Source organism: Enterococcus sp. DIV1315a (assembly GCF_051712325.1).
GTDB classification, from domain to species: domain Bacteria; phylum Bacillota; class Bacilli; order Lactobacillales; family Enterococcaceae; genus Enterococcus; species Enterococcus faecalis.
Map to the genome: position 1 here is coordinate 1,336,543 of NZ_JBIOOS010000001.1, position 115,343 is coordinate 1,451,885.

General features: G+C 38.1%; 119 protein-coding genes, 3 pseudogenes and 2 riboswitches (2 of these 124 only partly in view). Of the genes and pseudogenes, 18 read left to right on the forward strand and 104 right to left on the reverse strand.

The genetic code is table 11. The features are described from left to right. The 23 genes from IGJ03_RS06410 to IGJ03_RS06520 form a co-directional block, all read right to left on the reverse strand. Positions 1–422: the 5' portion of a CoA-binding protein gene (locus tag IGJ03_RS06410; protein WP_438711099.1), read on the reverse strand. The gene continues 7 nt to the left of window position 1, outside the view; only the first 422 of its 429 coding nucleotides appear in the window; the start codon lies at positions 420–422; the stop codon falls past the left edge of the window. Positions 423–509: 87 nt separating this feature from the next. After that, positions 510–953, reverse strand: a complete 444-nt coding sequence (locus tag IGJ03_RS06415) for an ethanolamine utilization protein EutQ (RefSeq protein WP_002357522.1) — start codon at positions 951–953, stop codon at positions 510–512. 12 nt (positions 954–965) lie between these two features. Next, a complete protein-coding gene (eutH, locus tag IGJ03_RS06420; RefSeq protein WP_085444254.1) occupies positions 966–2,066 on the reverse strand; it encodes an ethanolamine utilization protein EutH in 1,101 nt (366 codons plus the stop codon). A gap of 12 nt (positions 2,067–2,078) precedes the next feature. Next, the gene (locus IGJ03_RS06425; RefSeq protein WP_002357519.1) at positions 2,079–2,342 is read right to left on the reverse strand and encodes a EutN/CcmL family microcompartment protein; all 264 of its coding nucleotides are present in this window, start codon (positions 2,340–2,342) and stop codon (positions 2,079–2,081) included. 12 nt (positions 2,343–2,354) lie between these two features. Next, a complete protein-coding gene (locus tag IGJ03_RS06430; protein ID WP_085444253.1) occupies positions 2,355–2,954 on the reverse strand; it encodes a TIGR02536 family ethanolamine utilization protein in 600 nt (199 codons plus the stop codon). A gap of 14 nt (positions 2,955–2,968) precedes the next feature. Beyond that, positions 2,969–3,604: an ethanolamine utilization phosphate acetyltransferase EutD gene (eutD, locus tag IGJ03_RS06435; RefSeq protein ID WP_002357516.1), complete on the reverse strand. Its 636-nt coding sequence runs from the start codon at positions 3,602–3,604 to the stop codon at positions 2,969–2,971. A 3-nt stretch (positions 3,605–3,607) separates the two neighbouring features. Then, positions 3,608–4,177: a hypothetical protein gene (locus IGJ03_RS06440; RefSeq protein ID WP_002374804.1), complete on the reverse strand. Its 570-nt coding sequence runs from the start codon at positions 4,175–4,177 to the stop codon at positions 3,608–3,610. A gap of 67 nt (positions 4,178–4,244) precedes the next feature. Beyond that, positions 4,245–4,535 (reverse strand): BMC domain-containing protein, encoded by a 291-nt coding sequence (locus tag IGJ03_RS06445; RefSeq protein WP_002357513.1) that lies wholly within the window; start codon positions 4,533–4,535, stop codon positions 4,245–4,247. A 123-nt stretch (positions 4,536–4,658) separates the two neighbouring features. After that, positions 4,659–6,137 carry an acetaldehyde dehydrogenase (acetylating) gene (locus tag IGJ03_RS06450; RefSeq protein WP_085444251.1) on the reverse strand — a complete coding sequence of 493 codons (1,479 nt, stop codon included), beginning with the start codon at positions 6,135–6,137 and terminating at the stop codon, positions 4,659–4,661. Next, complete coding sequence (locus IGJ03_RS06455) at positions 6,128–6,646, reverse strand: BMC domain-containing protein (protein ID WP_002357510.1); 519 nt, start codon at positions 6,644–6,646, stop codon at positions 6,128–6,130. Before IGJ03_RS06455 ends, IGJ03_RS06450 begins: the two co-directional genes overlap by 10 nt. Positions 6,647–6,659: 13 nt before the next feature. Further along, entirely contained in the window at positions 6,660–7,313 is a 654-nt protein-coding gene (gene eutL, locus IGJ03_RS06460; protein WP_002357509.1) for an ethanolamine utilization microcompartment protein EutL, read from the reverse strand. A 13-nt stretch (positions 7,314–7,326) separates the two neighbouring features. Then, on the reverse strand, positions 7,327–8,238 hold the full coding sequence (gene eutC / locus IGJ03_RS06465; RefSeq protein ID WP_002363986.1) for an ethanolamine ammonia-lyase subunit EutC: 912 nt from the start codon (positions 8,236–8,238) through the stop codon (positions 7,327–7,329). A 17-nt stretch (positions 8,239–8,255) separates the two neighbouring features. Beyond that, the gene (locus IGJ03_RS06470) at positions 8,256–9,620 is read right to left on the reverse strand and encodes an ethanolamine ammonia-lyase subunit EutB (RefSeq protein ID WP_002357506.1); all 1,365 of its coding nucleotides are present in this window, start codon (positions 9,618–9,620) and stop codon (positions 8,256–8,258) included. A 17-nt stretch (positions 9,621–9,637) separates the two neighbouring features. Beyond that, complete coding sequence (eutA, locus tag IGJ03_RS06475; RefSeq protein ID WP_085444250.1) at positions 9,638–11,086, reverse strand: ethanolamine ammonia-lyase reactivating factor EutA; 1,449 nt, start codon at positions 11,084–11,086, stop codon at positions 9,638–9,640. A gap of 66 nt (positions 11,087–11,152) precedes the next feature. Further along, entirely contained in the window at positions 11,153–12,586 is a 1,434-nt protein-coding gene (locus tag IGJ03_RS06480; RefSeq protein ID WP_002357504.1) for a sensor histidine kinase, read from the reverse strand. Further along, positions 12,587–13,159: an ANTAR domain-containing response regulator gene (locus tag IGJ03_RS06485; RefSeq protein ID WP_002357503.1), complete on the reverse strand. Its 573-nt coding sequence runs from the start codon at positions 13,157–13,159 to the stop codon at positions 12,587–12,589. A gap of 27 nt (positions 13,160–13,186) precedes the next feature. After that, positions 13,187–13,534 carry an ethanolamine utilization microcompartment protein EutS gene (eutS, locus tag IGJ03_RS06490; protein WP_002345864.1) on the reverse strand — a complete coding sequence of 116 codons (348 nt, stop codon included), beginning with the start codon at positions 13,532–13,534 and terminating at the stop codon, positions 13,187–13,189. A 159-nt stretch (positions 13,535–13,693) separates the two neighbouring features. Then, positions 13,694–14,824, reverse strand: coding sequence for a 1-propanol dehydrogenase PduQ (locus tag IGJ03_RS06495; protein WP_002369360.1), 1,131 nt, complete (start codon positions 14,822–14,824; stop codon positions 13,694–13,696). Between the two features lie 292 nt (positions 14,825–15,116). After that, a riboswitch (adenosylcobalamin (AdoCbl) riboswitch) is annotated at positions 15,117–15,266 on the reverse strand. Between the two features lie 44 nt (positions 15,267–15,310). Next, a complete protein-coding gene (locus tag IGJ03_RS06500) occupies positions 15,311–15,892 on the reverse strand; it encodes a cob(I)yrinic acid a,c-diamide adenosyltransferase (protein WP_002408470.1) in 582 nt (193 codons plus the stop codon). Next, positions 15,889–16,332 (reverse strand): EutP/PduV family microcompartment system protein, encoded by a 444-nt coding sequence (locus IGJ03_RS06505; RefSeq protein ID WP_002363995.1) that lies wholly within the window; start codon positions 16,330–16,332, stop codon positions 15,889–15,891. Before IGJ03_RS06505 ends, IGJ03_RS06500 begins: the two co-directional genes overlap by 4 nt. Before the next feature lie 140 nt (positions 16,333–16,472). Then, complete coding sequence (locus tag IGJ03_RS06510; RefSeq protein WP_002357498.1) at positions 16,473–17,240, reverse strand: ABC transporter ATP-binding protein; 768 nt, start codon at positions 17,238–17,240, stop codon at positions 16,473–16,475. Beyond that, complete coding sequence (locus IGJ03_RS06515) at positions 17,237–18,244, reverse strand: FecCD family ABC transporter permease (protein WP_002361862.1); 1,008 nt, start codon at positions 18,242–18,244, stop codon at positions 17,237–17,239. The genes IGJ03_RS06510 and IGJ03_RS06515 overlap by 4 nt, the downstream gene beginning before the upstream one ends. Further along, complete coding sequence (locus IGJ03_RS06520) at positions 18,237–19,265, reverse strand: ABC transporter substrate-binding protein (RefSeq protein WP_002384486.1); 1,029 nt, start codon at positions 19,263–19,265, stop codon at positions 18,237–18,239. The genes IGJ03_RS06515 and IGJ03_RS06520 overlap by 8 nt, the downstream gene beginning before the upstream one ends. A gap of 118 nt (positions 19,266–19,383) precedes the next feature. Beyond that, a riboswitch (cobalamin riboswitch) is annotated at positions 19,384–19,543 on the reverse strand. Positions 19,544–19,748: 205 nt separating this feature from the next. On the opposite strand from IGJ03_RS06520, the gene plsY reads away from it, so the two are divergent. After that, positions 19,749–20,378 (forward strand): glycerol-3-phosphate 1-O-acyltransferase PlsY, encoded by a 630-nt coding sequence (plsY, locus tag IGJ03_RS06525; protein ID WP_002360243.1) that lies wholly within the window; start codon positions 19,749–19,751, stop codon positions 20,376–20,378. Between the two features lie 41 nt (positions 20,379–20,419). Here the strand turns inward: plsY and IGJ03_RS06530 are convergent, their stop codons facing one another. The 12 genes from IGJ03_RS06530 to IGJ03_RS06585 form a co-directional block, all read right to left on the reverse strand. Further along, positions 20,420–21,295, reverse strand: coding sequence for an aldose 1-epimerase family protein (locus IGJ03_RS06530; RefSeq protein WP_002363997.1), 876 nt, complete (start codon positions 21,293–21,295; stop codon positions 20,420–20,422). A gap of 33 nt (positions 21,296–21,328) precedes the next feature. Next, complete coding sequence (gene codY / locus IGJ03_RS06535; RefSeq protein WP_002357492.1) at positions 21,329–22,111, reverse strand: GTP-sensing pleiotropic transcriptional regulator CodY; 783 nt, start codon at positions 22,109–22,111, stop codon at positions 21,329–21,331. A gap of 20 nt (positions 22,112–22,131) precedes the next feature. Next, complete coding sequence (hslU, locus tag IGJ03_RS06540) at positions 22,132–23,535, reverse strand: ATP-dependent protease ATPase subunit HslU (protein ID WP_002360239.1); 1,404 nt, start codon at positions 23,533–23,535, stop codon at positions 22,132–22,134. A gap of 14 nt (positions 23,536–23,549) precedes the next feature. After that, entirely contained in the window at positions 23,550–24,098 is a 549-nt protein-coding gene (hslV, locus tag IGJ03_RS06545; RefSeq protein WP_002357489.1) for an HslVU peptidase proteolytic subunit, read from the reverse strand. A 28-nt stretch (positions 24,099–24,126) separates the two neighbouring features. Continuing rightward, positions 24,127–25,026: a tyrosine recombinase XerC gene (gene xerC, locus IGJ03_RS06550; RefSeq protein ID WP_085444248.1), complete on the reverse strand. Its 900-nt coding sequence runs from the start codon at positions 25,024–25,026 to the stop codon at positions 24,127–24,129. Positions 25,027–25,237: 211 nt separating this feature from the next. Continuing rightward, complete coding sequence (trmFO, locus tag IGJ03_RS06555) at positions 25,238–26,545, reverse strand: FADH(2)-oxidizing methylenetetrahydrofolate--tRNA-(uracil(54)-C(5))-methyltransferase TrmFO (protein WP_002357486.1); 1,308 nt, start codon at positions 26,543–26,545, stop codon at positions 25,238–25,240. A 107-nt stretch (positions 26,546–26,652) separates the two neighbouring features. Further along, positions 26,653–28,731, reverse strand: a complete 2,079-nt coding sequence (gene topA / locus IGJ03_RS06560) for a type I DNA topoisomerase (RefSeq protein WP_002357484.1) — start codon at positions 28,729–28,731, stop codon at positions 26,653–26,655. A 184-nt stretch (positions 28,732–28,915) separates the two neighbouring features. Then, positions 28,916–29,569: a CPBP family intramembrane glutamic endopeptidase gene (locus tag IGJ03_RS06565; RefSeq protein ID WP_375804649.1), complete on the reverse strand. Its 654-nt coding sequence runs from the start codon at positions 29,567–29,569 to the stop codon at positions 28,916–28,918. A 90-nt stretch (positions 29,570–29,659) separates the two neighbouring features. Beyond that, complete coding sequence (dprA, locus tag IGJ03_RS06570) at positions 29,660–30,523, reverse strand: DNA-processing protein DprA (protein ID WP_002382350.1); 864 nt, start codon at positions 30,521–30,523, stop codon at positions 29,660–29,662. A gap of 60 nt (positions 30,524–30,583) precedes the next feature. Continuing rightward, entirely contained in the window at positions 30,584–31,351 is a 768-nt protein-coding gene (locus IGJ03_RS06575; RefSeq protein WP_375804648.1) for a ribonuclease HII, read from the reverse strand. A 1-nt stretch (position 31,352) separates the two neighbouring features. Next, a complete protein-coding gene (ylqF, locus tag IGJ03_RS06580) occupies positions 31,353–32,204 on the reverse strand; it encodes a ribosome biogenesis GTPase YlqF (RefSeq protein WP_002357480.1) in 852 nt (283 codons plus the stop codon). A 275-nt stretch (positions 32,205–32,479) separates the two neighbouring features. Beyond that, entirely contained in the window at positions 32,480–33,421 is a 942-nt protein-coding gene (locus IGJ03_RS06585; RefSeq protein ID WP_002361867.1) for a 2-dehydropantoate 2-reductase, read from the reverse strand. A 177-nt stretch (positions 33,422–33,598) separates the two neighbouring features. Here IGJ03_RS06585 and IGJ03_RS06590 point away from each other — a divergent pair, with 177 nt between their 5' ends. Continuing rightward, on the forward strand, positions 33,599–34,489 hold the full coding sequence (locus IGJ03_RS06590) for a LysR family transcriptional regulator (RefSeq protein WP_438711101.1): 891 nt from the start codon (positions 33,599–33,601) through the stop codon (positions 34,487–34,489). An 8-nt stretch (positions 34,490–34,497) separates the two neighbouring features. Here IGJ03_RS06590 and IGJ03_RS06595 read toward each other — a convergent pair whose 3' ends face one another. The 8 genes and pseudogenes from IGJ03_RS06595 to ptb form a co-directional block, all read right to left on the reverse strand. Further along, on the reverse strand, positions 34,498–35,550 hold the full coding sequence (locus IGJ03_RS06595) for a PTS sugar transporter subunit IIC (RefSeq protein ID WP_375804647.1): 1,053 nt from the start codon (positions 35,548–35,550) through the stop codon (positions 34,498–34,500). Between the two features lie 143 nt (positions 35,551–35,693). Next, a pseudogene (locus tag IGJ03_RS06600) lies at positions 35,694–36,626 on the reverse strand (dihydrolipoamide acetyltransferase family protein); the annotation flags it as partial. 195 nt (positions 36,627–36,821) lie between these two features. After that, a pseudogene (locus IGJ03_RS06605) lies at positions 36,822–36,992 on the reverse strand (biotin/lipoyl-containing protein); the annotation flags it as partial. 22 nt (positions 36,993–37,014) lie between these two features. Beyond that, positions 37,015–38,001, reverse strand: a complete 987-nt coding sequence (locus tag IGJ03_RS06610) for an alpha-ketoacid dehydrogenase subunit beta (RefSeq protein WP_375804645.1) — start codon at positions 37,999–38,001, stop codon at positions 37,015–37,017. A 21-nt stretch (positions 38,002–38,022) separates the two neighbouring features. Next, a complete protein-coding gene (locus IGJ03_RS06615) occupies positions 38,023–39,015 on the reverse strand; it encodes a thiamine pyrophosphate-dependent dehydrogenase E1 component subunit alpha (protein WP_101008442.1) in 993 nt (330 codons plus the stop codon). Between the two features lie 10 nt (positions 39,016–39,025). After that, complete coding sequence (gene lpdA, locus IGJ03_RS06620; protein ID WP_375804644.1) at positions 39,026–40,435, reverse strand: dihydrolipoyl dehydrogenase; 1,410 nt, start codon at positions 40,433–40,435, stop codon at positions 39,026–39,028. 5 nt (positions 40,436–40,440) lie between these two features. Continuing rightward, positions 40,441–41,523, reverse strand: a complete 1,083-nt coding sequence (buk, locus tag IGJ03_RS06625; RefSeq protein WP_289865536.1) for a butyrate kinase — start codon at positions 41,521–41,523, stop codon at positions 40,441–40,443. Positions 41,524–41,541: 18 nt separating this feature from the next. Further along, entirely contained in the window at positions 41,542–42,363 is an 822-nt protein-coding gene (gene ptb, locus IGJ03_RS06630) for a branched-chain phosphotransacylase (RefSeq protein WP_002405354.1), read from the reverse strand. Positions 42,364–42,645: 282 nt separating this feature from the next. Between ptb and IGJ03_RS06635 the strand changes: the two genes are divergently transcribed. Further along, positions 42,646–43,680 carry a YdcF family protein gene (locus tag IGJ03_RS06635; RefSeq protein WP_375804643.1) on the forward strand — a complete coding sequence of 345 codons (1,035 nt, stop codon included), beginning with the start codon at positions 42,646–42,648 and terminating at the stop codon, positions 43,678–43,680. A 59-nt stretch (positions 43,681–43,739) separates the two neighbouring features. Here the strand turns inward: IGJ03_RS06635 and IGJ03_RS06640 are convergent, their stop codons facing one another. Together IGJ03_RS06640 and IGJ03_RS06645 are read right to left on the reverse strand one after the other, a co-directional pair. Further along, positions 43,740–44,462, reverse strand: coding sequence for a TraX family protein (locus tag IGJ03_RS06640; protein WP_429861444.1), 723 nt, complete (start codon positions 44,460–44,462; stop codon positions 43,740–43,742). A 104-nt stretch (positions 44,463–44,566) separates the two neighbouring features. Then, positions 44,567–45,319 (reverse strand): DUF7006 family protein, encoded by a 753-nt coding sequence (locus IGJ03_RS06645; protein ID WP_002382359.1) that lies wholly within the window; start codon positions 45,317–45,319, stop codon positions 44,567–44,569. 196 nt (positions 45,320–45,515) lie between these two features. Here IGJ03_RS06645 and IGJ03_RS06650 point away from each other — a divergent pair, with 196 nt between their 5' ends. The 4 genes from IGJ03_RS06650 to IGJ03_RS06665 all read left to right on the forward strand — a co-directional run bounded on the left by IGJ03_RS06650 (position 45,516) and on the right by IGJ03_RS06665 (position 48,455). Then, positions 45,516–46,310, forward strand: a complete 795-nt coding sequence (locus tag IGJ03_RS06650) for an SDR family NAD(P)-dependent oxidoreductase (RefSeq protein ID WP_010824677.1) — start codon at positions 45,516–45,518, stop codon at positions 46,308–46,310. Between the two features lie 128 nt (positions 46,311–46,438). Then, complete coding sequence (locus IGJ03_RS06655) at positions 46,439–46,867, forward strand: MarR family winged helix-turn-helix transcriptional regulator (protein WP_010824678.1); 429 nt, start codon at positions 46,439–46,441, stop codon at positions 46,865–46,867. 10 nt (positions 46,868–46,877) lie between these two features. Continuing rightward, positions 46,878–47,840: a ring-cleaving dioxygenase gene (locus IGJ03_RS06660; RefSeq protein ID WP_438711164.1), complete on the forward strand. Its 963-nt coding sequence runs from the start codon at positions 46,878–46,880 to the stop codon at positions 47,838–47,840. 12 nt (positions 47,841–47,852) lie between these two features. Next, entirely contained in the window at positions 47,853–48,455 is a 603-nt protein-coding gene (locus IGJ03_RS06665) for an alpha/beta hydrolase (RefSeq protein WP_002361880.1), read from the forward strand. Positions 48,456–48,534: 79 nt separating this feature from the next. Here IGJ03_RS06665 and IGJ03_RS06670 read toward each other — a convergent pair whose 3' ends face one another. From IGJ03_RS06670 to IGJ03_RS06725, 12 genes are all read right to left on the reverse strand, one after another. After that, positions 48,535–49,503, reverse strand: a complete 969-nt coding sequence (locus tag IGJ03_RS06670) for an NADP-dependent oxidoreductase (protein WP_002398751.1) — start codon at positions 49,501–49,503, stop codon at positions 48,535–48,537. A 118-nt stretch (positions 49,504–49,621) separates the two neighbouring features. Continuing rightward, positions 49,622–50,353 (reverse strand): hypothetical protein, encoded by a 732-nt coding sequence (locus IGJ03_RS06675; protein ID WP_174090776.1) that lies wholly within the window; start codon positions 50,351–50,353, stop codon positions 49,622–49,624. A gap of 1 nt (position 50,354) precedes the next feature. Continuing rightward, positions 50,355–51,209, reverse strand: a complete 855-nt coding sequence (locus IGJ03_RS06680) for an ATP-binding cassette domain-containing protein (RefSeq protein WP_002409464.1) — start codon at positions 51,207–51,209, stop codon at positions 50,355–50,357. Continuing rightward, a complete protein-coding gene (locus IGJ03_RS06685; RefSeq protein ID WP_002357453.1) occupies positions 51,206–51,574 on the reverse strand; it encodes a GntR family transcriptional regulator in 369 nt (122 codons plus the stop codon). Before IGJ03_RS06685 ends, IGJ03_RS06680 begins: the two co-directional genes overlap by 4 nt. Positions 51,575–51,722: 148 nt before the next feature. Beyond that, positions 51,723–52,172 carry a hypothetical protein gene (locus IGJ03_RS06690; protein ID WP_002357452.1) on the reverse strand — a complete coding sequence of 150 codons (450 nt, stop codon included), beginning with the start codon at positions 52,170–52,172 and terminating at the stop codon, positions 51,723–51,725. Positions 52,173–52,286: 114 nt separating this feature from the next. Next, positions 52,287–52,841: a signal peptidase I gene (lepB, locus tag IGJ03_RS06695; RefSeq protein ID WP_002382369.1), complete on the reverse strand. Its 555-nt coding sequence runs from the start codon at positions 52,839–52,841 to the stop codon at positions 52,287–52,289. A gap of 18 nt (positions 52,842–52,859) precedes the next feature. After that, positions 52,860–54,302, reverse strand: a complete 1,443-nt coding sequence (locus tag IGJ03_RS06700) for a S41 family peptidase (RefSeq protein WP_375804641.1) — start codon at positions 54,300–54,302, stop codon at positions 52,860–52,862. Between the two features lie 87 nt (positions 54,303–54,389). Beyond that, positions 54,390–54,608, reverse strand: coding sequence for a YozE family protein (locus tag IGJ03_RS06705; RefSeq protein WP_002357449.1), 219 nt, complete (start codon positions 54,606–54,608; stop codon positions 54,390–54,392). 5 nt (positions 54,609–54,613) lie between these two features. Continuing rightward, the gene (msrA, locus tag IGJ03_RS06710) at positions 54,614–55,129 is read right to left on the reverse strand and encodes a peptide-methionine (S)-S-oxide reductase MsrA (RefSeq protein WP_002377304.1); all 516 of its coding nucleotides are present in this window, start codon (positions 55,127–55,129) and stop codon (positions 54,614–54,616) included. Positions 55,130–55,145: 16 nt separating this feature from the next. Then, on the reverse strand, positions 55,146–55,799 hold the full coding sequence (locus IGJ03_RS06715) for a YpmS family protein (protein WP_002357446.1): 654 nt from the start codon (positions 55,797–55,799) through the stop codon (positions 55,146–55,148). After that, positions 55,792–56,691, reverse strand: coding sequence for an SGNH/GDSL hydrolase family protein (locus IGJ03_RS06720; RefSeq protein WP_002365717.1), 900 nt, complete (start codon positions 56,689–56,691; stop codon positions 55,792–55,794). Before IGJ03_RS06720 ends, IGJ03_RS06715 begins: the two co-directional genes overlap by 8 nt. 103 nt (positions 56,692–56,794) lie before the next feature. Further along, positions 56,795–57,637, reverse strand: coding sequence for a DegV family protein (locus IGJ03_RS06725; protein WP_002357444.1), 843 nt, complete (start codon positions 57,635–57,637; stop codon positions 56,795–56,797). A 131-nt stretch (positions 57,638–57,768) separates the two neighbouring features. Here IGJ03_RS06725 and trhA point away from each other — a divergent pair, with 131 nt between their 5' ends. Together trhA and IGJ03_RS06735 are read left to right on the forward strand one after the other, a co-directional pair. Then, positions 57,769–58,422, forward strand: a complete 654-nt coding sequence (gene trhA, locus IGJ03_RS06730) for a PAQR family membrane homeostasis protein TrhA (RefSeq protein WP_002357443.1) — start codon at positions 57,769–57,771, stop codon at positions 58,420–58,422. A gap of 193 nt (positions 58,423–58,615) precedes the next feature. After that, a complete protein-coding gene (locus IGJ03_RS06735) occupies positions 58,616–58,813 on the forward strand; it encodes a hypothetical protein (protein ID WP_002360203.1) in 198 nt (65 codons plus the stop codon). A gap of 106 nt (positions 58,814–58,919) precedes the next feature. On the opposite strand, the gene IGJ03_RS06740 is transcribed toward IGJ03_RS06735, so the two are convergent. The 9 genes from IGJ03_RS06740 to IGJ03_RS06780 form a co-directional block, all read right to left on the reverse strand. Continuing rightward, on the reverse strand, positions 58,920–59,432 hold the full coding sequence (locus IGJ03_RS06740) for an adenine phosphoribosyltransferase (protein WP_002357441.1): 513 nt from the start codon (positions 59,430–59,432) through the stop codon (positions 58,920–58,922). Positions 59,433–59,434: 2 nt separating this feature from the next. Beyond that, positions 59,435–61,747, reverse strand: a complete 2,313-nt coding sequence (gene recJ, locus IGJ03_RS06745; protein WP_016633914.1) for a single-stranded-DNA-specific exonuclease RecJ — start codon at positions 61,745–61,747, stop codon at positions 59,435–59,437. Between the two features lie 154 nt (positions 61,748–61,901). Next, entirely contained in the window at positions 61,902–62,369 is a 468-nt protein-coding gene (locus tag IGJ03_RS06750; RefSeq protein ID WP_002369327.1) for a LapA family protein, read from the reverse strand. A gap of 16 nt (positions 62,370–62,385) precedes the next feature. Then, entirely contained in the window at positions 62,386–63,174 is a 789-nt protein-coding gene (locus IGJ03_RS06755; protein WP_002357438.1) for an SDR family NAD(P)-dependent oxidoreductase, read from the reverse strand. Continuing rightward, complete coding sequence (gene rnz, locus IGJ03_RS06760; protein ID WP_002360200.1) at positions 63,175–64,116, reverse strand: ribonuclease Z; 942 nt, start codon at positions 64,114–64,116, stop codon at positions 63,175–63,177. It abuts the gene before it with no gap. Between the two features lie 214 nt (positions 64,117–64,330). Then, positions 64,331–64,897 (reverse strand): hypothetical protein, encoded by a 567-nt coding sequence (locus tag IGJ03_RS06765; protein WP_002357436.1) that lies wholly within the window; start codon positions 64,895–64,897, stop codon positions 64,331–64,333. Between the two features lie 120 nt (positions 64,898–65,017). Further along, a complete protein-coding gene (locus IGJ03_RS06770) occupies positions 65,018–65,263 on the reverse strand; it encodes a KH domain-containing protein (RefSeq protein WP_002357435.1) in 246 nt (81 codons plus the stop codon). Between the two features lie 11 nt (positions 65,264–65,274). Continuing rightward, positions 65,275–65,550, reverse strand: a complete 276-nt coding sequence (gene rpsP / locus IGJ03_RS06775) for a 30S ribosomal protein S16 (protein ID WP_002357434.1) — start codon at positions 65,548–65,550, stop codon at positions 65,275–65,277. 146 nt (positions 65,551–65,696) lie between these two features. After that, positions 65,697–66,500, reverse strand: coding sequence for a GNAT family N-acetyltransferase (locus tag IGJ03_RS06780; protein ID WP_002369325.1), 804 nt, complete (start codon positions 66,498–66,500; stop codon positions 65,697–65,699). Between the two features lie 141 nt (positions 66,501–66,641). Here IGJ03_RS06780 and IGJ03_RS06785 point away from each other — a divergent pair, with 141 nt between their 5' ends. Further along, on the forward strand, positions 66,642–67,196 hold the full coding sequence (locus IGJ03_RS06785; RefSeq protein WP_002357432.1) for an NADPH-dependent FMN reductase: 555 nt from the start codon (positions 66,642–66,644) through the stop codon (positions 67,194–67,196). Positions 67,197–67,313: 117 nt separating this feature from the next. Further along, complete coding sequence (locus tag IGJ03_RS06790; protein ID WP_002357431.1) at positions 67,314–68,069, forward strand: MerR family transcriptional regulator; 756 nt, start codon at positions 67,314–67,316, stop codon at positions 68,067–68,069. A gap of 74 nt (positions 68,070–68,143) precedes the next feature. Here IGJ03_RS06790 and ffh read toward each other — a convergent pair whose 3' ends face one another. The 3 genes from ffh to IGJ03_RS06805 all read right to left on the reverse strand — a co-directional run bounded on the left by ffh (position 68,144) and on the right by IGJ03_RS06805 (position 70,453). After that, positions 68,144–69,562, reverse strand: coding sequence for a signal recognition particle protein (ffh, locus tag IGJ03_RS06795; RefSeq protein ID WP_002361897.1), 1,419 nt, complete (start codon positions 69,560–69,562; stop codon positions 68,144–68,146). 4 nt (positions 69,563–69,566) lie between these two features. Further along, complete coding sequence (locus IGJ03_RS06800) at positions 69,567–69,905, reverse strand: putative DNA-binding protein (RefSeq protein ID WP_002357429.1); 339 nt, start codon at positions 69,903–69,905, stop codon at positions 69,567–69,569. An 83-nt stretch (positions 69,906–69,988) separates the two neighbouring features. After that, entirely contained in the window at positions 69,989–70,453 is a 465-nt protein-coding gene (locus tag IGJ03_RS06805; protein WP_002374733.1) for a DUF523 domain-containing protein, read from the reverse strand. A gap of 162 nt (positions 70,454–70,615) precedes the next feature. Between IGJ03_RS06805 and IGJ03_RS06810 the strand changes: the two genes are divergently transcribed. After that, positions 70,616–71,326, forward strand: a complete 711-nt coding sequence (locus IGJ03_RS06810) for a response regulator transcription factor (protein ID WP_002357427.1) — start codon at positions 70,616–70,618, stop codon at positions 71,324–71,326. Beyond that, positions 71,323–73,098, forward strand: a complete 1,776-nt coding sequence (pnpS, locus tag IGJ03_RS06815) for a two-component system histidine kinase PnpS (RefSeq protein WP_010818400.1) — start codon at positions 71,323–71,325, stop codon at positions 73,096–73,098. The genes IGJ03_RS06810 and pnpS overlap by 4 nt, the downstream gene beginning before the upstream one ends. Before the next feature lie 40 nt (positions 73,099–73,138). Here the strand turns inward: pnpS and IGJ03_RS06820 are convergent, their stop codons facing one another. The 4 genes from IGJ03_RS06820 to IGJ03_RS06835 form a co-directional block, all read right to left on the reverse strand. After that, positions 73,139–74,029 (reverse strand): phosphate ABC transporter substrate-binding protein PstS family protein, encoded by an 891-nt coding sequence (locus tag IGJ03_RS06820; protein ID WP_002374731.1) that lies wholly within the window; start codon positions 74,027–74,029, stop codon positions 73,139–73,141. Positions 74,030–74,139: 110 nt separating this feature from the next. Then, the gene (locus IGJ03_RS06825) at positions 74,140–75,318 is read right to left on the reverse strand and encodes a pyridoxal phosphate-dependent aminotransferase (protein ID WP_375804640.1); all 1,179 of its coding nucleotides are present in this window, start codon (positions 75,316–75,318) and stop codon (positions 74,140–74,142) included. A gap of 161 nt (positions 75,319–75,479) precedes the next feature. Continuing rightward, positions 75,480–78,170 carry an alpha-mannosidase gene (locus IGJ03_RS06830; RefSeq protein WP_086317913.1) on the reverse strand — a complete coding sequence of 897 codons (2,691 nt, stop codon included), beginning with the start codon at positions 78,168–78,170 and terminating at the stop codon, positions 75,480–75,482. Between the two features lie 11 nt (positions 78,171–78,181). Further along, positions 78,182–79,471, reverse strand: coding sequence for a glycoside hydrolase family 125 protein (locus IGJ03_RS06835; protein ID WP_002357422.1), 1,290 nt, complete (start codon positions 79,469–79,471; stop codon positions 78,182–78,184). A 156-nt stretch (positions 79,472–79,627) separates the two neighbouring features. Here IGJ03_RS06835 and IGJ03_RS06840 point away from each other — a divergent pair, with 156 nt between their 5' ends. Continuing rightward, entirely contained in the window at positions 79,628–80,674 is a 1,047-nt protein-coding gene (locus tag IGJ03_RS06840) for a GntR family transcriptional regulator (protein ID WP_002381851.1), read from the forward strand. A gap of 48 nt (positions 80,675–80,722) precedes the next feature. On the opposite strand, the gene IGJ03_RS06845 is transcribed toward IGJ03_RS06840, so the two are convergent. From IGJ03_RS06845 to IGJ03_RS06920, 16 genes are all read right to left on the reverse strand, one after another. Beyond that, on the reverse strand, positions 80,723–81,652 hold the full coding sequence (locus tag IGJ03_RS06845) for a LysR family transcriptional regulator (protein WP_002361904.1): 930 nt from the start codon (positions 81,650–81,652) through the stop codon (positions 80,723–80,725). An 18-nt stretch (positions 81,653–81,670) separates the two neighbouring features. Next, positions 81,671–82,384 carry a carbonic anhydrase gene (locus tag IGJ03_RS06850; protein ID WP_002382382.1) on the reverse strand — a complete coding sequence of 238 codons (714 nt, stop codon included), beginning with the start codon at positions 82,382–82,384 and terminating at the stop codon, positions 81,671–81,673. 181 nt (positions 82,385–82,565) lie between these two features. Further along, the gene (pyrE, locus tag IGJ03_RS06855) at positions 82,566–83,198 is read right to left on the reverse strand and encodes an orotate phosphoribosyltransferase (RefSeq protein ID WP_033594785.1); all 633 of its coding nucleotides are present in this window, start codon (positions 83,196–83,198) and stop codon (positions 82,566–82,568) included. Between the two features lies 1 nt (position 83,199). Continuing rightward, positions 83,200–83,913, reverse strand: a complete 714-nt coding sequence (pyrF, locus tag IGJ03_RS06860; protein ID WP_002365730.1) for an orotidine-5'-phosphate decarboxylase — start codon at positions 83,911–83,913, stop codon at positions 83,200–83,202. Then, entirely contained in the window at positions 83,903–84,841 is a 939-nt protein-coding gene (locus IGJ03_RS06865; protein WP_002379493.1) for a dihydroorotate dehydrogenase, read from the reverse strand. Before IGJ03_RS06865 ends, pyrF begins: the two co-directional genes overlap by 11 nt. Further along, positions 84,838–85,629 (reverse strand): dihydroorotate dehydrogenase electron transfer subunit, encoded by a 792-nt coding sequence (locus IGJ03_RS06870; RefSeq protein ID WP_010777669.1) that lies wholly within the window; start codon positions 85,627–85,629, stop codon positions 84,838–84,840. Before IGJ03_RS06870 ends, IGJ03_RS06865 begins: the two co-directional genes overlap by 4 nt. Before the next feature lie 107 nt (positions 85,630–85,736). Further along, a complete protein-coding gene (gene carB, locus IGJ03_RS06875; protein ID WP_002374720.1) occupies positions 85,737–88,919 on the reverse strand; it encodes a carbamoyl-phosphate synthase large subunit in 3,183 nt (1,060 codons plus the stop codon). After that, on the reverse strand, positions 88,919–89,998 hold the full coding sequence (locus tag IGJ03_RS06880) for a carbamoyl phosphate synthase small subunit (RefSeq protein WP_002364043.1): 1,080 nt from the start codon (positions 89,996–89,998) through the stop codon (positions 88,919–88,921). Before IGJ03_RS06880 ends, carB begins: the two co-directional genes overlap by 1 nt. 2 nt (positions 89,999–90,000) lie before the next feature. Continuing rightward, positions 90,001–91,284, reverse strand: a complete 1,284-nt coding sequence (locus IGJ03_RS06885; RefSeq protein WP_002366770.1) for a dihydroorotase — start codon at positions 91,282–91,284, stop codon at positions 90,001–90,003. Between the two features lie 8 nt (positions 91,285–91,292). Continuing rightward, positions 91,293–92,219 (reverse strand): aspartate carbamoyltransferase catalytic subunit, encoded by a 927-nt coding sequence (locus IGJ03_RS06890; protein WP_002357411.1) that lies wholly within the window; start codon positions 92,217–92,219, stop codon positions 91,293–91,295. 13 nt (positions 92,220–92,232) lie between these two features. Then, a complete protein-coding gene (locus IGJ03_RS06895; protein WP_010777670.1) occupies positions 92,233–93,513 on the reverse strand; it encodes a solute carrier family 23 protein in 1,281 nt (426 codons plus the stop codon). 16 nt (positions 93,514–93,529) lie between these two features. Continuing rightward, positions 93,530–94,069: a bifunctional pyr operon transcriptional regulator/uracil phosphoribosyltransferase PyrR gene (pyrR, locus tag IGJ03_RS06900; RefSeq protein ID WP_301280621.1), complete on the reverse strand. Its 540-nt coding sequence runs from the start codon at positions 94,067–94,069 to the stop codon at positions 93,530–93,532. Between the two features lie 338 nt (positions 94,070–94,407). Continuing rightward, positions 94,408–95,313, reverse strand: a complete 906-nt coding sequence (locus IGJ03_RS06905) for an RluA family pseudouridine synthase (RefSeq protein WP_002371061.1) — start codon at positions 95,311–95,313, stop codon at positions 94,408–94,410. Then, positions 95,300–95,776 carry a signal peptidase II gene (gene lspA / locus IGJ03_RS06910; RefSeq protein ID WP_033607058.1) on the reverse strand — a complete coding sequence of 159 codons (477 nt, stop codon included), beginning with the start codon at positions 95,774–95,776 and terminating at the stop codon, positions 95,300–95,302. The genes IGJ03_RS06905 and lspA overlap by 14 nt, the downstream gene beginning before the upstream one ends. 5 nt (positions 95,777–95,781) lie before the next feature. Beyond that, positions 95,782–96,486 (reverse strand): CBS domain-containing protein, encoded by a 705-nt coding sequence (locus IGJ03_RS06915; protein ID WP_002360173.1) that lies wholly within the window; start codon positions 96,484–96,486, stop codon positions 95,782–95,784. Positions 96,487–96,590: 104 nt separating this feature from the next. Then, positions 96,591–98,261, reverse strand: a complete 1,671-nt coding sequence (locus tag IGJ03_RS06920) for a formate--tetrahydrofolate ligase (RefSeq protein WP_002371060.1) — start codon at positions 98,259–98,261, stop codon at positions 96,591–96,593. Between the two features lie 178 nt (positions 98,262–98,439). Between IGJ03_RS06920 and IGJ03_RS06925 the strand changes: the two genes are divergently transcribed. Further along, positions 98,440–98,646: a cold-shock protein gene (locus IGJ03_RS06925; RefSeq protein ID WP_002357404.1), complete on the forward strand. Its 207-nt coding sequence runs from the start codon at positions 98,440–98,442 to the stop codon at positions 98,644–98,646. Positions 98,647–98,750: 104 nt separating this feature from the next. Here IGJ03_RS06925 and IGJ03_RS06930 read toward each other — a convergent pair whose 3' ends face one another. Beyond that, positions 98,751–99,212 carry an EbsA family protein gene (locus tag IGJ03_RS06930; protein WP_010777672.1) on the reverse strand — a complete coding sequence of 154 codons (462 nt, stop codon included), beginning with the start codon at positions 99,210–99,212 and terminating at the stop codon, positions 98,751–98,753. Between the two features lie 100 nt (positions 99,213–99,312). Between IGJ03_RS06930 and IGJ03_RS06935 the strand changes: the two genes are divergently transcribed. Continuing rightward, a complete protein-coding gene (locus IGJ03_RS06935; protein WP_375804639.1) occupies positions 99,313–99,720 on the forward strand; it encodes a ribonuclease HI family protein in 408 nt (135 codons plus the stop codon). Between the two features lie 128 nt (positions 99,721–99,848). Here the strand turns inward: IGJ03_RS06935 and ybaK are convergent, their stop codons facing one another. The 10 genes and pseudogenes from ybaK to tyrS all read right to left on the reverse strand — a co-directional run bounded on the left by ybaK (position 99,849) and on the right by tyrS (position 108,900). After that, positions 99,849–100,364 (reverse strand): Cys-tRNA(Pro) deacylase, encoded by a 516-nt coding sequence (gene ybaK / locus IGJ03_RS06940; RefSeq protein WP_161970563.1) that lies wholly within the window; start codon positions 100,362–100,364, stop codon positions 99,849–99,851. Continuing rightward, on the reverse strand, positions 100,361–101,122 hold the full coding sequence (aroD, locus tag IGJ03_RS06945; RefSeq protein ID WP_002357400.1) for a type I 3-dehydroquinate dehydratase: 762 nt from the start codon (positions 101,120–101,122) through the stop codon (positions 100,361–100,363). The genes ybaK and aroD overlap by 4 nt, the downstream gene beginning before the upstream one ends. A gap of 155 nt (positions 101,123–101,277) precedes the next feature. Further along, a complete protein-coding gene (locus IGJ03_RS06950) occupies positions 101,278–103,062 on the reverse strand; it encodes an ABC transporter ATP-binding protein (protein WP_010816558.1) in 1,785 nt (594 codons plus the stop codon). Further along, a complete protein-coding gene (locus tag IGJ03_RS06955; protein WP_375804638.1) occupies positions 103,062–104,813 on the reverse strand; it encodes an ABC transporter ATP-binding protein in 1,752 nt (583 codons plus the stop codon). The genes IGJ03_RS06950 and IGJ03_RS06955 overlap by 1 nt, the downstream gene beginning before the upstream one ends. A gap of 197 nt (positions 104,814–105,010) precedes the next feature. Further along, on the reverse strand, positions 105,011–105,229 hold the full coding sequence (locus IGJ03_RS06960; RefSeq protein ID WP_002357397.1) for a YneF family protein: 219 nt from the start codon (positions 105,227–105,229) through the stop codon (positions 105,011–105,013). Between the two features lie 193 nt (positions 105,230–105,422). Next, positions 105,423–106,316, reverse strand: coding sequence for a deoxyribonuclease IV (locus IGJ03_RS06965; protein WP_104866541.1), 894 nt, complete (start codon positions 106,314–106,316; stop codon positions 105,423–105,425). Between the two features lie 10 nt (positions 106,317–106,326). Further along, positions 106,327–106,794 (reverse strand): DUF1801 domain-containing protein, encoded by a 468-nt coding sequence (locus IGJ03_RS06970; RefSeq protein WP_104866540.1) that lies wholly within the window; start codon positions 106,792–106,794, stop codon positions 106,327–106,329. After that, on the reverse strand, positions 106,794–107,456 hold the full coding sequence (locus tag IGJ03_RS06975; protein WP_375804637.1) for a YdeI/OmpD-associated family protein: 663 nt from the start codon (positions 107,454–107,456) through the stop codon (positions 106,794–106,796). Before IGJ03_RS06975 ends, IGJ03_RS06970 begins: the two co-directional genes overlap by 1 nt. Continuing rightward, positions 107,453–107,633: pseudogene (locus IGJ03_RS06980) on the reverse strand (hypothetical protein). Before IGJ03_RS06980 ends, IGJ03_RS06975 begins: the two are co-directional and overlap by 4 nt. A gap of 4 nt (positions 107,634–107,637) precedes the next feature. Continuing rightward, positions 107,638–108,900 carry a tyrosine--tRNA ligase gene (gene tyrS, locus IGJ03_RS06985; RefSeq protein WP_002357324.1) on the reverse strand — a complete coding sequence of 421 codons (1,263 nt, stop codon included), beginning with the start codon at positions 108,898–108,900 and terminating at the stop codon, positions 107,638–107,640. Between the two features lie 184 nt (positions 108,901–109,084). Between tyrS and IGJ03_RS06990 the strand changes: the two genes are divergently transcribed. After that, complete coding sequence (locus tag IGJ03_RS06990) at positions 109,085–111,490, forward strand: transglycosylase domain-containing protein (RefSeq protein ID WP_375804636.1); 2,406 nt, start codon at positions 109,085–109,087, stop codon at positions 111,488–111,490. A gap of 104 nt (positions 111,491–111,594) precedes the next feature. On the opposite strand, the gene ccpA is transcribed toward IGJ03_RS06990, so the two are convergent. Next, positions 111,595–112,596 (reverse strand): catabolite control protein A, encoded by a 1,002-nt coding sequence (gene ccpA, locus IGJ03_RS06995; protein WP_002357319.1) that lies wholly within the window; start codon positions 112,594–112,596, stop codon positions 111,595–111,597. A gap of 214 nt (positions 112,597–112,810) precedes the next feature. Here ccpA and IGJ03_RS07000 point away from each other — a divergent pair, with 214 nt between their 5' ends. Beyond that, a complete protein-coding gene (locus IGJ03_RS07000) occupies positions 112,811–113,914 on the forward strand; it encodes an aminopeptidase P family protein (protein ID WP_002379504.1) in 1,104 nt (367 codons plus the stop codon). A gap of 120 nt (positions 113,915–114,034) precedes the next feature. Here IGJ03_RS07000 and IGJ03_RS07005 read toward each other — a convergent pair whose 3' ends face one another. The 3 genes from IGJ03_RS07005 to galU form a co-directional block, all read right to left on the reverse strand. After that, positions 114,035–114,622: a YtxH domain-containing protein gene (locus IGJ03_RS07005; protein WP_002381831.1), complete on the reverse strand. Its 588-nt coding sequence runs from the start codon at positions 114,620–114,622 to the stop codon at positions 114,035–114,037. Between the two features lie 15 nt (positions 114,623–114,637). Further along, a complete protein-coding gene (locus tag IGJ03_RS07010) occupies positions 114,638–115,069 on the reverse strand; it encodes a DUF948 domain-containing protein (protein ID WP_002357316.1) in 432 nt (143 codons plus the stop codon). A 177-nt stretch (positions 115,070–115,246) separates the two neighbouring features. Then, positions 115,247–115,343: the end of a UTP--glucose-1-phosphate uridylyltransferase GalU gene (galU, locus tag IGJ03_RS07015; RefSeq protein ID WP_002357314.1), read on the reverse strand. It continues 800 nt past the right edge of the window; only the last 97 of its 897 coding nucleotides appear in the window; its start codon lies beyond the right edge, outside the window — the gene reads right to left on this strand; it ends in the stop codon at positions 115,247–115,249.

A 115,343-nucleotide genomic window follows, 5' to 3' on the forward strand; every position in this document is an offset into this window, starting at 1 on the left:
GCATCTGCCATTTTTGCCAATTCAATTTTAATACAACGGTTCATAATAACTTGACGACCTTCATTTAATAACAAGTTCGCTGCCTCTTCATTTTCCAAACCTAGTTGGGCCCAAAAGACAGGCGCTTCTGTTTTCAATGTTTCTGCGGCCACTTCTGGCAAAAATTCACTCCGCCGAAAGACGTCAACAATATCAATCTTTTCAGGAATCTCTGTTAATGTCCCATAAACCGTTTCGCCAAGCACCGTTTCACCTTTTAAAACTGGATTGACAGGCAATACACGATAGCCATGTTGCTGTAAAATTTCCGCAATTTTGTAACTTGTGCGGTCGGGCTTGTTACTAAAACCAACCACCGCAATATTTTTTGCTTGTTTTAAAATATCAAAAATTTGATTTTGACTTGGATTCTCAAATGTCATTCACTCAACCCCTTTTTTCGTTCTTATTTATTATAACGCTGAGTAAAGGGTTTTGGCAAAATTATTCTCTGAATACCGACAAAATAATTATTGGCTTTGCCAATCTGCTGGATAAGTCACGTAGACAAAGCGGGCATCACCCGTCACTGAAAATTGAATTTTGCTACTTTTCGGGATTAAAATAATTTCGCCGGCTGTTGCAGAAATTTTACGTCCGTCAATCAGTATATCTAATTGTCCTGAAATAATATAATCAATTTCATCGTATTCTAGTGTCCAGTCGAAGGTGGTATCTTTCATCACCATTAAACCGCAACCAAGGCGCGGGCTTTCTTCTAAAGAAAACAGATCTTTTGTGTAAACAATGTCCGCTGGGTTGCCTGTATCTAAGCGGTCGTCTTCTGTTACGTCGATTTCGGGTAATTTGATGGACATAATCCCACTTGGATCCACTTGTTTAGTCGGCATTAATTTTTCTGTGACAATTTGTCGAACAAGCGTTTCAATCATTTCACGATTTAATTCTGTCATATTTACACCTCATTATTTCACTTCTGTTTCGGGTTTCCCTAGCATTCGATTTGCCATAAAGATAGCCACAAAAATGGCGGTAATCCCTCCAACTAATTTGCCAACAATCATTGGAAAAATCATTTCTTTTGCTACGCCTGCAGTAAAACCAAGATGGTCACCTAAAACGAAAGAAGCCGAAACAGCAAAAGCGATATTAATAATTTTTCCTCGATTATCCATGTCTTTTAACATTTGGAACATGGGAATATTGTTAGCTAATGTAGCAACCATTCCTGCAGCCGCTACTTCATTCATTCCTAAAACTTTTCCTAGTTTCATCAATGGTTTATTAAAGACTTTCGTAATCACAGCGACTAAACAGAAAGCGCCAGCTAAAGTTAAAGCAATCCCGCCAACGACTTCAATTCCTTCAGTAACTGGTGCAATACCAGGAATCACTGTAATTCCTAATAATAGTTGAATCGACCCCACAACTAAACCAAAGATAGCGACAATCACTACGCCTTGACCAAAAATTTGGAAGCCTTTAATCATGCCATTTGGCGCTAACCATAAACCTAAAATAATTAAAGCAGCAACAATAATAATTGGAATTAAGTTAGGAATAATCAATGACAATGGCATGCCAGCTGTTAAACCACCTGCTAATAAACCAAAAGGAATTGTAATAATCCCGCTCAAAACACCCGTTGCTAAGAATTGCTGGTCGTCTTTTTGGATAATGCCAAGCGCTACTGGAATTGTAAAGACTAACGTTGGTCCCATCATTGCACCTAAGATTGCCCCCGCAAATAAACCAGCTTGTGGATCATTGGCTAATTGTTGTGCTAACGCAAAGCCGCCCATATCATTAGCCAATAAGGTTGTGGCAAACATTGCTGGATCAGCCCCTAGTAATTCATAGACAGGAACGACAATCGGACTTAAAAGATTGGCTAAGACAGGCGCTAAAGTGATAATCCCTACCATAGAAAGCGCTAGAGAACCCATAGCCATAATCCCTTCCTCAAATTGCTCCCCTAAACCTAGTTTGTTGCCAATACATTTATCGATTCCTCCAATAATCATGAAAAGAACCATAATATACATAATAATTTCATTAATGCTCATGTCTCGTCCTCCCTATTCTTCCTCTGTAGAATCAATGACACCAACAATCATTGCATCAATTGGGACATTCGGATCTTCTGCCGAAATACGGGCAGCATTGCCTTGACTAATTAACACTTTGTCCCCGACACCAGCTCCAGCGTTGTCAGCAGCAATTAGAAATCCTTGCTTTTCGTCCTCTTGATTCAAAATATCAACCATCATAAATTTCCAGCCATTTAATTTTTCATCTTTTCTTGTTGACCAAAGGCTACCAGTCACTTTTCCTAAAAGCATCGTTTTTCCTCCTTACGTCAGCAATTGATGTTTCCTAGCATAATCTTTCGCTAACGGGGTTAAATAGGCGTTTTTACTTAAAGAAACACCTGATTCTGTCATTCTTATCAATTGTTTTTCAGTAATGTAGGTTCGTTTGGTCTCAGCTAAAGAACGAAGTTGTTTTTGACAGGCCGCCTGAAACACAGCGTAATTTTCTGAATCATGATAAAAAATCATCCCAAACTGTTGGCACATGTCCACGTTTTCCTGAATCGTTTGTTTCAAACGATACTTCAATCGTGAATTTTTAGTCACTGAAGGTATTGGGGTTAAAACCAATACCGGCTTACCTTCAAATAAGAATGCTAAGATGTTTTTGACTAATTCATCCGTTTCCTGTAAATGCGCAATCGCATTTACTTGGGAAATCGTTAGCCTCTTTACAACCAAGCCTCGTGCTAGCTTCTGCTCCTTGGTTACCCAATTTACATCAGGAAAACGAATAAACATTTCTTCAGGAAATGCTTCTTTTGCTTCTGCTAAAGCCACTGAATAAGACGACGACAGCAATTGTTGGCAAATTCGATCAGTAATCTGTTGAATCAAATTTTCCATTTCAGAAACGTTCATTGTCCTGCCTCCTTTTACTTAAGAATATAGCCACGAGCTCCTTTGGTTAAGCCGCAAGCGTTGGCTTCATCATAGTCAATGTGCATGTACGTTGCAAATCGCGGACTGATTCGCACAACTACATCATCAAAGATTAACGGACGTGTGCCTTCCACTTTGACTTGCACAATTTGGCTATTGCTTACTTTATTTTTCAAGGCGTCTTCGGGTGTCATGTGAATATGACGTTTGGCAACAATTAAGCCGTGACTTAATGTCACAACTGCTGATCCGTTCATCAGCGTGACACCTGGTGTCCCTTCTGTCTTGCCACTCTCTCTAACTGGGGCGTTAATTCCTAAAATACGTGTATCCGTCATAGAGACTTCAACTTGTGATTCGCTACGTTCAGGGCCTAAAATAACCACATTTTGAAAAAGTCCTTTAGGTCCAGCAACCGTAATTCGTTCTTTACAAACGAACTGTCCGGGTTGTGATAAATCTTTCACTTTTGTTAGTTGATATCCTGGTCCAAATAATGCATCAATCTCTTGACGAGACAAATGAACATGTCGGCCAGAAGCTTCAACTTCAAAAGTATTTTGTTGTTGTTGCTGAATTCGTTTAACAACTTCTTCAACAATTTCATTCATTGAATCCAATTTGTTCATCTCCTAGTTTCGTGATATTTCAGCCATGGTGCTAATTAATTCTGTAGCCCAAGATTGAAAAAGGCCGAACAGTTGTGATTCTCCTTTTAACTGGAGAATAATTTTATCTAGTTGTAATTGAATTTCTTTTGAGGAATAGCGCCATTGTCTCTGTTGGTTAGTTAGAATAGTTACCTTTGATTCCAAAATGACTGGTTCCATTACAAGCGACTGTTCTAAAATAAATTTCTCTAACCACAGTTGTTGTTGTTCGAAATATAACCAACCTTCTGTTGATAACGCTTCATTCGTTAAGAAAGGCAAATACAATAGATGGCTTAAGTGCCGAATCTCATAAATTGTTTCTTTCGATAAATGTTCTTGTTTTTGTTTTTGTGAGGAGGCCTTCACTGAATGAACCTCAGAAAGCAATGGGTTTGTTGAAGAGAAGCTGCTATTAATCCGATGCTCGCGTAGATAGCTTTTGGCGGCTGGCGTCAGAAAACTGCCTACAGGAAACACAAAATCCGTGCCATCTTCTAGTTCTTTTTTAAGCCTTTTGATGCGAAGCATATCTTCTGTAATAACTGTCATAACACCCCTCCTCAATGAAAGTTTAGGACAGAAGTAATGAACCTACCTCTGCCCCAAAAAATCAAAATTATAATTCAGTTGTTGCGTGTGGTAAAATAGCGTCTACTTCTGTATGTGGACGTGGAATTACATGGACAGATAATAATTCGCCAACACGCTCTGCTGCAGCAGCACCAGCATCTGTTGCTGCTTTTACAGCACCAACGTCACCGCGAACCATTACTGTAACTAAACCGCCACCGACTTGTTCTTTTCCAATTAAAGTAACGTTTGCCGCTTTCACCATTGCATCGGCTGCTTCAACAGCACCTACTAAACCACGAGTTTCGATCATTCCTAAAGCATTTGTACTTGACATTATAATTTCCTCCTAAGATGTATGTTTTATTTTTAAAAATTTGGGACAATTATCAATTTGACTTAGGTCCCAAACCCTAAATCCAATAATTCATTTGTTTTACTCTTACTCGCTCGTTTCTTGTTAGTTTAAGCGAGCTAAAACTTGGGCTACCACGGCATTTACTAGTTCTTCTTGATTGGTTGTTTCGCAAGAAGTAGCCACAGATGTGGTTGATGTTTGACCAAATTCTTGACGAATCTCTTCTAAATCACGCACGCCATAAGCAACACGACGTAAATTGAACAGATTTTCAACCCCAATATTATCAGAAGTTGAGCTGCCACCAACTGCGCCACAACCAAGTGTTAATGCTGGCACTAAGTTAGTTGAAGCACCAATTCCGCCAAGTGTACCAGAGGTGTTAACAAGCAAACGAGAGACGGGTTTTCTTAAGCCAAATTCACGAATGACTTCTTTGTTTTCTGTGTGAATGCCCATTGTATGACCCGCACCTTCACCTTTCAAAATTTCAATTGATAACGCGCAAGCTGCTTCCCAGTTTTCAACTGTATAGAAAGCAATAATCGGTGCCAATTTTTCTCTTGAAAATGGATATTTCAAGCCTACATGTGTTTCCTCGGCAACAATTAAGCGGCGATCTTTTGGAATAGATAAACCAACTAATGAAGCAATATGTTGAACGGAACGACCCACGATTTGCGGGTTCATTGTACCGTTTGGTCGTAAAATAAATTTAGCTAATTTGTCGGCTTCGGCTGGACTTAAGAAATACGCTCCCTGCTTAATTAACTCTTCTTTGACCGCTTCACGGTTGACAGTTTCAACAATAATTGATTGTTCCGATGCACAAATTGTACCGTTATCGAAAGTTTTTGAATCCATTATTTGTTTCACTGCATGAGGAACATTTGCGCTTCGTTCGATGTAGGCTGGTCCATTACCAGGCCCAACACCGATTGCTGGTGTTCCAGAAGAGTACGCTGCTTTAACCATTGCGTTTCCACCAGTAGCTAAAATTAAATTTGTTTCTTTATTTTTCATTAATTCGCTGGTCGCTTGCATAGTTGGCGTTTTGATGACCGAGACACAACCTTCTGGTGCCCCTGCAGCAATAGCCGCTTTTTGGATAATTTCCACTGTTTCAATAATCGATTTCAACGCATTGGGATGTGGTGAAAAAACAATGCTGTTGGCCGCTTTTAATGAAATTAATGCTTTGTAAATGACTGTTGATGTCGGGTTGGTAGAAGGAATTAATCCTGCAATTACACCAACTGGGACAGCAATTTCAGTGACTTTTTGGGCAGCGTCATCATGGATCACACCAACTGTAGCTTTGTCCTTCATTTCGTCATATACTACTTTTGAAGCGAAAGCATTTTTGATGATTTTATCTTCATAAATACCAAATCCTGTTTCTTCATTGGCCATTTTCGCTAACTTTTCTCGTTGGTTAAACGTAGCCTCTGAAACTGCTTGGACAATCGCATCGATTTGTTTTTGCGAAAATGTTGCTAATACTTGCTGTGCCTCTTTGGCTTTTCTGATTAAATTTCTTGTTTCTTGGATGGAACGTAAGTCTTTATCTACTAATTCCACTCGTCTTCACTTCTTTCTATTTCAGCCATGATTGCTTGAATTAAAGCTTCTTTATTGGCAAATTTAATCTCACTTTTCTTTAAACTACTTAGGTTCATTTTGTAGGCTTGTTTGCGTAAATCAACCACGCGTTGTGTTTCTAATTTTTGGCGTGTGCCAGTGTGTTCTTCCAAATCTGGTGTTTCAATCTCTTCTTCAATTACTTCTACTTGTTCCATCGGTTCAGGTGCTGACTTGGGTTCTGGATCTGATAAAATTACTTCCGTTTGAGCATCAACCCGTGAGATCACATGATGAGCAATTAAACAATTTAATTCTTTAGCTACTTCCGTGCCTACTTCAACGGCAGCTTGAACCGCGGCAACGTCACCAATCAGTTCCACAGTTGTTAAACCGCCATTAATAATTTCAGCTTTTAACAAAGTAACGTCGGCGGCTTTCAATGCCGCATCGGCCACACTAATGGCACCTAAAAATCCTTTGACTTCGACCATTCCTAATGCTTTCATTCAGGTCACATCCTTAATAACTCAACGGATTGTCAGCGATATTTTGAATGACTTGTTCAAACGCACTGCAAGCAGCTTTACATGCAGATTGACTACCTGTCAATAAGGCGCCGCCAAAGTTCGTTTCAGAAGGTGGGCCATAAAAGACACCCATTTGAACATCGGCAGCTTTCATTGCTGCATCTAAGCCAACCATTGCTTCTAGCGGTGGTGCAATCAGATAAGCAATCGCTTCACCTTCAGGAATATTCGCTTGTTCAGATAAAAAGCTACCCGTTCTTGATACTACATGTGCAAAATAAACAATACTGTCATCTTCGTTAGCACTATAGAAGCTGGCTTCTTCTTCAATGACTTGCGTAATGACACTCAAGCCACTATTGACTTCGGCAGGACTCGGACCAGCAATAATGCCAATCACTTCACCGGCTAATTTGGTTGAAGCATTTGCTGCGCCAGCATACATACTTTTACCGTAAACTACAGTAACATCGGCGGCTTTGGTTGCTTCATCTAATGCAACATAAGTGACATCATCACAATCGGAAGTAACAATTCCTAATGAGCGATGTTCTGGTTTCAATGATAATTCTTTTGCTAATGCCGGATCGACATTGGGAATGACTTTCATACTTAGGACATTTGCGCCTAGACGATCATTTTTCATGAGAAATCCTCCTTTATTCAGCTTCTTTTAAATCAATACCAGATTTTTTCTTGTCTAACATTTTTTTGATAATTTCGGCAATGTAGGCCCCTGCTTCAACAGCCGGTGTCCCACCTTTGTGAATATTTGAAATAACTGTCCGCCGTGCTTCTGGCATACCGACAGTTGGTTTGTAAGCAATGTAGGCACTCATAGATTCAGCTGTTACTAAACCAGGACGTTCGCCAACTAGCAAGCAAACAACATCAGCGTCAGTGATTTCACCAATTTTATCCATTGCTGGCACACGACAATATTTAACAAAAACTACATTGTCGAAATCTAAGTTGTACATGTTTAATCCTTGTTTAATTGCTGGTAGGACTTCTTTAATATTCGCTTCGATAGCAGCTGAACTAAGGCCATCCCCTACGACCATTTGGATTTTAGCTTTTGGTGTCGTATTTTTCCGAATGATTTCACTATTTTCTTCATCAAATTGACGACCATAATCTGGACGTGTTAAATATTCATCTTTACTGTTACAGATTGTTTTTGTAGAAATAAAATTCATTTCTTTTACCAAGTCTTCGCTTACGTCTGAAAAGACCGCATCTTGTGCTGCCGCATGGTCCGCTCGGAAACGTAATGTTGAACTAGTCATATAACGCGTCCCTGCACGACCAACGCCTAAACGAGCTGGCGAGAAAGCTTTCATTTTTAATAGTGCTTCAGGATCTACGGCATTTTTCAATAGTAATTGTTTACGTAAATCTACTTCAGTAATGTCAGGAATTAGGCCTTCTTCAATTTCTGTCGTTTCAGTGACGTGTGTTGTGACTGGTTTTTCTTCAGCAGTCACAGTGGCAGTCGAAACCGCTTGATTGTCAGCGACCATTTCTGTTAAAATTCCGGCAATCATTTCTTTTAATTCTTTTTCGTTCATTTGTATTCTCACCTCGTTTATTTAATAAATACAGATGCATCGCCAGCGCGACTTGTTAATTTTCCGTTTTCCATTAAGCCCATTTTTTCCATCCATTCTTCAAATTCTTTAATTGGACGTAAGCCTAATGTTTCACGAATCGTCGCAGTTTCATGGAACCCAGTTGTTTGATAATTTAACATGACATCATCGCCATGAGGAATCCCCATGATATACGTACAACCAGCTGTTGCTAATAACATTGCTAAGTTTTCCATATCATTTTGATCAGCTTTCATATGGTTGGTGTAGCAGACATCACAGCCCATTGAAATTCCAGTTAATTTGCCCATGAAATGATCTTCTAAACCAGCGCGGATGACTTGTTTTGAATCGTAAAGATATTCTGGTCCAATAAAGCCGACAACGGTATTTACAATATACGGATCAAATTTTTTGGCTAAGCCATAACAACGCGCTTCCATTGTCACTTGGTCTGCGCCAAAGTTTGCTTCAGAAGAAAGTTCTGAGCCTTGACCTGTTTCAAAATACATCACATTAGGACCAGCTGCTTGACCACTGTGAAGCGCTAAATCTTGTGCTTCAGCTAAAATTTCTGCATTTAAACCAAATGCTGTGTTCCCTTTTTCTGAACCAGCGATGGATTGAAAGACTAAGCCAGTTGGCGCGCCTTGACGCATGGCTTCCATTTGTGTCGTTACGTGAGCAAGCACGCAAGTTTGTGTTGGAATTTCCCATTCACTGCGGAACTCTTCAAATTTGTTTAAGATCCGTTTAACACTTTCTGTAGAATCATCAACAGGATTCAAACCAATTAACGCATCACCGGCGCCATAAGAAAGACCTTCCATAACTGAAGCCATAATGCCATCGACATTATCGGTTGGATGGTTCGGCTGTAAACGATTTGAAAAAGTTCCGGGACGACCAATTGTTGTGTTGGCGGTTTTTTCAATATTGATTTTTTTTGCGCCAACAATTAGATCCATGTTGGACATTAATTTACAGACAGCAGCAATCATTTCTGAAGTGAGTCCACGGGAAATTCGTTTGATATCAAAATCGGTTGTTTCCGAAGATAAGATAAATTCGCGTAATTCTGCGACTGTCCAATGTTTAATACTTTCAAAAATTCGCATATTGACTTGGTCAATAATAATGCGTGTCACTTCGTCTTCGTCATAATCAACGACGGGATTGTTAAACAAGTCATTTAAGGACAATTCTGATAAAACGACTTTCGCCGCCACGCGTTCTTCGGCTGAATTAGCAGCTACGCCAGCTAACTTGTCGCCAGACTTTTCTTCATTGGCTTTGGCTAAGACTTCTTTAACGGATGTAAATTGATAGACTTTGCCAAATAGTTTGGTTTTTAAAATCATCTTTGTGTCGCTCCTTTTTAATTAAATACTAAGGTCTTAACAATGACTGGAAGGACGGCTCCTTCTGCCACTGGTAAACCGATATCTACATAATCACCGTTTTCTACTTTGACCGAATCAAGACAGATAAACGGATAGTCTTTTGGCAGATGGGCACTTAAGGCATGCCCTAAAGCTTTCGCCATGTCTTCATCCACCATAACAATAATGGGAATTTGTTCAGCAACTAAACTAGCTAATCCTTCCACAATCCCTTGACCATAGCGTTGAATATCAGCAAATGTTGGATTGCTCATGCCTCTAATTGCTAGGGCAATCTGGGGTGTTTCTTCAATACGATGCCAATTGAGTTTTTCTTGGATTCGCTGGCCTAATTCTGTCACAGTAAGGGTTTCATCCTCTTGCGCTAATTTTAGAATTGGGATATTTTTTACCGGCAAAATTTGCTCACGGTAAGCAATCGTGCTTCCGCTAATTTCAGCAGTATGTGAACCTGCTCCGACGACCGTCGCTCGGATTGTTTCTGCGCTTTCTAAGACTTCTTTTTCCGAAAAAATCAGTGACTTTCTCAGATATTTTCCTAAAAGTAAGCCGATGTCCCCATATTTAAAGAGATTCGTACTTGTCGTATTTAAGCAATCAGCCACACCACCAGAAAATGTTACAATTGGTAATTCCTCACCTTTTCGTAGTGGATGGTTAGTTACTAATAACTGGTAGAACGGACTTTGTGTCCCCAAGCCAATGCTATTTTCTAACACGGCAACTAATTCCGAAATAATTGGCAGTAAGTTTTGTTCGGTGGCTTGGTCACCAAGGTGCAAGGTTAGCTCTTTTTTATTTATAATTTCTTGAATCTTCGGAGCTATATAGGTGATTTTTTGTTGTTGATCTAATTTAATTAAGCGTCCGCCAATGTCAAAACAAGCCGTATCAATCACTTCACCATCTTTAAAGACAGCTAAATTTGTCGTTCCCCCACCAATGTCTAAATTAACCACTGGTTTGCGTTTCGTTTCAGAATAAGTTTGAGCACCAGCGCCTTTCCCAGCAATGATACTTTCTAAATCAGGACCAGCCGTAGCAACGACAAAATCACCTGCATAGCCACTAAGTGCTCGTAGCACATTGTTGGCATTGCTTTTTCGAGCAGTTTCACCTGTGATAATTACCGCACCCATTTGAATATCTTGTTTATGAATGCCTGCTTGGCGATATTGCTCCGCTACAAACGCTTTGATAGGTTCTGCATCAATTTCTGATTGGTTAAGTAAGGGTGTAAAGATAATGTCACTTCGGTAAATGACTTTTTTATCAGAAATGCTGATACGTGGTACTGTAAACGCAGAGGCAAAATTTTCAACAGTTAATTCTGACAAGACTAATTGGGTTGTAGACGTCCCTAAATCAATCCCTACGGTTAAAAGTGTTTCCTTCGACATCGCCTGACTCGCCTCCTTTTGCATACAAAAAGGCACTTAAAGAATCGTTAGAAAATTTCTTTCTACTTTTCTTTAAGCGCCTTTGCTTAATCAATGAACAACATCACTGGTGTTCTGTTCGAAATAGAAACAGGTTTTAGTTCCCTGTTTATTGGATTCAATTGTAATTTTTCCTTTTAATTTATCTTTTACGTAGCTTTTGACAATCATCAAACCTAAACTGGTCTCGTTACTTTGATGAACGTCATAGCCTTTACCATTATCTGTAACAGTAATGGTAATCATCTTATTATCTAATGTTCCACTAAGTTTAACAACGCCACTTGTTTGTGGCTCAAATGCATGATCAAAAATGTTTTGTAATAGTTCGTTGACAACAAGGGAAATGGTAACCATTTGTTCGCTAGAAACCATAATGGCTGGATCAACATCCATCATCATCTCAATGGGTTGTGCGCCTTGAAAAAGATGTCTAAAATTATACATCACTGCTTCCAATGTTTGCCGTAAAGCAACGTCATCTTTGACTTGTTTTGACAGCAATTCATGGGTGGCTGCAATCGCCATAATTCGATTGACACTTTCATGAAGGACTTTCTTTGCTTCGGGGCTTTGCGTTCGCCGTTCTTGAATACGCAATAAGGAAACCACCGATTGCAAGTTATTTTTAACACGATGATGAATTTCACGAATCGCAACAGATTTGGAAATAATTTCCGCTTCTTTTTCTTTAAATTCTGTATTGTCTTGAATAATCATAATCAGTTGTTCCTCTGATGCCAACCACACTTTCCGAACCTTAAAATAATAATTAAGGTAGGTCGTTTTGCTTTCAATTGGTTGATTACTCATTTTATATTTCATTTGATACAACACATATTCAAAAGTTGTATAATCGATGGACAAATTGTCATAACTCATTCCAATGATATTATCCCGATAACCAAGTTTGCGATAAAGCTCTTGTGCATTGTGATTGGTAATTAATAAGTGACCCGCCGCATCAAAAATCAAAACGGCTTCTGCCAATTGATCAATAAATAATGCGTCGACTTGACTAGTTGATTTCGCTACTTTTGCTAACTGGCAGTTATTTAGCTCCTCTTTTTGTAAGTCCGCTTGAATCTCTTCATCTGCCGCAATCTCGACAATAATGACACCAATCGTTCGATGTTCATTGCGAATGGGATAGATATTTTGCTTAATCAAACGATTTTCCTGAGTCACTGCTAACAAACCAATGCTATTTAAGCTAGTTTGCATGGTACGCAGAACACCAGGTTCATTTTTTAATAAAGCTTCCATCCCGACGACATCTCCGCTATATAAAGAAGTTGTCTTCGCAGGCGGCTTATGATAAACGACTAGTGCTTGCTGTGACATTTCCTTATACACATCAATAAAAACATCTGCACTTTGATAGAGTGTCGTCGAAGAAAGATAACGTGCTGTACGTTGTAATTCTTTAATGTCTGATTCTGAAAGATTGGTATATTGGTGACATAATTGCTCTAATCGTTTCATTTATTCATCATCCATTACAATCAATTCTGCAATTTCACTCATACGTGCGCGTTTGTTCATACTTAACGTACGCAACATTTGGTAGGCTTCTTCTTCCGATATATGATTTTCTTTTACAAGAATACCTTTGGCTTTTTCGATAATTTTACGTTCTTCTAATTTTAAACTTAATTTATCGATTTGATTTAGTAACAGCTGCGTTTGTTTGCCTCGTTCAATGCTCATTTCAATTGTAGGTATTAATGATTTTTCATCTAGAGGTTTAACTAAATAACCCAGTGCGCCTAATTTTTTAGCCTTGTCCGTATTTTGTACGTCACTGTATGCAGATAAAAAGACAATACTACTGGCTAGTTGGTCTTGAACAATTTTTTTACCTGCTTTTAGACCATCTAAAATTGGCATTTGAATGTCCATTAATACTAGGTCAGGTTGTGTTTTTTTACATACTTCAATTGCTTCAAAACCATCAGCTGCTTCACCGACTACTTCGTACCCTGCTTCTATCACAATATCACGAATATCGAGTCTCGTAATAGGTTCATCATCGACTATTACAATTCGTCCATCCATTTTCTTCACGCCCTTGTCCTTTCAACGCTATGTTCTGGTAATTTTACAAGTTACAGAAAAGTTTAAAATCTGTTGTAAACCTTCAATCACCGCTTGTAAGGCTGCTTCCACTGAGCTTACGTCACCAGAAATGACTACCGATCCAGAAAAACGATCAATAAAACCGATTTGGATATCTCCGCTTTTAGTCGCAATATCAACAGCGATAATTGCCGCTTCGCTCGGAGTGATTGTCAAAATACCTAGTGCATTGCTGGTGCCTTCTGGCAACCCTAATTTTGTATAAATTTCTTTATTAGGACTAGCAATGATGTGCGCTAACGTTACTTGTTTCCCAGGAACATATTCTTGAATCATTCGTTGTTTTTCTTCCAACCAGACTCGCTCCTTTAATTTAGCAAATAAAAAATCCTCAATAAAAAACGTAAAGGTTCCACTTTCGCTTTCTACTAAGGAGCTTCTTTGCTCTTAAATTTTGAAGCACGCCGTTGTGCTACCCACATTATATGTTATCGATTTCATCCTGTCAATCGCTTATAAGATAGAATTTAAAATTTTTGTCACTTCTGCTGCTGTTGGTTGGACAGGATTTGTTTTGGTGCAACCATCCATCAATGCGCCTTCAGCTATTTTTGGGATCGCAGCTTGGACTTCTTCTTTTGGTAAACCATAGTCACTAAAAGTGGCAGGCATGTTTAATTTTTGACGGAGTTGCTTGATTTGTCGAATAAATTGTTGAACACCAATCCGTGCATTGGTTGTCTGTGTATCATTTAGACAATTTGCTAACTGCGCATAACGTTTAGCTGTTGGTTCGTTGGTGACTTTGCCATTCGCTAAGCCACTGTTATATGCAATGACTTCAGGTAAGAGCATTGCATTCATTCGTCCATGTGGCACATGTAAACGCGCACCGGCCGCATGAGCAATACCGTGATTCAAGCCTAACGAAGTAACATTAAACGCCATCCCTGCCATACATGAAGCTAAATGCATATTTTCACGGGCTTGTTGGTTGCTACCCTCATTAAAGGCTATTTCTAAATTGTCGAATACTAAGCGAACGACTTTTTCGCACAACGCATCTGAAATCGGATTTGCTTCTGTTGAAACATACGCTTCAATAACATGCGTTAAGACGTCCATTCCTGTATCCGCTGTGATTTTTGGTGGCACACTCATCACTAAATTTGTATCTAAAATCGCAATTTCTGGTTGAATTTCATCCGTTACAAGCGGGATTTTGGTGCCAGTTTCTGCAACCGTAATCACTGAAAAATTCGTAACTTCTGAACCAGTCCCACTAGTTGTAGGAACCGCAATAAACTCAGCAATCTGAGTTTGCAAAGTACGTTTGCCAAAAAATTTCATTGCTTTGGCCGCATCAATAGCGGATCCCCCACCTAAAGCTAATATCGTATCTCCTTGAAATGCCGCTAACTGCTTAATTCCCGCAGCAATCTTATCAATTGGTGGATCGGGGATGATGTCACTAAAAATTTGCCATTCACTTTTTGTTAAATGCTTTGTCACTTCATTCACAAATCCAGAATCAACCATGAATGGATCTGTGACAATGAAAACACGTCTATCATGAAGTGTTTCCAAATTGGCTAATGCGCCTTCTCCTACCCATAGTTCGGTAGGGAAATGAATTGTTCTCATCTCAATTCCTCCTTAATAAAATACAAAAAGACACTTCAAACAAACGAAAAATCATCTGTCTGAAGCGTCTTTGCTTCCTTATGTATACGCCATTGTACACGAAACCTTATCCATAGAGTACAACGCCTTTAATTAATTGTCAATAAAAAAAGGGAATATAGCAGTACGTCATTGTACCTGAAATCTCCTTCAACATTGAAAGACCAGCCCAAAATTCCCAAAAGCACTTCCTCGTGCCATTAATTGGATTAATACAAATATCTTGGGCTGGATTTTCAACACAAGCGTTGTTAAGAAACATCCTGTTTTGCCTCGAAACAGCATGCCCAATAATGAAAAAATGAAAAGACCTGACTTAAAAGCAACCTTGCTTCTTCACAGTGGCGGGACCGTGCCAGATTCTCACTGGCTTCCATTCATATTTTTCATAAAATATTCGTTTAATCTATCTGAAATTTACCATAAGTTTTTTAGAAAAGCAACTGTTTACAATCCATCTTCTTTAATTTTATGGAAAACCTTTTCGCTTCGTTCATAAAAAACATCAGGTCGTTGTGCTTGAACATTTAAATAGCGAGCCAACGCATAAAAATAATCTGATAAACGATTGGTAAAAATTAATACCTCTTCGTTAATTTTGGCTGTCCAATTTAAACGCACAATGATGCGTTCTGCGCGCCGTGCAATCGTCCGAGCAACATGAACCATACTGGCTGCTGAGGTTCCGCCAGGTAAAATAAAACGATCAATATCTGGTGATTGTGCAGTGTAGAAATCAATCCGCTGTTCTAGCCAATGCACACTTTCCTTTTGTAATTTAAATGGTCGTTGTGCTTCAATCGGTGTTGACAAATCTGTTCCCGCATCAAAAAGTAAATGTTGTAAAGCTTCTAGTTCTTCTTTAATTTCTTGATTTTCTTGGGGAAGTTGGCTGATAATATAGCCGACCCAAGAATTCAATTCATCAATTGTTCCATAACTTTCAACTCGATCAGAATCCTTAGCGACGGTTGAGCTGCCGACTAATTTCGTCATTCCCTTATCGCCAGTTTTTGTATAAATTTTCATTCTGCTTCATCCTCCTCTAAATAATCTACTAATTCTTGCAAGCCAATTTTTTCAACAGAAGAAATTTCAAAAATTCTTGTTGCACCCGCACTTTTTAATTGTTGCCGAACAATCTCTAACTGCTGAGAATCTTGTGCTAAATCAATCTTGGTTAAAATACCAATGATTTCTTTCGGGAAAATACTACCAAATCCTGGTGAAAAAACTTGTTGTGTTTCTACAGCACTTTGGACCAAACCGATCACATCTGCTTCTGCCGCTGTGACGTTTAATGCATTATAATATTGCCGATGCAAAATAAACTCGCCTGGTGTATCAATCATTTCTGTATGAAATTCCACCGCCTGTGTTTTATCATAAATTAATTCTTTGCCTTGCAGAGCTTGACATAACGTGGTTTTGCCACAACCGATAGCTCCCATTAAAATGATTCGTTTCATCGCTACCTCCATAAAAAAGGAGCCCAAAGCAAGTACCATACGTACTTAGTCTTGGGCTCCTTTGCCGATTTGTTAAAACACGCCATTGTGTTTCTGATTCTTTGCCTTTATCTTACCTGTTTCCAAAAAACTTGTCAAAGTTATTGAATAGTTTCCCAAACTTTATGTTGTTTCTGAAAATAGGAGACAATATCTGTTTCAAAAATTGTTTGTAAAAATTCTTTGGAAGCCAACGTTTGAAAATCACCTTGCGCGGCCACTTTCCCTTGCTTCATAAACACAATTTTTTCACTTAGCGTTAACGCTAAACGGATATCATGAAACACCCCGATTAACGTTTTCCCTTCTTGCGCACTCCACTCATTTAACTGCTGAATCAATTCTTGTTGATACCGAATATCCAAATGATTATTGGGTTCATCCAATAAAATAATTTCTGGATCTTGTACAAATAATTTAGCCAAAAATACTCGTTGTTGTTGTCCTCCTGAAAGCTGATTGACAACTTTATCTTTTAAAGGCAATAAACCCGTGCGTTCTAAATAATAAAGGACTCGTTCTTTTTCTTGCTTAGAAACAATAGGTAAAAAACGTTGTGCTTGTTGTCGATACGCCCCCATCAAAACTGTTTCGTAAACCGTATAATCAAAAGCAACTGTCGTGAATTGACTCATCATCGCTACTTTCGTTGCCAATTCCTTCCGCTTTTGTCCATGAACTTCTTGACCATCAATTAAAACAGAACCACTATAAGGGACAAGTCCGGCAATCGTTTTTAAAAGTGTCGTTTTACCGCAACCATTTGGACCTAAAATACAAGTTTTACTACCTGTCGGAAAAACGAGGGAAATATCTTTTAAAATGGGGGTTTGTTGGAGTGTTACAGCTGTTTTTTTTAATTCAATCATGCAGCAACGCCCCTTTTTTTAAAGTAAATATACAAGAAGAATGGCGCTCCAATCAAGGCTGTTACGGCCCCGATGGGAATTTCTCTTGGTGATAAAATCGTGCGAGCAATTGTGTCCCCTATTACCATGATGGTCCCACCTAAAATTGCCGAACCGGGAATCAGCCAGCGATGAGTCGCCCCTAAATAGCGACGGACAATATGTGGTGCTATTAAATCAACAAAACCAATCACACCGACAAATGAAACCGCACTTCCTGCTAATAAACTAGCCAAAAGAATAATGCGTAGTTTTGCTGTTTTGACTTCTACTCCCGCTAACATCGCATGTTCTTCTCCTAAACCGAGAACATCCAATGCGTTGGCATCAAACCAAAGAAACAGACTGCTGACAAGCAAGATTGGACAATAAATAGCAATTTTTTGCCAATTACTGCCAGAAAAACTACCCATTTGCCAAAAGACTAATTGTTTCAAATAATCTTGGAAAAGTGCTGTAATCAACGTCAAAATAGCACCGACAAATAAGGTCATAATCATTCCTACTAAAACAACTGTTTGATTGGACATTTGACTATCCATTGTTTGCGTAAATAACAAAACTAAAAAGACCGTTGCTAAGCCAAAGATAAAACCAGTTAAAGGCAATAAAAATGCCCCTAAGATCGAAGCAGTTACTCCAGTTACCATGATTAACGCAGCGCCTAAGGATGCTCCCGCTGATACGCCCAAAGTATACGAAGAAGCTAAAGGATTACCTAAGAGCGATTGCATCACCGTGCCACTTACTGCTAAGCCTGCGCCCACGAGATAGGCCATCACGACACGCGGTAACCGAACATTCCAGATGATTCCCTCTAAAATCCCGTCTTCTGAAACCGTCTTTTTCACTAAAATTTGAAGCAAATCCGTTAACGAAATCTGAACACTTCCAATTTTAATACCCAAAAAGAGCATGCTCATACTGATCAAGAGCATCAGTATGAGACACGTTTTTTTACTCATCTTTTAAATCCTTGTATTCCTCTGGATAAACAGCTTTTGCCATTTGTTTTAATGCTTTGGTAATGTGGTTATTTGGTAAAGAGCTAGACATGTTATCAATTTCGAAAACTTCTTTGTTTTGAACTGCAGGAACGTTTTCCCAGTTTTTACGAGCTAAAATTTCTTTGGCGGGATCTTTCATATAGTTAACATTGGTTAAAATGACTTCTGGTTTTGCAGCAATGGCCGCTTCTTCTGTCACTGGTAACCAGCCTTTTTCATTTGCCAAAACATTTTTTGCCCCAATTGTTTCAATCATTTCATTTAAAAATGTCCCATTACCAAAACTATAAATGTCTGGTAAGGCAGCCACTTCAAACAAAACAGTTTTTGGTTTTTTAATGGTTTTACCAATTTTGGCTACTTCGTCGATTTCTTGATCCATTGTTTTGATTAACTTTTGTCCTTTTTCATGTTCAGATAAGCTATCCGCGATGAATTGGACGTCTTCTTTGATTGCTTTGATACTTGTACTAGTGGGGATGTTAACGACTGTAATTCCAGCATCTTCCACTTGTTTCCAAACACTTTCTGAGCTAGCTAAATTGATGTCATTCACATAAACAATTTGTGGTTTCAAGGCAATCAATTTTTCGGCATCGACAGCCATCATATCCATTTGTGGTAATTTTTTTAAATCAGTCATCATTGTGCTACTTTGAGTATCAACTGCGATTAATTGGTCGGTTTTACCTAAGTCTTCAATCACTTCTGTTGTTGATGGTACTAGGGAAATAATTTTGGTTGCTTCTTTGGGTAAAGTAATTTCTTTGCCGCTACGGTCTTTGGTTGGTAACGTTACTTCTGTTTTTTCAGAAGAGGTAGTTGCTTTCTTTTCCTGTTTGCCACACCCTGCTAAGCCAAGTGTTGCTACTAAACCTAAAGTCATCATTGTTAAAGTAAATTTTTTCATTTTTTCATCCTCGCATTCGTCTATTTTATTTTGGGGAAAATTTTCTGAAATGAACCTCCTTTGTCTCAACGTCAAAACAATACAAAAAAACCACTTTTTTCTCCAATAGAAAAAAAGCAGTCACTTAACTATGCTAATGATATACTCAGCCAGTTATCTTCAAAGCCCCTTCTTTTTCCTACAAAAGAATGATTAGACTTATCAAGCCGGTATCCTGACTTAGCTTCTTCTTACTCCCAATCCTTCCAGAATAATCTGTGGTCTTATTGGTTTCATCCACCATACAGTAGGTAGGTCTGTAGAGGATTCGCACCTCTTTCCCTGACACTTCATAAGTACATATATATTGTATCTTCGTTGATAACTAATTTTCAAACCAGTGATTAGACGTCTTTGTCTAATGACACACATTTATTATAACGGTTATCAACCATTTGTCAACGCTTCCTCAAGCAAAAGAAAAACTTTTCTTGTTTTAGTTATTAGACGTTGTTCCGTTTTTCTATTCATGATAAAATAAATCCTAGTTTGAATAAGAAAGAGGTTAACTTGATGAAAATCGTCATTTTGTTACTTGTTGCCTATTTATTAGGTTCGATTCCCTCAGGTGTTTGGATTGGCAAACTTTTCTTTAAAAAAGATATACGCCAATTTGGAAGTGGGAATACAGGAACAACCAATACATTTCGTGTCTTAGGGAAACCTGCCGGAATTACGGTATTATTAATGGATATCTTGAAAGGAACGTTAGCCACTTCATTACCCTATTTGTTTGGTTTACAAGGCGTGAACCCGCTCTTCTTTGGGGTAGCCGCTGTTTTAGGGCATACCTTCCCTATTTTTGCCAATTTCAAAGGTGGTAAAGCCGTAGCCACTAGCGCTGGCATGTTATTAGCATACAGCCCCACATTTTTTATTTATTCTGCTCTTATTTTTGTGATTTGTCTGTATCTAACCAGTATGGTGAGTTTAACAAGTATGATTAGCGCTGTACTAATTACACTTTCTACTATTATTTTGCCTTTCACTGTCCCAGCTATTTTACCAACATTTAACTGGTTATTAACCGTGATTGCGATTGCTTTGACTACTTTTATCTTTGTCCGTCATCGTGAAAACATTCAGCGAATTAAAAATGGAACAGAAAGTCGCCTTTCTTTTGGCTTACGTGCAAAAAAATAAAGAAAAAGGCTGTGAACAAATAATGTTCACAGCCTTTTTCTTTATTTTACACTAATCATATACTGTGTTTTAAATAGTTCGTTAGCTGGTAACTTATTGATGCCAAATTTTTCAGCAAGTTGGCCAGTTGCGTCGACAGCATCAGCAATCCCACACCAAGGTTCGATACAGACAAAAGGCGCTTCTTTCGGTGTCGGTGACCAAATCCCCACAAAAGGCATTTCTGGATAACTCAAAGTGACTTGATGGTCACTTTCGTCTGTGGCAATCGTAATTGCTGTTTGACCTTTTGTTTCAAAAATCATTGCATCATTTTCAAATAATTGATGCGTTAAGTCAAAGCTGGTATTCGTTTGGGCTAGCGTTTTATTCGCTAAATCAATAAACGGGCCTGCTAAGGGAATTTGTGTCCGTGATTTTTTAGGTGAAAAACTTAGATAATAATCTTCAAACGTTAGTGAAGATTCTAAAGGTACATTAAAGGCTGGATGACCACCAATCCCAAAATACATCTCTTCTTTCCCTGTATTTTCTACTTGGTAGTTTACAGTCAATTCTTGGTGTTCTAATGTATAAGTAATCACTAGTTCAAAATCAAAAGGATACTTCTTCTTGGTTTCTTTTGTTGATTTTAGTGAAAAAGAAACTTCTTCTCCACCTTTTTCAATCACATCAAATACTTGATCACGAGCAAAACCATGTTGAGTTAAATGATACGCTTGATTTTGGTACATATACGTATCTTCTTTTAGACGACCAACAATCGGAAAAAGTACGGGCGCATGGCGGGCCCAAAATTCAGGATTTCCTTGCCAAATATATTCAATGCCGGTTTCTTTTGATTGTAAACTTACTAATTCTGCTCCTTCTTCAGCAAATGTTGCGATTAGAAATTCATTTTCAATTTGTACAGTCATTGCGTTGTCCTCCTAGTTGATACGAGCAATTGCTTATTTTTCCAACTCTTTAATAAATTGTTGATTTAACACTTTTAAATAAGTCCCTTTCATACCAAGAGAACGTGATTCAATAATTCCAGCTGATTCTAATTTTCTTAAGGCATTCACAATTACGGAACGAGTAATGCCTATTTCATCTGCAATACTTGAAGCAGTTAAACGACCTTCTTCGCCATCTAAGGCTTCAAAAATAGCATGGACGGCTTTTAATTCACTATAGGAAAGAGTGTTGATGGCCATTTGCACGGCAGTCGCACTGCGAACTTCTGCTTCAATTGTTCTGGATTGATGATACAAAATTTGCATGCCGACAACGGTCGCACTATATTCAGCTAACACTAAATCATCCTCGTTAAAGGATTTTTCAACACGCGCTAAAATAATCGTACCCAAGCGTTTGCCAGCACCGTACAAAGGCACAATAGTGGTTAACCCAAACGGATACAGCTCTCGTGATTCAAAAGGAAATGCAGTTAAATCACTGTCTATTGGAATATTGGCTTCGGTTACTTTGAGCATATCCACGGCCTCGGTGTATCCTTGAGGAAATTTTTTCTCTTTAAACATATTTTTGATACGGGCATTATTAACATCTAATTTTTCAGTATACCCCAACAAATCCCCTGAACTGCTAATAATATACGCATTGCTTTCTAAAATATCCCCTAAAATCATTGCCATTTTGTTGTACGGAAGTTCTGCTTGTACGTCAAACAGATTGTTTTTTTGCAAAAGCTCGTTCACTTGACGTGTTTTTTCTAATAATGTAGCCATCTTTTCTCCTCCAGCCTTTTTTATAAGATGTAACGACTTAAATCTTCATTTTGAACAATGTCATTCAATTTTTCATTGACATATGCTTCGGTAATCGTAATTTCACCCATTTGCATATCTGGTGCTTCATATAATAAATCTTCTAATAAACGTTCTAAAATTGTGTGTAAACGACGCGCCCCAATATTATCTGTATCACGGTTTACATCATAAGCGATGTGTGCTAACCGTTCAATTGCTTCTTTTGTAAAGATGACTGAAACATTTTCTGTGCCAATTAATGCTACATATTGTTTAATTAAAGCATTGTTTGGCTCAGTTAAGATACTTACGAAGTCATCAGCCGTTAAATCATCTAATTCAACTCGAATTGGGAAGCGGCCTTGTAATTCTGGAATCAAGTCACTTGGTTTTGACAAGTGGAAAGCACCTGAAGCGATAAATAAAATGTGATCCGTTTGTAAAGGACCATACTTCGTGTTAACTTGAGAGCCTTCAACAATCGGCAAAATGTCTCTTTGTACTCCTTCACGAGAGACTTCGCCCGAATTTTGTTGACTTTTAGAGGTGATTTTATCAATCTCATCGATAAAAATAATTCCGCTTGATTCAGCTAAACGAATCGCTTCACTATGAATATCAGCGTCATTGACAATTTTTGCTGATTCTTCTTTCACTAATAATTCTTGTGCTTCTTTCACCGTTACAGTACGTTCGATTTTTTTCTTTGGTGACAGAGCACCTAACGTTTCATTTAAGTCGATACCCATTTGTTCTAGGCCGTTGTTCATAGCTGGCATCGTTTTCTTCGGTTCTTCAATTTCAATTGTTACTTCACGATTATCTAATAGACCTTTTTCCAGCTGTTCCAAAATTGTTCGGCGATTCGTTCGAATATCTTCCGTTACTTCTTCTTGTGCTTCTTGCTGTTGCTGAGCCATGTTAAACATGTTCATCATTTGTTCAAATTGATTACCGCCAGCCTGTTTTTGTTCTTTTTTAATTCCAGGCACTAATACTTTGACTAAACGTTGATTGGCCTTTTTCAACGCTTGCGCGTACACGCGACTGTATTGTTGTTTTTCAACAATTTGGATCGCATTTTCTACTAAATCCCGAACCATTGATTCGACATCCCGACCGACATAGCCTACTTCTGTAAATTTGGTTGCTTCAACTTTTACAAAAGGCGCATTGACAATTTTTGCGAGACGACGAGCAATCTCAGTTTTACCAACACCTGTTGGTCCAATCATTAGTAAGTTTTTAGGCGTAATATCTTGTTGCATATTTTCTTCTAATTGCAAGCGACGATAGCGGTTACGTAAAGCTACCGCCACTGATTTTTTGGCAGCTTGCTGTCCAACAATATATTGATCTAGTTCTTTGACTATTTCTTTTGGTGTTTTGTTTAATTCATTCATGGATTTTCCCTCGCTTATAATTCTTCTACAATGATATTATGATTCGTAAATACACAGATATCTGCAGCAATATTTAAGGCATTTTTAGCAATCTCTTTCGCTGGCATTTCTTTATCACCAAAGTTTTTCATGGCTCTTGCAGCGGACAAAGCAAAATTACCGCCAGAACCAATCGCTAAAATACCATCGTCTGGTGTGATGACTTCCCCAGTTCCTGAAACTAAGAGCATTTCTTCCTTATTCATCACAATCAGCATAGCTTCTAATTTTTGCATAGACTGTTGTGTACGCCACTCTTGGGCTAACTCAACCGCAGCTCTCGTTAAGTTTCCGTTGTATTCATTTAATTTTCCTTCAAACTTTTCTTCTAATGTAAAGGCATCTGCCACACTTCCTGCAAAACCGACAACGACTTCATCATTGTAAATACGGCGCACTTTTTTGGCCGTACCTTTCATAACGACAGATTCGCCCATTGTTACTTGGCCGTCACCAGCCATTGCAAATTTTCCATCTTTTTCGACTGCACAAATTGTTGTAGAGTGAAATTGTGATTCAACCATTGTTGTTCCTCCTAGACGTTTACCTCCATTATGCACGAGGATGAAACGTTCGATAATTTTTTTGTAAACTTTCTTTTGTCACATGCGCATATATCTGAGTTGTTGATAAATTAGCATGTCCTAATAATTCTTGAACTGTCCGCATATCGGCGCCATTATTTAATAAATGTGTCGCAAATGTATGGCGTAACATGTGGGGATGAATTTCCGCATTTAATGAACTTTTTTTAATTAGTTGGTTTAAGACGTATTCAATCCCTGTTGGCGTGATTTGTTCACCATGATGATTAACAAAGACATACGGATGTTTTTTTTGATATTTTGTCATTAATAGCGCGCGGCCACTCGCTAAGTAATCCTTTAAGGCGTCTTGTGCAAATGAACCAAAAGGCACATAGCGATCTTTATTTCCTTTTCCGTGAACCAATAAAACAGAAGCTTGAAAGTCAACTGCGTCCACCGTTAAGTTCGCACATTCACTGACCCGAATGCCAGTCCCATACAGAACTTCTAGCAACGCTTGATTTCTCAAATCAAGCGGTTGCTCCCCTTGTGCGCTCTCAAATAATGCATCCATTTCTTTTTCATAAAAAAAACGGGGCAACCGTAACTGTTTCTTTTTCATATGAACATAAGAAAAAGGATTCTCTTGGATTGCTTCATTTTTTAATAAGAATTGATAAAAAGAACGCAAACTGGCAATTTTTCGACTAATCGAATTGCGGCTATATTCCTGATCGTATAATTCGCTCAAATAAGCCCGAACATCCAAATGTTCCACAGTCAAATAATTGTCATTACCTGAAGTCTTTAAAAACGAAAAAAAATGTTGTATATCTTCTTGATATGCTTTTTTTGTTTTTTCTGAATAGCCTCTTTCGACAATAAGATAACGAGCAAATAACTCAGGCCAATTCTTTTCTTCCATGTGATAGCCCTCCTCATTCGATTACAAAGTAACTTTAGCATAACCTTTTTCAAAAGACAATTAAGTTGTCAGAATTTAATCAATATTTCTAAATATGTTCACAATTTTAACTATTCTTTAGCTTTTGTTATTTTTTTCTAAAAATTAAAAGACTGAGTATCATCGCATTTCTCAGCAATGATGCTCGGTCTTTTCTCATATTTTTTCTAATTTAGTCTAAAGATTGGATAACTTGAGCTTGAACATCTAAGGCCCGATTAGCAATCGCTTCATAGCGTTCTTTTTTGTCACGAATTCGTTCAGGTAACTCTGGGAAAAGCCCAAAGTTTGCATTCATTGGTTGGAAATGTTTGCCTTCTGCATGTGTAATATAATAAGCCATACTTCCTAAAGTCGTTTCGCGAGGGAATTCAATCGGCTCTTCCCCTTTGGCAAGACGAGCTGCGTTAATACCTGCGAGTAAACCACTTGCCGCGCTTTCAACATATCCTTCAACACCAGTCATTTGTCCAGCAAAAAACAGATCGTCACGTTTTTTTGATTGATAGGTTGGTTTTAGCAACTCTGGAGAGTTCATAAAACTATTACGGTGCATGACGCCATAGCGAACAAATTCAGCATTTTCTAATCCCGGAATCATACGGAATACTCGTTTTTGTTCGCCCCATTTTAAATGCGTTTGGAAACCAACAATATTGTATAAAGAAGCTGCAGCATTGTCTTGACGTAATTGAATTACAGCATAAGGGCGTTTACCTGTTTTAGGGTCTTCTAGTCCGACAGGTTTCATCGGGCCAAACAACATGGTTTTAATGCCACGTTGCGCCATTACTTCAATGGGCATACAGCCTTCGAAAAACTTCTCTTTTTCAAACGTGCGTAAAGGAACCACTTCTGCATTGACTAGCGCTTCATGAAAAGCATTGAACTCTTCTTCAGTCATCGGACAGTTTAAGTAAGCCGCTTCTCCCTTGTTATAACGAGATTTTAAATAAACTTTATCCATGTCAATTGTTGATTTATCAATAATTGGTGCTGCTGCATCGTAAAAATAAAAGCCTTCAGAACCATTAAATTCTTGAATTTTTTGTGATAAGCTTTCAGAAGTTAAGGGACCCGTTGCAATAATTACAATCCCTTCTGGAATATCGGTGATCTCTTCATTTTTGATTGTAATTAATGGATGACTTTTAATTTTTTCAGTGATTGTTTCAGAAAAAGAATCACGGTCAACTGCTAAGGCGCCGCCAGCTGGTACAGCGGTTTGATCTGCACTACCAATAATGATTGAATTTAAACGGCGCATTTCTTCTTTCAAAACACCTACCGCATTGGTTAAACTATTTCCACGTAATGAATTAGAACAAACTAACTCTGCAAAATTTTCTGTTTGATGCGCTGGTGTCTTTTTGACAGGGCGCATTTCATATAAATCAACTGGTACGCCAGCATTGGCCACTTGCCATGCCGCTTCACTTCCGGCTAAACCGGCACCAATAATTGTGACTTTTTTTGTCATGTATAAAAATTCCTTTCTATGTCAAGAAGTTAAGAGCTGTCTCTTACAAACTCAATTCATTTTACTAAAAGAGAAGACCGAAGTAAATTCTTCGGTCTCAATTTTTCTTATTTTTGGACGTTTTCTTCATAATCGCCATTGATACAAACGACTTGTTTGCCACCTTTAACTTTTTTCTCTACTAAATATTGCCCACATTTTGGACATGGTCGGCCTACTGGTTTGTCCCAAGAAGTGAAGTCACACTCTGGGTACCGACTACAGCCATAGAAAATTCGATTTTTCTTTGATTTGCGTTCGATAACTTGTCCTTCGTGACACACAGGACACGTCACGCCAATTTCTTTAACGATCGCTTTTGTATTCCGACAATCTGGGAAATTACTACATGCATAAAATTTTCCGTAGCGACCCAGCTTAATCACCATTGGATGTCCACACAGTTCGCAGTCAAAGCCTGCTGGTTCATCTTTAATTTGGATTTTTTCAATTTTTTCTTCGGCATTTGTTAATTCTTTTTCGAAGGGCTTGTAGAAGCGATCGACAACTTCAACCCATTTTTCTTGGCCTTCACCGACTTTATCTAGGTCCGTTTCCATTGTCGCTGTAAAATGTGTATCGACAATTTGTGGGAAAAACTCTGAAACTAGGGAATTCACAATTTCACCTAATTCCGTTGGTTCAAACCGTTTATTGGTTAGCTTCACGTAATAACGCCGTTGAATGGTTTCTAATGTTGGCGCATACGTTGATGGTCGGCCCACACCATTTTCTTCTAAAGTCCGGATTAACGTGGCTTCACTAAAACGAGCCGGTGGTTGAGTAAAGTGTTGTTTCGGTTCGATATCGACCGATTTAACAACGTCACCTTCCACTAATTCAGGTAAAATATTTTCCTTGTCCTCTTTACCATCATCGCGTCCTTCAACATATACTTGCATAAACCCTTTAAATTTCACTTTGGAACCATTGGCAATAAACGTTACGCCGTTTTGTTGAAGCGTGACCTTCATGGTATCTAAAATCGCTGGTGTCATTTGACTAGCAACAAAGCGCGACCAAATAAGAGTATATAATTTTAATTGATCTTTATCTAAATACTTCTTCATTTCATCAGGTGTTCTTAAAACGCTTGATGGACGAACCGCTTCATGGGCATCTTGTGCACCTTGCGTATTTTTTGCTTTGCGGCCGCCATGTGCTGAGAACTCATCTCCGTAGGTCTTTTCAATGAATTCAGCAGCTTCTGCTTTGGCGGAATCGGCAATTCTGGTTGAGTCTGTACGCATGTAGGTAATCAGCCCCACAGTGCCTTGTTTCCCTAAAGCAATTCCCTCATACAATTGTTGCGCAACCATCATGGTTTTACGGGTACGGAAATTTAATTTACGTGCCGCTTCTTGTTGTAAACTACTGGTTGTAAAAGGTAATGCAGGATTACGTTTCCGTTCTTTTTTCTCAACTTTTGTAACATCGTAATCTTTACCGTCAATCCGAGAAGTGATTTCTTTCACCGCTTCTGCATTTGGTAATTTTTTCTTTTTACCATCTACGCCCCAGAAATTTGCTTTGAATTTCTTGCGACCTTTTTGGAAATTCCCATCAATGCTCCAATATTCTTCAGGTTTAAATTCTCGAATTTCATTTTCTCGATCAATAATCATTTTTAAAGCAACAGATTGCACACGACCAGCACTCAAACCTTTTTTGACTTTACGCCATAAAATAGGACTAATCGAGTATCCAACTAAACGGTCTAAAATGCGCCGTGCTTGTTGTGCATCAACTAAATCAACGTTGATGGTTCTAGGTTCTTTAAATGCCGCTTTTACCGCTTCTTTAGTGATCTCATTGAATACCACGCGGTTTTTATCTTTTAAATCAAGGCCAAGAAGATAAGCTAAATGCCAAGCAATTGCTTCACCTTCTCGGTCCGGATCGGCTGCGAGATAGACTTTTTCAGCTTTTTTTGCAGCCGCTTTTAAACTTTTGATGACATCGCCTTTTCCGCGAATCGAAATATAATGAGGTTCATAATTATTTTCAATATCAATCCCCATTTTACTTTTTGGTAAATCGCGAATGTGACCAACACTGGCAACCACCTTGTAGTTTCTTCCTAGATATTTTTCAATTGTTTTGGCTTTGGCAGGTGATTCTACAATCACGAGATACTTATAGGCCATTCAATTAGCTCCTTTCGCGTTCGCTTTCCTACTATATAATATATGTAAAAAACGCACAAATCGTAATACATCATATGCTATATAGAACAGGTTTGTCAAGACTAGGCTTTCTAACATTTCTGTCATTTCTGTTTGACTGTCCGAATTTATAAATAAAAAATGCCTATGATTTATAGATTTTATCCTAAAGCATTAAAATACCCAAAACATTCCAAATAAAATGAGTCAAGACAGCAGCTTCAAAGCGACCCGTGCGTAGATAGACCCAACTTAACGCTAAACCCATGCCCCAATAAATAATAAAACTACCTATATCTGTGGGCGTGTGCACAAGTGCAAATAAAATAGAAGAAACGAGTATGCCTATTTTTGAAGCTGGCTTGAAAAACGCTTGAATCCCGACACGAAAAATTCCCTCTTCAAAAATTGGTCCAATCACACCTGCAAAAATAAGTATAAGCCCTTTAGGAATGGCTTGGACAATTTCTTCAACACTTTGTTGGTTAGAGGTCGTCTCTAGTCCTTCCAGACGTAATAAGAAATCACCAAGTATTCCCACACAAAAGATTATCACCAAACCTAACAAGGCCACTGGCAAGGTTTCTTTGATTCCTAAAAAAGTCCAAGTTATGAGCTTTTTCTTTTTCAAAAAAGCAACAAATAGATAGACGAAATAGGCACCAAGTCCAACAGCCACTAATCCACTAACAAAGCGAAACCAAAAGTTTTCTGTAGAAACTTGAACAACTGAGACCATCATCAAAGGAATTTGATCCAAAATCAAAAAGCCCAGTAGCTGCATACCAAACAACCATCTTTTTCTAACAACCGTTTCCATTTAGACACTCCTAACTACCAACCAAAAGATTAAAATCTGATTAAATAGTACCGAAGTGAACGTAGGTTGTCAATTCACAATTAGTAAAAGTCACAATTCTTCACAAATATCATCAATTGTCTGAACACATTTAGCGCCGTCCTGAATTAATTCATGGCAGCCTGTTGAAAAAGACTGGAAAATACTTCCCGGTACGGCAAATACCTCGCGCCCGTAATCCATCGCCGCTTGTGCAGTAATTAAAGAGCCACTATTCTTACGAGCTTCCATCACGCAGACCCCTAAAGATAATCCAGCAATAATGCGATTACGTGCAGGAAAATGATATTTTTTCGGCCCACTCCCATTCACATATTCTGTTAAAACAAGCTGATTCTGCTTCATAGTTTGCTGTAATTCTTTCTTTTCATACGGATAATATACATCTAATCCAGTGCCTAAAATTCCAATTGTCTGACCCCCGTTCTGGATGGCCATCTCATGGCTACGACTATCAATGCCTTTGGCAAGACCACTGACGATTGTGAATCCTTCTTTGACTATTTTAGGAACCAGAGCTTCAGTCACTCTTAACCCATACGAAGTGGCATAGCGAGCGCCGACGATGCCAATTTTCCTTCTACTTAACAATTGTAAATTTCCTCTATAAAAAAGAATTGCTGGTGGATTATAAATTTCTCGTAATAATTTAGGATAGACGGCATCTAAAATTGTCATAAATTGGTGTTGGCATTGTCGTATATATAACGCTTCACTATGAATCGTATGGTGTAACCAAGATTGTTCAAATAATTCACGATATTTCTTGATTTCAGCAATTCTAATAATTTCTGTACTGGAAAAATCAACACGCTTTTGTGCGATAGCTTCTTGTAACACTTTTAAGATCCCTAAATTGCCAATTCCTTGGCATACCGCTAATTTAAATAATAATTGTCGTTGTAAAATTTCCAACAAAAAACACCTCTTTCACATCTTCTTAAAATAAGAATACGTAAAAAAAGTGTTTTATTTTTAAATCATATCTTTTATTGGCGCAAACGTACGTCGATGAATGGGTGTTACACCGTATTTTTCTAACCCGACAAGATGTTCTTTTGTTCCATAACCTGCATTGTTTTTAAATCCATATCCAGGATATAATTCATCATATTCTTCCATTAATCGATCTCTTGTTACTTTTGCAATAATACTGGCTGCTGCAATCGAAATGGAGCGCGCATCCCCTTTAATCAAACTTTCTTGTGGTTGGGGAACGTCTAACTGCATTGCATCAATTAATAAATAATCTGGTGCAAAAGCTAAATCGTCAATTGCCATTTTCATCGCTTGTTTAGTTGCTTGATAAATATTAATTTGATCAATGACTCCTTGATCAGCGATACCTAACCCGATAGCGACAGCCTGTTCTTGAATCTGGTTATATAACGTTTCCCGTTTTTTAGCAGATAGTTTTTTTGAATCATTTAAGCCTAATAATTGACAATCCTTCGGTAAAATAACTGCAGCTGTCACAACAGGGCCAGCTAATGGTCCGCGGCCTACTTCATCAATTCCTGCAATTAAACGATGGCCTTTTTTATAGGCCGCTTCCTCAAATTGACTCATTTCTTTAAAAAGTTGCCATTCTTTTTCTTTGGCTAATTGGCGACGTTCCCATTGTTTGATCGCTTGTTGCACTCCTGAACGTTCATCTTCTCGCCAGCTTGCTAATCGTTCATCGGTTGCATCAGTGACAGTTAGCAACGCTTCTTTGATTGCCTGAATCGACTCTTTTGCCATGTTATTCGTCTCCTAGTTCTTCCCAGCGGTCCAAAGTATACGTACCTAATTTTCCACTGCGAATTTCTAAAATAATCATTTCGCTGGCTCGATTATAATCATCTCTAAAACCACGTTTTTGGCTAATTAACATCAATTGTTCTGGGGCAGGTAAAAATAGCTCTTCCTCTGTTAAACCATATCGTTCCGTCAAACGTTGCGGATAAAAACGTGCAAAAAATTCTAATCCATAAATCGCCAAATCATCTAAATGCAATAATTGATCTTTTATAGCGCCAGTTAAAGCTAATTTTTTCCCAATTTCTTCATCTTCAAATTTTGGCCAAAGAATTCCTGGTGTATCCAGTAATTCCAATTGGGAACCAGAGCGTAACCATTGTTGTCCTTTTGTCACACCTGGCTTGTTCCCAGTTTGCGCAATTTTTTTTCCGACTAAACGATTCATTAAGGTTGACTTACCAACATTGGGGATCCCAATACACATGGCGCGAATCGCACGCGGTTTCAAGCCTTTCGCCTGTTCACGAGCCAATTTTTCTTTTAACGCTTCCTTGGCTGCTGGCACAATTTTATTGATTCCTTTATTTTGTTGGGCATTGATGACTAGGGTTTGGTACCCTTTCTTTTGAAAGTAATGTTGCCATTTTTTATTTTGGTCGTTATCTGCTAAGTCCCCTTTATTTAAAAGGACTAATCGTGGTTTTTGTTGGACAATTTGGTCCATCATTGGGTTACGGGAAGAAAGCGGTAACCGCGCATCAACTAGTTCAAATACAATATCGACATATTTGATTTTTTCCGAAACTTCTCTTCTTGCTTTGGCCATATGGCCGGGAAACCATTGAATGGTCATAATCTGTTCAAATCCCTTCTTTAACACATTGTTTCTTTGATTCATTTCTTCAACGAGTCCTGTGTTCCGCGTAGATTCTTGCGAAAAAACACCTTCTCTAGTTTAACATATTTTTCACGGATTTGATTTATTTTCTGTAGTGTTCTTTAAAAAACAAAAAAGCTGAGACAAACTCACTTTGGATTTTGTCTCAGCCTTGTACACTGGCAAAGTATAGAAAGAAGTAGGTCAAGCTCTTCTCAAGACTGACTCAAGAGTATTTCTGTTTTTACTTGTTATTTAGCATGAAGTAAATTTTCTTTACAATGAATTAACTCTGTTAAAAACTGACAGTACGGTGTAGCAATCCCATAGACTTTCCCTTTGCGAACAATTGCTCCATTGATATAATCAATTTCGGTTAAACGATGATTGGTTATTAAGTCCTGATACATCGATGGATGGTGCAAACCAATTGTTTCTCGATTATAACACGAGCGGATTTGTTGAAGAACTGCTTGTTTATCTAACGTAACTTGTTCCACTTCAGCGACTGCTAAAAATTCATTAACTATTTGTTGAACAATTTGATCTGCTTGCTCTGTTTCACCAAAGTCTGCCATATTACAATCCAACAAAGTACATAAACCATTCATTGTTCCATTTACGCAAGCCTTCTTATAAATGGATGATAAAATATTCTCAGAATAACGTGCATTTAAGCCAGCGTTATTTAATACCTTAATGACTGCTTCTGCCGCTTGTTCACTTTGCGCTCCTAAATTTTGTAAATCAATCGAACCATTGCCAAATAATTTTACTTTACCCGGTCCTTCTAACCCAGCGGTCCACATTGTGTTTCCTAATAAAATATTTTCGTAAGGCACATATTTTTTGATAATATCTTCGTGACCAATTCCATTTAACAAGCATAAAACTTTCGTATTTTTATTAAGGAAATGTTCTAATGCTTCAAGCATTCCTTCCAGTTGCATTGCTTTTGTAAATAAGATAACTAAGTCTGCTGTAAAATCGATGCTTGCTACTTCTGTTTGAGGATAAATAGGAATTTTAGCGGTCACCACTTCGCCATTAAAATCAGCAACTAACCCGTTTTTTCTTATTGCTTCAATATGTTCTGGCCAACCATCAACAAAAATAACGTCATTTCCTGCTTGATGTAACATTAGTCCAAAGCGACTGCCCATAGCGCCAGCACCTGCGATAATAATCTTCATTTCTTTTCCTCCGTTCAATTTTTTATTTTTAGGTAAAAATCTGCTAAGAAAATCTCTATCTCTTACTTTTATAGCAATAAAAAGGCAAAACATATGTTATATTATAAGTGATCTATTTGTTATTTTTTTATCCAAGCGCATTTATGTAAGCGCTTTTAAAAAGAAGGGGAGTTTCTGATGAATATTCAGGTTTTAAAGTACTTCATTGAAATTGTTAATACCCGCAGTTTATCGGCGGCCGCTCGCAATTTATTTGTCACCCAACCAACACTTTCTTTAGCATTGAAAAAAATGGAATCTGAGTTAGGCACAGCGTTGTTTGATCATTCTGATCAACCGTTTCAATTAACCGATACAGGTGTTTATTTATATGAACATGGCCAAGAAGTTGTTTTTCAATTCGATCAATTGGTAACAGATATTCGTGAAATGAACCAGAAACCAGTTAAAAAGCAATTGCGTTTAGGCTTAACTACTTTATTTGCTGTACAATTTATGAAAGAAATTTCACGATTTTTAACAACCCATCCACATGTGAATTTAATATTACAGCAAGATGGCTCGCCAAAATTACAAACGATGTTAGCAAATAAAGAAATTGATATGGGACTAATTTCTTTCCCAAATACCTTACCTGAAATTATTCATATTGAACCTTTAGAAACGACTACCAAAGGCTACCATGTTTATGTCGTGGTACCAGAATCAAATCCTCTCTCCCAATATGAAAAATTAACTTTTAAAGATTTGAAAGATCAACGATTTTCATCGTTAAGTGATAATTTTATGATTGGTCGCCTACTACTAGATCGGACTCGGAGCTTCGGTTATGAGCCGAATATCATTTTGCATAACGATGATTTACAAGTACTTCTTTATAGTTTGCAAAAAAATAATTCGATTTGTTTGCTGCCGATTGAATATTATGAAGTGGGAAAAAGTCAGGGACTGAAATGGATTCCTTTAAAAGATAAGTTTGACTATTTCCCCATCGGCATTGCTTTGCGCCGCGATTTTAGTATGACAGAAGATGTTAGAGATTTTATCCAAATCATTAAAGAAAATTAATGGATAATCTAGCCTTGATAAGCAAAGACGACTTTACTATCATAAAGTTTCAACACTTTTTCAAATAAGAATTTCGAGAACAAACCTGCGACAATTGGAACAACAAACCAAGAAAAGAGTAAGGGTAAGATCCCTAAGCCCGCATCCAATGAAGCAAGTGGTCCCACGAGTCCAACCAAGCCAAATCCAGCCGATTGTGGGGTTCCTGAAATGTTGAATAGAACCACAGGAATTGCTGAAATAGTCGCTGTAAATAAACAAGGAATTAAAATAATTGGGTATTTAAATAAGTTAGGCATCATCATTTTCATGCCGCCCAAAGAGACAGCCAACGTCACTCCCGATTGGTTGACATTCCAAGAATTAATCACAAGAACAACAGTTGTGGCTGCAATTCCCATTGCAGCAGCACCTGCAGACAAGCCATTCAACTGAATCGCCAAACCGATTGCCACAGTAGTGATTGGCGAAATAATCAGTGCAGCAAATGAACAAGCAATTAAAATACTCATGATAATTGGCTGAAAATCAGTAAAATTGTTAATCACTTTCCCGATGGCGACCGTGATTTGTGTCACATATGGATAAATCAACATGCCAAACAAACCTGCACCTACTCCAACAACAATCGGTAAAGCAATGATTTCCACTGAACCGAATTTTTTATCGATGACTAATAAAAGTAAGACTGCAACAGAAGCGGTAATCATAATATTAATGATGTCACCAGTGCCTGCACCAATAAAGCCTCTCACTTCTGAATTAAATTTAATCACGCCAGAGCCAGCAAATGCTGCACCGCCAGCAATCATCATTTTCTGTGGCGTTAAGCCAAATTGAAAAGCAATCAGTCCACCAATAATTAAAGGGGTGGCTAGTTGGAAAATTTGCGCCGCATGAATAATCATTTCGATAATCTTGTATTCTGCAAAATATTTTAAAATGGCTCCTAATACAGCATTGGGAATTAAGGCGATAATGGTGCCGGAAGCTGTTCCAGCTAACACTTTGTTAAAAAATATTCTTGGGGTTAATTGAGCATCCAGTTTATCAGTGGGCATTTTCAACACTCCTATTGATTATTTTTGTTTTTTTAGAACAAGTTTGAGAATGATTGAACTTTCTATTAGATAAAGAGCGGCCTCAAAGAAGAGCGCTTATTTCTTTGAGGCGCTTTTTATTTAACTAAAGCAAGGAACGATTTTTAATATACATCCGTATCCGCATTATATTTCGCTAAATTATCTTTAACATCTCGCAAGAACTTACCTGCTTGTTGTCCATCTAAAATTCGATGATCAATAGAAAGACATAAATTAACCATATCTGCCACTTTAAAGCCTCCATCTGCGGTTGGCACAAGGCGTTTATTAATTGACTCTACTTGTAATATCGCAGCTTGTGGATGGTTAATAATTCCCATCGATTGGACGGAACCTAGTGTTCCAGTATTATTAAGAGTAAAGGTCCCTCCTTGCATTTCTTTGTTTGCTAGCGTTCCTTGTCGGACTTCTTGTGCCAAGCGATTGATTTCTTTGGCTAGCCCTGCAATCGAATAGTTATCCGCTTGTTGAATCACTGGCACATAAAGATGCTCGTCTGTCGTTACAGCTATGGATAAATTAACATCTTTATGATAAATAATTGAGCCATCATCCCAAGATGTATTGATTTTTGGATTTTTCTTTAACGCTTGAATGACTGCTTTGGCAAAAAATGGGAAGAAGCTTAGAGATAGGCCCTCTTGTTGTTTAAATTCATCTTTTAATGAATTTCTAAGTTGGACTAAGTTGGTCACATCCGCTTCCACCATTAACCAAGCGTGAGGGATTTCGTTGACGCTTTGGACCATTTTTTTAGCAATTGCTTTACGTACAGGATCTGCAGAGACAATTTTATCTGTGCTTGTTTCAGTTGGACTAGCTATTGCGGCGCTTTCATTTTGCGAAGCAACTGGCTCCTCTGGAATTGAAGGGCTAGTTCCTGGACTCACTGTTTTCTCAGGTGTTCTTGCCTGTGTTGGTGTAAAGTTTGTAACATCTTTTCTAGTAATCCGACCATCACGACCTGTCCCTGTAACTTGTGTTAAATCAATCTTTTTTTCTTGGGCAATTTTAAGGACTGCTGGGGAATAACGACCATTATTTTTTTGATGGGGCGTCGCAGTGCTTGTTGTTTCAGCCGTTTCATGTTCTTGCGCTTGTTCCGCACTTGCTTCTTTCACTGGTGCTAAAGTAGCTTCTTCTGTTTTTTCGGTTGTTTCTTCTGTCTCTAACGTCATCACCGCTGTTCCGATGGGCACATCTGTATCTAGAGAAATCAGAAATTCTTTTACTACACCATCAAAATCTGATGGGACTTCCGTGGTGACTTTATCAGAAACGACTTCCATTAAGGGATCATAGCGTTTCACTGAATCTCCTGGTTTAACTAACCATTGGACAATGGCTGCCTCTGTGACACTTTCGCCTAGATGAGGCATTTTGATTTCTTTTGTGGCCATTTATTTTTCCTCCTTGCTTCAATTAAAATTCTGCTAATTCTTTCATTGCTGCTAATACTTGCTCTTCATTGATTAAAAATTCTCTTTCTAAAGGTAATGCATAAGGCATGCTTGGACAATCAGGTCCTGCAAGTCGTTGAATCGGTGCATCTAAATCAAAGAGAGCATCTTCTGAAATCATTGCCGCAATTTCACTCATCACGCTGCCTTCTTTATTGTCTTCTGTTACGAGTAAGACCTTCCCTGTTTTCTTAGCTGCAGCCACTAATGTTTCGCGATCTAAAGGATATAATGAGCGAACATCGACGATTTCGGCATCAATTCCTTCAGCGGCTAGTTTTTCCGCCGCAGCTAAAGCTAATTGCAAGGTCATGCCGTAACTAATCACGGTTAAATCACTACCCGTTCTAACGACATTGGCTTTGTCAATTGGTACGATATAATCATCTGCAGGCACTTCATCTTTTAGTAAACGATATAAACGCTTATGTTCGTAAAAAATGACTGGATCATCGGAACGAATCGCTGCTTTAATCATCCCTTTTGCATCATAAGGATTAGAAGGGGTCACCACTCTCAATCCTGGTTGTCCACAAAAAACTTTTTCTGTAGACTGAGAATGATACAGCCCACCACGAACACCGCCGCCATAAGGGGTCCGATAAACGATTGGCGCAGTCCAATCGCCTTTTGTTCTATAGCGCATTGTCCGAGCCTCTGATAACAATTGATTGGTTGCAGGCAAAATGTAATCCGCAAATTGAAATTCACCAATTGCGCGATAGCCCATTAAACCTAAGCCGACAGCTAAACCACCAATTAAGCCTTCTGTTAACGGTGTATTAAAACAACGCTCGTCACCGTATTTAGCAGCCAAGCCCTTTGTTACACCGAACACGCCGCCTTTTTCGCCGCCGACATCTTCCCCAAAAATAACTACTTTTTCATCACGAGCCATTTCTTCAGAAATTCCTAAGTTAATTGCTTCTAAATAAGTCATCTCAGCCATTATATTTCTTCTCCTCTTCTCTTATTTTGCATACACTTCTTCTAAAATTGATGTCGGTACAGGATCTGGCATTGCTTCTGCTTCATCCGTTGCTTGATTGATTTCTGCACGAATTTCTTCATCAATTTTGGCAATGTCTTCGTCTGTTAAATAGCCCTCTTCTAATAATTGTTTTTCAAAAAGCTTCACTGCATCGTTCTTTTTCATCTCTTCAATTTCTTCTTTTGAACGATAAACAGATTGATCATCATCAGCGGAATGAGAAGTCAAGCGAGAAACCATTAATTCAATCAATTTTGGTCCTTTTTTCCCGCGAGCCGCTTTTACTGCTTCTTTAAATGCTAGATAGACTGCAGTAAAATCACTACCATCAACGGTCACACCTTCAAAGCCATAAGCTTTCGCGCGATCGGCCATTCGTTTATTGGCATACTGTTCTTCGATTGGGACAGAAATCGCATATTCATTATTTTCAACAACAAAAATGACTGGCAATTTTTTTACGCCTGCAAAGTTCATAGCTTCTTGGACTTCTCCTTGATTGGCAGAGCCTTCCCCAGTGGTGGTCAATGCAACAAAATCAGCTTTTTGAAGTTGCGCTGCATAACCAACACCTGTCGCTAATGGCATTTGTGTACTTACTGTTGAAGAGAAGGAAACAATATTATGCTCTTTTGAACCATAATGATTCGGCATTTGACGACCATGGGAAGAAGGATCCGCTTCTTTTCCAAAAGAACCCATTAAAATATCTTTGGAGGTCATGCCCCAAACCAAGCACGCGGTCATATCACGATAATACGGTAAAAAATAATCTTTTTGAGGATCAAAAGCCATCGCCATCGCTACTTGTGCAACTTCTGCCCCTTGACCAGAAATATTGAAAGAGGTCTTACCAATTCTTGTTAATTGCCACAACCGTTCGTCTAAACGACGTCCTCTTAGTACTTCACGATATGCCTGAATCAATTCTTCTTTTGATAAACCTGATTTTTTAAGCGTTTTCATTTTCATCAACCTTTCTCTATTTGTGAATCGCTAAGCCATAAGTATCTAAGGCTGCTTCTTGCAATACTTCTGTCATTGTTGGATGCGCATGGATTGCTTCACCAATTTCAATGGGCGTGGCATCTAAATACATGGCAGTACTTGCTTCGGCAATTAAATCCGTGACATGTGGCCCAATCATAGAAACCCCTAATAAATCATCGGTCTTCTTGTCACGAATTACTTCTATAAAGCCATCTGTTTCTCCATAAACAAGTGATTTACCATTACCATTAAAATTAAAGGTACCAATCACTACTTCTTTATCTGCTGGTAAAGTTTCTCTAGTATAGCCGACACTTGCTATTTCAGGATTTGTATAAACACCTCGAGGCACGTTTGTATAATTTAAAGGTTCAACTGTCTCGCCTAAAAGATGCTGAACAGCTAGCTCTCCTTCTTTCATAGCCACATGCGCTAGTTGAAGTGTATCGATACAATCGCCAATCGCATAAATATGTCCTTCTGTGGTTTGATAAAATTCATTTACTTCAATGCCTTTGTCAGTATATTTCACTGAGGTATTCTGTAACCCTAACTTATTGATATTGGGCTGACGTCCAATTGCTACCATGACTTTGTCAACGGTGAGGGTTTCTTGTCCTGCAACTTCTACTTGAACCTTTTGTCCAGTAACTTTCGCTTCTTGGACTTTGCTTCCTAATAAAATGTTAATTCCTCGTTGCTCTAAACGTTTCTTTAATTCTTTAGAAATTGTTGCACTCTCATTTATAAGTAACCGATCCAAAAATTCAATGATAGTTACGTTGACACCTAAACTATTTAATAAAGAAGCCCACTCGACACCAATAACGCCACCACCAATAATTGCAATTGATTCTGGTAATTCTTCTAATTCAAGCATTCCATCAGAAGATAAGATAAATTCTTCATCCAACGGCAAATTAGGTAACGTTTTAGGACTAGAGCCTGTCGCAATAATGACATTTTTAGGAACGATAATTTCTTCTTCCCGTGTTGGATCATTAAACGTAACTGCCACTGCGCCAGAGACTGGTGAAAAAATGGAGGGACCTAAAATCGCACCTTCGCCTGCTAAAATTTTGATTTTATTTTTCTTGCATAAGCCTTCAACACCTTTGTGTAACTGCTCAATAATTCCTTCTTTCCGTTGTTGTATTTTAGAAAAATCAATGGACGCTGCCTCTGTTTCAATCCCAAAAGAAGCCGCTTGTTTTAAGGTATCAAAAACCTCTGCGCTTCTTAATAAAGCTTTTGTAGGGATACAGCCTTTGTGCAAACAAGTGCCACCTAATTTGTATTTTTCAACAATTGTGACGTTTAGCCCTTTTTGTGCAGCTCGAATTGCTGCTACATAGCCTCCTGTTCCGCCACCTAAAATCAGTAAATCTGTTTGTTCCGCCATTTTGATCACTCCTGCTCAATTTTTGCTTCACTATAATTTAAAGCTTGTTCTTCCCCTGTTAATACTCGATTGACGCCTTCATATAAAGCAGCCATCTCCATTTCACCTGGGTAAACCTTAATTGGTGCAATCCAAGTGACTTTTTGACTAATTTCTTGAACAACGGTTTGCGAATAGGCTGCACCCCCTGTTAAAATAATTGCATCAATTGTGCCTTCAAGAACCACGGCCATCTCGCCAATACTTTTTGCGATTTGGTAACACATTCCTTTTAAATAGTAATTTGCTGTTTGATCACCTGCAGCTATTTGTGCTTGGATATGCCGTAAATCTGTTTCACCTAGGTATGATTTAAGACCGCTATTCCCCGCAATTAGCTTTTTCACTTCGTTAATCGTTAACTCCTGTTCAAGTATCCGTTGCGCAAATTCAACGAGCGGTAAGGCACCACTGCGTTCTGGCGTATAAGGACCTTCACCATCAAGCCCATTTACCACATCCACCATGCGGCCTTTTTGATGCGCCCCCAAGCTAATGCCCCCACCTAAATGAACAACGATAAAATTGCTTTGCTCATATGTTTTTCCTAAATCCTCAGCGATTTTTCGAGCGACCGCTTTTTGATTTAAGGCGTGACCAACGCTACGCCGGTGAATGCCTTTTAATCCAGAAATCCTGGCTAATGGCTGTAGCTCATCTACAACAACAGGATCGACAATAAAGGCTGGCACGTGATATTTTTCTGCAAACTCATTAGCTAAAATCGCCCCTAAATTTGAAGCATGGGTATTAAAGCGTTCTGTCCGCAAGTCTTCTAGCATTTGTTGGTCGACAAGATACGTACCGCCAGGAATAGGCTTAAGCAAACCACCACGCCCTACAACAGCGGCTAATTGTGTGATGTTATGTGTTTCTAAAAATTCCGCGATCATTTGTTTTCGAAATGATGTTTGACTGACAACATTTTCAAAAGGTGCCAATTCTTGGACGCTATGTCTAAGCGTTTCTTCTGCCAAGCAATCATGATTAGCAAAAAGCGCTAACTTCGTGGAGGTCGAGCCAGGATTAATAACCAATACTGTTTCCATTGTTTTCTGCTCCTTTTTTTAAACTTGTCTCATGGCAAATCTTAATGAATGGAATTTGCTTTCTGTCGAATCGCTTCTAGATGTTAAAACGACTGGGACTTTTGTGCCAACAATCGTTCCTCCCACCTTGGCGTGCCCAAACAAGGTTAATGATTTGTATAAACAATTTCCAACATCAATAGTTGGGACCACTAAAATATCTGCATCCCCCATGATAGGACCGCTGTAACGTTTATGCGCAACCGCTTCTTCAGAGGTCGCTAAATCAAGCGAAAGTGGGCCAAAAACCGTAGCCTCTTGTTGATCATTAAAATGTGCCGTGACTTCTTTTGCTAAAACAGACGAAGGCATTTTAGGATTAAAATTTTCCGCTGCGCTTAACAAAGCAATTTTCGGGTGGTGCAGTCCCAATTTTTGGGCGACTTCTTTAGCATTTGCAACAATTTCAATGAGTGTCGCTTGAGTGGGGGCGATATTCATCGCACAATCGGTTAACAAGAAGGTTTTTCCCGCAGGTAGCTCCACCATTGCTACATGGGAAAGAATCGGTTTATTTTTTAATTGATGCTCGCTTTTCAACATTTCTTTCAGTAATGTGTGGGTCTGAATAATTCCTTTCAATAAAATTTGTGCTTGACCGGTTGCAACTAGACTGACAGCTTCCTGTGCTACCGCGGCCTCATCTGAGCAATGAACATATTTCCAGAGATTTTCAGTATCAAGATTTTCATTTGTATCAAATACAATAAACTGCAACGGTTGCTCGGCTTCTTTTAGCGCTTTTTTAACTAGCTGTAAAATCTCTGGTTGTGAACCTCCTGCAATTGAAACAGTGATCATTTTCTCACCTCATTTTTTCTTCTTTACACTTTAAATCTACCTCAGTATGTAAGCGCATACAAATTGTTAATTTTTATGTCCTTATTAATATTTTTTATAGAGAAGGAAAAGCTTAGTAAATCAAGCTTTTCCTTCTCTAAACAATTGTTATCTAATTTACTTTCCATGAAAAAACTTCTTTTCTAAGAATGAAAGGAAAACTTATGCTTCGGCACCGCTGTTTATTTATGTCCGATCCTAAAGCATGTTATACTTTAGATACTTATTTTTAGGAGGAATTAAATGGCACTACTACTATTCTTTTTGTTTATCGCCCTACTAGGATTTGGTATATTAAAAATTAATAACCGCAGTATCCTCGGCGGTATCACTCTGGCTTCTGGCACCTTATTGTCATTAGTCACCTTACTATTTATCGGACTAGACAAAATTTATTTACATTTTAAGAATGGCGACCTCATTACCTTGGCCATTGCTTATCTATTAATTCCCGCTGTGTTTATCGGCATTTGCCTTTACTTTATTTTTAACTCACGTACGATGCAAACGAAAGAAGGCAAAAGTGTCACGGCTAAATTGTCGGCGGGCTTAGGGCTGAACTTATTAATTGCTTTACCAGCCTTTCTATATTTATTATCAGTTGGCACAGCGCAAATACCTTATGTGCTTTTTCTGTTCTTACTTTTTCTATTGTTAATGGATCTTTTGCTGACCTTTCTATTTGCTGCTTACGTCTTGTATTCATGGATGTACCAAATGATTCCTTTAAAAAAAGCGGTTGATTATATCATTGTTTTAGGTTCGGGAATTCGTAGCGAGGAAGTACCTCCACTTTTGAAGAGTCGGTTAGATAAAGGAATTGAATATTATGAGAAAAATCCCACCGCTAAATTTGTAGTCAGCGGGGGTCAAGGTCCTGACGAACCTGTGGCCGAAGCTTTCGCAATGAAAAAATATTTGCTTTCACAAAATATTCCTGCAGAAGCAATTTTGATGGAGGAACAATCCACAACCACTTATGAAAATATGTTGTTTTCTAAAGCAATAATTCAGGCAGATTGGCAAAAGATGCCGTCTGATTCTAAACAACCCTCTGTTATTTTTTCAACAAATAACTATCATGTCTTACGAGGAGCTATGTATGCCCATCGTGTCGGCTTAAAAGCTGAAGGTGTCGGGGCGCCAACTGCCTTATATTTTTTACCAACTGCTCTAATCCGAGAATACATTGCCTTACTGGTTCATGATAAGCGAATTGTGCTTTTTGTTTTTCTACTTGTCACTTTTCTTTTAGGAATCAGTATCTTACCCATCTAAAAAAACAGCGACTCACATTTTTGTGAGTCGCTGTTTTTATTCTTTTAATATAAAAAGGTTTAATGAACGTAATTGGCTATCAATGCAATCAGCCATAAATGAAGCGGATAGAATCCGTAAAATAAATATTTGAAAAATGGTGCTTTGTTTCCTCTCTCACCATTGTAAAGCGATATAAATGGTAACACAGTGATAAACATAAAATCAGAATTATAAGCTAACATTTCAATTGTCGTTGGCCAATCTCCCAACCATTGAAAACTTGTAACTAAGAAAAAGAGCGCTAATGCACCATATAAACAGTTCCGTAAGACAAGTCTCTTTCTGGCTAAATACGTAATCAACATAAAAGGTAACATCACAATGCCACCTTCAGCAAACATTGCTCCTATTCCTAAAATTGCTAATATACTAATCAATAAAACAATTTTTAAACTGATTTTTGGCATCTCTAGCATCGCTTTTGTCACAATTAACATACTGACACCAAGGGCTAAGGTGAAGAAAATATTGTTGTGAACAGCAACAGCTGGATTATTCACTAAATGATTTAGAAGCGTATTTCCAACAAACATGATTGCTGCCCAAATATACAAACGACCATTGTAACGATAAACATTCCGTGTATAGTTGAACCCTTCTACAGCCATGTAACAAAAAAATACACCGACACAACGAGTAATTACATGAAAAATCAGTGCCCATTCTGGCGGAACAAAATAACTAATATGGTCAAGAACCATTAACCCCATCATCAATAACTTTAAGCGATTTGCGTTCATGAATCGTCTCCTTTATTTTTTCTACAGAAACTATCATATCTTTTTATATAACAGAAAACAACGAACATTCTTGTTAGATTCAACCATTCTTTTTGTCACTTCCGTTAAACTTGGTACCGCAAAGATAAATCTTCAAATAAATAATGTTGGTATTTAAATTGTTCAAAATGAATTTTTCGAATTTCTTGCTTAATGGCTGTTAAGCATTCATCGACCGTCATCAATGATTCTTCTTTCAGAAGCGCCTCTTCTATTAATAATTTGCATTGGCAATCAATCAATAAAAGTTGACTATAGAATGTGTAAAATGTTTCTTTATTTAATTTTTCAATCAAATTTTTAGCTTGATTCTGTAGCTTTTGATAACATTTGGTCAATTTTTGGTAATCCATTAAATCAACTAACTGACCTTGTTTTAACATGTTACTAAAGTCTAAATCCCAAAGCATTTCTTTAGTCGGCTGTTGCAATAAATAATACATAGAATGACTACTAATAATTTCAGTGGTCGGTTCTTCAATTGTTTCATAAAAAGTCACAAAATATTCTCGCTCAATCACAGTAATAATTTCTTCTTCTGAAAGCTCACAATCTTCTAAATTTTGATAGAATATCAATAATTTAATCCGTTCATCTATTTTATTCAGCGAAGCGACTAATTCAGGAAAAAGAACCGACTGACAATTTTCTACTAATTCTCTTGCCTTATTTTGTTCATTTTTATAAAAGTTGTATAACTTTTTCCGCTGTTTTAACGAGTTTAGTAAGTTATCGGGTATATTCCAGTAATATTGTTTCTTCATAGCATTCCCACTCTTCTTTTTTATGTACAATTTTACAAAATTGGTCTTAGCCAATTTCGTCTCTAGTTATTCTATCAAAAAAGTGACGCTTTTTTACTGACAATAATTACTCGTTTTACGCCCAAAAAGTGAAAACTCAGCTGTTAAGTAATTATTGGGGCTTGTTTCTCGCGGGCCGAAAAAACTTTTTCCTTTTAAAAGTCCAGAAAAAGACCTACACTAGAGATAGACAAACGTTGGAGGGATTTAAATGGATTTACACTTAACGAATAAATTAGCATTAATTACTGGTTCAACCAAAGGAATTGGCAAAGCAATTGCGATTGAAATGGCTCGTGAAGGGACCGATGTCATTATCAATGGGCGCAATGAAGCCGAAGTAACTAAAGTTGTTAAAGAAATACAAACAATGTTTCCAGACACTCATCCTCAAGCAGGGACTGCCGATATTTCCATTGAAAGTCAACGAGCTACTTTGCTTGAAAAATTCCCTAAAGTCGACATTTTAGTGAACAATATGGGGATTTTTGAGCCAATGGAATACTGGGACATCGATGACGCCACTTGGGAAAAATTTTTTACTGTGAACGTGTTGTCAGGCAATGCATTAGCAAAAGCTTATCTACCTAAAATGCTTGCACAAGATTTTGGTCGCATTATTTTCATTGCTAGCGAAGAAGCGGTGATGCCTTCTGGCGAAATGCCCCAATATAGCATGACAAAAACGATGAATCTTTCCTTAGCTAAAAGTTTATCCAACTTAACTGTCGGCACACATGTCACCGTTAACACGGTTATGCCTGGCTCAACCCTTACCGAAGGTGTAGAAAAAATGTTGGAAGATATGTACACTGATTCAGACATTCCCAAAGAGGATTGGGAAAAAGATTTCATGAAAAATCATCGTTCTCGTTCACAAATCCAACGGCTCATTCGACCAGAAGAAATTGGTCGTTTTGTTACCTTTGTGGCCAGCCCGGATTCTTCTTCCTTCTCAGGCGAAGCCTTAAGAATCGATGGCGGCTTAGTTCCAACGATCTTCTAAATTAAACAAAAAAGACAGCCAGCAAAAATTCACATTTTTTGCTGGCTGTCTTTTTAAGCATATTAATTGATTGCTTACCAAAAGTAAGTTATATTTATCTCGAATTCGAAATAAAAAGAGGTGAAACAATGAGCCAACAGCAAGAAGCTTTAAAAGCCTATATCGGTTTATTAAGAACCAGCCATCAACTAGAGCAACTTGCCAAGCAAGATGTCACTTGTTATGACTTAAACATTACAGAATTTTCAGTATTAGAGCTGTTACTCCATAAAGGTCCTCAGACCATCCAAAAAATTAAGGAGAAAATTTTAATTGCTAGCAGTAGCACCACTTATGTTATTGACCAATTACATAAAAAAGGCTATGTAACGCGCACCCCCAGTGAAAAAGACCGACGCATTACTTACGTTGAATTAACAGAAGCTGGAAAAACATTAATTAAAGAAATTTTCCCGACGCATGCAAAGCGAATTGCAGAAGCATTTGAACAACTCTCTTCCGAAGAATTAACACTTCTTCAAAAAACTTTACGAAAAATAACAAATGAAACGAAATGAGGAAATAATGATGAAAAAAGAAGATCAATTATTAGGAATCCACCACGTTACATCTATGACAAGTGATGCAGAAAAAAACTATCACTTCTTTACGGATGTTTTAGGGATGCGTTTAGTCAAAAAAACAGTGAATCAAGATGATATCTATACTTACCATACCTATTTTGCTGATGATTTGGGTACACCAGGTACAACCATGACCTTTTTCGATTTTCCCAATAACCCTAAAGGATTAAAAGGAACCAATACAATTTCAAGAACAGGGTTCCGGGTTCCTTCAGATGCAGCTTTGACTTATTATGAAAATCGCTTCAATGAATTTGCGGTCAAACACACAGGTATTTCTGAAGAATTTGGCAAAAAAGTCCTTCGCTTCTGGGATTTTGATGATCAAGCGTATCAATTAATCTCTGATGAATTAAATCAGGGCGTTGCAGCGGGCACCCCTTGGAAAAAAGGACCTGTTCCAACAGAATTTGCGATTTATGGCTTAGGACCTGTCGAAATAGCTATTTCCTATTTTCATGAATTCAAAGAAGTCTTTGAAGAAATTCTAGGCTTTCACCTAGTGGCACAAGAAGGCAATCGCTATTTACTAGAAGTTGGCCAAGGTGGCAATGGTGCCCAAGTCGTTTTGGTAGACGATGATACTAGCTCACAAGCGCAACAAGGATATGGTGAAGTACATCACGTTGCGTTCCGCCTAGCGGATCGTAAATCACTTGGGACTTGGCAAGCGCTCTTTGATCATTTAGGCTTACAAAACTCTGGCTATGTCGATCGTTATTATTTTGAATCATTGTATGTTCGCATTGGGCATATTTTAGTCGAATTAGCCACCGATGAACCAGGATTTATGGGGGATGAACCTTACGAAACATTAGGAGAAAAGTTATCTCTTGCACCATTTTTAGAAAACCGTCGTGAGTATATTGAGAGTGTTATCAAGCCTTTCAATACAAAACGAGCCTAAGGAGGAAAAAACATGCATTCAATTTTTAAAAAAGGACATCCTGAAGCACCTGTCTTTGTGCTACTTCACGGTACAGGTGGTGATGAAACATCTCTCCTACCAATTGCCCAAGAACTAAATAAACAAGCTACTGTGCTAAGTATTCGTGGTGATGTTTCAGAAAATGGAATGAATCGTTATTTTAAGCGCCTAGCGGAAGGTCATTATGACTTAGAAGATCTAGAAAAACGCGGCGAGGCGCTTCATAAGTTTATTCAACAAGCCGCTAACGAGCATCAATTTTCATTGGATAAAATTATTTTTATTGGCTATTCAAATGGGGCCAATATCGCTATTCAATTATTGCTTACTCACCCCGACAGCTACCATCAAGCTGTCCTCTATCATCCCATGTTTCCTGTAGAATTGACCAATCAACCAGACTTGACCGACACTTCTGTTTTATTATCTCTAGGAGAGCATGACCCGATTGTTCCACTTCCTGAAAGTATGCGTGTGATTCAATTATTTCAGAATCATGGAGCAACCGTACAAGAGGTTTGGACACAAAGTCATCAATTAACCTATCAAGAAATTAAGGAAACACAAACTTGGTTGGCACATCTGTCCTCTTAACAAAAAAGTGGGTCCTAAGTCGAAATGACTTAGGACCCACTTTTTCTATTTTAAGATAATTCACTGTCTGATCTTCTTTTTATTCTGCCATTTGAACAACTATTTTACCAACTGCATGGTGCGTTTCACTGAGTGCATGTGCATCATAAATCCCTTGTCTAGAAAAAGGGAAAACTTCACCAATAATTGATTTCACTTTTCCAGCTGCCATCAAATCAGCAATTTTTTGTAATTGTTCTCCATTTGGTTGAAGCCAAATACTTTCAGCAGAAATATTTTTTTCGGCTGCCAATTGTTTATCTTCAATGCCCACAATTGAAACAAGACGACCTGTGTTTGGTTTTAAGACGTCAAAACTATTTTTTTGAACCTCACCACCCATTGTATCAAAAACCAAATCAACATCAGTTAATACCTCTGCAAAATTCGTTGTATGATAATCAATCACTTCATCTGCACCAATTTTTTTCAGTAAGGCATGATTTTTTGCGCTAGCGGTCGTGATGACATGTGCGCCCGCTTCTTTTGCTAGTTGAATCGCATAAGTACCGACCCCACCTGCACCAGCATGAATTAAAACAGTTTCTCCTTCTTTAAGGTGACCATGATCAAACAATGCTTGCCAAGCGGTTAAACCAGCCAACGGAACGGCAGCAGCTTCTTCAAAACTAATTGTTTCAGGGATTTTTGCTAATAAATGATCATCCACAATCGTTACTTCTGCATAGGTACCAAAACGAGTAGTTTCAGGACGAGCAAAAACTTTATCGCCAACTTGCCAATCCGTTACTTGACTCCCCACCTCTGTAATCACACCAGCGACATCCCAACCAAGAATAATCGGAAAGGACCAATCAAACATCTGTTTTAAATATCCTTCACGCAATTTCCAATCAATTGGATTAATTGATGTCGCGTATTCTTTTACCAACACTTGATGTTCCGATAATTCTGGCAGTGTTACTTCTGCTTCTTCAAGTACCTCTTTACTTCCGTACTGATTAATCACAACAGCTTTCATAAACCAACTTCCTCTCATTTGTTTCATTTTTCACACTTTTAGTATACGCCTATTGTCTTCTTTTTATATAAGAATATGCTTTAGTTAAATGTTGTTGTTTTGAGAGAAAGTGTATTCATTATTAATCTCGATCTGTTTTAATTAGTTATGCATTTACGCGTTTAATTTCACGATGTTTATTCAATAAATAGGTCAAACCAAGATTAATGCCCACAAAGCAACTGATTGTCAGAAGAAGTGGCAGGACAGTAAAACCAGTGGATTGATAACCCACCATTGTTTGCAAGACGTGGAGCATTCTCAGGCGCATTGGTGCCCCCCCTAATTGTGCAATCGTGCCCAGTAAAATAGGAATCATTAATAACAGCAATAAAACAATGAGTTTTTTTACGCCATCTATCCGATCATTAAAGACACCTGCTAACAAACCAAGTGAGCCGCTAAGCATTAGTAAGATAAAAAAGAGCAACCACGACATGAAAAAGTTTCCTTGCGCATAGACATCAATTAATTTCATTGATAATTGAAAATGAGAAATGAAATTGCCGCTAAATACTTTAATCAGTACAAGTACAGCCAAGGATCCAACCAAAGATAAAATAGCATTACTTACAAAATTCACCAAAAAAATTGTCCAGCGGGAAAGCCCGTTTTGAATAAACAGTTTAAAATCTGTGTTCATCCCCAAAAATGATAGTATCCCCATAAAAACCAGACAAGGAATTACTGCATCAGAGCTGACAGTGTTCACGTCGTTAGAAAAGAGCAACCCAATAAGAGGAAAAAGAATGCCGAACAAAGCATAAAAGCCAAAATAAATTGCTAAAGAACGGACTTGATAAATAACACGATACTGCAAAGCTGTTTTAAATTTCATTTTACTTTTCCTTCTTTCTATTGGTTAATTGCACAAAATATGTTTGTAAATTTAGCGGCGCAATTTGAACCTCTGCTTTTTCAGTCGGCAAGTCGCCGTACACGTAAGCCGTAACTGCCCCACCTAAAGTGTCCATGCCTAAGATTTCCAATGACTGAGTATAGCGCTCTACTTGTTCTTTCGGCCCAGAAACAATGCGACCGTTTTTCAAAATTGTTTCAATAGATTCTGCGCGAATCAATTTTCCTTGATCAATGATGATAATATCTTCTAATAAATTCGCAATTTCTTCAATCAAATGGGTAGAAATCACAAACGTACGGGGACGTTCTTGGTATGTCTCAATTAAATAAGTATAAAATAATTCCCGATGATTGGCGTCTAAACCTAAGACTGGCTCATCTAAAAAAATATACTCACAGGGGACGGATAGCGCCACTATTAGTTTAGCAATACTCCGATAACCAGTTGATAATTTTTTGAATGTCTTTTTACTATCTAAACCAAAATCGCTTAACATTTGTTCGGCTAAAGACCAGTCAAAGGATCCATAAAAACCTTCAGTCGTTTTAAAAATATCTTTAATTTTTAACTGAGGAGGAAACAAATTATCTTCACTCATTAAGTAAATATGAGTCAAAGCAGCCTCATTATCGGTCACTGTTTCTCCCGCCAATTTAACGGAACCTGAAGTGGCAAAACTTCGATTATTTATGATATTTAATAACGTACTTTTACCAGCCCCGTTTCTGCCTAAGAGCCCATAAATCGTTTCTTTTTCAAAAGTAATTGAAATATTATCTAGTGCTTTTTTTTGATGATATTTTTTGCTTACTGATTCCACCCGCAAACTCATGCGTCATACCCTCTTTCAATTAGTTGTTTTAATTGTTCAGCTGTAATCCCTAATTTTTTAGCTTCTGCGACAACTTCTAAGACTTCTTTATTTAAAAATTCTTCTTTCCGTGCACTTCTTACTCTCTCTTGAGCGCCTGGTAAAACAAACATGCCAATCCCCCGTTTCTTTTCAATCAACTGTCGTTCTACTAATAAATTCATTCCTTTTAAAACGGTGGCTGGATTGATTTGGTAACTTTTTGATATTTCTGTGGTTGAGGGAATTTGTTCGCCTTCTAAGTAAGCGCCATTAAAAATTCCTTCGGCAATCTGATCGGCTACTTGCTGAAATAAAGGCTTTTCCCCCGAAAAATTAAATTCCATTTTTACACCTCACTTAAACGGTTAACTACTTATGTAACTAACTATATATCTTAGAAATTCTTTTGTCAACAAAAAAACCATTGTTTCCAAAGAAATTTTTCTTTGAAAACAATGGCTATACTTTTGAGTTTATTGAATGGTTTCGTTCTTATAGGGTTCCATTGTATAACAATTCATCGGTTGTTTCGTTGACAATTTTTAAGCGATTTTGTTTTTTTATCAAAATACTTTTATAGGTCGTTCCTGTAGCCTTTTCTTCCATCACAAGAATGCGTTTATACTCATTATCAGTGACTTTCTTAATCGTTGTTTGATTTAAGGACGGGATTTTTTCTTTTAGCGTTTTTTCTTCCGCCAGACCTTTTAAGATTTCTGATTCTGTAGTGGAACTTGTGGATTTACTAGAATCGCTTGATACACCTTCGTTATTAGACGCACTTTCAGATGACTTGCGACTTGATTCGGTTACTTTAGGCTGTGATGATTCACTGGTATTAGTTGAATTCATTTGAGTTTGGGTTTGATTCCCACATGCACCAATTAGCAACCCAACGCCTAAGATAGAACTTGCTAAAATTGTTTTTCTAATCATTTGCATGACCTCCTACATCTATCATTACTTTAACCTTAACATTTTTCAGCTAAGAGAACAATTTTTCAGATTAGAAAAGACCACTAGTCGTTATTTAAATAAACGAACTAGTGGTCTTACTTATTTAGGAATGATCTTCATATGAGTGAGTGGGTAATAAACAAATTGTGCTTTCCCTAAGATTTGATCTGCATGTATTGCACCAAAAGAACGGCTGTCTTTGGACATACGGCGATTATCACCAAGTACAAAATAGCTATCTTTAGGTAATTTTTCTTGCATTAACAATTCTTTTGAATCAAAATTCGTAGTGTAAGGCATCGTTTCATGATCTTTTTTTCTGTTTTTAGTTAAATACGGTTCAGCGATTGGCTGATTATTGACATATAACTGATCGTTTTCGTAACGCACAGCTTCTCCTGGTAAACCAATCACACGTTTAATCAGAATCGATCCTGTGTCTGTTTTAAAGACCACCACATCAAACCGTTTAATGGCGGAGAATTTTTCCATCACAATCATATCTCCTTGATTCAAGGTTTTTTGCATAGAATGGCCATCCACCCGAACAGGAATCAGGAAAAATCCTCTTAAAATAAAAACGGCTACGATTGCTGGTACTAAAATTTTCAGAAAGTACATTAAATACCCAACATAATCACGTTTCTTCTTCAACTTCGTGCCACCTTTTTTCTAGTTTTTTTGAATTTCTTTGACTGCTGTATCGTAGGCAGCGTCATTTTCAAGAATTAATTTACCTAAAGTGGCTTCAATTTTTGTGGCTGTTTCATTGTCGATTTCTCCAGTTACAGGCAAGCCATTTTTCTGTTGAAGATCGCTAACCGCTGCTTTTGTTTCTGCGGTGTAGTTTGCATTGTTTTCATCAACAGGATACGCTAATACAGCTAAAATAGCATTTAAGTTCTGAATATCTTCAGATTGATCTCCTTCTTTTAGCGTTTTATCGCGAGGAATCAATTTTAAATAGGCATACTCGGGGTAATCAGCTTTGATGGTTGGTTCAATTCCTTTTTCGTTGATCCATTCGCCTTTTGGTGTTAACCATTTTAAAACAGTCAATTTTATTTCGGTTTGGTCATTTAAATCTTTCACCGTTTGGACCGTTCCTTTGCCAAATGTTTTCGTTCCAATTAATGGGACATTCGCAGATTCATGCAGTGCTGCAGCAAAAATTTCGGATGCACTGGCACTATTGCCATCAATGATAACTGCAACAGGTTCTTTTACTTTAAAGCCGTCGTCTAATTCTTTGGAAGCAACTTCTTTCATCGTACGTCCTTTTTTGTCTTCAAATTGAACAATTGTTTCGCCATTTTTTAAAAACATACTGGCCATTCGCTCTGCTTGATCTAGCAGTCCACCAGGATTTTGGCGTACATCAATTACAAAGGATTTAGCTCCTTTGGCACGTAAATTCGTGATTGTTTCTTTCAATTCTTGATATGTTTTTTTACCAAAGGACGTAATTTTAATCGAGCCAATTTGTGCATCATTTTTGTCTAACTCACCAGTCACTGTTTTAACGGGAATTTTCCCACGTTTGATTGAGATATTTTTAGTTTCTCCCTCTCTTTGGATAGTCAATTCAACGGAAGTTCCTTTTTTTCCTCGGACTTTTGAGACGACTTCTGCTAGTTTCATCCCTTTTGTAGCTGTACCATCAACTTTTTCAATAATATCGCCTTCTTTGATTCCCGCTTTTTCAGCTGGGGAATCTGCTACAGGGGCCTCTGCTACAACTGGTTCGCCATCTTTCATTGTCATAGTGGCACCAATTCCTTCAAAATCGCCAGATAAGCTTTCATTTAAATCATTGGCAGCAGATTCATTTAGATAAGTTGAGTATGGGTCTCCAATGGCTTCAGACATGCCTTTTAAGGCGCCTTCAACTAATTCATTTTTATCTACTTCACCTACATAATTGGTACTAATTTCATTATATAAATCCTGCACTTTGCTTAAATCATCATTGGTAATTGCCCCTTCTTGACTCATCTTTTTAACACGATGATCAAAATAAATATAACTACTTCCTCCAGCTAAAAATGCGACACAGAGGAGCGAAATAATATATTGATAAAAAGGAACAGTTCGTTTGTTCTTCATAGATTTCATCTCATTTCTAACAAATTCGTCACTACTTTTGTTTACTATAACATGAATGAAAAAAGAGGAAAAGCTTTGTTTGCTTTTCCTCTGGATTTATTTATTGTTTTCAAGGTACTTTTCCCATAACTCATCAAAGATGTCCATGTTGCTTAAATAGTCAGCATTCATTTCTAAATAAGAAGAAAGTTCATGATAATCCTCGGTTTGTTTTGGAAACTGAATATCTTTGGCCGCTTCATTGGCAAAATCAGTTTCAGGATCTTTAGCCGGACCTTTTAATGTCATTAAGTAATGGTAAAAGCTTCGTCTCATGTAAATTAATCACTCCATTTTTCTTCGATAAATTCACTTCTACGTTGATGGGACAATCCATAACGCAAAGCGTCTTTTTTATAAAAGTCTTGATGGTATTCTTCAGCAGGATAAAATGGTGCTGCTGGTTCGATGGTAGTAACAATTGGTTCTGTAAAACGACCGCTATTAGCTAGACGTTCTTTACTTTTCTCAGCAATTTCTTTTTGTTCTTGAGAACGATAAAAAATAACTGGCCGATAATTATCGCCGCGGTCTTGAAACTGACCGAAAGCATCAGTGGGATCCGTTTGTTGCCAATAAATCTCCACTAATTGTTCGTAAGAAATAATCGCTGGATCAAAAGTGATTTCTACTGCTTCCGTATGGCCTGTTGTGTGTGTTAGAACCTGTTCATATGTTGGATTAGGCACATGCCCACCTGTATAACCCGAAACAACTGAGATAATCCCTGGTTGTGTATCAAAAGGCTGCACCATACACCAGAAACAGCCGCCTGCAAAAATTGCTTTTTCTTCCATCTCTAACACTCCTTTTTTATTTCTCTTTTGGCAAGTATATATTCATCCGAATGTCATCGTCAACTAAATTAATCTTTTCTGCTCGAACAAATAGACCATTTTGCATTCTAAACTGATCTAAACGTAATAAAACAGTTTGATCATCTGGATTGATTTCAACCCATTTAGGTAGTTTGTAAGAACGTTTAGCAAATTTCAATACTTCTTTAATTGGCAAGCCTAACGTTCCTATAGATAAACTTTTTGCTTTTAATTGTACATTACCATTCGCCATCACGTAAGGATCAAAATATAAGTAAAAAGGAATGTCATGCCCTAACACCTGAAATGTTCCATTTAATAAAGCATCATTTTCTAAATAAAATTTATATTTAATCTCCGAGCCTTTTTGAAAGTCGGCTAAATAAAAGTCAATCAGTTTGTTCACTTGTTGTTTTTTTGACTGAATGGTGACGACTGGCTCGCCTTCTTTTTCAACAATTGCTGGTATTTTCTTTAAATCTGGTTCGCGAACTTGTGTTGCTCGAAATGTCACGAAAGCTACACTACCAATGACTAAACCAACTAGAACAAGAAAAGCGATTTTCCAGGGATTTCGTTTAAGATTGGTTGGTTGTGTCTTTTTAATTGATTTACTTGTTTTTGGCTTTTCTTCATTCATTTTATTCACTACCTTCTGATTTGGTTATCCATTCTTTCTCTGTCTTGACCATTTCATCCCGGACAGCTCCGGCCATAATTTGGTAGCCAAGATTATTCGGATGGAAGCGATCTTCTTCATATAACAAATTGTTTAAATCCTCTTTGCTAGCACTACTTCCTGTAGTTTCTGAGTCACCACCAGTTACGCCAACTTCATCGCCACGACCTTTATAGAGTAAATCATTGATAGGAATGAAATAGGCTCGTTTTTGCTCTTGAACCATTTCTTCGGTTGCTTGATTCCAGTTATCAACGATTTCTTGCATTTCTGTAATTTCGGAAAAGTTTAAGTAGAAGGGATTGTAAATTCCTAAGACATAAATAGGGGCCTTCTCGTTGTACTCTCGGATTTCTTCAAGTAGTCGTCTTACTCGGCGTTGATAGGCTTTTTGTGGACGATTGAACGAGCTGACTTTCAAGTCGAAAATATTACTACTAATTACTTTCATTAAGTCATTTCCGCCAACCGTTAGCGTAATCACGTCCGCAGAGGCAAGGCCCTTTTGAATTTCAGGTTTTTCTTTGATTCGTTTTAAAATTTGATCACTACGATCCCCATTTTTCCCAAAATTGTCTGTTTGAACACCGTTCAAGTTGTAGTGTTCTTTTAAATCATCTGCCACAATAGGAACAAAACCTCCACTATTCGTCAAATCGCCAATTCCTTCAGTTAAAGAATCACCGATTGCTGTATAATGAATGACTTCTTTTTGATTTTTTTGAGCAGTTGTGGCCACTTTCTCTTGCTTTAATAGTGGCTTTGCTTTGGGGATGGCCACACTTAACAATGTAAAAACACCTAGCGCAATGAGGATAGGTGTTAAGACGGTCAGCAAAATATGCTGTGTTTGTTTTTTCATCTTCGTCACTTCCTTTTAAATAAACTAACAAGAAATTTTCCTTTTCTTGTTAGAAAGAGGTTGCGTCTACTCATTTAAGAGTGAGACCCAACCTCGTTATTTCTTAGTCTGTATAGTACATAATAGCAAAGGCATTTTTTCCTGTATGTGTTGCAATGACTGGATTCGTATGTAATACGGGAATATCCATGTCTTTAAAGATTGCTTGTAATCCTTCTTTGAATCCATTTGCTAGTTCTAGCCCATCCGCATGAGAAATGCCAATTTGTCGAACATTTGGAATCTTACTTAATTCTGATTTCAATTCGTCAAACCATTTATTAAACGTTTTAACGCCTCGGCCTTTCGCTACAGGAATCAATTCCGTATTTTCAAAGTCCATGACAACTTTCATATTAAAAATGTTTGATAATAATCCTGTTGTACGGCTGATTCGTCCACCTTTAACCAAATTATCTAATGTTGAAATGCCAATGTATAATTTAGTATTTTGTTTGACGCGTTCAATTTCAGCTAAAATTTCTGGAACACCCGCTCCCGCTTGTGCCAATTTTGCTGCTTGAATGACTTGGAAAGACAAACCTTGGTCTGTAAAATCGCTATCAATCACCGTTACTTTACTTGATGATAAGTTGCTAGCTTGACGGGCCGCTTCAACCGTTCCACTTAAGCCTTTTGTCATGTGAATCGAAATTACTTCACTGCCATCTTCACCTAAGCGATCATATAATTCTACAAATTCACCAATTGGTGGTTGACTGGTTTTGGGTAAGGCCTTCGCATTAGCCATCATGTCCATAAATTTTTCGCCTGGCAAATGATCATCATCTGGATAAACAACGCCATCAACCATAATTGATAAAGGCATCATATGGATATTTAATTCATCTCTAAGACTTTTTTCCATCGTACATGAAGAATCCGTTACGATTTTAACGTTTGTCATAAATTTATCACTCTTTCTTTAAAAGGAACCTGTTTTCATGGTAGAATACCATTAAACGGTTAATTATCTAGTTATAGTATAACAGACACTGCCGAATTTTTCATCAAATTAAAATAAAGGAAGTGAATTTATTGGAAAAAACGCATTTCTCAAAAAAATACCTAATCGTGAACGAAGTCTTAAATGCAGTTACACATGGCATAGGCGCAGGTTTAAGTATTGCTGGCTTAGTCATTTTACTTGTTAAAGGAGCTCGTTTAGGTTCACCAATTCACGTGGTATCTTATGCTATTTATGGCTCCATGTTGATTCTACTTTTTTTATCTTCAACGTTATTTCATAGTTTAATTTTTACAAGAGCCAAAAAGGTCTTTCAGGTCTTCGATCATAGTTCTATTTTCTTATTGATTGCTGGCAGCTATACGCCGTTTTGCTTAATTAGTATTGGCGGTTGGTTAGGTTGGACCTTATTTAGTTTAGTCTGGTTAATCGCCATTGTCGGTATTGTCTATAAATCCCTCACGTTGCATAAACAAGAAACAGTGAAAAACATTTCAACGATTATTTATATTGTTTTAGGTTGGCTCTGTATCATCGCTGCTCGTCCGTTATATGAATCTCTTGGGTTTACAGGAACGGCGTTATTAGTCGCAGGGGGCGTGTCTTACACATTAGGTGCAGCCTTCTATTCATTGAAAAATGTGCGGTTTATGCATGTGGTTTGGCACTTGTTCGTCATGCTTGCAGCGATCCTCATGTATTTTTCTGTTCTCTTTTATACGTAATCACAGCACAATAAGAACACGATGCTTTGAGCATCGTGTTCTTTTATTGCCCTAAATCTCTTTATTATAAAGGATTATTCTTCTTTTCGAATTATTTTAACATAAATTAGTAGAAAAGACTTTACAAAACGAACATACATTCGTATAATAACAATACGAACACTCGTTCGAATCAAATGAAGAGGTGATACACATGGAAGCAATTCGTCGTGTTGGATTTTTATTTTTTGTATTGGTTATAGGTATTTTTTTGGGAACATTAGGATTACGTCTTGCTTTTATGATCGTGACGCCGTTATTTATTCTTTGGTTTATGTCATGGGATGAGAAGCGTTATACACGTACACGTAAACAACAGCAAGCAAGATACGTTTATCGTAAGTTCCCTTAATAAATAATAAAACGGTGTGTTCCCCCCAAGCTATGCTCCGTTTTTATAAATATGTCAAAGAAAGAGCGAAGGATTAAATTCCTTCGCTCTTTCTAATTAAATTAGATTAGTATTCCATTAAGGTAACAATATCGTAGCCATCAATTTTATCGCGGCCATGTAAATCCATTAATTCAATTAGGAACGCACAACCAACCACAATACCACCTAATTGTTCGACTAATTCGATGGTTGCTTTAATTGTACCACCAGTTGCTAGCAAGTCATCACAAATCAAAACACGTTGACCTGGTGTGATGGCATCTTTGTGCAACGTTAATGTATCTGAACCATATTCTAAGTCATAAGTCACTTCGATGGTTTCACGAGGAAGTTTTCCTTTTTTACGAACCGGAGCAAAGCCAACCCCTAGTTCATAAGCCACTGGACAGCCGACAATAAAGCCACGAGCTTCTGGTCCTACAACCATATCAATTCTTTTTTCTTTCGCGTAATCCACGATTTGTTTCGTTGCTTCACGGTAGGCATCCCCATTAGCCATTAATGGAGAAATGTCACGGAACACGATCCCTTTCTCAGGATAATCTGGAATGCTTGCAATGTAATCTCTTAAATCCATTTTTATTTGTCCTCCTCATTCCACAGCCATTGTTGTATTGTTTGACAATCACTGTAAAGTAGAAATTCTTCTGTTTTTATTTTTTTCAATCGTTGTTGGTACACTTGACTTTCAGTCAATGGTCGATTGTCGGGTTTCTCAATACTGTTTAAAACACCGCTTTCTATTGTAACAAATCCTAAGTCAAAAAACACCTGTATCATGAAAATTAATAATTTTTCTTGGATATTTAAGTAATTTGCCACCTTCGATAGCTGGGAACGTAGATTTACTTCTTTTTGCTGCAAAATAAATTTATACAATGTTGCAAATTGTTCACGTGAAGCCATACCGTTTAAATAAGCTTCTTCTGGTGAAATAAACATCATGTATATACGTTGTATCTCAGTCGCTTCAACAATTTCTTTAACCGTGATTGCTTCCACAGGACAGTCGACAAAAACCAGTTGTTCGATTTGATTTTGAGAAACAGCTTCCACCAATTCTTTTTGGTTTGACCAAACAATAATATTAGCGGTTGGATCTGAAATGAATTTTTGATTTTTTTCATCAAACAAAAGATAAGCTGTTGCTTCTGAAGGAATTGGTTTCGTTTGATTATTTTTGCCACGAAAATCAAATAATTGTCTTCCCGATACAGCAAAATCAGTCACCATTAATTGTGGTTTCTTACGACCATTCCATTCATTGATGGAAAGTTGGCCTGCCACATCGGCGGTTCCTTGTGCTAGTTCATCCGCTTGAGGCCCCATTTGAAAAGCAATTGCATCCAATTGTGCCCCTTCTTGATTCATTTGAAATTTCAGATGTGCATTATCTGCACCAATTTGCCGAATTTGCGTAGGCGTGATTTCCTTAAATACAAAAGTTGGAACAGTATTATCGGTCCCAAAAGGCGCCAAAATACGCAATTGATCAATAAAAGTAGTCGTGGCCTGCGAAACCGCTAAGCTCTCACTAATGAGCAACTCTTGTCCATTAGCCATATCAATTTGATTTTTTTCAATAAAGTGTACCAAATGTTCTTGAACAAAAGGAATATTTTCAACAGGTAAAGTCATTCCCGCTGCCATATGATGCCCACCAAAATGAGTGAATTGCTCACGCACTTCGTTCAACGCCTCATAGAGATTCAATGCGCTAATGCTACGTCCAGAGCCTTTAGCGGTCGTACCAGATTCATCTATTGCTAAAATAATGGTTGGTTTCCCCGTTTCTTGCATAATGCGGCCCGCGACAATCCCTAAGACGCCTTCATGCCAGCCTTGTTTCGCTAAAATATGGACCGGCGCATTCGGGTCGATTAAATCCAGGGCTTCTTTGGCAATCGTCGTTACAATGTCTTTTCGTTCATTGTTTTGTTGATCGATATATTTAGCGATTTCCAGCGCTTGTTCTTCATCAAATGTAGTCATCAATTCAACACCTGGTGCGGCTTCCCCTAATCGACCTAATGCGTTTAAACGAGGTCCAATGGTAAAGCCAATTGATTCTTCTGAAACAGCTTCCTTTTTCACACCCGCTTCTTGTAATAAAACGTCTAAACCAATTCGATCACCAGTTTGAATCATTTGAAGGCCCATTTTGACAAACGTTCTATTTTCATCGGTTAATGAAACCAAGTCAGCAATCGTCCCAATTGCTACCAAATCTAATAACTCAATTGGCAATTCACCAAGTAACGCAGTAGCGACTTTGAAAGCCACGCCAACACCAGCTAAATCTCCAAAAGGATAGTCACCTTGTGGATGTCTAGGGTGGACAATCGCATAGGCTTCTGGTAATTGTTCAGGCAATTCATGATGGTCAGTAACGATTACATCTACTCCTTGTGCCATAGCGTAGTTAATTGCTTCATGTCCGGCTACACCATTATCAACGGTTACAATTAATTGGACTCCTTGTTCAATTTGTTCAGCAAATACGTCTTTATTAGGCCCATAGCCATGAACAAAACGATTCGGTAGAAAGTACTGAACCATGCCACCGACTAATTCGATTGCTTCTTTCATAACCGTGGTACTAGTGATGCCATCTGCATCATAATCCCCATAGACAAGGATTTGTTCACCCGCTTCGACGGCTTGCTGGATGCGGGCTACCGCTTTCTCCATATCATGCATTAAGAACGGATCATAAATATCTTCGATAGTCGGATGTAGAAACTTACGTAATGCTTCTTCTGTCCGGATATTGCGGTGCCATAAAAGTTGGCCAATTAATGGATTAATTTCTTCTTTTTTTAATTGTTCTATAAATTCTACAGGTAATTCTGTCTTTGTCTGTAACTGCCATTGATAGTTTGATTTTTTCACGACGTCACTCCTAACCAAGTAATTATAGCAAAATTTTTCCAAAAACTAAAGAAAGCATTTTTTTAAATCTGAGAAAAAAACTGTGATATCTGTTAGATAAATAGCAGATATCACAGTTTTATTTTAAAAGAAACTTAGTGATAAAGTCTCTTCCTTATTTTTGTTCCTCTTCATTCACACGAGGTTTCACATAACGATCAATACGACTACCTGACACAGGCGTTACGTCTACTTCTGTGTTTGACGTTTGTTCGTTGACCACTGGTTCTGAGACTTGTGGTGCTGCCGCTTGTTTGGCTTGCAAATCAGCCAATTGATTATCAAAAGAACGTTGAACTTTTTCCGTTTCTTCTTTGACTAATTTATCCATATCATTTTTATAAATATCCAACTCTTTTTGTACAGCTTTTAATTCCTTACGTTGGTTCCAAATGGTGGTTGTGGAGGTTAGTAATCCAACTAGTGCGCCAATAATTGCAGAACCTAAAATAATTAAGATTAACGGTCCACTAATTTTAGTAAAACCAAAGTTTACTGGAACAGCTTGATTATTTAAAACAGCAAAAATAACAACAATTAAGACCAACACAAGGCCCAAAATAACACGCCATTGATTTTTCATGACTTGATCGACTCCTTTATTTTTTATTTAAAATATTTCCCGCTATGAAATCTCCTAAATGTGGAAACAATGTATAAAAGCGGGCTGCCGCTTCCATGACAAATGGACGATTAATCTCACGTCGAGAAGTCCCCATACTCCCAACCACTTCTTTCGCTAATTTCGTAGGGTCCAAAACAATTTTATCCACCGCAGCTAGATATGTGCCTGTCGGGTCCGCTTTATCAAAGAATTCTGTTTGGATTGGTCCTGGATTGACAGTCGTTACTGCTACACCCAACGGTTTCAATTCTAAACGTAAAGCATTTGAAAAACCTAACACAGCAAATTTCGTTGCAGAATAAACGGTTGATTTAGCTGTAGCCATCTTCCCAGCCATTGAAGCAACGTTGATAATATGTCCTTGCCCAGCTTCAATCATTTTAATAGCTACTTTTTGAGTAAACGTCATCATTCCTAGAACGTTGACATCAAACATTTGGCGTGCAACAGCCAAGTCAATTTCAACAAAATTTTCAAACAAGCCAAAACCAGCATTGTTGACTAAAACATCTATAGGACCAACTTCTGCTGAAATAGCTTCAACCACACGTTCAACACTTTCTGGATCGGCAATATCTAATTGATAAGAAAATGCTTCTCGTCCGCTTAAAACAGCACACTGCTCGCGAACTTTACCAATCAAATTAATTCTGCGGGCGCAGACAACGACGACCGCCCCTTGTTTAGCTGCTTCATAACAAATTTGTTCACCTAAACCAGCTGAACCTCCAGTTACGACAACGACTTTATTTGTTAAATCCATCTAAGCTCCTCCTTCATTGGCAAATGGAATCTCAATGATATCCATATCTTTTACGATTTTTGTATTGGGGAAAATTTCTTGGGCTTCTTCTTGAAGCTGATAGGCCTCTTTGGTTAAATAACGGGCACTAATATGCGTTAAAATAAGTTGTTTTACTTGCGCTTCTTTTGCAACTTCAGCTGCTTGTTGACTGGTTGAGTGGAAGTAGGCTTTTGCCATTTTTGCTTCGTGTTTATTAAACGTACTTTCATGGACTAAAACATCCGCTCGTCGTGCTAAAGTTACACTATTTTTGGTTTTGCGAGTGTCTCCTAAAATCGTCACGATTCGTCCAGGTTTACGCTCTCCCACAAACGCTTGTCCATTAATTTCCTGTCCATCAAAAACAATCGTTTCACCACGTTTGAGTTTGCCATACAACGGCCCAGAAGGAATCCCTAAAGCTTGAAGTTTCTCTACTTGTAATTCTCCTTCATGCGCTGCTTCCTCAATTCGATAGCCAAAGCTCGTGATGCCATGGTCCAAGATATTACAGCGAACAGTGAATTGTTTATCTTTAAAAATAACGTCATTTTCTTTCGTTAATTCAATAAATTTCAGTGGATAGGACAACCGCGATTGCGAGACCCGTAAAGAAGTCTTGACAAAGTCAGCAATCCCAACTGGTCCATAGATTTCTAAAGGTTCTGTCCCGCCCTGAAAAGAACGACTACTTAACAAACCAGGTAAACCAAAAATATGATCCCCATGTAAATGTGTAATAAAAATCTTTTCAATTTTTCTTGGGCGAATACTACTTTTTAAAATTTGCAATTGAGTCCCTTCCCCACAATCGAAGAGCCAAACTGCATTTCGTTCATCTAATAATTTCAACGCAATTCCTGTGACATTGCGATGTTTTGCTGGTACACCAGCGCCTGTTCCTAAAAATTGTATTTCCATCTGCTACCATACTTTCTTTTAAACTTCCTTTTTATTTTAGAAGAAGTTTGCTCCTTTAGCAAATAATAATTTATCTATTTTCTCAAAGTTTCCTTCTTAGTTTACCGTATTTTACGATAAAATAACAAAAAATTAGCAAACTACCATAAAAAACCGTGATTTCTTAGTATTTTAAAAGACTGTTTTCCTTTATTCAGAAAACAGTCTTTGCTCCTTATTCTTCTTTCGATGTTGCTTCTTTGTGTTGTTCTTTTTTTGCTTGCCACGATTGTTTCGCTTCATTTGCAACTTCGTTCGCATCGTTAATTTCTTGTTGGACTTCCTCTAAATCAAGCCGCGTGATTTCGCCACCTAAGTCAAACATAACCAATTGGTTGAGCGGACGGTTGTCTTCTTCTTCTGCAATTAATAACAATCCCGTTTGTCCTTCATCAATCTTTTGAATCACATGTTCAAAAACCGTTTGTGCTTCTTGAATTTCTTTGGCGTCTTTGCTTGCACCATACATACTTCCAGCAAACCAGCCAAAAAGAATGCCCAGAGGACCACCTAATATGCCTACTAGCATCCCAATCATGCTATCTTTTGATGTATGATTGTTGCCTGTAAAATCGATAAAATCATTGATTTTAAATTGATGCTGGCCATCATTAACATGCGTAACAACCGCCATTTGCTCACCTTTAAGCTGTCTTTCTGCCTGCATCTTTTTTATTTCGGAAAATGCTTGGTACGATTTACTTTCAATATCAAAGTTCATAATGATAATTCGTTTTGCCATACAAATCGCTCCTTTATTCTGGATACATCTATTTTAGCAAGAAAGGCCTATCTCTAGCAATGAAAACTTTTTGGTTATGTATAAAAAAAGAAGATAGCTAGGCTACCTCCTTGTTAATGCTTATTTACCATCAAGAATATTTAAACGGACCTTTTTCGGACCATCGATACGTACACTATAAACAATTGTCCGAATTGCTTTTGCAACACGCCCTTGTTTACCAATGATACGTCCAATATCTTCTTTGGCCACAGTCAAATTATACTCGAGGAAATCAGTTGATTCCTCAATTTCTAATGAGACTGCTTCAGGTTGACTGACTAACGGACGGACAATAGTTAAAATTAACTCTTTCACATCTGCCATATTCAATCACCTTATTTCTTAACGTTTTTAGCTTCATGATGTTTTTTCATAACGCCTTCTTTTGAAAGGATGTTACGAACTGTATCAGAAGGTTGCGCACCTTTAGATAACCAATCTAAAACTAAATCTTCTTTTAAAACTACTTCTGCAGGGTCTTTCAAAGGGTTGTAAGTACCTACAGTTTCGATGAAACGTCCATCACGAGGAGAACGAGAATCAGCTACTACAATACGGTAAAAAGGACTCTTTTTAGAACCCATACGTTTTAAACGAATTTTAACTGCCATTATTAAATACACCTCCATTAACTTAATCACAAGAGTTAGTTTAACAGATTAACAACAACCTGTAAAGAGTTTTTTCTTGACACCTTTACTTTTTTTCAATTTTTTTAGCCAATTTGCAGGAAAACAAACGAAATAATGAAGAATTTTTACAAAATTTGATAATAGTTGTACTGGTTTCTCACTTGAAAGCCTTCTGTTTGATAGAGATGAAGCGCTGCTTGATTTTCTGTTTCAACTTCTAAAAAAATAGTCGCTGAAGCTGAATTTTCTAAAATCATTCGGAGCGCAGACTGTAACACTTGACGGCCAAGACCGCGACCTCGTTGCGTTTTTGTCACAACAAAGCCATAAATCCCCCATTCGTTTTCAAAATGATCCAAACGTAGCGTGGCTAAAAGTTGATTGTTTTCTTTATAAATAAGTGTTCGTTGAAGGTCCTCCGGCAAAGGCGTACCTTCGAGTAACCTAGCCAAGGAATCCAAATCAGCCACTTGTGGTCGGAGAAGTGTCAGCTTCGCCAACGCCTGTGAGTAAGTTTCTCTTTGAAAAACCAGATACTGTTCTGAAAAAGCTGGCACAATTCCTTGTCTATTAAAATAATTCAGGCCAACAGATTGCTTGTCGTCCATCACGAGAAAGACTTCTTTCATTCCCCACAAAGCTGCTTGCTTTTCGAGTTCTTGAACAAGTTCTTCAAAAAATGGTCCTACATTTGGCGCAACAATCGTCGCTTCCAAGGTTTCCCCATCAAAACAATACCCTACGATATATGCTTGAATGGTTTGTTCCTTCCTGTATAAACCATAATAAGTATAAGCTGATTCCTCAGGAAATGTTTGTTCCAATTTATAAAAAGTTCCTTGTTTAATCATTTCCTTGTTTTTTAATTCAGTCAATGTTTGTTTCTCCAACTGTGTTAACTGTCGGCGCCAATTTATTTTTTTATTCAAGCAGTTGCTCCTTTACTCATCCTTTTACTAGCTATTATACGTGAAGTTACGAAGTTCAACAATGTACAAGGATAAAACGTTTGCGCTTTTTTTGAAAAAGTACTATCATAAAGTAAGTAAAAGAAAAATGGAGGGATTTACATGACAAAAAAAATTGGTATTTTTGTAGGGAGTTTAAGAAAAGATTCATTTAACAAATTGGTAGCAAAAACAATGGCGGACTTATTTCCAGCTGATTTCGAACCTGTTTTCATTAACATAGGTGATTTAGAATTATACAATCAAGATTTGGATGATGAAGGAACCCCCACCGAAGCTTGGACAACATTCCGTGAAGAAGTTAAACAAGTAGATGGCGTAATGTTTGTAACACCAGAATATAACCGTTCAGTACCAGCTGTTTTAAAAAATGCATTGGATGTCGGTTCACGTCCGTATGGCGAAAGCGTTTGGGATAAAAAACCAGGACTTGTGGTGAGTGTTTCACCAGGTGCAATTAGCGGATTTGGTGCGAACCATCATTTAAGACAATCATTAGTCTTCTTAAATGTTCCAACTTTACAACAACCTGAAGCCTATATTGGCGGTATTACGAACTTAATTGGTGAAGATGGTAAAATTATTGATGGCACTGTTGGCTTCTTACAATCAATTGTAGATGCTTACGTGGATTTCTTTAATCGCTTAACTGCCTAATTGAATCAATCGAGAAAAAGTGAGGCAACTTTTTACAGGTTGTCTCACTTTTTTTATTTTTTTGCTTGACCCTCTCGTTACGTAAAGGTTTATGATAGATTTTGTCAGGAGGAATGAATGATGGAATATACAATTAAAAAAATGGCTTCACTATCTGGCGTCAGTGCACGGACGTTACGATATTATGATGAAATTGGTCTTCTTCAACCAGCCAGAATTAATTCTTCTGGTTATCGAATTTACGGGCAAGCCGAGGTGAATCGTTTGCAACAAATTCTTTTTTACCGTGAATTGGATCTGAAACTAGATGAAATTAAAGAAATTTTGGAGCAACCTGACTTTAATGTTGAACAGGCTTTATACGAGCATCAACAAAAACTATTGGAAAAGCGCAATGAAATTGATCGTCTTTTAGCCTCTGTTCAACAAACCTTACACCATTACAAAGGAGAGATAAACATGTCAGATCAGCAAAAATTCGAAGCATTCAAACAACAAAAAGTTCAAGAAAACGAAGAAAAATATGGTAAAGAGATTCGGGAAAAATATGGCAACGAAACGATTGAACAAGCCAACAAAAAATATTTAAACTTGACGGAAAAAGACATGCAAGCAATGCAGAACGTGGAAAAAGATTTATTTTCTAAGTTAGCCATGTATCAAAAATCACCCAAGTTGACTAGCCAACTTGCGCAAGAAATTTTCCAATTACACAAAGATTGGTTAATGTACTCTTGGTCAAGCTATTCGCCAGAAGCACACAAAGGGTTAGGCCTTATGTATGTTGGCGATGAACGATTTACGTCATATTATGAACAACACGGCGCTGGTTTTGCCGAAGCGTTAAACGCAATTATCCAAAACTACGCTTAAACAGAAAGTGCGCCATCAGTCGAAGAGACTGATGACGCACTTTCTGTTTCTTCCAATAATTAACTAAAGCCTGTTTATCTTTTTTTCTTTTTCTTCTTTTTGTTTTTCTTCATCATACGATTCATGGCCATTTTACCTAGCTTGCCTTTAACGCCGCCACCTAACATTTGATCCATACCAGGAATGTTCATATCCCCTTTGGACATTTGTTGCATCATTTTTTTGGATTCTTTAAATTGTTTAATCATACGATTGACTTCAACCACACTATTTCCTGAACCAGCTGCAATTCTGCGGCGGCGACTAGGATTTAATAGATCAGGATTTTCACGTTCTGCAGGGGTCATTGATAAGACCATCGCCCGTTTCCGTGCCACATCTTTTGGATCGACTTTGACATTTTCAATACCAGGCATGTTACTCATTCCAGGGATCATTTTTAATAAGTCTTCAATCGGTCCCATGCCCATAACTTGATCCAATTGCTCAATGAAATCGTTAAAGTCAAAACTGTTTTCTTTCATTTTTTGAGCAAGTTCTTCTGCTTTTTTCTCATCGTAATCTTGTTGCGCTTTTTCAATTAGCGTCAACATGTCCCCCATACCTAGGATACGACTCGACATACGATCGGGATGGAAAATTTCTAAATCGGTTAATTTTTCACCAGAACCGACAAATTTAATCGGAGCACCCGTTACTGCCCGAATTGACAGCGCAGCCCCCCCACGAGTATCGCCATCCATTTTGGTAATAACAACCCCAGTAATTCCAAGCTGTTCATTAAAACTATCTGCAACGTTGACAGCATCTTGCCCCGTCATCGCATCAACAACTAACAGAATTTCATTGGGATCAGCCAACTCTTTAATTTGTTTCAATTCGTCCATTAAAGCTTCGTCAATGTGTAAACGGCCGGCCGTATCAATTAAGACATAATCATTTTTCTTTTCTTTTGCTAATGCTAACCCTTGACGAACAATTTCCACTGGATTAGCATCTGTTCCCATATCAAAAACGGGAACTTCTAATTGTTGACCTAAAACCTTCAACTGATCAATCGCTGCTGGACGATAAACGTCACCAGCGATTAAAAGCGGACGAGCGTTTTCAGTTTTCATTAAGTGTTTTGCTAATTTACCAGTAAAAGTTGTTTTACCAGCCCCTTGTAACCCTGTCATCATAATCACTGTCGGGATTTTTGGAGATTTATTCAGTTCAACCGTTTCTGAACCTAACGTTTTCGTTAATTCTTCATCAACAATTTTTACAATTTGTTGGGCTGGTGATAAGCTTTCTAATACTTCGACTCCTACTGCCCGTTCTCTGACACGTTTTGTGAAATCTTTGACCACTTGTAAATTAACGTCGGCTTCTAATAAAGCCAAACGGATTTCTCGCATCATTTCTTTTACGTCGGCTTCGGAAACTTTTCCCTTACGACGGATTTTACTCATTGCCTGCTGTAGGCGGTTTGTTAAACTCTCAAAAGCCATAGTTTCATTCCTCTATTTCTTGAATTTGTTCAATATATTTTTTGATTTCACTATCTTTGGGATAAGTTTCTTGAACATACTGCTGTAGTTGTTCAAGATATTCTTTCCGTACAACATAGTTTGAATAAAGATGTAACTTTTTTTCATATTCTTCTAAAATTTTTTCGGTTCGTTTAATGTTATCATAAACCGCTTGGCGACTAACCTCATATTCTTCCGCAATTTCTCCTAAAGAAAAGTCATCAGCATAGTAAAGCTCCATATAATTCATCTGCTTTTCCGTTAATAATGTCGAATAAAATTCAAATAACGCATTCATGCGGTTTGTTTTTTCCATTTCCATGAGCCGTGCTCCCATCTTCAATCCCTTATAGGTTACCGATTTCATAGGGAATAGTCAATCTTTTTTTACTAAGTTTTTACCTTTTAAAAAGAAATGTCCGCAAGTTGCCATGTTTCTTCAGAATAAACGGTCATTCCTTGTTGAATAAAATAAGCAGTTGCCACCCCAACTCCAGCTTTTTTAATGCCAGAAAATTGTCCATCATAAATCAGCTGGCTGCCACAGCTGGGACTTTTTTCTTTCAAAATCAAGGTTGTAATTTGTTGAGTTTTTAATTTTTGATACGCGCGTTGTGCCCCTGCTTTAAATGCCTCAGTCACATCTTCCCCGTTATCCGTATATACATAAGCAGTATTCGCCCAAACATCAAAGCCATCCCCGCCAATGATTTCTGCTGGCGGACGTGGAATGGGCAACTCTCCTAAAACTTCGGGACAAACCATTATTGCTTTTCCATTAGTTACAAGTTGTTTTAACGCTTCTTGTTCTTGAGATTTTCCATCGTAACGGCAACAAATCCCACCTAAGCAACTACTAATACCAATCATTTGCTTCTCCTCATTTCATTTCTCTATTATACCATGAGTTGACTTTTCTCAAAAGTAGCATTCTCGCTTACTTTAAAGTACGTTCTTCCTCTAAAAATATGTTAAACTAACAATAGTGAAATATACACTTATTTTCAGAAATTTCTTGAAGGAGTTATGTAAATGAAAAAAGTTCTTGTCGTCGATGATGAACCATCGATTTTAACTTTGTTAACCTTTAATTTGGAAAAAGAAGGCTATCAGGTGACTACTTCCGAAGATGGTAAAAACGGCTTCGAATTAGCTTTGTCTAATCAATATGATTTTATAATTTTAGATGTAATGCTTCCTGGTATGGATGGCTTAGAAATTACCAAGGCACTTCGTCGAGAAAAAATTGACACGCCTATTTTGATTTTAACTGCCAAAGATGAACAAGTAGATAAAATCATCGGCTTAGAAATTGGGGCGGATGATTATTTAACAAAACCTTTTAGTCCCAGAGAAGTCCTAGCACGCATGAAAGCTATTTTCCGTCGTTTAAAACCTACCACGACCGAAACGCTTCAAGAGGACACACCTAAAGCTCCGCTTGTGATTGGCGAGATTCGTGTGGATGAACAAAATTATGAAGTCTTTGTGCGCAATCAGCCCATTGAGCTAACACCGAAAGAATTTGAATTACTCGTTTACTTCATGAAACGCAAAGATCGGGTCATCAATCGGGAAACCTTGTTGGAACGAATTTGGCAATATGACTTCGCTGGACAAAGTCGCATCGTCGATGTCCACATTAGTCATTTACGTGATAAAATCGAGCCCGATCCCAAACGGCCCGTTTACTTAGTAACTGTCCGTGGCTTTGGCTACCGTTTTCAGGAGCCAAAACGATGAAAAAGAGACTGCGGATTGAATATTTTTTAGTTGCGGCAGTCATGCTTTTATTATTTGTCGGGAGTATTGCAGCGACCAATTTTTTCTTTCAAAAAGAAATGGTTGCTCAGCAAGAAACCTATTTAAGAAGAAAAAATACCCTTTTAACAGACCAGTTGCCCCCTTCCGTTTTCGAAAAAGGGCAACTGACAAACCAACAACAACTCCTTGTCACCCATGCGTTAGATGATGCAGAAGAACGGGTAACTTTGTTGCAAAAAAATGGTACCGTCTTTTTTGACAGCAGCCAAAATGAACCGCTAGAGTCGCACAAAAAACGACCTGAAATCGCTGCGGTTCTATCAGGAGCTACCTATGGTTCAGCTTTACGAAAGAGTAAAACGTTAAATAAAGAACTTCTGTACGTTGCCACGCCTGTTTTAAAATCAGGAGAAATCGTTGGCATTATTCGGATTTCGGAACAAACCGCGCTATTTTCTAAAAATATCCAATCTTTTCGTCGCTATATTATCTTTACATTTGGCATCTTGTTCCTGCTAATTACCTTGTTTATCTTTTTATTGTTACGGCAAAAAAATCAACCGCTAGTGACTGTCTTACCGATTCTGAAACGAATGCTTAAACATCCAGATGAAAATCGATCCATTATCCAGCAATCTTCTGAATGGAATGAACTTTACGAAACTATTAACCTACTGAGTCAACAAGTAAGTCAAACGTATAAAGCGTATACGTCTGCGGATGAGCAATTTCACGAACTTTTAGATGAGCTGATGATTGGTGTCTTTATCATTGATACGCAAGGACGGCTTCGTCTGTTGAACCCTAAAATGCAGGAAATGTTAGGACTCTCTGCTAAAAATATGCAAAGCAATTATCTTGAAGTGATTCAAGACGCCGATTTGATTCATTTAATCCATCAAGTCGTCGCTGAAAAAAACAGCTTACATCAAGAAATCACTGTGACACAGGGACCAACACCTTTACGATTAGATCTTTCTCTTCGTTACTTGGATGATCAAAGCGCCAATGATTATCAAGTGTTAGGAATTGCCTATGATTTAACGCGCGTTCGCCAACTAGAAAAAATGCAAAAAGATTTTGTATCAAACGTGTCTCATGAACTAAAAACGCCTGTCACTTCTCTTTTAGGCTTTACCGAGACACTCATAGACGGTGCCAAAGAAGATCCGGAAGTCCTTGATCAATTTTTGCACATCATGCAAAAAGATGCCCAGCGTCTGCAACAATTAATTCAAGAAATTTTAGAACTTTCTCGGGGCAGCGCAACAATTCCTTATGCAGAACAAGAAATTACTTTAGAAAAATTTATTACAGAAATTCTCGGTTCTTATCAGCAACAATTGGCAGCAAAACAGCTTAAAACAGTCGTTCATGGTCTGCCAGAGAGCCAGTTTTTCACCAAATACGAATTGTTTTATCCAATCGTGAAGAATCTAATTGAAAATGCCATTCAGTATTCCCAAGAAAATGGTCAGATTACTATTTCTTATGCTATTGAAAATCAGCAATTACGTTTATCTGTTCAAGATACTGGCATTGGCATTAGTCAAAAAGACCAAGAACGGATCTTTGAACGGTTCTATCGTGTCGATAAAGCACGTAGCCGTCATTCTGGTGGCACCGGTCTAGGTCTAGCTATTGTCCAAAATTACACAGAATTATTAGGCGGTAAAATCGCCATTGATAGTCACTTAGGCTTAGGGACCACTTTTACAATCACCTTGCCTTTAACAAAAAAAGAAGCCTAAAAAAACTCAGCCAATCCTGTTTATTGGCTGAGTTTTTTGTTTATTTTTCAGTTACTTTTCCATTTACATCACGTTCTACTTGCATATCTGTGATGGCTAAATAACCTAAGTCTTTGACAATTGTTTTTTGAACATCATCGGTGACCATATAGTCTAAGAAGGCTTTTACATCTTTATTAGGCTCCCCTTTTGTATACATATGTTCATAAGACCAGATTTTCCATGAATTGTCTTTCACGTGTTCTTCTTTTGGTTCAACACCATCAATGCTTAAGGCAACAGTGGAATCATCCATATAAGAAAAAGCTAAATAGCTGATTGCTCCTGGTGTTTGTTCAACAATTTTACGAACTGTTCCCGAAGAATCTTGTTCTTGTGATTGAACTGGTTTAGCTCCATCTAAGCCCCATTTTTCAAATGTTGCTCGGGTGCCACTTCCGTTTGCGCGGTTTATTACGACGATTTCTTGATCTTTGCCGCCCACTTCTTTCCAGTTTTTGACTTTGCCAGTAAAGACATCAATCAATTGTTGCTTCGTTAAATTCTTCACGCCGACTTCTTTGTTGACCACTGGTCCCATACCAACCACGGCCACCCGATGATCAACTAATTTAGAGGCATCCACGCCATCTTTCTCTTCGGCAAACACATCGGAATTTCCAATGGTCACTGCGCCATCTGCAACTTGCGAAAGTCCTGTTCCGCTGCCGCCACCTTGGACAGAAACTGTATAATTAGGATGTTCTTGTGTAAATTGATCTTTCGCAGCATCTACTAACGGTTGTAAAGCGGTGGAACCAACAGCGACAATTTTAACTGGTTTGTTACTATCCGCTTCGCTGGATTTTTCAGTTGTGCCTCCTTGAGCTCCACACCCAGTTAATAATAACCCTAGACTCAGCATAGTTGCTGCAATTACACGTTTTTTCATCTTTGCACTTCCTTTTCAATTAGTTACAAGTTTAGTCTACCAAGACTCTGTTAATTCTGTTTCAATTAAATGTAAATAAAAGGTAAAGTTGTGTAAAGAATCTATAAAGGCTAGTACGTTACGCGTTGTGTCGCCATGTAATGTGCAATTCGTTCCATGGCCGTTGTTAATTTATCCATATCGGACGCATAACTAATTCGGACGTATCCTTCTGCTTCTGGGCCAAAAGAAATACCTGGAATCAACGCTACTGCTTCTTTTTGTGCTAAATCAATACAAAATTTCATAGAATCTTGTTCATAACCAGTAGGAATCTTAGCAAAAATATAAAAGGCGCCATTTGGACGCGCAACCTCAAACCCCAATTGAGTCATCTGTTCATAAACAAAATCGCGCCGTTTCCGATACTCTTCTTTCATAATTTCAGCATCATGCATTCCTTTGATTAAGGCACGAACAGCCGCTTTTTGAGACACAGTTGCAGCCGCAGTAACTAAATACTGATGAACTTTAATGATCTCCGCTGTTAAAATCGCTGGTGCAAAAATAAAGCCAATCCGCCAGCCTGTCATGGCATGTGATTTCGACAAACCGTTAATTAAAATCGTTTGGTCACGTAACATTTCAGCAATCGAAACATGACTCTCATCATAAGTTAACTCACTATAAATTTCATCGCTAATCACAAAAATGTCGTATTTTTTTAGAACATCAGCAATTGCTTGCAACTCTTGGCGGTTATAAGTGACACCAGTTGGGTTGCTAGGATAATTTAAAATAATTGCTTTGACTTGTTCCCCATGCTCGGCCATTGCCGCTTCAATCATTTCAGGGGTCAAGACAAAATCGTTGTCTCGTGTATCCAAATATACCGGCTCCGCCCCCGCCAATGTAATAATTGGTTCATACCCTGGGTAAATAGGTGCTGGCAATAGCACTTTGTCACCTTGTTCTAAAATTGCTAATAACGAAGCTGAAATCGCTTCTGTTGCTCCAACTGTTACTAAAATTTCTGTCGCAGGCTGGTAAGTCAAATGGTACTTTTCTTTCATAAAATAAGCGGCTGCTTCACGAACATCTAACAAACCAGACATCCCTGTATAATGAGAAAAATTCGCATCAATTGCTTCTTTGGCTGCTTTTTTGACATGCTCAGGTGTGTTAAAATCCGGCTCTCCTAGCGTTAATTTTAAAATACCTTCAATTCCTGAGACTTGTTCGTCAAATTGACGAATTAAAGAAACAGCAATTTTATTTACTTGACGATTAAAACGATTGGTTAAATCCATTTAGCTTCACTCCTTCAGTTGACGTTATAGTAGCACAAATTGACCGTAAAATGAATGATTTTCTCATTGTTTCGCTAGATTTTTATTATAAATATCTCAAAAAAACGACAGAGAAGAAAATAGGAGAACTTTGTCCTTTTCAACAAAGTTCTCCTATTTATTTATTTTTCGAAACGCCATGTCCGAATTTCAAACGGACGTAATGGTGTATCAACTTCTATCGCTGGTGTCAACGGTTCTTCTAATACATTTGTTAAACAAGTCGCTGGTTGTGTCTCTTTGTGAAGTTCACAAGGAATATTTTGCGCTGTTAGATTAAAGCCACGAACGACTAAATGATTCGTTTGCTCTTGACGTTTAACGGCTGTCCAACCAATCGGTCCTTCTGCCGTTGTCAAATAAACATGGTTCGGTGCTAGTTTACCTTCATGACGCGCAGTAGTAGCTGCAGTAAAAGGAATTTGTGCACTATAGGCTTGTTGATACGTAGCAAAGCGTTCTTCTGGTTTTCCATGCAATGACAAACCATATTTAAAGGTATATTCTCCTTGGCATTGTGCTTCTGGTGTCGCAAAATAGCCCCAATCACCTAGTTCGCCAACACAACGAATTAATGTGACAGCAATGGTTCCATCTGCTAAGACTTCATACTCATTTAAGCCTTCATTGAAGATAGTCACGCCTTTGTTTTGGTCATGAACATTCACAAACGCTTGTTGGTGCTGCGGGTTTGTTGGATTTTCCCATGTGTCGCTTACTTGATTTGGTCGTGTCACGACTTCATAAATACTATCCGCTTCATGTGTTTCTGTGACCATGCCAGTTGGGAAAAGCACGCGTAAACGATGATCTTTGATTTGATTATTAATGGTTGTTTCAAAGAACAATTGGTTACTTTCTTTGATCATTGTAACCACTGTCGTTATTTCGAACGGGCGAAGCGTCGTTGAACGTTGTGCTTGGCGTTCTCTAAACTCACGAACAGCCTTTTGTTCTTCTTCTAATCGTTCATCTGCTGAAACTGGTAACATGACGGTTTGTTTAATTTGATAACTTGCTTTTACAGGGGAATTTTCTTTATTCGTAATTTCAGCCATTACATTTTCGGTTGTAATTCCTTGGTCTTCGGTCGGTTTGAAAAAGATATATTCATTCCCAATGTCGCCAGTATCTTCAAATGTTAACAATTTTGAAAATGTTTCTCCTGTTTTTTTGTCAGCAATGGTTAAGCTACCATTGTTTTCAATTTTCACTTGAATAAATTCGTTTTCCATTTCATTTGTTGCTGGTTGAGCCAAAAGACTTCCTTCAAAAGCTTTCGTTTCTCCTTGAATCAATGCAAAGCTATCCCAAGAGAATGGCGCCATTTCTTTGACAGATAATTCGACCGTTAAGTATTTGGCCATGTACGGTTGACGGAAAGCATCTTTAGGTAAATCGTAACCAAAACGAACATCTTCTTTGACAATACGGCTTGCAACGGCTTTTCCAGTTGGATCAATCACTTGATAATCTGGGGTGGCTTTTTGTTTTAATTCATGATAAAGATCTTCAGGTTTTCCTGTATAAAATGGCAATCGTTCAATCTCCACTTCCACAGTGACAACCTCCGTTTTCTGATAGCCACTAGTATTAAATAAAACAAACGGGTGCGCTTTTTCTGGGAAAACACTTGTATCAATTGCTTCTGTTAATTGTCGTGTTGCTTCATCTGCTAAGAAATGCCCGACATCATTGGCATTTTCAAAGCGAGTCATCATGCCTCGGTGAACCTCGTCGACAGAACAGCCACAAATACTATCGTGCGGATGGTTTTGAAGCAATGTTTTCCAAGCATAATCAAATTGGTCATGTGGGTAGTCGCCAGTTACTTCGTAAGCCATTGCTGCTAAAGGTTCTGCGATATTTTCTAATTGGCGTTGGACTTTTGTGTTCCACTGTTTTAAATAGACGCGAGCAGAAGAAGTATTGGCTAATGTGTACCAGCCATCCGTTTCTTGACTCGTTAATTCACCTGTTACTGTTCCTAAATCTTCTGGTAACTCCTCTTGAACAGCTTTCAAATAGTCATCGAAATTGGAATGAATAAATTCATATTCTGGGAATAGTTCATTGGCTAAAGCGATGGCCTTAGTAATATCTCTTTGTACCGGTTGGTGGTCGACCCCATTCATCATCAATAAATGGTTTGTGGAAGCGTAACGTTCCACATCAGCCAATTTTTGTTTCCAAAAAGCGATTGCCGCTTCTTTTTCTGAAGGAATTTCGTTCCCATTACTATACCAGTTAGCAAAAAGCAAGCCGAAAATTTTCGTTTGATCAGGACCTTCCCACCACATTTCAGAATATTGTGAGCTATAGTCGCTTTCTAAGACTTGGTTATCAAAGCCAATCGGTTTCACCCCGCGTCCAAAGGCAGCCGCAGGCAGATTTGCTAATTGCATCATTTGAGGCGTTTGACCCATATTCCCAAATGTATCCGGGAAGTAACCTAATTGAACTGGTGCTCCCCATTTTTGACTTTCTAAATGCCCAATCAGCATGTTTCGAACATTGGATTCAGAGCTAATTAAAAAGTCATCTTGTAAAATATAAAATGGTCCGATTTTTAGTTTGCCTGCTTGGACAGCTTTTTTTACGGCTTCTTTTTTCTCTGGGCGAACTTGTAAATAGTCGTCTAAGATAATCGTTTGTCCATCTAAATGGAAACTGTTAAACTCTGGATCATTTTCAATTAAATCTAATACATTATCCACTAATTCAATTAAGCGCATATGATGTTCTTCATAAGGAAGATACCATTCACGATCCCAATGACTATGGGAAACAATATAGACTTTTTTCTTTGTCATCACTTTTCCTCCTATTTTTCCACTCGGATGTCAAAATAATCCATAACTAATTCACAAAACATCATATTAGCCCATGAAAACCATTCTCTTGTATAATTTTCAGGATTATCTACGTCAAAACCTTCATGCATCAAATGAGTCCCCGCATCTGTGGCAACTAATAAATCTAAAATTCGTTCTTTTTCTGCTTTATCTTTGGTTGTCATTCCTTCCATTGCTAAAGCAATCGGCCACACGTAATTTTCTGGTGTATGCGAGCTACCAATCCCTTTCGCGTATTTGCCTTCATAGAAGTAAGGATTTTCTTTACTTAATAAGGTTTGACGCGTTGTTAAATATTGTTCATCCTCTGTTGAACAATAGCCAAGATATGGAGCTGCTACTAAATTGGGAACATTACTGTCATCCATCACGCTTGCATTGCCTAAGCCATCCACTTCATACGCGTAAATCGTTTCGTTATTTTGATTTTTTGTTCGTCCAAATGTTTGGATGCCTTCTTCAATCTCTTCTTGTAATTTTTTAGCAATCGCCACAATCGTAGCATCTTCTAAAACATCAGAGAAAATTTCTTGAATATAGCCTAAAATTACGACTGCAAACATATTAGAAGGAACTAAGTAACCATATTGGCAGGCATCATCACTAGGACGGAAGCCTGACCATGTCATCCCTGTTTTGCCAACTGGTGTTCCTTTCCCTGCTTCAACCAACGTATCTTCTTGACGCCACGTATCTCGTTCAAATAAATAAGGTGACTGTGCGTGATCTTGTTCTGTTGTGAAAACGTTGAGAATTTTTTTGACGCCTTCCACAAAATCTGAATTAAATTGTTCGGTCATCCCAGTATTTTTATAAAGTAAATAGGCTAATTGGACCGGGTAACATAATGAATCAATTTCATATTTCCGTTCCCAAATCCAGCCATTCATTTCTGTCTTATCAGTTTGATGGCCTGCATGATTATCTGTTTCATTAAACGCATTGGCATAAGGATCAATGCAAATATAACGAAACTGGCGCTTAACCAACCCAGCAATCATTTGAGCAAGGTCTTCGTCTTCTTTCGCAATCACTAAATAGGGACGAACTTGCGCTGTTGAGTCTCTCAACCACATTGCTGGAATATCGCCTGTTAATAAAAAGGTAGTACCATCTTCTTGACGTTTCACTGTTGTTAGTAAAGTATTGGCAAAGGCCGCCTGAAAGTTTTTTGCCCAATCTTGATGTGCTTCACCGCATTTTTCTGTAATTGTCTCCATAAATGTTGCTACGGATTTTGGAACTTCTGTATAAACCATTCTCGTCACCTCTTAAATTTGATATATCATTTTACAATTGAATTATAGCGTTTTCATTTCGCTTTGTCTAGTGATTTCAATCATTTTTTTCATTTTAAAACCAATTAATTTATGGTAAACTATAAATAAGATATATCTTATTGTGAGGTGAAATGAATGAAGCAACCATTATATCAACAAATTATTGATTATTTACAAAATGAAATTGATTCAGGGCGATTGCCTGTTGGAGCGCAAGTGCCTACCGAAAAAGAATTATCGGCTCAGTTTAACGTCAGTAGAATTACGTCCAAACGAGCGCTAACTGAGTTGGAAACGCAAGGCGTAATCCAACGTCACCAAGGAAAAGGAAGTTTTGTTCAAGCACCAAAGCATCCTCTTCATACCTCTTTAAATAAAGTTCTTTTTTTATTGCCTTTTGCAGACGATTTATCAGTAGGAAATTTCTATAGCGGTTTGGCCCCTACTATTCAAGCAGCTGGTTTAGAAGTCTTTATGACCTCGCCTAATTTTTTGAGAGAGAAAAATGCTGCGGACATTGTGAATGAGTTTGCCGGGCTTGTCTATTATGCTGCTACTAGTAATGACTATCTCGACTTACTGTTCGAGTTGGCTTTGATGAATTTTCCAGTCGTTGTCTTGGATAAAAAGATCCATGATTTGCCTTTTGCAACCATTCAATCAGACAACTTTGCTGGTGGTAAAACAGCAACCGAACGCTTAATTGGCTTAGGACATACAAAAATTGGATATATCCTTTCAGGAAGTCCAGCCCTACAATCCGTTCGGCAACGTTATTTAGGTTATCTCCAAGCTTTAAAAGAAGCCAATCTGGCATTTCATACAGCAATCACGGAAACCAATCTCTTAGATGAACACAACTTTAAACATTATTTTGAGGCGCACCAACTCACAGCCGTGGTCTGCGATAATGACTTCAGCGCGTTACATTGTTTACGAAACTGTAAAAACCTAGGTATTCATGTGCCAAAAGAATTATCGATTATTGGTTTTGACGATATTCAAGCAGCAGCATTTGTCGAACCGCCATTAACAACCATGGCACAAGACTTTAAAGAAATGGGAAAACTAGCTGGCGAAGTGTTATTACAAACGATGCAACAAGACCTTCAAATCATAGAAGACATTCAAGTGCCTGTCACATTAATTGAAAGAGAAACCATTTCTACTGTTTCAAAATGAGCCAAAAAAGAAGGAACTATCAGTCAAATCACTGATAGTTCCTTCTTTTTATTCCTTAGTGCTAAACGTTTTGGTATCTACCTCTTTTTTAAACAACGCTTTTAATTCTTTGATAAAGTAGCGACCAATCGGACTGATTTCCCGATTTTTGGGAAAGAGTAAACAAATACGATTTTCCAAGGCTGGCGCCAATGGTACTAACCGAATTTCTTTCTTCGTAAAACCCGTTACGACTCCTGAACCAGAAGCATAAGCATTAGTTTCTACCAACAAATTCATCAAGGTTCCACGATCTGTAGTATGAATGACCGATTCCTGTTCAGGAATTTCAACTAAATCTTCAGAAAAATAGGAAAAATTGCTTCCTTCTTGATTAAAGCGAACTTGTGGATAGGGAACTAATTCCTCTAAATGAATTTCTTTTTGCTTGGCTAAAGGATGATGATTTCCTAAAAAAATGTGTGTATTAAAAGTACTAATTACCTCGTAGGCTAGATTAGCTTGTTCTAAATACCGTTCAATACTGACACTATTTTGTTCATTTAAATAAATAATCCCCAGCTCACTGTGAAATCCTTTGACATCTTCAATTACTTTTAAGGTCGTGGTTTCAAAGACACGAAAATCTTTATATTGATCCCCATACTTTTTAAGAACTTTGGCAATTACCTCACCTAAAAAATCATAATGTTGCGAAGAGATGGAGAATCGTTCGCTGGTCACTGTCTCGCGATAGCGATTTTCCAATAACTCCATTTGAACTAAAACTTTCTCTGCTTGTTCTAAAAAAACCATTCCTTCTTCTGTTAAAAAAGCGCCCTTATTGGTACGTAAAAAGAGGGAAATCCCTAGTTCTTCTTCTAATTCCCGAATACTATTTGACAAGCTAGGTTGTGTAATAAATAGCTTTTTGGCTGCTTCCCGAAAACTCCCATTGTTAGCTATGGCAGCAACATACTTCATTTGTTGAATATTCAACCCTTTTTCCTCCACACACTAATCATTTGAAAAATAAATCTTACGCCCATTCAACGGCTGAAGGGGCCGATTGTTAAAGGCCAACATACCTTCCTTGATCTTATTTAAAAAGGCTTGATCCATTTTTTGAATGGTATCAAATACAAACCATTTCACTGGACCCTTAGTTGGCGGTGTTGTTAACGAGCCTACATAATGGTAGTGTAGACGCTCCTCTGGTAAAAAGATTGACGGATTAAACCATTGTTGGTGCGTGCCGTTTTCCCAGTCCATCGGATGATTCGCTTCTGAAAAACGATTTTCTTCCTCAGTGATGGTAAACAGGCAACCGACAACTAAATTTTCGCCAGCATCGTTCATATGAACCAAATGGAATTCTAGCGGATACTGCTTTCCCGATAGCAAATGTTCGCTAGGCATATGAAAATGAATATCGGTTAAATGATACGCAACATTTTCAAACATTACGTAACTTTCCGTATTTGGTGGTACAAAATGAAACGTATTTTTGAATTCCTTTTCAGTGAATTCTTCTTTTTTATAATGAAACGTAATCTGAGAATTTACTGTCTCAGCACTTTCTTTTTCTAAAGCAATTGGCGATTGATAAGCAAACTTAGCACCTTCTGCAAACCAGTCACATAGCGTATGCCAATGTTCCGGTCCATCGTTGCCTGTATAGCTCCATTCAACGTCCATATTTTTTATTTTTTTCATACACTCTTCCTTCATTCCACATAGTAATCAGGTAAAACTCATGTTAAAACTCTATCCTAACATCTTTTCTACGTCAAACAAAAGAACTTAGATCATTACGCTCCTCGGCAAATGACCTAAGTTCTCCTACCGTTAAATCTGGTTACTGAAAATGACACTAAAAATCAGACGACAAGAACCATCTTTAGTGCAACGGTTATTTGCCCCAGTTTTCAGGATCTTTTTTCCATTCTTGTAATAAGGTAACATCTTTTTCTTCGATATAATTTGCTTCTAATGCAGCATCAATTAAAGTTGAGTAATTGGTTAACGTTAGTAACGTCATCTGTTTATCTGCAAAATTTACCGTTCCTTTGGGTAACTCATAAGTGAAGATTGCCGCAACGCCTAAAACCGTTGCTCCTTCACGTTCCGCCGCTTCTGCCGCTTCTAACACGCTACCGCCGGTTGAAATTAAATCCTCGATAACTACCATTTTTTGTCCTTCAGAAATTCGGCCTTCAATTTGATTCCCTTTGCCGTGGTCTTTGGCTTTACTGCGGATATAAACCATTGGTAATCCTAAAATATCGGCTACCCATGCCGCATGTGGAATCCCTGCGGTAGCTGTCCCAGCAATCACTTCGACTTCTGGGAAAGTCTCTTTAATTTTTGCCGCTAAGCCTTCTGCAATTTCTTTACGCACAGCAGGATAACTCATCGTGATACGGTTATCACAATAAATCGGGCTTTTTATGCCACTAGCCCAGGTAAACGGCTCATTAGGGTTTAAAAATACCGCTTCAATATCTAATAAATCTTTGGCAATCTTTTTTGCTACTTTTGTCATGTTACTTTCCGCTCCAGTCTTTTTTGATTTCTTGATAGGCTTCATAAGGATTTTCTGCTTGGGTAATAGGTCGGCCAACAACGATATATGTGGACCCGATTTCGCGAGCATGTTGCGGCGTAACGACCCGTTGCTGGTCACCTACTGCACTTCCCGCTGGGCGAATACCAGGTGTTAAGCAAATAAACGTCTGCTTGGTTGCTTCTTGAATACCACGTGCTTCTAATGCTGAACAAACCACGCCATCCAGACCCGCTTTTTCCGCACATTTAGCATAATGAATGACACTTGTCTCTAAAGAAACGTTGATTAATTGATCGTGGTGCATCTCTTCTTCACTAGTAGAAGTCAACTGGGTTACAGCAATTAACTCAGGAACCTTAGCGCCTGGCTGAGTCCCTTTGATTAGACCTTCCTTAGCTGCTTGCATCATTCGAACGCCCCCTGCTGCATGGACATTGGTAATGGCAACGCCTAATTTTGCTAAATTTGTCATCGCTTTTTCCACAGTATTCGGAATATCATGTAATTTTAAATCCAAGAAAACATCATGTCCTTGTTCTTTAAGCCAGCGAACAATCGCTGGTCCTTCTGCGTAAAAAAGTTCCATCCCCACTTTAACAAACAAGGCTTCTTCCTTAGGAAATTTTTCTAAAAAAACAGCCACTTCTTTTTGCGTGGGAAAATCTAACGCAATAATTGGTCTATCGTGCATTTTGCTGCCCCTCTCTCACTTCTTTAATTAATTGTTCCAACGATTCAATACCTAACTCTTCCATTCGCTTAGGTAATCCGTCAATCAACTTCGGACAAATATATGGATCTGTAAAGTTGGCCGTACCAACACCGACAGCGCTAGCACCTGCCATGAACATTTCCAAGACATCATCCACTGTTTGAACACCGCCCATTCCAATAATTGGCAACTGAGAAACACTGGCGACTTGTCGGATTAAGCGAATAGCAACAGGTTTAATGGCTGGGCCAGATAGTCCGCCAGTTTGATTGGCTAAAATAGGTTTTCTCGTTTTTAAATCAATGCGCATCCCTAGCAATGTATTAATCATAGAAAAACCGTCTGCGCCCCCTGCTTCAATTGCTTGGGCGATCGGCACAATGTCCGTTACGTTTGGTGATAGTTTAACATAAATCGGAACAGAGGCGACTTTTTTGACTGCTTGTGTTAATTGAAAAGCAACCTCTGGATCTGTACCAAAAGCTATGCCGCCATGTTTCACATTAGGACAGGAAATATTCAATTCAATTGCTTTGACGTTAGGCGCTTGCCCAATTTTTGCGCAAACAGCCACATAGTCCTCTTCGCAAGCACCTGCAACATTTGCAATAATCGGTAAGTTAGGGTATTTTTCTAATTTTGGTAATTTTTCTTGCATAACCACGTCTAAGCCTGGATTCTGCAATCCAATGGCATTTAGCATACCACTAGGTGTTTCAGCTACACGTGGCGTGGGATTTCCATATCGTGCTTGGGGCGTTGTTGCCTTAATCATAATTGAACCTAATTGATCAAGGTCATAATAGTTAGCATATTCTTCCCCGAACCCAAAGCAACCACTGGCGGGAATAATTGGATTTTTTAATGTTAAACCTGGAATTGAAACAGCTAAAGGATTTTTCATTATAAGATAACCTCACTTGCTTTAAAAATCGGACCTTCATCACAGACCTTGACACTTTTTGCTCCAGTAGTGTCTCCTTTTTTATGGCAAACGCAGGCATAGCAAGCCCCAATTCCACAGGCCATCCGTTCTTCTAAAGAAAGGTAAACGTGTGGATGTGTTGGAAATAAAGAATCAATTGCTTTTAACATACCATTCGCACCACAAGCATAAACTGCATCAGGGATCCGTCCTTTTGCTAACGCTTCTGACAATAAACGGCCCACGTTGCCATGAGTGCCAAACGAGCCGTCATCTGTGGCAAAATGTGTTTCTCCTAATGCCATAAATTCTTGTTGGTAATAAGCAACCTCTTTTGATGCATAACCAAGAAAATGAATCACTTTCACGCCTTTTTCATTGAGTTGTTTTGATAATTCATACAATGGGGGAATCCCGATTCCTCCACCAACGATAAAAGCAGTTTGACCAGCTGCTACGGTAGTTATATCAAAGCCGTTTCCTAAAGGACCTAAAATATCTAATTGTTCACCAGCCTTCATGGTGGCAAACACTTCCGTTCCAGCGCCTTCGACTCGATAAATCAAACGACAGGTTTCGTTCGAATGATCAATTTGGTTGATGCTAATCGGTCGCCGCAAAAGTAAATCTGCACGCGGAACCTTGATATGCACAAACTGTCCAGGTCGTGTCATCTCTTTCACTAACTCGCCTTGTAAGTCTAACTGATAAATCCGTGGCGCTAACTGTTTTTGAGCTACAATGGTCATCATTTCTTGCTTTCTCTGCATCAGTATCCTTCACTCCTTTATTCTCTGATTCCCCTATAAATGATTTTCTATTTCTTCGTAAAAGAATCTGGAACAGTCCTCCTCAGACGATTGTTCCAGATTTTTGCTTAAATGGCTTCTGTCGTAAAGGCTCTTGATTCTAAAACTTTTAAAATCGCATTCGCTGTGTCAAGTGAGGTAAACAATGGAATCCCATGTTCGACTGCTTCCCGACGGATTGAAAACCCATCTTGGTTGGCACTGGAACGGTTTTTATCCATGGTATTGATTACCACTTGTGCATTCCCATTACGAATGACATCCAGCACGGTTTCCCCTTCAGGATTAGAAATTTTCGTCACTTTCTTAACAGGCAACTGATGCTTCGCTAAAAAGTCAGCGGTTCCTTCCGTTGCGACTAAACTATAGCCAATTGCTGAAAAACGCTTAGCAATTTCTAAAGCCTCTTCTTTTGTTTCATCAGCAATGGTGAAAAGTACAGCCCCGTAACTTGGCAAATGCAAGCCAGATGCTTCAAAGGCTTTATACAAGGCTTTTTCTAAATAATAATCACTACCCATAACTTCCCCAGTTGATTTCATTTCAGGCCCTAAGTACGTATCTACTTTTTGTAGTTTCGTAAAGGAGAATACAGGGGCTTTCACATGAACTTGTTTACTTTCAGGATATAACCCATCTTGATAACCTAGGTCAGTCAATTTCTCACCAAGAATCGCTTTTGTAGCAACTTGGGCCATCGGAATCCCTGTGATTTTACTTAAGAAAGGAACTGTTCGACTCGCACGAGGATTCACTTCAATCACATAAACACGATTTTCATGAATAACAAATTGAATATTCATCATGCCTACACAGTTTAAACCAAGTGCCAGTTTTTTTGTATAATCGGCAATCGTTGCTTGAATTTCTTGAGAAAGATACTGCGGTGGATAAACCGCCATTGAATCACCAGAATGCACGCCAGCTCGTTCAATATGTTCCATAATCCCTGGAATTAGTACTGTTTCACCATCACAAATGGCATCAACTTCACATTCTTGTCCCAATAAATAGCTATCAACCAAGACAGGATGTTCTGGAGAAGCTTTGACTGCATGTCGCATATAATCTTCCAAATCCTTTTGATTTTCGACAATTTCCATTGCCCGACCACCTAAAACATAACTTGGACGCACTAAAACGGGATAGCCGATACGATCAGCAATCACGACTGCTTCTTCTGCACTTGTGGCTGTATCTCCTGGTGGTTGAGGAATCGCTAACTCTTGCAAAGCTTGTTCAAATAAATCACGATTTTCCGCACGATCTAAATCTTCAATCGTTGTTCCAAGAATTTTAACGCCTTGTTTTGTGAGCGGCTCAGCTAAATTAATCGCTGTTTGTCCACCAAATTGGACGATCACGCCAATCGGATTTTCTAAATCAATCACATTCATGACATCTTCTAAAGTTAATGGCTCAAAGTATAATTTATCAGAAACAGAGAAATCTGTTGAAACTGTTTCAGGATTACTATTCATAATAATTGCTTCATAACCAGCCGCTTGGATTGCTTTGACAGAATGAACGGTTGCATAATCAAACTCGACCCCTTGACCAATGCGAATGGGACCAGAACCTAATACTAGTACAGAAGGCTTTTTCGAAACATTGCTTTCGTTTTCCACTTCATACGTGCTATAAAAATAAGGCGTGTGTGATTCAAACTCTGCAGCACACGTATCGACCATTTTATAGACGGGCACAATTTGATTGGCTCTACGGAAGTCAGCAATGGCTTGTTCTGTTTGTCCCCAAAGTGCTGCGATTTTCCGATCAGAAAAGCCATTTTGTTTGGCTTCTTTCAAGACAGCTACGTTGTTCACGTGACTTTCAAGGGTCGTTTCAATTTCGATAATGTGTAAAAGTTTATCCAAGAAGAATAAATCAATTTTCGTTAAACTTTGTAATTCTTCGATGCTATATCCTCTACGAATAGCTTCTGATAAGTAGAACAATCGATCATCTTGCGCATGAACCATTTTCTTCGTTAATTCTAAATCACTGACATGACTTAGTTCTTCTAACTCGTTGTGATAAGCACCAATTTCTAAAGAACGAACTGCTTTTAATAAGGATTCTTCAATGTTGCGGCCAATTGCCATGACTTCCCCGGTAGCTTTCATTTGCGTTCCTAGTTCTCGAGCACCTTTTTCAAATTTGTCAAAAGGCCAACGAGGAATTTTGGAAACAACATAGTCCAAAGCGGGTTCAAATTCGGCATAAGTGGTTCCAGTAACTGGATTTTTCATTTCATCTAATGTTAAACCAACAGCAATTTTTGCAGCTAACTTCGCAATGGGATACCCTGTGGCTTTACTAGCAAGTGCAGATGAGCGAGAAACACGAGGATTCACTTCAATCACATAATAATTAAAACTATGCGGATCCAAAGCTAATTGAACATTACAGCCACCTTCAATTTTTAATGCACGAATAATTTTCAAAGACGCATCTCGCAACATTTGGTATTCATAATCTGATAAGGTTTGACTCGGAGCAAAAACAATCGAATCCCCAGTGTGAATGCCGACAGGATCAAAGTTTTCCATGTTACAAACCACAATCGCATTATCAGCCGAGTCACGCATCACTTCATATTCAATTTCTTTAAAACCAGCAATACTTTTTTCAATTAAACATTGTGTAACTGGTGATAATTTCAGACCATTTTCAGCAATTTGGCGGAGTTCTTCTTCCGTATCGCACATGCCGCCGCCTGTTCCACCTAAAGTAAATGCGGGACGAACGATAATTGGATAGCCAATTCGTTTGGCAAAAGCCACGGCTTGTTCCACCGTATTGACAATTTCACTTTCTGGAATCGGTTGTTCTAATTCTTCCATCAATTGTTTAAATAAATCACGGTCTTCCGCTTGGTCAATCGCACTGAGCTTTGTTCCTAGCAATTCTACATTTAGCTCATCTAAAATTCCTGATTCCGATAATTCCATCGCCATATTTAATCCAGTTTGACCACCTAATGTTGGTAGAAGAGCATCAGGACGTTCTTTTCGCAAAATTCTTGAAACAAATTCTAAAGTAATCGGTTCAATATAAACATGATCCGCGATTTCTTTATCGGTCATGATGGTTGCTGGATTTGAGTTTACTAAGACAACTTCATACCCTTCTTCTTTTAGCGCTAAACAGGCTTGTGTGCCTGCATAGTCAAATTCTGCTGCTTGTCCAATAATGATTGGTCCTGAACCAATCACCATGATTTTCTTGATGTCCGTTCGTTTTGGCATTAGTTTTGCTCCTTCCATGCATCCATTAATTCCATAAATTCGTCAAATAAATGAAGACCATCGTGCGGTCCTGGAGCCGCATCTGGGTGATATTGCACAGTAAAAGCAGGATAATCTCGATGACGCACGCCTTCAACCGTTCCATCATTGACTTCCACGTGGGTCACAAGTAATTTTTCTGGATCAATTGTTGCTTCATCCACGGCATATCCGTGATTTTGTGAAGTGAAATCAATGCGTCCTGTTGCAATTTCTCGTACAGGATGATTCAAACCGCGATGTCCAAACTTCATCTTATACGTATCCGCACCATTTGCTAATGAAAATAACTGATGACCTAAGCAGATGCCGAAAATTGGAACTTTTCCTTGGATTTCTTGAATCATTTCAATAGCTTCAGGCACATCTTTGGGATCTCCAGGCCCATTTGTCAACATGACACCATCGGGACTTAATTCTAAAATCTCTTCGGCCGTTGTATTATAAGGCAACACGGTTAAGTTGCATTGCCGTTTTGATAATTCTCGCAAAATACTATGTTTCAACCCAAAATCAACGACGACCACATTACGCCCAATACCTGGACTCGGATAAGGCTTAGTGGTGGAGACTTGTGCCACTTGATTTTTCGGCATGACTGTCGCTTTTAGTTGATCAAACGCATGCGGCAAATCATCCACGGCATCAATGATGCTCCCCTTCATTGTTCCAGCTGATCGTAACTTACGAGTCAGCGCACGCGTATCAATTCCTGAAATTCCCGGAATCCCTTTGCGCTTTAAAAATTCATCCAAGGTCATTTGTTGACGCCAATTTGAAGCAACCCGCGCATGCTCTTTAACAATGACACCTTTACAGGTTGGTGCAATGGATTCATAATCATCTCGGTTGACCCCGTAATTTCCAACTAATGGATACGTAAAAGTAATCATTTGTCCATTAAAACTTTGGTCAGTAATTGCTTCTTGGTAACCTGTCATGCCAGTAGTAAAAACAACTTCTCCTACTACATTGCCTTCTGCACCAAACGCTTTTCCTTCAAATACTGTTCCGTCTTCTAAAATCAATAACCTTTTCAAACCTACTGCGCCTCCTCCGACCAAGCTAATGCTCCGTCAACAAATGTCATAAGTGTCTTTCCTTTGACTGTCCACCCTGTAAATGGTGTATTGACAGCCATTGATTCAAATGCTTCTGCATCAATTGGTGCAGCTGTTGCTAAGTCAAAAACTGCAATATCTGCTGGTGCACCAATTGTTAGTGTTCCTGCGTTTAATCCAAAAATTTCTGCCGGTTTCACTGCCATCCAATCAATCACTTGTTCTAATGTGAAAATGCCTGTTTCGACAAAGTTCGTATAAATCAATTGGAAGGCCGTTTCACTACCGACAATACCAAAAGGTGCGTTTAAAAATGATTGTTGTTTTTCTTCTAAACCATGGGGCGCATGGTCGGTAGCAATACAGTCAATCGTGCCATCTAACAAGCCGTCAATCAATGCTTGTCGATCTGCTAAACCACGTAATGGCGGGTTCATTTTCCAAAACCCTTCGTCACCAGGAATATCCTCATCGACTAAAATTAAATGGTGTGGCGAAACTTCGGCTGTTACGTGAATCCCTGCTTTTTTAGCATCTCGAATAACGCGCACGCTTTCTTCTGTTGAAACATGACAAACATGATAATGAACGCCTGTTTCTTTTGCTAAAGTAATATCCCGAGCAATTTGTGAAGCTTCCGTTGCACTTAAAATCCCTGGTAGGCCTAATTTCTTAGAAACTTCGCCTTCATGCATCACACCACCAAATAATAAAGATTCATCTTCCGTGTGCGCAACAAGTGCCATATCTAATGCAGCCGCTTCTTTCATGGCTAAGTACATCGTTCCTGCCGTTTGGACACCAACACCATCATTCGTAAATGCAAAGGCGCCCGCTTCTTTTAAGGCCTTCTGATTGGTTAAAACTTCACTCCGTAGCTCTTCTGTAATGGGGGCATATTGTAAAACTTTCACGACTGCATCTTTTTGAATTAAGTCGTAAACCTCACTTAATTTTTCAGCCGTATCTGGTACTGGATTCAAATTGGGCATTGCGCAAACCGTAGTAAAACCACCGCGAGCAGCAGCTTTACTACCCGTTTTAATCGTTTCTTTATACGTAAAGCCTGGTTCTCTAAAGTGAACATGCACATCCACCAAGCCTGGCGTGATTAGTTGCCCTTTCGCATCAAACACTTGCTCAAAATCTGCTTCGTCAAACGATTCTCCGATTGCGTGAATCACACCATTTTCTAGCCAAAGTGCTGCCTCAATCAATTGATTCTCTTTTTTGATGATTTTTCCATTCTTAATTAACGTCTTCATTTCTCCACCTAGGCCTTTCCATGTAAAATTGCTTCTAAAATTGCCATGCGCATAAAGACTCCATTACTCATTTGCGCGACGATTCTTGATTGCAGACTTTCCACTAATTCATCTGCCAGTTCAACATCCCGATTGACTGGCGCTGGATGCATAATAATTGCGTGTTTCTGTAAACGAGTTGCCCGTTCGTTGGTTAAACCATATTCCAAATGATAGCCTTCTTTTGAAAAACTTTCCTTACCATCATGACGTTCGTGCTGCACGCGAAGCAACATCATCACATCGACTTTTTCAACAATTTCATCTAATGGCACATATTGTCCATAGACATCAAACTGATGATCGTACCACTCTTCTGGACCTGAAAAATAAATTTCAGCGCCTAAACGGTTTAATAACTGCATATTTGATTTAGCAACGCGAGAATGTGTAATATCTCCCACAATCGCCACTTTCAAGCCTTCAAATCCACCAAATTCTTCATAAATGGTCATAAGATCCAATAAACATTGTGTAGGGTGTTGTCCACTCCCGTCCCCACCGTTAATAATAGAACATTGAATCGTTTTACTTTGAATCAATTCATCGTAATAATTTTCTTTACCATGACGAATGACTGCTACATCTACACCAATTGCCGACATCGTTAGTACTGTATCGTATAACGTTTCTCCTTTTTGAACAGAACTTCTACTTGCTTCAAACTCAATCACTTCTAAGCCTAATTTTTTCTCAGCTACCTCAAAACTTTTATGTGTTCGAGTACTATTTTCAAAAAACAAGTTTGTTGCAAAATATTGACGTTCTTCTGGGTGCCATTTTGCCCCCTGTTTAAATTCTCCTGCGCGACGGATTAACCCCATGACTTCACGGTCGGTTAAAGCCTCAGCAGTTAAAAGATGTTTTAAACTAATTCGTTCAGATGTAATAATCATTCGTCCAGTCCTCCTACTGTTCTTCGCTACGTGCGTTTTCCGGTAAAATTAAATTCAAAACAATTCCTAAGACGGTTGCTAATGCCATTGAAGACAATTCAAAAGTTCCTACTTTGAAGACTAAGCCACCAATGCCGATGACTAAAATTACTGAAGCAATCAATAAATTCTTTTTCTTATCAAAATTAATCTTATTATCGATTAAGATTTTCAAACCACTTGCGGCAATCACACCGAACAAGACGAAACTAATTCCTGAAATAACTGGTCCTGGGATACTTAGAATCAAGGCACTTAATTTTCCAACAAAGCCTAAAGCTACAGCGAACACCGCGGCTCCACCAATCACGAAGACACTGTGTACTCTTGTAATTGCTAGCACGCCGATATTTTCACCATAACTTGTAACTGGTGGTCCACCAACAAAACCTGCTACAATTTGCGCTAAGCCATCTCCCATTAAAGTTTTAGATAAGCCTGGGTCTTGGAAAAAGTTGCGCTTGGTTAATTTATTCAAGACCATTAAATGACCAATATGTTCTGTCATTGTTACAAAAGCAATTGGTGCCATTGTTGTAATAGCATTTAAATACAATTTCGGTTCATATTGAACAAAAGGTACTTCAAAATTCGGTAAAGCAAACCAAGCAGCTTCTTTAATAGGGGTTAAATCAATAATTCCGAAAGCTAAAGCGATTAGGTACCCACTGACAATTCCCAAAAGAATTGGAATTAATCCTAGGAAGCCTTTGAAAAACATGTTGTAAAAAATGGTTAAGCCTAAAGTAATTAAGGCTACGGCAATATATTTAAAATCATAAACGTTGTTGTTATACATTGCGTTATTTGCGGCGTTAGCAGCCAAGCCTAAACCGATAACCATCACGACAGGTCCTACAACGATAGGTGGTAAAATTTTATCCAACCAGTCGGAACCAATTTTTTTAATGATTAATGAAACGATTAGGTATACCAAGCCGGTTGTCATAGCACCTTGGGCAATGGCTGGATAACCATCACTCTTCATTAACATCTGCATCGCTGCAATAAAAGCAAAGCTACTGCCAAGATAGGCGGGGATTTTTCCTTTTGTAGTAATCAGATAGACCATTGTTCCTAATCCTGAACTGACTAACGCAATCCCTGGGTCAATTCCCACTAAGATTGGTACTAAAACCGTTGCACCAAACATCGTAAATAAATGTTGTAAACTCAGGCCAACCCAGTGAAAAGCTTGCGGTCTGTCTTTAATATCTAAGACTGCATCTTCATTTCGAAATTCTTTTTCTGACAACGTTGTTCACTCCTTTTTATTCGTTTCCTTTACTGATCATAATACGATCTGCACCGTCGCGCTCTTCCATTTCCACAATAATTTCCTCAGTTTTTGATGTTGGAATATTTTTTCCTACATAATCGGCACGAATCGGTAGTTCCCGATGTCCACGATCTACTAAGACTGCTAAAGAGATTTTTCTCGGACGACCTAAATCCATAACAGCGTCCATCGCAGCACGAATGGTCCGGCCAGTGTACAAGACATCATCCACTAAAATAACTTCTTTACCTTCAATTGAGACTGGTACGTCAGAAGAATGTAATTCAGGTTCCTCCATATCTTTCACATCATCACGATACAAAGTAATATCTAATTCACCAACTGGCACGTCAATATCTTCTAATTGTTTTAAGCGTTCGGCTAGACGTTGTGCAATGTATATCCCACGCGTTTTAATTCCTACTAAAACAATGTCTTGAATTCCTTTGTTTCTTTCAATAATTTCATACGAGATTCGAGTAAGCGCTCGTTTCATTGTGACTGCGTCAACAACTTCTTTCTTTGGCATAATAATTTCCTCCTCATTTCTTTTTTATCTACGTCCTCGCTGTCTTGGGGTCAGCGATTCTTCCTTCAATTGAGCAGCTGAAAAATAAGTGGGTTTTTATTGAAATTGTCCTGTTATTTTTTCCAACAAAAAATCCTCCTACCCGTATGAGGATAGGAGGATGTTGGTTACAGTTTAAAAAGGTACAAGGGTACCATGTAGCCCACACAACTTACTAACTAAGCGCACCTAGTGTTCTTTTGCATGATTCCTTCTTAGCCTCACGGGACTAAACTTAAAGGTTACAGTTATTTAGTTATTTTTCTTCTTAAAAAAGAGTTTACCTCTTCTTCAGAAAAAAATCAATGATTATTTCTTAATTGGTGTAAAGTTTTTTCAAAAACTTCTGGTAAAGGCGCTTCAAAGACTAATTGTTCACCTGTAGTAGGATGTGTAAAGCCTAATAACTTCGCATGTAAAAATTGTCCATTGCCAGGCAATGTTTTTTTCGGTCCATATAACGGATCTCCAGCTAATGGATAACCGATATATTTCATGTGAACACGGATTTGGTGTGTCCGACCTGTTTCTAGTTGTAATTCAACTAAGGTAAATGCATCAAAACGCTCTAAAACAGTAAAATGCGTGACTGCTTCTTTACCGCCTTCAATGACCGCTTGCATTTTGCGGTCAACCTTGGAACGACCAATAGGCGCATTTATCTCTCCCTTATCGTGAGGAATAACACCGTGGACCAAGGCAACGTATTTACGTAACGATGTTTTTTCTTTTAGCTGTTTCGCTAATGATTCATGGGCTTGATCATTTTTAGCCACCATCAATAGCCCCGAAGTATCTTTATCAATTCGATGAACAATTCCGGGTCGCACCACATCATTAATCGCCGATAAGTGATCCGCATGATGAAGTAACGCGTTCACTAATGTACCATTGGGATGCCCTGCCGAAGGATGAACAACCATGCCTTGAGGTTTGTTGACAACAATCACATCATTGTCTTCATAAACAATGGTCAAAGGAATATCCTCTGCTACCATATCTAGCACTTCTGGTTCAGGAATTGTTACAACAATTTCATCGCCTGCTGTAACTTTGTAATTTGCGCGGACCGTTTCACCATTAACTGTTACGTGTTTTTCTTTTAACCATTGTTGAATTTGCGAGCGGGAATGATTGGGTAAATGTTCACTTAATACTTTATCAATCCGGCCTTTTTCTGTTTGAATCGTTACGTTAATTTGTTCCATTTTTGCCTTCCTTTGCTGCTTTTTCATCTAAAATCAAATAAATAAATATACAAATAACGCCGACCACTAACGTACTATCTGCAACATTAAAAATAGGAAAATTCATAAAATCCGTTTGGAGCATGTCCACCACGTAGCCTAAACGTACACGATCAATAAAATTCCCAATGGCACCTGCTAAGACAAAAGATAAACCTACAGAATACCAGACACTCTTTTTATAATTCTTAATTAATAAATAAATAATCACGACACTAACAATTACTGTGATGACATAAAAGAATATCATCTTTCCTTCTAATAAGCTCCAAGCAGCTCCGGTATTTCTTAAATGGGTCAGCGACAAAAATCCAGGAATGAATTCTTTTGTTTCACCCAAAGAAATGTTTTGGACCGTCAAATATTTGCTCCATTGGTCAAACCCTACTAATAAGGCACTGATTAAAAAATATACTACTAACAATCGCGTCATTCCTTTTCTCTATGAATACTTGCTAAATCTCTTGGTCGAACAATGCCTACTAACTCACCATTAGGATGGCCACTTTTACTAATAAGCACAGCTTCTAAGCGTGGCTGCTCCCGAAACATTTGTTCAACTTCAAAAACGGTTGCTTCAATTGAAACAAATTGATAGTTGCTGCGTTTATAATTTGATGCCAACAATTCTCGCACCGTTCGGTTGGCAATGTGAACTTCTCCTTTGGTGCTCTCAATGGCAAACCATACACCAATCCCTCGAACCGTGATTAATCCTTTAAATACACCTTTTTCATAAATCGGAAATTGGGAATATTGTTTTTTTGCAATAATCGTTAATAACGTTTCTAAAGAAGTGGTGATTTCAAAAGCTGTAACACGTTTCGCAAATTTAGGCACTACTTTTTCTGGTTTTGTTAAAGCTTGTTCAATCGTTTCAATTCGTTGAACCGCCCATTCGTTTGGCTCTGCAATTACAAAATCATCAGCAATTCGCTCATGAACGATGGCATTTCTTAACTGAGCCATTTGAAGCAAATCCTCTTCAAATTGAGCAATCTGTCCTTTTTCTTTTCGGGAAAGACGTCTTGTCATTTCACTGAATCCCATATTGACAGGATTGTTCAGTCTCTCTCTCATCCACTTTTCAATGCGATTAAAGTGTGCTAAAAATGTATCTGCTCGTTCCCCCATAGTCGTTGCTCCTTATAATAAACTACGCAATAAATTTCCGTCATCATTTTTTATTGAGCTACTTTCAAGTATATACTAAAAATAAGTCTCAGGAAAGAGCGGCTTTAAAAGAGACCGCTCGCTTGACCCGTTTCGTCCACATCCATATTTAACGCAGCAGGAACTTTCGGCAAGCCAGGCATCGTTAAAATGTCACCCGTTAACGCCACGATAAACCCTGCACCGATTTTTGGAACTAGCTCACGAATCGTAATCGTAAATCCTTCTGGCCGTCCTAATTTTTGAGGATCGTCCGAAAGTGAATACTGTGTCTTCGCCATGCAAATTGGTAATTGATCCCAACCATTTTTTGTAAAATCTGCGATTTGTTTTTGCGCTTTCGGAGAAAAAATCGCCTGTTCCCCGCCGTAAATCGTTTGTACAATGGCTTGAATTTTTTCTTCAATAGTTTGGCGAGGATTATATAAAGGTTGAAACTGTTTTGTATTGGCTTCAATCTCTGCTACTACTGTTTTCGCTAGGTTCGTGCCACCTGCGCCACCTTGCGCCCAAACACTTGTTAACTCGACGGGCACGCCTAACGCTTGGCAGGCTTCTTTCAATAGTTGAATTTCTTTTTCTGTATCCTGTGTAAACTCATTAATTGCAACAACTACTGGTACATCATAACGTTGCATGTTTTGAATATGTTTTTCTAAGTTGGCAAAGCCTTTTTGTAACGCTGGTAAATTTTCTTCTGCTAACTGATCTTTCGCCAAACCGCCATGCATTTTCAACGCGCGAATCGTTGCCACAATCACAACGGCATCGGGTGCTTTTCCTAAAGAAGGTACTTTAATATCTAAAAATTTTTCGCCACCCAAGTCACCACCAAAACCCGCTTCTGTTACGACATAATCCCCTAGATGCAAAGCCGTTTTTGTCGCTAAAATACTGTTACATCCATGAGCGATATTGGCAAAAGGACCACCGTGAACAAAAGCTGGAGTTCCTTCAATCGTTTGAACTAAATTAGGTTTTAAGGCGTCTTTTAATAATAAAGTCAGCGCACCTGCCACGTTTAAATCTTTAACCGTCACCGGCTCTCTTTGGTCATTATAGGCGACAATAATCCGACTTAAGCGTTCTTTTAAGTCCGTTAAATTTTGCGCTAAACAAAGAATCGCCATAATTTCGCTTGCCACAGTAATATCGAAACCGTCTTCTCTTGGTACACCTTGGAAAGGACCGCCTAAACCAACGACGACCTGTCTGAGCGCACGATCATTTAGATCCACTGCACGTTTCCAAATCACCCGCCGAGAATCAATCTTTAATTCATTTCCTTGCTGTAAATGATTATCTAGTAACGCAGCTAAGGCATTATTGGCTGTCGTAATGGCATGCATATCACCAGTAAAATGCAAATTGATTTCTTCCATTGGTAATACTTGTGCGTAACCGCCACCTGTTGCGCCACCTTTAATCCCCATCACAGGACCTAATGATGGTTCTCTTAGGGCAATAACTGTTTTTTTATTGATTTGATTTAATGCATCTCCTAAACCAATGGTCACGGTTGACTTTCCTTCTCCTGCTGGCGTTGGATTAATCGACGTAACGAGGATTAATTTACCTTCTGGTTTCGCTTCTAAGGATTGAAGCGTTGGAAAATCTATTTTCGCTTTGTATTTCCCATAAAGTTCTAGCGAATCTTCTGAAAGACCGATTGTTTCGGCAATCTCTTGAATAGGTTTTAATGTTGCTGCTTGTGCAATGTTAATATCTGTCTTCATAACGGACCCCTTTTCAATTCTTTATCGTCTTTGTGACACATTGTTTCTTTTAAATTATAGCTTGTATTGAATAGAATGGCTAGAATAACCTTTTTTAAACAACCCAACCATTGACGTTTGGTAGCCTTTTCTCGTATAATGAAAGTGTCTTTACAAATCTAAAAGGAGCGTGAATTGGATGCAAAAAGGAATTGTCAAATGGTTCGATAACAGAAAAGGTTATGGTTTTATCGTTTACAACGAAGAAGATGAGATTTTTGTCCACTTCACTGCTATAGAAGGTGACGGATTCAAATCACTTGATGAGAATCAATCTGTAGAATTCGAGATAATGGAAGGCAATCGTGGGCTACAAGCAGCACATGTCAAAAAAATAGATAACTAAAAAAGCTGAACCAACAACGCTTTGCTCCAAAAAGCAAGTAAACGCAGCGTTTGTTTCAGCTGATTATTTTAAGATTTTGAGAGTGGGTCACCAGTCGTTTCGACTTATGACTCACTCTTGTTTTTTTCTTCTTTTTTATGAAGGCCCAAAGAATGATCTTCTGCTACCTTCAATTCAGGCTTTTTTACCTTAAGTGCCTCAAGAAATAACGGAATCGTTTTCTTTTTCATTAAAAAGACTTTTGAGCCTTCCTTAAATTCTGAGGAAAAAATTTCGATGCTTTTTTCATTGTAGGTTACTTTTTCTATCTGAGAAAGCGGAAGTGCTTTTTTGCGAAACCACAAAACATCTCTGACAATTAAAGATGTTTCTGTCATGTTAAAAGACCGCGCAATCCCTAGATACGCAAACACAAAAAATGGAACCATCACCAGATTACTAATCAAGTAAGGACCATTATTTTCCAATGCTAAAATTAAACTAATAAATAATATACAAAATGTGCAAGACCAGTAAATAATTGTTGATGCTAATTCTGGCTGCCAATAAAATTTCTGTGTTTTCATAAAGTGCCCTCACTACTTCTGGATCAACGCCGCTAAATTTAAATATGTTATAATAGTAACATACTTTTTTTAAGAACAAAAAGAAATTAGGAGTAATTTTATGTTAAGAATTTATGTAGATGCTGCAACAAAAGGCAATCCAGGTGAATCTGGCGGCGGTATCGTTTACCTCACCGACCAATCGCGGCAACAATTGCATGTGCCTTTAGGCATTGTTAGTAATCACGAAGCCGAATTTAAAGTGCTGATTGAAGCTTTAAAACAAGCGATTGCCAATGAAGACAATCAACAAACCGTTCTTCTCCACTCAGATAGTAAAATTGTTGTCCAAACAATTGAAAAAAACTATGCTAAAAATGAAAAGTACCATCCTTATTTAGCAGAATATCAACAACTAGAAAAGAATTTTCCTTTGCTCTTAATCAAATGGCTACCTGAAAGTCAAAACAAAGCGGCCGATATGCTCGCACGGCAAGCATTACAAAAATTTTATCCCAATAAAAAGTAGCACTGTTTACTTAATGCTTTTCCTTTATTAATTTGATAGTTAAGCGTGGAGCAAAAAAAACTAGGGATTTTTGCTCCACGCTTAAAAACAGATAAACGGTTCTGTCTCGACTTCTTCTTATAGCCCACTTATTCTTCTGTCGTTATTTCCGCAAATTGTCCATTAGTTAGCGAAAGGATTGCTTCAGGCGCTAATTCAATTTGCATGCCACGTTTGCCTGCAGAAACAATAATTGCAGAATATTGTTGAGCTTCTTCAGCCAAATAGGTGGGAAATTGTTTTTTCATCCCAATTGGGGAACAACCGCCACGAATATAGCCTGTGGTTGCTTCTAAATCTTTTAAGTGAAGCATCTCTACCTTTTTGTTGCCACTAGCTTTCGCTAATTTTTTTAAATCTAATTCTTGGTTACCAGGAATGACAGCCACGACTGGACCTGTTTTATTACCTACTGTAACCAAGGTTTTAAAAATTCGTCCTTTGTCAATACCTAAACTTTCAGCGACACTTTCTGCACTTAAATGATCTTCGCTCCAAGCGAATTCATATTCTTTATATGGTACTTTATGTTGTTCTACCATGCGCATCGCATTCGTTTTTTGTTGTGTTTTTTTCTTTGCCACTTTTTTCACCTTCTGAATCACTTGTTTTGTTCGAATGTCTTTAAATAATTTCTTAATACTTGTACGGATAGTTGGCCTGGTGCAGACGCTTGCTGGGCGGAGCCAAAAGTTAGTGCCGATCCGAACAGTTGACCTGTTACGCGACTAATCATCCCTAACTGTCCCATTGACATAGTAACGATTGGAACAGATGCATAATGGGTGTACATTTCATTGGTTGCTGAAAGTAACGTAAGTACATCTGTCGCATCTTGTGGCATCACAGCTATTTTACAAATATCCGCCTGACGCATTTGCATTTGGCGTAACCGCGCGACAATCTCCTCTTGCGACGGTGTTTTCTGAAAGTCGTGATTACAGAGAACAATTTTAATCCCCGCCTTTTTAGCTTCGTGAATTAACGTATCTGCCGCCAGTGGATTCGCAAATAATTCAATATCCAATAAATCCAACGCACCCTTTTTCACTAATTCATGATACAAAGCAAAATAATTTTCCTCGGAAAAAGCCATTTCGCCGCCTTCTTTTTGTGTACGAAAAGTTAACAATAACGGTTTTTGCCCCAACCGTTCCATTACTTGTTGTGAAAGATTACATACATCGGAAAAATCAGCGACATTTTCATAATAGTCTAAACGCCATTCCACCAAATCACAATCTAGTGTTTGGCTCGCCGTTGCTTCGGCCAAAATATCCTCGGCTGTTGGAGCAACAATGGGCACCACAATTTTGGGATTCCCTTCACCTATTCGCACATTTTTGACTATAACTGGCTTCACAGTTCCACCTAACTTCCTCGTTTGTTTTTCTCTCTTCATATCATACCATTTCTATTCTTTTTTGCAATTTAAAGAGCTACAAAGACACCTAGAATTAGGAATTTCCTAACACTAAATGCCTTTGTTTAGGTTATTTAACTCTTTCTATTATTACGTTAAACTTCCGTACTTTGTAACTGATACATATCCGCATAAAGGCCACCTTCTGCCAGTAACGTTTCGTGCGTTCCTCGTTCTACAATCTGCCCTTTGTCTAAAACTAAAATCAAGTTTGCATCACGAATCGTCGAAAGGCGATGCGCAATCGCAATTGTCGTTCTCCCTTGACGCATTTTGGCTAATCCTTCTTGAATCAATCCTTCTGTTTCTGTATCAATATTAGCGGTTGCTTCATCTAAAACTAAAATTTTGGGATCAGTCACAATCGTTCGTGCAAACGAAATTAATTGACGTTGTCCGCTAGAATAACTCGCTCCTCGTTCAATGACTTTCGCATGATAGGTATTGGGTAACGTGTGAATAAATTTATCTGCCTGAACAAATTCCGCAGCCTGTTTAATTTGCTCATCTGTAATATTGGGATTCAGTAAACGGATATTTCCAGCAATATCTCCATAAAACATGAAAGCGTCCTGTAATACTAAGCCCATCTTTTCCCGTAATTCTGTCATGGGAAAATCACGAATGTCTCGATCATCAATTAAAATCTGCCCTTCATAAAATTCATAGAAACGCATGAGTACATTAATAATTGAACTTTTACCACTTCCAGTATGACCGACTAAAGCGACGGTTTCCCCGGGATTTGCGACAAAGCTAATATTTTTCAATACTTCGTTTTTGCCGTCATAAGAAAAAGTAACATTGCGAAATTCAATTTTCCCGCGAATAATTTCCCCATTCGCACCTACTGATTGTTGCGGCGTTAATTCTTCCGTATCCATAATTTTTAAAATACGGCTACCTGCGACAATCCCATCTGTAAAGATACTTAGGAAGTCCATCATTTGTGTCATCGGATTAAAAAAAGCTTGGACATACGTTACAAAAGCATAAATCATCCCCGCTTCTACAGGAGAATGTAAAGCATCGATGCCAAACATAGTTAAGGCCAATGCAATCGCCAACGTATACAACAAATTAATGATGGGACTTAATAATAACGAATTCATACGAATCATTGCTACTCGTGTTTTTAAATAGTCATCATTGGTTTCTTCAAATTCTTTTTCCAAACGCTTTTCTTGGCGAAATTGTTGAATGATTTGCATACCAGAGATGTATTCATTTAGTTTGGTGTTTAATTGACTTAATTTTTCCCGCATACTGCGATATAATTTTGAACTAAATTTTTGGTAATACCAAATCACAACTAATAAAATTGGCAAGAAAATTAGACAATAAAATGAAATTTTTGGACTGAGTTGAAACATTGCAAAAAATGACGAGATTACGGCAAAAATTCCTGTAATCACCATTAGGAATACATACCAGAATTCAAACAATGTTTCTGTGTCATTTGTAACACGAGACACCGTCGAACCCGCTGGTGTTTGATCAAAATAACGCATACCTAAAGTGTGTAATTTTTCAAATAATTTCACTCGTATATATTGATACGTTTTTAAAGAAGCCATCGAATACAAATACCATTGGAAAAACCAAACAATACTTTTGACAATGACACCAAAGAAATAAATAGCAGCAAAAGTTAGAATCACTTGCATTGTAGCAGTTTTAGGCGTTAAATAATTATCCATAAAAACTTGAATGACTCTAGGCAAAAGAATATTGATAATTGATAAGCCAAATGCAAAGAGAATAGCTGTGTAAAACATGCGTCGAAACGGTTTGGCAAAACGAAACAAACGCTGAACAATCGTTAATTGTTCTTTCAGCGGTAACTCTCTGGACCATTCGGATTGATACTTTTCTTCCATTAACTCTCACTCCCTTCAATTTTCGCTTCTAATTGCTGTTTTTCCCACATCCGCTGATACCAACCCTTCTGAGCCAGTAACTCTGGATGCGTCCCCCGTTCAATAATTTTCCCTTCATCCAACACTAAGATTTCTTTTGCATGCATGACACTACTTAAACGATGCGCTGTAATAATAGTGGTTTTTTCTTGGCGCGTTTCTTTTAGATTTGATAAAATCGCCTCTTCAGTCTTCGCATCGACTGCAGATAAGGCATCGTCTAAAATTAACAATTCTGGTTCAACAATCAAGGCCCGTGCAATAGAAATCCGTTGTTTTTGTCCTCCAGAAAGCGAAACGCCACGTTCCCCAACCATTGTGTCATAGCCTTCAGGAAACGCTTTAATTTCTTGGTTAATAAATGCTAATGCTGCCGCTTGTTCAACTGCTGCTTGTTCCAAGTGTGGTTTAGCAAAACGAATGTTATCTCGTACCGTCATGGAAAAGAGAAAATGGTCCTGTGGCACGTACCCCATTGCACCCATCAATGCATCTAATGTGTAATTTTTAATGTCATGTTTTCCAAAGGAAATCGTTCCTTGGTATTGGTCATATTCACGCATCAACAACTTCAAAATAGTGGTTTTACCAGCGCCTGTTTTGCCAACAATCCCCAAAGTTTCTCCTTCTTGCAACGAAAATTGGATATTTTCCAACGCCACTGCCTCTTCTTTTGGATAAGAAAAAGAATCAATCTTCATTGAAATTGTTCCTTGCGCCATTGTTTTGATGGCATCTTTTCGTTCGATAATATGCGTTTTTTCATGTAATAATTCGTTCACACGATCGTAACTAGCATTCCCACGTTCTAACACATTAAATAAGCGCCCAATTGCAAACATTGGCCAAACTAGCATCCCAATATAGGCAATGAAAGAGACCAACTGACCTAAACTAATCGTTCCTTCCATGATGAAGCGACCACCAATAATAATTGTCAAAACATAAGAAACACCAATAATCAGCGTAATAAACGGATCAAACAGTGCATCTAAAAAGTTCGTTCGTTTATTTTTGACGATAGCATCATCAATTTTCTCTGTAAAATCAGCAAGATCTTCTTTTTCTTGCCCAAATGTTTTAATGACTTTAATTCCAGTGATACTTTCTTGTGTTTTATCATTAATCGCTGAAAAAGCAGCTTGTGAATCTCGAAAGGCATCATGCAACTTAGAACCTAGAACTCGTGAGGTGACCGCTAATAAAGGCAGCGGTAATAAAACAATTAATGTTAAGCGCCAATCGACAAATAGAACCATTGCGATAATCGTTGTTCCTCCCGTAATCACAGAGTCAGCAAATGTTAAAATCCCAGCTCCAGCCACATTTTGGATGGCATTTAAATCATTGGTTGCATGCGCCATCAAGTCACCTGTCCGATATTTCTGATAAAAGATGCTATCCATTTTTGTGAAATGATGAAATAATTGAGTCCGTAGCTCTTTTTCCAAACGAGCGGCACTCCCCCAAATATGCATCCGCCAAATATAGCGAAAAAGATATTGGGCAAGCCCAGCACCAATCAAGAGTACAATCCACACGATAATTTTCGTTAAGCGAATTTCTTTGTTAACGATTTCATCTACAACGACGCCAATAACTTTGGGCGGGACTAATTGAACAAGAGCGACCATCATTAATGAGAAAACCCCAATAATATAACTTTTTTTCTCTTGCTTAAAAAACCAGCCTAATTTTTTGAATATGGACATTCAGTTGTCCCTCCTTTTACTTTGTTGTTCTACGAAGACTACTTTCGAGCTAGAAGGTTTCTTCGTTATTGTTGTTTTTGATTAAACGTTTCGCTCTTTTCCTCCTAGATTATCCTATTCTCCCGCAAAACAACAAAAAAACGGACTGAAAATCAGCCCGTTTTTACACTTATTCATGATTACCTGAATAACCTTTACTATTTTCCTTGGTTTTTCATTTGTTGCATCATTTGTCTAACCTTTTTCTCTGACGGTTTTTGACCCATTGATGCCATCATCATGCGTAACATATCCTCATTAACGGGAGGATTTTTTTTGAAATAATCTTGCATATATTTGCGTGCAAGGAAAAAGCCCCCTGCAGCGCCTACTAATAAAGCGATTACTGCGATTAATACTACCCAACCTGTTGCCATTGAAACTCTCTCCTCTCCGTATAGTTTTGCTCTCAATGAATTATTTTACTAGAAATAGCAAAAAAAGAAAAGTTCTTTTTGCGGGATTTCTCTTAAATAATGAAAAAAGTCTGATTTTTTTGCAAAATAGTGATTAAAAGTCAAAAATATACGCTCTTAAATGTCAATAGGACCTTTAAGAGCGATTGTTGCTTTAGTTTTGTCCTTGAATTTTTTCTAATAATTCTGGATCAAATGTTTGATTTTTTAACATCGCAATTTCAAAGCCGTAAGGGGCCTTTTTATTTTTTTTGTCTTCTCCGACATAAGGTGTTTCTAAAATTTTTGGTAAAGCAGCTAATTTTCCATGGTGAACCACACCATTTAAAGCTTCAAAACCAATAGTGCCAAAGCCAATATTGGCATGACGATCTTTATGTGAGCCCATAGGATTTTTAGAATCATTCACATGAATAACTTTTAAACGATCCAATCCGATAATTTTATCAAATTCAACTAATACGCCATCAAAATCATCTTTTACATTATAACCTGCATCATTAATGTGGCAAGTATCCAGAGTGACAGAAAGTTTATCATTTAGCGTAACTCCGTCAATAATCGCAGCTAGTTCATCAAACGTACGGCCGATTTCGGTTCCTTTACCAGCCATTGTTTCTAAAGCGATTTGAGGGATTTGCTCTTTCCACAAGACTTCGTTTAGTCCTTTAACAATTTGTTTGATGCCGGCTTCTGGACCTGCACCAACATGCGCACCTGGGTGTAACGTGATTTGCGTTGCTCCCAACGCTTGTGCTCGCTCAATTTCTTGTCGCAAAAAGTCTACGGCAAAACCGAAATTTTCCGTTTTAATTGTATTACCTAAATTAATAATATACGGGGCATGAACGACGATATTACTTAAATTGTGTTCCTTCATAAAAGCTTGCCCAGCTTCAATATTCATTTCTTCAATCGGTTTCCGGCGCGTGTTTTGTGGCGCGCCTGTATAAATCATAAAGGTTGTTGAGCCATAGCTAGCCGCTTCCTCGGCAGAGCCTAATAGCATTTTCTTGCCACTCATACTAACGTGTGATCCTAATAACATGTGGTTCCTCCTAATAATTCTTCTTTTTCTTTTGGTGGTGTTGATACTGTTGCAGCCATTCTTCTAGCGTGATTTTTGTTACTAATTCGCCAATTAGTTCATAGGGTATTCGCTTAGGATTAGTGAAGCGAAGACAACTTTTCCCCATGTTTAGCTTTGTTGACACTTGTTCCTGATAGGCTTCTTGAAACCAACTTCGGACGGCTTCATTTCCCATTAATCCCATGTGATATAAAGCTACTTGCCTTTTAGTAGCGCCTAAGCTGATAAATGGTAACGGTTCATCCACACGGTTTAGATAGCCTTCTGGAAATACTGAAAGCGGCACAACAAAGGTTGGCATGCCATATTGCATCGTTAATTCAAATCCTGCTGGCAAATTTTGCGAAACGACATCTAATACTTGCTGATAAGCAATTCGCCATTTTGGTTCAACTGTTTCGATGTATGCTGTAACTGTTTCAATTGACTGCGCCATTATTTCTTCCTTTGCTGATAAAGAGCTTTGGTTTTATAGCCTTCTTTTAAAATGACTAACATTTCAGTTTGCCGCTTTTTCCGTGTCTCCGCTCGCTTTGCACTAAATACATACCGCGCCCACTCTTTTTGATAACCAGGCGTTAATGCAGCGAATGTCGCTGCAGCAGCTGGTTCTGTTTGTACCAACGCTTCAATTTCTGGTAAATATTGAACATAATCCCCAACAGCAGAACTGGTCTGATTCTTCGCTGGCTTTTTAAGAACATTCTTCATGCCGACAACCGTAAAAGTCTCATCTAAACTAACCATGCGATTAAATTTTAAGGTTGAGCCTTTAATATACCCATCTGCCTCGTTTACTTGTAATGTTGGAAAAATTTCATCTCGGTGGACAAAGGTTGGATACATTTTATTGCCTTTTTTCGGATAAGCCACATATAACAACCCATTTTCTACTAAATGTTGACCTTCAATCACCATTGAAACAATCTCTTGAAATTCCGCCATCGTTTTTACAAATGCAAAAATCAGCTCAACTCGTTCTGAGGGTAATTGCTGCGCGGCTGAAGCAAATTCAGATAGATACTCTGCCTGTGGTCTATTTAAAATAACTGGGTGCTGATACTTCGTTAAGTTTAACTTTTCGACAATTGATTTCATAACCTACTCCTTATAGCGACTGCACTTTTTATTCTAGCATAGCACAAGTTATCTGTAATTGAATATGCCCAATAGTAAAAAAGAGTTTTTTTGTAACAGAATTAATCCCAATTTATCTTTTTTAAAAACGAAAGCTTGGAACCTGTTGTCTAAACGACCTTCGTCCCAAGCTTTCATTTTTTTAGTATTTTAACAAGAAATATTTTTTCTTACCGCGACGAATCACAGTAAATTGCCCTTCGATTTTATCAGTTTCTGTCAATTCAGCTGCTAAATCTTGTCTACGTTCTCCATTGACGTAAATCGCTCCATTTTGAACATCTTCACGGGCTTGACGTTTGGATGGTTCTATTTTTGAGGTAACTAATAAGTCGACTAAACTTAATTGATCCTCTGGTTGCACCTCATACGTTGGTACATCTTTAAAGCCTTGTTTAATTTCTTCTGCTGTTAAGCTTTGGATATCCCCGCTGAATAAAGCTTCTGAAATTTTAACCGCTTGATGATAGGCTGCTTCACCGTGGACTAAAGTAGTAACTTCTTTGGCTAACGCTTTTTGCGCAGCACGTTGACCTGGGTTCGCTGTAAATTCTTCTTCAATTGTTGCAATTTCATCCAATGTTAAGAAAGTAAAGTATTTCAAGAACTTCACGACATCACGATCATCTGTGTTAATCCAGAATTGATAAAATTCATATGGCGAAGTTTTTTCCGCATCTAGCCAAACTGCGTTTCCTTCTGTTTTACCAAATTTGGTGCCATCTGCTTTTGTAATTAAAGGCATAGTTAAGCCAAATCCTTGAACTTCTTGTTCTCGGCGTAATAATTCAATCCCTGAAGTAATGTTCCCCCATTGATCACTGCCGCCTAATTGCAATAAACAGCCTTCTGTTTCGTACAATTTCAAGAAATCATACGCTTGTAATAATTGATACGCAAATTCAGTATAAGAAATTCCTGTTTCGATTCGGCGTTTCACGCTTTCTTTACTCATCATATAGTTAATTGTAAAGTTTTTTCCCACATCACGTAAGAAATCAATTAACGAAAGCTCTCCAAGCCAATCATAGTTATTTGCTAGAATCGCTGGATTTTTTTCATCTTCAAAATCGATAAAACGTGACAACTGACCTTTAATACTTTCAGACCAAGCTTTCACTGTATCAAGTGTGTTTAAACTACGTTCTGCATCTTTGAATGATGGATCACCAATCATGCCTGTTCCGCCACCAACTAAAGCAATGGGCACATGACCATTTTGTTGGAAACGACGTAACATAAGAATTGGCAGTAGATGCCCGATGTGTAAACTGTCTGCCGTTGGATCAAAGCCGATATATAATTTAACAGATTCTTCATTTAATTGTTTTTGTAAGGCTTCTTCATCTGTGACTTGGTAGACCAACCCACGGGCTTTTAATTCTTCAAAAAAAGCTGAATTCATGATTTTCCTCCTATAGTAAAACATAATAATAGATCAAATTCCCCTATTCATAGTAACCGATTCTGTCACACTTGAAAAGTCAAAAAATGAGATTTCCCTATTTTCTCTTAAGTTTTTTCAACAAAAAATGGCAATTGGTGTAGAAACTATTCATAGAAGCTTTTTTTTGCTATAATAACACAGAATGTATCATTTTATTGAGGTGAAGCTTTTGAAAAATAATTCAAGTAACAATAAGCAAAAACCAACGACCTCTTCTGGCGGCAATGTCTTTTTACTTATTTTAAATGTCATTATTCGCGTTTTTCAGTCATTAGTGGTTTTTGGGGTTATTCTGATTGTCTTAGGTGGCTCTCTTGGCTTAGGTATTGGAATGGGCTATTTTGCTTTTCTAGTTGAAGATACACAGCCCCCAACGAAGGAAGAATTGCAAAAAGAAATCAGTGATATTACCGAAGTGTCAAAAATGACTTACGCAGATGGTACTCCGATTGCTAACATCAAATCAGATTTAATTCGGACACGAATTAATGGCGATCAAATGTCTCCATTGCTAAAAAAAGCCATTATTTCAACAGAAGATGAATATTTTGAAGAACATCATGGGGTGGTACCAAAAGCGCTAGTTCGAGCGTTGATTTCTGATGCGACAGGTATCGGCGGTTCTTCTGGTGGTTCAACATTGACTCAGCAATTGGTCAAGCAACAGATTTTAACTGACGAAACGACTTTTAAACGGAAAGCCAACGAAATTTTATTAGCTTTACGTATTGAAAAATACTTTTCTAAGGACGAAATCGTGACAACTTATCTAAATGTCTCCCCTTTTGGTCGTAATAACAAAGGTGAAAATATTGCAGGCGTGGAAGAAGCAGCCAAAGGACTCTTTGGTAAAAGTGCCAAGGACTTGAATCTTCCTCAAGCGGCCTTTATCGCAGGACTTCCCCAAAGTCCCATTGTTTACACGCCCTATACTAACACTGGTGCCTTGAAAGACGATTTGTCTTTAGGAATGAAGAGAAAAGATTTTGTTCTTTTCAGTATGTACCGAGAAAAAGCAATTTCACAAAAGGAATATGAAGAAGCCAAAGCTTACGACTTGAAAAAAGACTTTTTACCAACTGAACAGGCCAATGTCAATACAGAAGGCTATCTATACTATACGGTGTTAGATAAAGCAGTTGAGATTGTCATGGATTTAGATATGAAAAAAGCTAAAGTTAATCGTGATGATTTAGATCAAGTTGGTTTAGATCAATATGAAGAACAAGCACGTCGCGAAATCCAGTCGCAAGGCTATACAATCCAATCGACCATTGATCAGAATATTTACAACACGATGCAAACCGCTGTCGCAAATTATGGTTATTTGCTTGATGATGGCACTGCAGATGTCAATGGGAATACAATGATTGAAACTGGCAATATTTTAATGGATAACGCTACTGGTCGTATCCTCGGTTTTATCGGCGGTAGAAACTTCGATATTAATCAAAACAACCATGCCTTTAATGCCAATCGTCAAGTTGGTTCTACGATTAAACCAATTTCTGTCTATGGTCCTGCGATTGATCAAGGAATCATTGGTTCTGAAAGTCGTCTGGCCAACTACCCAACGACTTATGCTGATGGTACAGAATTTGTTAATTCCACAAATGTGGATTTAAATCAATTCGTGACTGTTCGAAATGCCTTGAATTGGTCTTTCAATATCCCTGTCGTTCATGTTAATAATGAGCTAAGGAAAAAAATGGGTGATGATAATTTCTCTTACAATCACTACTTAAGTAAAATGAACTATCCAGCTTCAGATGCTTGGGCTTACGAATCTGCGCCATTGGGTTCAGTAGAAACAAATGTTGTAACACAAACAAACGGCTTCCAAGCGCTTGCTAACAAAGGTAAATATCAAAAAGCCTACATGATTGAAAAAATCACAGACAATAGCGGACATGTGGTCTACGAACACAAAGATGAAGGAACGCAAGTTTATTCACCGGCGACCGCTTCTATTATGAATGACTTGTTGCGCTCAGTGGTGGATTCTGCGAATACGACAAAATTCAAACCAACATTAGCTGGCTTGAATCCTCATTTAGCCAGTGCTGATTGGGTCGGAAAAACTGGGACAACTAATGACTATAAAGATTCATGGCTGATTGTCTCTACCCCGACTGTGACACTAAGTTCTTGGTCAGGACATGATCTACCAGCGCCAATGACGACGACCAGCGGCGACAATAACGGGAATTATATGGCGAACTTAGCCAACGCGCTGTACTATGCGAATCCAGAATTGTTTGGCATTGGTCAAAAATTTGAATTAGATCCAAGCGTTATTAAATCAAAAGTTTCTGAATTTACTGGTGAAAAACCTGGCTCAATTACCTATAATGGTGCCAAGTTCAACACACCTGGCAAAACAACGACTTCATACTATGCCAAAGATGGTGCACCACAAAGTACCTATAAATTTGGGATCGGTGGAACAGACAGCAATTACGCTTCTTACTGGGGAACTCTTGCTCCACGTGCCACTACAAATAATAACAACAATAAAAACAACGATAATAAAAAGAACAATAATTAACTCGCTAAAATGAGCCAGAAAAATACGTTTTCTGGCTCATTTTTAGGTATCAAAAAACGGCTAAACTAAGAGTTAACGCTCTTAGTTTAGCCGTTTAATTCAATTTATTTTGTTGAACCTTTTTGATCAATTCCATAAGGTAAAACAACTGTTTTTTCTTCAATTTCTTCTTTGTTCATTAGTTTTGTTAATAAGCGCATTGACACGGCACCGATATCATATAAAGGTTGTGTAATACTTGATAGACGTGGACGAGAGACTTCTGTAAGCAATGAGTTATTGCTTGTAATGATTTCAAATTCTTCTGGAACTTTCACACCAGCATCTAGCATCCCATCTAATAAACCAATCGCTAGCTCATCATCTGTAACAAAGGCAGCAGTTGCCCCACTATTACGGACACGCTCAGCCAAATTAATCCCTGCTTTAAATTTATATTCAGATTCAAAAACTAAGCCTTCATTATAAGACAAGCCATTTTCCGCTAAAGCTTCTTTGTAGCCTTTCATTCGGTTTTGACCATTAATTGGATCGATTAATGCACCACTAACAAAAGCAATTTTTTTGTTCCCATTTTTCGCTAAAGTCGCTGTTGCATCTTTCGTTGCTTCTGTGTAATCAATATTAACGCTACCAACTTGTTCGTCTGGATCAATTGAACCTGCTAAGACAACAGGTGTTTTTGAACGTGAAAATTCACCACGAATATCATCTGTAATACGATGACCCATAAAGATAATCCCATCTACTTGCTTGGCAAGTAAATTGTTTAATACAGTAACTTCTTTTTGATCGTCTCCATCTGAATTAGCTAAAATGATATTATATTTATACATTGTAGCCACGTCGTCAATGCCACGTGCTAATGAAGCAAAAAATGCATTACTAACATCTGGAATAATGACACCCACTGTTGTCGTTTTTTTACTTGCTAAACCACGTGCGACTGCGTTAGGACGGTAATCTAAGCGATCAATCACTTCTAAGACTTTTTTACGCGTTGCTGGTTTTACATTGGGATTACCATTGACAACACGAGAAACAGTAGCCATAGATACATTTGCCTCTCTAGCAACATCATAAATTGTAATTGTTTGTTTTTCCATGTTTCTTCTCCTATAAATATGAATTTGTTCTCATTTTCTGAAAACACTGTTTACATTTCTTTCCTAGCCTAGAATATCAAAATTCTTCTATTTTTGCAACCGTTTTATCGTTTTTTCATGAAAATTTACTTTCCATTTCAAAAGGAACTTTTTGTCATTTCATGTTATGATAGTACTGTGATTCACTTCAGAATAAAAGAAAGAAGGATGTTTTATGAATCAAGAAAAAATTGCCGATTTAAAAAATTGGATGCACCAAGAAAAGATTGACTTCACTTATATTAGTGATCCTGGTCATATCGCTTACTTTTCTGGTTACGAAAGCGAACCTCATGAACGCGTGTTAGCTTTGTTTATCGCTGCGGACGACCAATCATTTTTATTTACACCTGCATTAGAAGTCGAAGATGCCGAAAAGAGTAGTTGGACTTATCCCGTTTATGGTTATTTAGATAGCGAAAATCCTTGGGAAAAAATTGCGGCTTTATTAAATAAACGGACACAAGGCACGCCACGCTTTGCTTTAGAAAAACAAGCTCTTTCTTTAGCTCGTTTTGATCAATTGAAAACCTATTTTCCAGCTAGCGATTTTTCGCATGATGTTACGCCTTTAATTGAAAAACTTCAATTAATTAAAACAGAACCTGAAATTCAACGTTTACTAGAAGCTGGTAGTTGGGCTGATGTCGCTTTTGAGATTGGCTTCAAAGCAATTCAAGCAGGCGTTGCGGAACAAGAAATTGTTGCAGAAATCGAGTATCAATTAAAACGTCAAGGTATTCGCTCAATGAGTTTTGATACGTTAGTCTTAACAGGAAAAAACGGAGCTAGTCCTCACGGGGTACCTGGCGAAACAAAAATTGAGCCCCATGACTTAGTGTTATTTGATTTAGGTGTCGTTCATAATGGCTATTGCAGTGATGCCACACGAACAGTCAGCTACTTGGAACCTTCTGATTTCCAAAAAGAAATTTATGGAATTGTTTTAGAAGCACAATTAGCAGCAACTGAAGCGGTGAAACCTGGTGTTACAGCAGGCGAATTAGATGATATTGCTCGAGGTGTAATCACAAAAGCTGGTTATGGTGAATACTTTAACCATCGCTTAGGCCATGGCATTGGAACCACTGTCCATGAATACCCATCGCTGGTTCATGGCAATGATTTAGTCATTGAAGAAGGTATGTGTTTCTCTATTGAGCCCGGTATTTACATTCCTGGAAAAGTAGGCGTTCGTATTGAAGATTGTTTACACGTAACGAAAACAGGCTCCGAACCATTCACTAAGACAACCAAAGAATTGCAAATTATTGAATAGCATAAAAATAAAATGAGGCCATCAGTCAACCGGACTGATGGCCTCATTTCTAAATTTTAAGGTAAGCCGCTGAACAAAAGCAACACGATCCGTTGCTAACTTTCATAAGCTAAACGCTTGTTACCCTTTAAATTCTTTTTTTACGTCTTTCGCTGCATCTTTAACATCTTCTTTTGCTTCTGCAGCTTTTTCAGGAACATCTTTGGTGGTTTCTTTTGCTTCATCGACACCAGCAGAAACAGTTTCTTTGGCCGCTGCCGCAGAATCTTTAACGTCAATATAGATATCTTCTGCTGCATCTTCGGCAATTTCACCTAAATCTTCTGCGTGATCTTGAGCATCGTCAGCTGCTTTTTTAAATTGATCAGATAAATCACCTGTTTGTTTTTTAAAGTTATCAAGCATGTCGCCAGAAACACCTTGTGCTTTATCCAATGAATCTTTTGTTTTTTCTTTGACAGAACCTGCCAAATCAGAGGCTTGATCTGATAAAACGCCGGCTTTTTGTTTTGCGATTTCTGTTAATTCTGTTCCTTTTTGAACAGCATAATCTGTGTAATCTTGCGCTTTGTTTTTTAAATCATCTGTTTGATTTGATAAATCATCACGTAATTCTTTACCTGATTTTGGTGCAAGTAATAATGCGGCAACGGCTGCTGCTGTTCCACCAATTACTGCTCCTAAGAAAAATCCGCCTTTTTTAGCCATAAAAATCTCCTCCAATTAGTTATTTGTTTTTTTATTTTTTGAACGCATTGCTCTAAAAGCAGAACCGCCTACTTTACTCACTAAACCAGCTTTCGCTGTGCCTTTCCCTACGGTTCCTACCTTTGTAATCAAATGTTTACTTGAGGTGTTCAATTCAGAGACACTTTCGCTTAAATCAGCAACGGCCGTAAACAACGGATCAATCGTTGCCACTTTTTGATTCACATCTGTCAATAGTTCATTACTTTTAACAAGCAAGCCTTCCACTTGGCGACTCAATACATTCACATCGCTAGTCACGACTTTGATTGTTGTATTTGTTTCATCAATTGTATCTTCAATTTTTGAAACAACTTGAGAAACTTTATATAACACAAGTACTAAAAAGATGACTAAAACAACAAATGCTACCGCTGCAATTAAGGCAGCAATTTCCCCACCTGACATATCATTACTCCCCTCTGAAATTTTATTTATAATCTTAGGATAACACCAACTTATATTTTTCACAACTCATAAAGCTAAGAATGCCAATTTATTTTATAAAATTCTCATGCCCTTTTCTTTAAGAAAATAAGCGTAAAATTTCCTTCTAACGAATTGAAATTTTACGCTTATTTTTATTTATTTTTCTTTTGGTTGCTCTTTTTTCGCTAATTGAGCACCTAAATTAATAATGTATTCTCGTAAATTATCTTTTACTTCTGGATGAGTCAAACCA

Coding starts and splice junctions, on each gene's coding strand:
- IGJ03_RS06955 (WP_375804638.1), bottom strand. CDS start 104,813: ATGTCCATATTCAAAAAATTAGGCTGGTTTTTTAAGCAAGAGAAAAAA.
- IGJ03_RS06970 (WP_104866540.1), bottom strand. CDS start 106,794: ATGGCGCAGTCAATTGAAACAGTTACAGCATACATCGAAACAGTTGAA.
- pyrE (WP_033594785.1), bottom strand. CDS start 83,198: ATGACAAAAGTAGCAAAAAAGATTGCCAAAGATTTATTAGATATTGAA.
- rpsP (WP_002357434.1), bottom strand. CDS start 65,550: ATGGCAGTTAAAATTCGTTTAAAACGTATGGGTTCTAAAAAGAGTCCT.
- hslU (WP_002360239.1), bottom strand. CDS start 23,535: ATGAATGAATTAAACAAAACACCAAAAGAAATAGTCAAAGAACTAGAT.
- eutH (WP_085444254.1), bottom strand. CDS start 2,066: ATGAGCATTAATGAAATTATTATGTATATTATGGTTCTTTTCATGATT.
- IGJ03_RS06655 (WP_010824678.1), top strand. CDS start 46,439: ATGAGCCAACAGCAAGAAGCTTTAAAAGCCTATATCGGTTTATTAAGA.
- pnpS (WP_010818400.1), top strand. CDS start 71,323: ATGAAAAAGAGACTGCGGATTGAATATTTTTTAGTTGCGGCAGTCATG.
- IGJ03_RS06665 (WP_002361880.1), top strand. CDS start 47,853: ATGCATTCAATTTTTAAAAAAGGACATCCTGAAGCACCTGTCTTTGTG.
- IGJ03_RS06835 (WP_002357422.1), bottom strand. CDS start 79,471: ATGGTTTATACAGAAGTTCCAAAATCCGTAGCAACATTTATGGAGACA.
- xerC (WP_085444248.1), bottom strand. CDS start 25,026: ATGGAAGAAAAGAATTGGCCTGAGTTATTTGCTCGTTATCTTATTGTC.
- IGJ03_RS06500 (WP_002408470.1), bottom strand. CDS start 15,892: ATGAAAATTTATACAAAAACTGGCGATAAGGGAATGACGAAATTAGTC.
- IGJ03_RS06935 (WP_375804639.1), top strand. CDS start 99,313: ATGTTAAGAATTTATGTAGATGCTGCAACAAAAGGCAATCCAGGTGAA.
- IGJ03_RS06505 (WP_002363995.1), bottom strand. CDS start 16,332: ATGAAACGAATCATTTTAATGGGAGCTATCGGTTGTGGCAAAACCACG.
- IGJ03_RS06585 (WP_002361867.1), bottom strand. CDS start 33,421: ATGAAGATTATTATCGCAGGTGCTGGCGCTATGGGCAGTCGCTTTGGA.
- IGJ03_RS06680 (WP_002409464.1), bottom strand. CDS start 51,209: ATGAGTTTGCGGGTGGAATCAGTAAGCAAAAAATATCATCAAAAAAAA.
- ffh (WP_002361897.1), bottom strand. CDS start 69,562: ATGGCTTTTGAGAGTTTAACAAACCGCCTACAGCAGGCAATGAGTAAA.
- IGJ03_RS06515 (WP_002361862.1), bottom strand. CDS start 18,244: ATGAGTAAAAAAACGTGTCTCATACTGATGCTCTTGATCAGTATGAGC.
- IGJ03_RS06705 (WP_002357449.1), bottom strand. CDS start 54,608: ATGAGACGAAGCTTTTACCATTACTTAATGACATTAAAAGGTCCGGCT.
- IGJ03_RS07000 (WP_002379504.1), top strand. CDS start 112,811: ATGAATCAAGAAAAAATTGCCGATTTAAAAAATTGGATGCACCAAGAA.
- IGJ03_RS06975 (WP_375804637.1), bottom strand. CDS start 107,456: ATGAAATCAATTGTCGAAAAGTTAAACTTAACGAAGTATCAGCACCCA.
- IGJ03_RS06455 (WP_002357510.1), bottom strand. CDS start 6,646: ATGAAAGCATTAGGAATGGTCGAAGTCAAAGGATTTTTAGGTGCCATT.
- hslV (WP_002357489.1), bottom strand. CDS start 24,098: ATGGTTGAATCACAATTTCACTCTACAACAATTTGTGCAGTCGAAAAA.
- IGJ03_RS06885 (WP_002366770.1), bottom strand. CDS start 91,284: ATGAAGACGTTAATTAAGAATGGAAAAATCATCAAAAAAGAGAATCAA.
- IGJ03_RS06905 (WP_002371061.1), bottom strand. CDS start 95,313: ATGGAACAAATTAACGTAACGATTCAAACAGAAAAAGGCCGGATTGAT.
- IGJ03_RS06530 (WP_002363997.1), bottom strand. CDS start 21,295: ATGACTGTACAAATTGAAAATGAATTTCTAATCGCAACATTTGCTGAA.
- ptb (WP_002405354.1), bottom strand. CDS start 42,363: ATGATCACTGTTTCAATTGCAGGAGGTTCACAACCAGAGATTTTACAG.
- IGJ03_RS06635 (WP_375804643.1), top strand. CDS start 42,646: ATGGCACTACTACTATTCTTTTTGTTTATCGCCCTACTAGGATTTGGT.
- IGJ03_RS06740 (WP_002357441.1), bottom strand. CDS start 59,432: ATGGATTTAAGAGATTACATTGCAAGCATTCCAGATTATCCTGAGAAA.
- IGJ03_RS06840 (WP_002381851.1), top strand. CDS start 79,628: ATGAAGCAACCATTATATCAACAAATTATTGATTATTTACAAAATGAA.
- IGJ03_RS06990 (WP_375804636.1), top strand. CDS start 109,085: ATGTATCATTTTATTGAGGTGAAGCTTTTGAAAAATAATTCAAGTAAC.
- ylqF (WP_002357480.1), bottom strand. CDS start 32,204: ATGACCATTCAATGGTTTCCCGGCCATATGGCCAAAGCAAGAAGAGAA.
- IGJ03_RS06440 (WP_002374804.1), bottom strand. CDS start 4,177: ATGACAGTTATTACAGAAGATATGCTTCGCATCAAAAGGCTTAAAAAA.
- IGJ03_RS06930 (WP_010777672.1), bottom strand. CDS start 99,212: ATGAAAACACAGAAATTTTATTGGCAGCCAGAATTAGCATCAACAATT.
- IGJ03_RS06690 (WP_002357452.1), bottom strand. CDS start 52,172: ATGCAAATGATTAGAAAAACAATTTTAGCAAGTTCTATCTTAGGCGTT.
- IGJ03_RS06430 (WP_085444253.1), bottom strand. CDS start 2,954: ATGAACGTTTCTGAAATGGAAAATTTGATTCAACAGATTACTGATCGA.
- IGJ03_RS06960 (WP_002357397.1), bottom strand. CDS start 105,229: ATGGCAACAGGTTGGGTAGTATTAATCGCAGTAATCGCTTTATTAGTA.
- IGJ03_RS06735 (WP_002360203.1), top strand. CDS start 58,616: ATGGAAGCAATTCGTCGTGTTGGATTTTTATTTTTTGTATTGGTTATA.
- IGJ03_RS06425 (WP_002357519.1), bottom strand. CDS start 2,342: ATGCTTTTAGGAAAAGTGACTGGTAGCCTTTGGTCAACAAGAAAAGAT.
- IGJ03_RS06790 (WP_002357431.1), top strand. CDS start 67,314: ATGATGGAATATACAATTAAAAAAATGGCTTCACTATCTGGCGTCAGT.
- IGJ03_RS06575 (WP_375804648.1), bottom strand. CDS start 31,351: ATGGCAAAAGAGTCGATTCAGGCAATCAAAGAAGCGTTGCTAACTGTC.
- eutL (WP_002357509.1), bottom strand. CDS start 7,313: ATGAAAAATGATCGTCTAGGCGCAAATGTCCTAAGTATGAAAGTCATT.
- IGJ03_RS06920 (WP_002371060.1), bottom strand. CDS start 98,261: ATGAAGACAGATATTAACATTGCACAAGCAGCAACATTAAAACCTATT.
- IGJ03_RS06765 (WP_002357436.1), bottom strand. CDS start 64,897: ATGGCAAAACGAATTATCATTATGAACTTTGATATTGAAAGTAAATCG.
- carB (WP_002374720.1), bottom strand. CDS start 88,919: ATGCCAAAACGAACGGACATCAAGAAAATCATGGTGATTGGTTCAGGA.
- IGJ03_RS06675 (WP_174090776.1), bottom strand. CDS start 50,353: ATGAAATTTAAAACAGCTTTGCAGTATCGTGTTATTTATCAAGTCCGT.
- IGJ03_RS06950 (WP_010816558.1), bottom strand. CDS start 103,062: ATGGAAGAAAAGTATCAATCCGAATGGTCCAGAGAGTTACCGCTGAAA.
- rnz (WP_002360200.1), bottom strand. CDS start 64,116: ATGGAAATACAATTTTTAGGAACAGGCGCTGGTGTACCAGCAAAACAT.
- IGJ03_RS06610 (WP_375804645.1), bottom strand. CDS start 38,001: ATGGCTGAGATGACTTATTTAGAAGCAATTAACTTAGGAATTTCTGAA.
- IGJ03_RS06615 (WP_101008442.1), bottom strand. CDS start 39,015: ATGAAAATGAAAACGCTTAAAAAATCAGGTTTATCAAAAGAAGAATTG.
- IGJ03_RS06810 (WP_002357427.1), top strand. CDS start 70,616: ATGAAAAAAGTTCTTGTCGTCGATGATGAACCATCGATTTTAACTTTG.
- plsY (WP_002360243.1), top strand. CDS start 19,749: ATGAAAATCGTCATTTTGTTACTTGTTGCCTATTTATTAGGTTCGATT.
- IGJ03_RS07005 (WP_002381831.1), bottom strand. CDS start 114,622: ATGGCTAAAAAAGGCGGATTTTTCTTAGGAGCAGTAATTGGTGGAACA.
- IGJ03_RS06915 (WP_002360173.1), bottom strand. CDS start 96,486: ATGGGGGAACGAGCAGATACATTTTTAGCACACTTTAATCGCATTGAA.
- IGJ03_RS06590 (WP_438711101.1), top strand. CDS start 33,599: ATGAATATTCAGGTTTTAAAGTACTTCATTGAAATTGTTAATACCCGC.
- buk (WP_289865536.1), bottom strand. CDS start 41,523: ATGGAAACAGTATTGGTTATTAATCCTGGCTCGACCTCCACGAAGTTA.
- IGJ03_RS06640 (WP_429861444.1), bottom strand. CDS start 44,462: ATGAACGCAAATCGCTTAAAGTTATTGATGATGGGGTTAATGGTTCTT.
- IGJ03_RS06470 (WP_002357506.1), bottom strand. CDS start 9,620: ATGATTTTAAAAACCAAACTATTTGGCAAAGTCTATCAATTTACATCC.
- IGJ03_RS06415 (WP_002357522.1), bottom strand. CDS start 953: ATGACAGAATTAAATCGTGAAATGATTGAAACGCTTGTTCGACAAATT.
- IGJ03_RS06700 (WP_375804641.1), bottom strand. CDS start 54,302: ATGAAATCTATGAAGAACAAACGAACTGTTCCTTTTTATCAATATATT.
- IGJ03_RS06830 (WP_086317913.1), bottom strand. CDS start 78,170: ATGACAAAGAAAAAAGTCTATATTGTTTCCCATAGTCATTGGGATCGT.
- IGJ03_RS06670 (WP_002398751.1), bottom strand. CDS start 49,503: ATGAAACAAATGAGAGGAAGTTGGTTTATGAAAGCTGTTGTGATTAAT.
- trmFO (WP_002357486.1), bottom strand. CDS start 26,545: ATGACAAAAAAAGTCACAATTATTGGTGCCGGTTTAGCCGGAAGTGAA.
- IGJ03_RS06485 (WP_002357503.1), bottom strand. CDS start 13,159: ATGGATGGACGAATTGTAATAGTCGATGATGAACCTATTACGAGACTC.
- IGJ03_RS06725 (WP_002357444.1), bottom strand. CDS start 57,637: ATGACAAACGTTAAAATCGTAACGGATTCTTCATGTACGATGGAAAAA.
- IGJ03_RS06660 (WP_438711164.1), top strand. CDS start 46,878: ATGAAAAAAGAAGATCAATTATTAGGAATCCACCACGTTACATCTATG.
- pyrF (WP_002365730.1), bottom strand. CDS start 83,913: ATGCACGATAGACCAATTATTGCGTTAGATTTTCCCACGCAAAAAGAA.
- IGJ03_RS06850 (WP_002382382.1), bottom strand. CDS start 82,384: ATGAAGGAAGAGTGTATGAAAAAAATAAAAAATATGGACGTTGAATGG.
- IGJ03_RS06595 (WP_375804647.1), bottom strand. CDS start 35,550: ATGCCCACTGATAAACTGGATGCTCAATTAACCCCAAGAATATTTTTT.
- msrA (WP_002377304.1), bottom strand. CDS start 55,129: ATGGAAGAAAAAGCAATTTTTGCAGGCGGCTGTTTCTGGTGTATGGTG.
- IGJ03_RS06770 (WP_002357435.1), bottom strand. CDS start 65,263: ATGGCAGATGTGAAAGAGTTAATTTTAACTATTGTCCGTCCGTTAGTC.
- lpdA (WP_375804644.1), bottom strand. CDS start 40,435: ATGGCGGAACAAACAGATTTACTGATTTTAGGTGGCGGAACAGGAGGC.
- IGJ03_RS06445 (WP_002357513.1), bottom strand. CDS start 4,535: ATGTCAAGTACAAATGCTTTAGGAATGATCGAAACTCGTGGTTTAGTA.
- IGJ03_RS06750 (WP_002369327.1), bottom strand. CDS start 62,369: ATGAAAAATCAATGGCGTGTTATTTTGGGCCTTGTGTTGGTCTTAATT.
- topA (WP_002357484.1), bottom strand. CDS start 28,731: ATGGCCTATAAGTATCTCGTGATTGTAGAATCACCTGCCAAAGCCAAA.
- eutD (WP_002357516.1), bottom strand. CDS start 3,604: ATGAACAAATTGGATTCAATGAATGAAATTGTTGAAGAAGTTGTTAAA.
- IGJ03_RS06890 (WP_002357411.1), bottom strand. CDS start 92,219: ATGATTATTACATCTGAACGAATTAGTTTAAAACATCTTTTAACTGCT.
- codY (WP_002357492.1), bottom strand. CDS start 22,111: ATGGCTACATTATTAGAAAAAACACGTCAAGTGAACGAGCTTTTGCAA.
- IGJ03_RS06925 (WP_002357404.1), top strand. CDS start 98,440: ATGCAAAAAGGAATTGTCAAATGGTTCGATAACAGAAAAGGTTATGGT.
- IGJ03_RS06565 (WP_375804649.1), bottom strand. CDS start 29,569: ATGGAAACGGTTGTTAGAAAAAGATGGTTGTTTGGTATGCAGCTACTG.
- IGJ03_RS06800 (WP_002357429.1), bottom strand. CDS start 69,905: ATGGAAATGGAAAAAACAAACCGCATGAATGCGTTATTTGAATTTTAT.
- IGJ03_RS06785 (WP_002357432.1), top strand. CDS start 66,642: ATGACAAAAAAAATTGGTATTTTTGTAGGGAGTTTAAGAAAAGATTCA.
- IGJ03_RS06650 (WP_010824677.1), top strand. CDS start 45,516: ATGGATTTACACTTAACGAATAAATTAGCATTAATTACTGGTTCAACC.
- IGJ03_RS06820 (WP_002374731.1), bottom strand. CDS start 74,029: ATGAAAAAACGTGTAATTGCAGCAACTATGCTGAGTCTAGGGTTATTA.
- IGJ03_RS06495 (WP_002369360.1), bottom strand. CDS start 14,824: ATGAGAACAATTCATTTCCCTACCGAACTATGGGTAGGAGAAGGCGCA.
- tyrS (WP_002357324.1), bottom strand. CDS start 108,900: ATGAATTCAGCTTTTTTTGAAGAATTAAAAGCCCGTGGGTTGGTCTAC.
- eutC (WP_002363986.1), bottom strand. CDS start 8,238: ATGAACGAAAAAGAATTAAAAGAAATGATTGCCGGAATTTTAACAGAA.
- IGJ03_RS06870 (WP_010777669.1), bottom strand. CDS start 85,629: ATGCAGAGAAAGCAAGAAATGATGACCATTGTAGCTCAAAAACAGTTA.
- IGJ03_RS06805 (WP_002374733.1), bottom strand. CDS start 70,453: ATGATTGGTATTAGTAGTTGCTTAGGTGGGATTTGTTGCCGTTACGAT.
- IGJ03_RS06510 (WP_002357498.1), bottom strand. CDS start 17,240: ATGATTGAATTAAAAAAAACAGCTGTAACACTCCAACAAACCCCCATT.
- IGJ03_RS06825 (WP_375804640.1), bottom strand. CDS start 75,318: ATGGATTTAACCAATCGTTTTAATCGTCAAGTAAATAAAATTGCTGTT.
- IGJ03_RS06480 (WP_002357504.1), bottom strand. CDS start 12,586: ATGAAACGATTAGAGCAATTATGTCACCAATATACCAATCTTTCAGAA.
- IGJ03_RS06755 (WP_002357438.1), bottom strand. CDS start 63,174: ATGGATTTAACAAATAAAGTCGTTGTCGTAACTGGAGGTTCAGCTGGT.
- IGJ03_RS06685 (WP_002357453.1), bottom strand. CDS start 51,574: ATGGAATTTAATTTTTCGGGGGAAAAGCCTTTATTTCAGCAAGTAGCC.
- eutA (WP_085444250.1), bottom strand. CDS start 11,086: ATGCAAAAGGAGGCGAGTCAGGCGATGTCGAAGGAAACACTTTTAACC.
- IGJ03_RS07010 (WP_002357316.1), bottom strand. CDS start 115,069: ATGTCAGGTGGGGAAATTGCTGCCTTAATTGCAGCGGTAGCATTTGTT.
- IGJ03_RS06965 (WP_104866541.1), bottom strand. CDS start 106,316: ATGTTATTAGGATCACACGTTAGTATGAGTGGCAAGAAAATGCTATTA.
- IGJ03_RS06720 (WP_002365717.1), bottom strand. CDS start 56,691: ATGAAAAAACAAACACAGCATATTTTGCTGACCGTCTTAACACCTATC.
- ccpA (WP_002357319.1), bottom strand. CDS start 112,596: ATGGAAAAACAAACAATTACAATTTATGATGTTGCTAGAGAGGCAAAT.